The organism is Gimesia benthica (assembly GCF_009720525.1).
Lineage (GTDB): Bacteria > Planctomycetota > Planctomycetia > Planctomycetales > Planctomycetaceae > Gimesia > Gimesia benthica.
Map to the genome: position 1 here is coordinate 1,211,100 of NZ_CP043930.1, position 115,343 is coordinate 1,326,442.

69 protein-coding genes and 1 pseudogene (2 of these 70 cut by a window edge) are annotated in these 115,343 nt (G+C 50.4%); 32 read left to right on the forward strand and 38 right to left on the reverse strand.

Going from position 1 to position 115,343, the window contains the following annotated elements; all coding sequences use genetic code 11:
• Positions 1-5,439 carry the start of an Ig-like domain-containing protein gene (locus tag F1728_RS04785; RefSeq protein WP_155363135.1) on the reverse strand. It extends 16,410 nt beyond the left edge of the window, so 5,439 of the gene's 21,849 nt are visible here — the first part of the coding sequence; the start codon lies at positions 5,437-5,439; the stop codon falls past the left edge of the window.
• Positions 5,440-6,110: 671 nt separating this feature from the next.
• Between F1728_RS04785 and F1728_RS04790 the strand changes: the two genes are divergently transcribed.
• Positions 6,111-7,040 (forward strand): reverse transcriptase domain-containing protein, encoded by a 930-nt coding sequence (locus F1728_RS04790; protein ID WP_155363136.1) that lies wholly within the window; start codon positions 6,111-6,113, stop codon positions 7,038-7,040.
• A 949-nt stretch (positions 7,041-7,989) separates the two neighbouring features.
• A complete protein-coding gene (locus F1728_RS04795) occupies positions 7,990-9,375 on the forward strand; it encodes a hypothetical protein (RefSeq protein ID WP_155363137.1) in 1,386 nt (461 codons plus the stop codon).
• Positions 9,376-9,518: 143 nt separating this feature from the next.
• Here the strand turns inward: F1728_RS04795 and F1728_RS32405 are convergent.
• The 4 genes and pseudogenes from F1728_RS32405 to F1728_RS04810 form a co-directional block, all read right to left on the reverse strand.
• Positions 9,519-9,740 (reverse strand): annotated as a pseudogene (locus F1728_RS32405) (DUF1501 domain-containing protein); the annotation flags it as partial.
• A 51-nt stretch (positions 9,741-9,791) separates the two neighbouring features.
• Positions 9,792-9,983 (reverse strand): hypothetical protein, encoded by a 192-nt coding sequence (locus F1728_RS32410; RefSeq protein ID WP_315853514.1) that lies wholly within the window; start codon positions 9,981-9,983, stop codon positions 9,792-9,794.
• 428 nt (positions 9,984-10,411) lie between these two features.
• On the reverse strand, positions 10,412-10,801 hold the full coding sequence (locus F1728_RS04805; protein ID WP_155363138.1) for a hypothetical protein: 390 nt from the start codon (positions 10,799-10,801) through the stop codon (positions 10,412-10,414).
• Positions 10,802-11,119: 318 nt separating this feature from the next.
• A complete protein-coding gene (locus F1728_RS04810) occupies positions 11,120-16,252 on the reverse strand; it encodes a protein kinase domain-containing protein (RefSeq protein ID WP_194242686.1) in 5,133 nt (1,710 codons plus the stop codon).
• Positions 16,253-16,668: 416 nt separating this feature from the next.
• Here F1728_RS04810 and F1728_RS04815 point away from each other — a divergent pair, with 416 nt between their 5' ends.
• The gene (locus F1728_RS04815; protein ID WP_194242687.1) at positions 16,669-17,232 is read left to right on the forward strand and encodes a CIA30 family protein; all 564 of its coding nucleotides are present in this window, start codon (positions 16,669-16,671) and stop codon (positions 17,230-17,232) included.
• 140 nt (positions 17,233-17,372) lie between these two features.
• On the opposite strand, the gene F1728_RS04820 is transcribed toward F1728_RS04815, so the two are convergent.
• The gene (locus tag F1728_RS04820; protein ID WP_155363141.1) at positions 17,373-18,128 is read right to left on the reverse strand and encodes a hypothetical protein; all 756 of its coding nucleotides are present in this window, start codon (positions 18,126-18,128) and stop codon (positions 17,373-17,375) included.
• Between the two features lie 420 nt (positions 18,129-18,548).
• Here F1728_RS04820 and F1728_RS04825 point away from each other — a divergent pair, with 420 nt between their 5' ends.
• Positions 18,549-20,180 (forward strand): sulfatase family protein, encoded by a 1,632-nt coding sequence (locus tag F1728_RS04825; RefSeq protein WP_155363142.1) that lies wholly within the window; start codon positions 18,549-18,551, stop codon positions 20,178-20,180.
• 56 nt (positions 20,181-20,236) lie between these two features.
• Here the strand turns inward: F1728_RS04825 and F1728_RS04830 are convergent, their stop codons facing one another.
• Complete coding sequence (locus F1728_RS04830; RefSeq protein ID WP_155363143.1) at positions 20,237-21,376, reverse strand: sialidase family protein; 1,140 nt, start codon at positions 21,374-21,376, stop codon at positions 20,237-20,239.
• Positions 21,377-22,388: 1,012 nt separating this feature from the next.
• Between F1728_RS04830 and F1728_RS04835 the strand changes: the two genes are divergently transcribed.
• Positions 22,389-24,437: a S9 family peptidase gene (locus F1728_RS04835; RefSeq protein WP_194242688.1), complete on the forward strand. Its 2,049-nt coding sequence runs from the start codon at positions 22,389-22,391 to the stop codon at positions 24,435-24,437.
• A gap of 465 nt (positions 24,438-24,902) precedes the next feature.
• On the opposite strand, the gene F1728_RS04840 is transcribed toward F1728_RS04835, so the two are convergent.
• The 5 genes from F1728_RS04840 to F1728_RS04855 form a co-directional block, all read right to left on the reverse strand.
• Complete coding sequence (locus F1728_RS04840) at positions 24,903-25,922, reverse strand: hypothetical protein (RefSeq protein WP_155363145.1); 1,020 nt, start codon at positions 25,920-25,922, stop codon at positions 24,903-24,905.
• 180 nt (positions 25,923-26,102) lie between these two features.
• Positions 26,103-26,297, reverse strand: a complete 195-nt coding sequence (locus F1728_RS04845) for a hypothetical protein (protein ID WP_155363146.1) — start codon at positions 26,295-26,297, stop codon at positions 26,103-26,105.
• A 16-nt stretch (positions 26,298-26,313) separates the two neighbouring features.
• Positions 26,314-26,442 (reverse strand): hypothetical protein, encoded by a 129-nt coding sequence (locus tag F1728_RS32090; protein ID WP_261344510.1) that lies wholly within the window; start codon positions 26,440-26,442, stop codon positions 26,314-26,316.
• Between the two features lie 176 nt (positions 26,443-26,618).
• Complete coding sequence (locus tag F1728_RS04850; RefSeq protein ID WP_155363147.1) at positions 26,619-27,677, reverse strand: serine hydrolase domain-containing protein; 1,059 nt, start codon at positions 27,675-27,677, stop codon at positions 26,619-26,621.
• 1,021 nt (positions 27,678-28,698) lie between these two features.
• The gene (locus F1728_RS04855) at positions 28,699-29,187 is read right to left on the reverse strand and encodes a thioredoxin family protein (RefSeq protein WP_155363148.1); all 489 of its coding nucleotides are present in this window, start codon (positions 29,185-29,187) and stop codon (positions 28,699-28,701) included.
• Between the two features lie 608 nt (positions 29,188-29,795).
• On the opposite strand from F1728_RS04855, the gene F1728_RS04860 reads away from it, so the two are divergent.
• The 3 genes from F1728_RS04860 (at position 29,796) to F1728_RS04870 (ending at position 32,004) form a co-directional block, all read left to right on the forward strand.
• Complete coding sequence (locus F1728_RS04860) at positions 29,796-30,776, forward strand: DUF1559 domain-containing protein (RefSeq protein WP_155363149.1); 981 nt, start codon at positions 29,796-29,798, stop codon at positions 30,774-30,776.
• Positions 30,777-31,096: 320 nt separating this feature from the next.
• The gene (locus F1728_RS04865) at positions 31,097-31,417 is read left to right on the forward strand and encodes a LysR family transcriptional regulator (RefSeq protein ID WP_155363150.1); all 321 of its coding nucleotides are present in this window, start codon (positions 31,097-31,099) and stop codon (positions 31,415-31,417) included.
• Positions 31,414-32,004: a LysR substrate-binding domain-containing protein gene (locus F1728_RS04870; protein ID WP_155363151.1), complete on the forward strand. Its 591-nt coding sequence runs from the start codon at positions 31,414-31,416 to the stop codon at positions 32,002-32,004. The genes F1728_RS04865 and F1728_RS04870 overlap by 4 nt, the downstream gene beginning before the upstream one ends.
• Positions 32,005-32,092: 88 nt before the next feature.
• Here the strand turns inward: F1728_RS04870 and F1728_RS04875 are convergent, their stop codons facing one another.
• The gene (locus tag F1728_RS04875; protein WP_155363152.1) at positions 32,093-32,773 is read right to left on the reverse strand and encodes a hypothetical protein; all 681 of its coding nucleotides are present in this window, start codon (positions 32,771-32,773) and stop codon (positions 32,093-32,095) included.
• Between the two features lie 457 nt (positions 32,774-33,230).
• Here F1728_RS04875 and F1728_RS04880 point away from each other — a divergent pair, with 457 nt between their 5' ends.
• Both F1728_RS04880 and F1728_RS04885 read left to right on the forward strand, forming a co-directional pair.
• Positions 33,231-34,784: a hypothetical protein gene (locus F1728_RS04880; RefSeq protein WP_155363153.1), complete on the forward strand. Its 1,554-nt coding sequence runs from the start codon at positions 33,231-33,233 to the stop codon at positions 34,782-34,784.
• 213 nt (positions 34,785-34,997) lie between these two features.
• Positions 34,998-36,389: a neutral/alkaline non-lysosomal ceramidase N-terminal domain-containing protein gene (locus tag F1728_RS04885; protein ID WP_228030508.1), complete on the forward strand. Its 1,392-nt coding sequence runs from the start codon at positions 34,998-35,000 to the stop codon at positions 36,387-36,389.
• A gap of 71 nt (positions 36,390-36,460) precedes the next feature.
• On the opposite strand, the gene F1728_RS04890 is transcribed toward F1728_RS04885, so the two are convergent.
• Complete coding sequence (locus F1728_RS04890) at positions 36,461-37,816, reverse strand: DUF1501 domain-containing protein (protein WP_155363155.1); 1,356 nt, start codon at positions 37,814-37,816, stop codon at positions 36,461-36,463.
• Positions 37,817-38,121: 305 nt separating this feature from the next.
• Between F1728_RS04890 and F1728_RS04895 the strand changes: the two genes are divergently transcribed.
• A complete protein-coding gene (locus tag F1728_RS04895) occupies positions 38,122-41,031 on the forward strand; it encodes a PSD1 and planctomycete cytochrome C domain-containing protein (protein WP_155363156.1) in 2,910 nt (969 codons plus the stop codon).
• A 156-nt stretch (positions 41,032-41,187) separates the two neighbouring features.
• The gene (locus F1728_RS04900) at positions 41,188-42,648 is read left to right on the forward strand and encodes a DUF1501 domain-containing protein (protein WP_155363157.1); all 1,461 of its coding nucleotides are present in this window, start codon (positions 41,188-41,190) and stop codon (positions 42,646-42,648) included.
• A gap of 60 nt (positions 42,649-42,708) precedes the next feature.
• Here the strand turns inward: F1728_RS04900 and F1728_RS04905 are convergent, their stop codons facing one another.
• From F1728_RS04905 to F1728_RS04915, 3 genes are all read right to left on the reverse strand, one after another.
• Positions 42,709-44,520, reverse strand: coding sequence for a sialidase family protein (locus tag F1728_RS04905; RefSeq protein WP_155363158.1), 1,812 nt, complete (start codon positions 44,518-44,520; stop codon positions 42,709-42,711).
• A gap of 205 nt (positions 44,521-44,725) precedes the next feature.
• Complete coding sequence (locus F1728_RS04910) at positions 44,726-48,826, reverse strand: PVC-type heme-binding CxxCH protein (RefSeq protein WP_155363159.1); 4,101 nt, start codon at positions 48,824-48,826, stop codon at positions 44,726-44,728.
• Positions 48,826-49,923 carry a LacI family DNA-binding transcriptional regulator gene (locus F1728_RS04915; protein WP_228030793.1) on the reverse strand — a complete coding sequence of 366 codons (1,098 nt, stop codon included), beginning with the start codon at positions 49,921-49,923 and terminating at the stop codon, positions 48,826-48,828. Before F1728_RS04915 ends, F1728_RS04910 begins: the two co-directional genes overlap by 1 nt.
• Positions 49,924-50,431: 508 nt before the next feature.
• On the opposite strand from F1728_RS04915, the gene F1728_RS04920 reads away from it, so the two are divergent.
• The 6 genes from F1728_RS04920 to F1728_RS04945 all read left to right on the forward strand — a co-directional run bounded on the left by F1728_RS04920 (position 50,432) and on the right by F1728_RS04945 (position 62,707).
• A complete protein-coding gene (locus F1728_RS04920; RefSeq protein WP_155363161.1) occupies positions 50,432-51,103 on the forward strand; it encodes a biliverdin-producing heme oxygenase in 672 nt (223 codons plus the stop codon).
• A 168-nt stretch (positions 51,104-51,271) separates the two neighbouring features.
• Positions 51,272-51,670, forward strand: coding sequence for a response regulator transcription factor (locus F1728_RS32485; protein ID WP_390643480.1), 399 nt, complete (start codon positions 51,272-51,274; stop codon positions 51,668-51,670).
• A 322-nt stretch (positions 51,671-51,992) separates the two neighbouring features.
• A complete protein-coding gene (locus F1728_RS04930; RefSeq protein WP_155363162.1) occupies positions 51,993-52,487 on the forward strand; it encodes an anthrone oxygenase family protein in 495 nt (164 codons plus the stop codon).
• 1,721 nt (positions 52,488-54,208) lie between these two features.
• Positions 54,209-56,938 carry an ATP-binding protein gene (locus F1728_RS04935; RefSeq protein ID WP_155363163.1) on the forward strand — a complete coding sequence of 910 codons (2,730 nt, stop codon included), beginning with the start codon at positions 54,209-54,211 and terminating at the stop codon, positions 56,936-56,938.
• Positions 56,939-57,085: 147 nt separating this feature from the next.
• Entirely contained in the window at positions 57,086-57,694 is a 609-nt protein-coding gene (locus F1728_RS04940) for a biliverdin-producing heme oxygenase (RefSeq protein WP_194242689.1), read from the forward strand.
• Positions 57,695-58,405: 711 nt separating this feature from the next.
• Positions 58,406-62,707: a PAS domain S-box protein gene (locus F1728_RS04945; protein ID WP_155363165.1), complete on the forward strand. Its 4,302-nt coding sequence runs from the start codon at positions 58,406-58,408 to the stop codon at positions 62,705-62,707.
• A 435-nt stretch (positions 62,708-63,142) separates the two neighbouring features.
• Here F1728_RS04945 and F1728_RS04950 read toward each other — a convergent pair whose 3' ends face one another.
• The 3 genes from F1728_RS04950 to F1728_RS04960 form a co-directional block, all read right to left on the reverse strand.
• On the reverse strand, positions 63,143-64,147 hold the full coding sequence (locus tag F1728_RS04950) for an NAD(P)/FAD-dependent oxidoreductase (protein ID WP_194242690.1): 1,005 nt from the start codon (positions 64,145-64,147) through the stop codon (positions 63,143-63,145).
• A gap of 179 nt (positions 64,148-64,326) precedes the next feature.
• Complete coding sequence (locus tag F1728_RS04955; protein ID WP_155363167.1) at positions 64,327-65,403, reverse strand: NAD(P)-binding domain-containing protein; 1,077 nt, start codon at positions 65,401-65,403, stop codon at positions 64,327-64,329.
• 92 nt (positions 65,404-65,495) lie between these two features.
• Complete coding sequence (locus F1728_RS04960; protein ID WP_155363168.1) at positions 65,496-66,659, reverse strand: alpha-hydroxy acid oxidase; 1,164 nt, start codon at positions 66,657-66,659, stop codon at positions 65,496-65,498.
• A 956-nt stretch (positions 66,660-67,615) separates the two neighbouring features.
• Between F1728_RS04960 and F1728_RS04965 the strand changes: the two genes are divergently transcribed.
• The 4 genes from F1728_RS04965 to F1728_RS04980 all read left to right on the forward strand — a co-directional run bounded on the left by F1728_RS04965 (position 67,616) and on the right by F1728_RS04980 (position 73,912).
• Complete coding sequence (locus tag F1728_RS04965; RefSeq protein WP_155363169.1) at positions 67,616-67,837, forward strand: hypothetical protein; 222 nt, start codon at positions 67,616-67,618, stop codon at positions 67,835-67,837.
• Positions 67,838-67,884: 47 nt separating this feature from the next.
• Entirely contained in the window at positions 67,885-68,124 is a 240-nt protein-coding gene (locus F1728_RS32490; RefSeq protein ID WP_228030795.1) for a CehA/McbA family metallohydrolase domain-containing protein, read from the forward strand.
• A gap of 2,020 nt (positions 68,125-70,144) precedes the next feature.
• A complete protein-coding gene (locus F1728_RS04975) occupies positions 70,145-71,866 on the forward strand; it encodes a putative inorganic carbon transporter subunit DabA (protein WP_155363170.1) in 1,722 nt (573 codons plus the stop codon).
• A 726-nt stretch (positions 71,867-72,592) separates the two neighbouring features.
• Positions 72,593-73,912 carry a hypothetical protein gene (locus F1728_RS04980; protein ID WP_155363171.1) on the forward strand — a complete coding sequence of 440 codons (1,320 nt, stop codon included), beginning with the start codon at positions 72,593-72,595 and terminating at the stop codon, positions 73,910-73,912.
• 228 nt (positions 73,913-74,140) lie between these two features.
• Here F1728_RS04980 and F1728_RS04985 read toward each other — a convergent pair whose 3' ends face one another.
• On the reverse strand, positions 74,141-75,412 hold the full coding sequence (locus F1728_RS04985) for a sialidase family protein (protein ID WP_194242691.1): 1,272 nt from the start codon (positions 75,410-75,412) through the stop codon (positions 74,141-74,143).
• A gap of 180 nt (positions 75,413-75,592) precedes the next feature.
• A complete protein-coding gene (locus tag F1728_RS04990) occupies positions 75,593-75,901 on the reverse strand; it encodes a winged helix-turn-helix transcriptional regulator (protein ID WP_155363173.1) in 309 nt (102 codons plus the stop codon).
• 135 nt (positions 75,902-76,036) lie between these two features.
• On the opposite strand from F1728_RS04990, the gene F1728_RS04995 reads away from it, so the two are divergent.
• A complete protein-coding gene (locus F1728_RS04995) occupies positions 76,037-76,717 on the forward strand; it encodes an FMN-dependent NADH-azoreductase (protein WP_155363174.1) in 681 nt (226 codons plus the stop codon).
• 179 nt (positions 76,718-76,896) lie between these two features.
• Here F1728_RS04995 and ppc read toward each other — a convergent pair whose 3' ends face one another.
• The 7 genes from ppc to F1728_RS05025 all read right to left on the reverse strand — a co-directional run bounded on the left by ppc (position 76,897) and on the right by F1728_RS05025 (position 83,601).
• Positions 76,897-79,602 carry a phosphoenolpyruvate carboxylase gene (gene ppc, locus F1728_RS05000; RefSeq protein WP_155363175.1) on the reverse strand — a complete coding sequence of 902 codons (2,706 nt, stop codon included), beginning with the start codon at positions 79,600-79,602 and terminating at the stop codon, positions 76,897-76,899.
• A gap of 219 nt (positions 79,603-79,821) precedes the next feature.
• Positions 79,822-79,974, reverse strand: coding sequence for a hypothetical protein (locus F1728_RS05005; RefSeq protein ID WP_155363176.1), 153 nt, complete (start codon positions 79,972-79,974; stop codon positions 79,822-79,824).
• Between the two features lie 302 nt (positions 79,975-80,276).
• Complete coding sequence (locus tag F1728_RS05010) at positions 80,277-80,453, reverse strand: hypothetical protein (protein ID WP_155363177.1); 177 nt, start codon at positions 80,451-80,453, stop codon at positions 80,277-80,279.
• A gap of 83 nt (positions 80,454-80,536) precedes the next feature.
• Positions 80,537-81,259: a cytochrome P450 gene (locus F1728_RS05015; RefSeq protein WP_155363178.1), complete on the reverse strand. Its 723-nt coding sequence runs from the start codon at positions 81,257-81,259 to the stop codon at positions 80,537-80,539.
• A gap of 26 nt (positions 81,260-81,285) precedes the next feature.
• Positions 81,286-81,645: a cytochrome P450 gene (locus F1728_RS32495; protein ID WP_390643488.1), complete on the reverse strand. Its 360-nt coding sequence runs from the start codon at positions 81,643-81,645 to the stop codon at positions 81,286-81,288.
• A complete protein-coding gene (locus F1728_RS05020) occupies positions 81,627-81,779 on the reverse strand; it encodes a hypothetical protein (protein ID WP_155363179.1) in 153 nt (50 codons plus the stop codon). Before F1728_RS05020 ends, F1728_RS32495 begins: the two co-directional genes overlap by 19 nt.
• 382 nt (positions 81,780-82,161) lie before the next feature.
• Complete coding sequence (locus F1728_RS05025; RefSeq protein ID WP_155363180.1) at positions 82,162-83,601, reverse strand: sulfatase family protein; 1,440 nt, start codon at positions 83,599-83,601, stop codon at positions 82,162-82,164.
• A 334-nt stretch (positions 83,602-83,935) separates the two neighbouring features.
• Between F1728_RS05025 and F1728_RS05030 the strand changes: the two genes are divergently transcribed.
• The 3 genes from F1728_RS05030 to F1728_RS05040 all read left to right on the forward strand — a co-directional run bounded on the left by F1728_RS05030 (position 83,936) and on the right by F1728_RS05040 (position 89,543).
• Positions 83,936-86,056, forward strand: coding sequence for a DUF1592 domain-containing protein (locus F1728_RS05030; protein ID WP_228030509.1), 2,121 nt, complete (start codon positions 83,936-83,938; stop codon positions 86,054-86,056).
• A gap of 22 nt (positions 86,057-86,078) precedes the next feature.
• Complete coding sequence (locus tag F1728_RS05035) at positions 86,079-87,428, forward strand: DUF1552 domain-containing protein (RefSeq protein ID WP_228030510.1); 1,350 nt, start codon at positions 86,079-86,081, stop codon at positions 87,426-87,428.
• A gap of 708 nt (positions 87,429-88,136) precedes the next feature.
• Positions 88,137-89,543, forward strand: a complete 1,407-nt coding sequence (locus tag F1728_RS05040) for a cation:proton antiporter (protein WP_155363181.1) — start codon at positions 88,137-88,139, stop codon at positions 89,541-89,543.
• Positions 89,544-90,282: 739 nt separating this feature from the next.
• Here F1728_RS05040 and F1728_RS05045 read toward each other — a convergent pair.
• The 4 genes from F1728_RS05045 to F1728_RS05060 all read right to left on the reverse strand — a co-directional run bounded on the left by F1728_RS05045 (position 90,283) and on the right by F1728_RS05060 (position 95,031).
• Positions 90,283-90,879 (reverse strand): leucine-rich repeat domain-containing protein, encoded by a 597-nt coding sequence (locus F1728_RS05045; protein ID WP_155363182.1) that lies wholly within the window; start codon positions 90,877-90,879, stop codon positions 90,283-90,285.
• A 166-nt stretch (positions 90,880-91,045) separates the two neighbouring features.
• The gene (locus tag F1728_RS05050) at positions 91,046-94,471 is read right to left on the reverse strand and encodes a serine/threonine-protein kinase (RefSeq protein WP_155363183.1); all 3,426 of its coding nucleotides are present in this window, start codon (positions 94,469-94,471) and stop codon (positions 91,046-91,048) included.
• Positions 94,464-94,706 carry an RNA polymerase sigma factor gene (locus F1728_RS32500; RefSeq protein ID WP_155367313.1) on the reverse strand — a complete coding sequence of 81 codons (243 nt, stop codon included), beginning with the start codon at positions 94,704-94,706 and terminating at the stop codon, positions 94,464-94,466. The genes F1728_RS05050 and F1728_RS32500 overlap by 8 nt, the downstream gene beginning before the upstream one ends.
• Entirely contained in the window at positions 94,609-95,031 is a 423-nt protein-coding gene (locus tag F1728_RS05060) for a hypothetical protein (RefSeq protein ID WP_155363184.1), read from the reverse strand. Before F1728_RS05060 ends, F1728_RS32500 begins: the two co-directional genes overlap by 98 nt.
• Positions 95,032-95,477: 446 nt before the next feature.
• Here F1728_RS05060 and F1728_RS05065 point away from each other — a divergent pair, with 446 nt between their 5' ends.
• Positions 95,478-96,914: a neutral/alkaline non-lysosomal ceramidase N-terminal domain-containing protein gene (locus F1728_RS05065; protein ID WP_194242692.1), complete on the forward strand. Its 1,437-nt coding sequence runs from the start codon at positions 95,478-95,480 to the stop codon at positions 96,912-96,914.
• Positions 96,915-97,059: 145 nt separating this feature from the next.
• On the opposite strand, the gene F1728_RS05070 is transcribed toward F1728_RS05065, so the two are convergent.
• The 5 genes from F1728_RS05070 to F1728_RS05090 form a co-directional block, all read right to left on the reverse strand.
• A complete protein-coding gene (locus F1728_RS05070) occupies positions 97,060-99,699 on the reverse strand; it encodes a hypothetical protein (RefSeq protein ID WP_228030511.1) in 2,640 nt (879 codons plus the stop codon).
• A gap of 71 nt (positions 99,700-99,770) precedes the next feature.
• A complete protein-coding gene (locus tag F1728_RS05075; protein WP_155363185.1) occupies positions 99,771-100,649 on the reverse strand; it encodes a hypothetical protein in 879 nt (292 codons plus the stop codon).
• Complete coding sequence (locus tag F1728_RS05080; protein ID WP_155363186.1) at positions 100,649-101,236, reverse strand: RNA polymerase sigma factor; 588 nt, start codon at positions 101,234-101,236, stop codon at positions 100,649-100,651. The genes F1728_RS05075 and F1728_RS05080 overlap by 1 nt, the downstream gene beginning before the upstream one ends.
• A 110-nt stretch (positions 101,237-101,346) precedes the next feature.
• Entirely contained in the window at positions 101,347-101,616 is a 270-nt protein-coding gene (locus F1728_RS05085; protein ID WP_155363187.1) for a hypothetical protein, read from the reverse strand.
• Between the two features lie 62 nt (positions 101,617-101,678).
• Positions 101,679-101,891 carry a hypothetical protein gene (locus tag F1728_RS05090; RefSeq protein ID WP_155363188.1) on the reverse strand — a complete coding sequence of 71 codons (213 nt, stop codon included), beginning with the start codon at positions 101,889-101,891 and terminating at the stop codon, positions 101,679-101,681.
• A 393-nt stretch (positions 101,892-102,284) separates the two neighbouring features.
• On the opposite strand from F1728_RS05090, the gene F1728_RS05095 reads away from it, so the two are divergent.
• The 5 genes from F1728_RS05095 to F1728_RS05115 form a co-directional block, all read left to right on the forward strand.
• The gene (locus F1728_RS05095; protein WP_155363189.1) at positions 102,285-104,483 is read left to right on the forward strand and encodes a c-type cytochrome domain-containing protein; all 2,199 of its coding nucleotides are present in this window, start codon (positions 102,285-102,287) and stop codon (positions 104,481-104,483) included.
• 93 nt (positions 104,484-104,576) lie between these two features.
• Positions 104,577-108,659, forward strand: a complete 4,083-nt coding sequence (locus F1728_RS05100) for a CHAT domain-containing protein (RefSeq protein WP_155363190.1) — start codon at positions 104,577-104,579, stop codon at positions 108,657-108,659.
• A gap of 293 nt (positions 108,660-108,952) precedes the next feature.
• Positions 108,953-110,332 carry a hypothetical protein gene (locus F1728_RS05105; RefSeq protein ID WP_155363191.1) on the forward strand — a complete coding sequence of 460 codons (1,380 nt, stop codon included), beginning with the start codon at positions 108,953-108,955 and terminating at the stop codon, positions 110,330-110,332.
• A 78-nt stretch (positions 110,333-110,410) separates the two neighbouring features.
• A complete protein-coding gene (locus F1728_RS05110; RefSeq protein ID WP_194242693.1) occupies positions 110,411-111,922 on the forward strand; it encodes a tetratricopeptide repeat protein in 1,512 nt (503 codons plus the stop codon).
• A gap of 100 nt (positions 111,923-112,022) precedes the next feature.
• A protein-coding gene (locus F1728_RS05115; RefSeq protein ID WP_194242694.1) for a CHAT domain-containing protein crosses the window boundary here: on the forward strand, positions 112,023-115,343 show its 5' portion. 234 nt of this gene lie beyond the right edge of the window; 3,321 of the gene's 3,555 nt are visible here — the first part of the coding sequence; its start codon is at positions 112,023-112,025; its stop codon lies off the right edge, out of view.

Genomic DNA, 115,343 nt, shown 5'->3' on the forward strand with positions numbered 1-115,343 from the left:
ACTGTCATAATTAACATAAAAATAGATATTATGCGCGGTGGTTTGAAGCAGGGCCTGTTCCTGGACTGTCACATCATCGTCGGAATAGAGGCCAACATAGCCTGTCTCCGATTGCAGCGTCACCCCTGAGTGAACCAGAATATCTTCATCGAGACTGGCAATTTCCGAGTCCAGCGTCCGTAGCCCCAAATTTGCATAAGAGGACACATCCTCCTGTACCTCGATGCTTCCTAAAGACAGGACGATGACCCGGCCAGAAGTCGATTCAATCCCCTCCAGTTCACTGACTCCACCGATGATCAGGTCGCCGGTATTGGTGATGTCGATATCTCCAACTGCCACCGCTTCCAGATTTCCAACAGCCGTTTCCAGGGTATAACCGATGCGACCATTGACTGCAGACAGAATTGCCCGCGAAGCCGCAATGTTGTTCGCGCTGTCATTGTTGTCAGTGATGTCACCTGTTAACGAAGTAATCTCGACGGTCCCCGTAGTGCTCACTTCCCTGAGCTCAATCGTATTCTCTGCCAGCAGTCTGAGATCGCCATCACCGGTATTGAGGGAGCTGTTCGTATTAGCAAATTCAATGGTAGTCGCAACGATCTCCAGATCACCGGCACCCGTTACAGCGCCTGCAATCTGGACCGTTTCCCCATAAATGGTAAAAGCACCACTGCCCAGATTCAGGGTATCCCCCAGAACCACGGTCTCAGTCCCCGCGCTGTCGAGGATCTCAAAATCTGCAGTGAGACTGGCTCCCAGATCATTCAGGTTCAGCGTATTGATTCCGGCCCCTGCATCCAGCGTCAGTTTGCCGGTGAAGTCCTGGAAGGTAATGATTTCACCAGCCGTCGAATCTACACTGAGCTGGCCACTCGCGGGACTACTGACAGTGATCGTTTCGTCCGCATCACTGTAAACCAGCGTAACCTGCGGCGCATCGATGGAGGAAGTGATTGTTTCCAGCCCGGTATAGCTGATCAAATCGAGTCCGGAATCATTTATTTGGACTTTGCCATCGTGTTCATTTTCAAAAAGATATTCAGCAGAACCCGCTATCCCGGTCACATCCAGACTGTCAAAACCGCCCCCCTCTCCGCCGTTGAAAATCACCTTCAATCCCACAGCCGCCAGGGAAGCATCCACACTCACTCGATCATCACCAGTACCGCCATTGATATAGATCTCCCGGGTGATCAGTGCGGACAGCGGAATTGTGAATTGATTCAGATTGACCTGATTTCCCTCGACAGGCGGAACCAGGCGATTGTTCGGATGAGTTACGACCAGCGCACCATCACTCACGGAGAGACTGACCGCTGCATTTTGATTAGTCAGGCTATTGAAGACCAGACTACCGTCTATGAGATCCGCCTTGAGATCGATGATCGGCTGATATTCATAGGCGTAGGCAACCCCTGTCTGAACTCCGTCGTGAGCATGATTTCGCCAGCCAGCGATAATTGTTCTGCCACTGATGGCAATGCTTTCGGTGAAAGAGGTTTCATTCAGATTCGGATCCAAGGCATAGAGTTGCGCAACATCAGGAGATTCCCAACCATTCCAGCCATCGTATAGATAGACAGATCCCGGATCAGCAGGATCACCAGAGTCTGGTCCACCGACGAGAATCACATCCCCACTGATCGCAACTCCCAGACCAAATCGATCCGGCTTTGTCTCACCAATGACTGCCAGGGATTTAAGTACATCCCAGTTATCTGATTCCTGAATCAGATAAGCATCACCGATAGCGCCAATCACAGCGATCCCGTTCTCGATGCCCACAGAAGTACCAAAATGGGAGCCTGTTTCGAAAGCGGTCAACATTTTGATCTCAGACCAGCTGTCATCTCCCGGACTCGCTGTTCCGCTGGTATCTCTGCTGAACAGGTAAACGGCACCATCCGAGTTATGATAGGGATCCCCCGCGATGATTGTGTTTTCATCTTCACTGATCGCAACGGATTCTCCAAGGAATGCAAAGTCGGTTGCATCAGAAGCCGTAAGTTTTCTGGTAGAGTAAGTGTTCCAGCCATCATCCGACATAAAGACATAAACGGCCCCTGCTCTTTTCGTTGTTTCATCCACATCGGCATTCGGGGCCCCCACCACAATTGTCTGTCCTTGCATCGCCAGACTGTGACCAAAGTTTGAAACAGACGGGCCGAAGCCCCTGGGAAAGGGATCCCCGAAGAGCCCGTCGGCAGGTTGCGTGAATGTCTGCTGATGCACCCAGGCATCATCCTCATGCCCTGGGTTGGCCCCCTCATTCAGCTGGTACAGATAAACAGAGCCGGCAAGGTCTCCATCGTCTGCATAAGGAGCAGCAATAATCAGCGTATCTCCGTCAATGGCAACAGATCTGCCAAAATCATAATAACCTAGTTCAACTCCATCTGTCGGGGCATAGATTGTCGAATGAAAATCCCAGGTGTCATCCGTCAGATTATCGGGGGTTTGATTTACATCATTCCGAACATACAGATAAACAACACCGTCGCGATTGTTATAAGACGCAGCTGCCACGACCATCCAGTCACCATCAACGGCAACCGCACTCCCCGTTTCATCACCTTCTGCCGGATTCGCTGCCGGATCAGGCAGGAGTTCTCCCTGGCTGATGATGGACGGAATGTCCACCTCAAATGTGGCCAGACTTGAATTCTCTGCGACAAATAGTTGAATGCTGCCATCATCGCCCACTTCGGAACCATTTAATTGAATCGAGTAGGTTCCGTTATCGGTAAGATCCCAGAAACCGCCGGGAGGCGTGACGGTATAGGTTACTGAAACCGGACTCCCATCCACTCCCGAGTGTACGACGGCACTGGTCACTACCAGTGTGTCGTGGGGGCCGGTGACTGTGACATCATTAACGTCGATCGTGGAGATATCAATGGCAGAGTCATCGCTAAATTCCACTGTAAAGGAGTATGAATCCAAACCATTTTCTGCCGTCTCGACCTGGGAAACGGAAGCACTGACAAACGGAGGTTGATCGAACTGAAAATTTTGCAGCGAAGCGAGTTCTGCTTCCGTCAGGAACATAGCAGCCTCACCAGAGAATCCGGCACTGGTGACCAGCGCATTGGCAGCGGCCTCTGCATCAGCACGGTTCTCATCCAGAATGGTAAAATGGGCCAGCCTGACAGTCTCACCCGCGTTAACGGTCAGGTTGTAAGCCCAGACGATATTGTCCCCCACGACTTCGACTGTAGCAGGCACCAGCCCCCGCACGCTGTGAATGTAATGAATCAGAGCCGGAGTTCCGCTTCCGTCAGCATCATCGGTCCCGATCCATAAATCAGTCGGTTCGACAATCGTGTCGCCGTCAGAAGTATTGAAGACGATGGTCTCACGGTCACTGCCTAAATTACCGACGATTCGCACGGTTTCCGTGATTGCTGAAGCTGTGGGATTGTGGAACACATCAATGGTACGCGCGAAATCCTGATAACCGGTGTTGGGAACAGTTATTTCCCGATGGACGTCGAGACCGGAAAGTGATTGCACATTGGACACCACCGTGCGTCCCTCGCCCTCCCAATGCATCGCCATGGGAACATCACCCAGGCGGGTGAGACTGAGCTTATGCTGAGGAGTATAGTCGGAGGTACTCAACGTGGCAGATCCAGAAATTTTCCGTACCTGTAACTGCACCGTATCCCCGGCACTCAACTCTATAGCCTGTTCTAAATTTAATTCGAAGGCTTGACTTCCGAAAACTTGCGGAATTGTAGTAATACGATTTTCACTGACTGCCCCATTGATGAGAAACCGATATTCGACCTGAGAATCATAGTAGCTAAAAGAATAATAATACTGACCAGTTCTAGGATTGTAGCCAGTCACTTCCCACACCAATAAATTTTCAACACCAATTTCTCCGGTCAATCGATACGCTCCTGACTGAGCGGCCGAAAGCGTGCCCACAGTTTGAAAACTTGTAGTCAATATACTGGAGTCTGATGATCCGCTCTCCTGCGTGGTGATCCCCGATACACCTTCATACCGGATCAAACGGAGACGATGCCGAGGGATGAAGGACGAATTAGATAAGTAAACATTCCCGGAGATTTCCCTCACCTCTAAGTGCACTCTATCCCCTGCACTCAATTCCACGGTATCAGCCAGATTCAACTCGAAATATTTGGATGATAGATTATCTGAAATATTGAAAATGCGAGATTCTCTCTGACTCCCGTTAACCAGGATACGATATTCCAGTTGGGAAGTAGAAGTTGTATAATTTCGAACTCCTATTTCACCGGTCACACGGTACACACCCGATTCTGCAGCTGTCAGTGTCTCCACGGTGACAAAACTGGAACTCAGACTTTGAAAAGAGGTTGTTGTCGACTCAGCCACAGAGATTCCCGAAATCCCTTCCAGCCGGGTCAAACCGAGACGATGTAGGGGAGTAGAAGCAGACGTACTTAACCTGACAGATCCCGCATTTTCACGAACCCATAACTGCACAGAATCCCCGGCACTCAGTTCCAAGGTCTCTTCCAGGTTCAATTCGAAAGATTTGTCGTAAAGGCCATTCGGTATCGTCGAAACCCGGGATTCACCAAATTCATCATTGATCACCAGGCCATATTGAACCTGCGAAGCTGACGATGATAGACTACGAATTCCGATTTCGCCGGATATCTCATAAACCCCTGATTCATCGACTGTCAGAGTTCCTATAACCAGATAACGGTAATCCAGACTCTGGCTGGCCGTTGATGTTGACTCCTGGAGAGTCGCACTCACTTGATAGTCTGCCATCGAAGGAGCATAATCGATCCCCCCCACCTGCAAACGGTTCAGACCATCAAACGCTCCATTCGATCCCTGGACCAGCTGCCCGGCACCAAATCCCAAAGACTCAGGATCAAGAGTGTACCCTTCCGGAGAATTCAGTCCCGTTGATGTCGCCCCCACCACAAAATCAGTCAGATATTCACCACCAAAAGAACCATCGCCGTCTCCATCCAGGGCATTACCGGCAACGTCGGTAATCGTATCCAGAACCGTCAAACGGTATATATCTTCAGACAAGGCAGCAAAATATAGCTTGGCTGTGTTGGTGTCGTTATTGTAGCTGGTAGAATCAACCGTAATGACAACATCATCTGCTGATCCCAGTAGACCGTCTACTCCTGCACGGACTAGAACGTAGTTGGCAGCGACGTCGGCCCCTTCGACTGTTTCACTGAAAGTCACTTTCAGTGAAGTCGCATCGAGATTTAAGGTCCCCGTATTGTCTGGTGATGCTCCTGTGATCGTCGTCAGCATGGTCCGATCTTCCAGAACTTCGACCGTGGAGATCTGATTGCTTAAGACCGTCTGCCAGTAACGCCGCAGAGCTCTGCGATCACGGGATCGAAAAACGGGGCGCTTACGCAGACGGGAGGTGAGTGTTTTGAGCCAGTTAGTAAGCAGCATCCTGCTAACTCCTCAGAGATAAATTGATTCAGCTTATTGTGTTGCAGAGGGAAAACATCCCGCTAGCGTGAGCCGCAATACGGGATACAGGGACTCAGAGAGGACTAAGTTTTCCGGTAATAAGGAGTGAGCGAGCGTGTTAGAAAACGTTGAGTCAAAAACGAAGAGCGGTTGTGCAGCAAAGTAGGCAACGGCATTCAAATTTATCCTCTTATAATTCACAACTTCATTCTGATTTTGAAACTGTGGGCGGGTTTAATTCTTAAGGGATAGCAGCAGAAGTTAATTCATCTTTTGAAATGCGATAACATCCAATAATTATCATACGGATTGATCACCAGTTGATAGGCCGGCCCGCTGGCACATAAGCATATATTTATACCTGAATATCATGCCTATTTTCCAGTTTTAATAGGTATTTCAACCGATTTTACGTAAACTGAAATCTGCATTATTATGGAGGGATTTCACTGTAGTGGCCTTTCTTAGGTACATTACCTTTGGCTCAAGAATGAAACCACTACCCTATTCACCAGAGAATTAGTAAAGGTTGCTCTCTCTAATCCAGAATCAACAAAAATTGCTCTCAAAGGAGCACTCAAATCAATCATACTCTCTGATGCATGATCCCCCCTGCTGCCTAAGCTAAATCCAGCCCCAAAACGCGGCATATACCCAAACCTGACGGCGGTCTGCGGGAACTCGAACTGCAGTGCATCCCCGACCGGCTCATTGCTTTCCGACTACACAGGGTACTCATGCCATTCTTCAATCAGTCACTGCCAGGGCCCACTCGCAGCAACTGGGCTCTTTATGCTGAGCTGGAACAGCAGATTGAAACCAGGAATCAATATTGCATTGTCACAGATGATATCGCAAACTGTTTTCCTTGGGCACCAATCGAACCCACTCTCGAGTGCCACCGACAAATCATCAACAATCCCGATTTACTCTGGCTGATTGAAACCGTGATCCGGGGACATAAAGGTCAGAACCGAACAACCGGGCTGTGCCAGGGATCACGCTACAGCCCGGCCGCATTGGAGTTCTTGCTCCACAACCACCTCGACACTCTGCTTTCAGCCGAATACCGAGGATCTCGAACGTTATATCGATATGTAGACAACCTGCTTATCGTATGTAACAACGAGCACGACTGCCGCCAGGCCATCCAGTCTGCGGAAGAGCACCTTTCTGAACGGGGTTTCCAGCTCAAGCACAACGAAGGACCACCTGAGGACATCCGGGACAACACCCGAAGGAAGATCCTCGGAGTGATCCCGCGCTGGCAGAATGGGAAACTCCACTTCACCATACCAGAGGACGCCTTCCAGAAACTGGAAACCAGCCTCAATGCGGCAACACTCAGCAGCCACCCACTATCACGCGTCCAAAACGTGACAAAAGACTGGCTGTCAGCTTATGGCCCTGCGTTAGTCGCCCAGACGGTACGAGATGTAGTCAACAAGGTAATCAACCTCTGCAGGAATTCGGGTTTTGTGGAAATCACTCACAGAAACCTGTCCCAGACCGCAGCGGAAGCCTACCAGAGATGGCAGGAACTCCGTAGTACGGTCAGAACTTCTCCAGATAGAAACTGATTGAAAGAGAGCTTTCTCTGATGTCGTATGCTTTCCCTTATCCTGTTACTTGTCTTGTACACTACCGTGTAGGTTTCGCAGCCTACTCCCCTGTAGGCGCAGAGGGTACCACCCTCACTGTAAAATCAACTGAATTCTGGACTTAACCCTGAAAGGAACAGCAACGAATCATCGAAGTTTTTAAAGATAACAGCAACACATTTATCTGTGATTTACATCCCTAGTGAATTCTCTGGAAACAGAAAAGAAGAACCGAGGATGACGTCTCCTGTTTGAGATTGGATTACGCTCCGCTGCCGCACGATCGACGCCGAGGGTAAAGCCCAGCCGTTACCACGTCCTTTCAGAAAATCGGGAAATGTTGGCATTGAAAAGAAGGATCTCGTGGTGAAAGCATAGCTCGCCTTACAGTAATTTCAGCCCGGTTTTCAGGGAATCGGGGTCCCGAAATCTCTCTCTTCACTGCACATGCGGAGCAGATAAACTCACATCATCCCCTTAAATCCACCGTCGACTCACGAGGCTGTATCGGGGCCAGCATTCATTCACATGGATTTCACTCTGTCGTGCTCAGGGTTCCGATCGTGACATCACAGGTGCGGCTTCATGAGACGGACTGAATCTCACCATTTGATGAAAAATGAATTGCTCCGGCCTGCCCCATCAATATTGAAGTTTTTTTCTTCCCGAACTCCGGGCAGAAAAGTATCTTGTAATGAGACACTTTCCGATTGGAACTACTTCATAAAACGGATCAGCCATGAATGTGTTGCCGACCATTCCGGACCACTCTCATCCAGCCAACGTCCTCAGGACCTGGACCTCGAATGACTTGTCACTCAGTTTGAAAGAGGCAGCCACAGCCCTAATCAGTCCATTGATCTTTAATACTAGGTAATCAAGATTGCACCCCTTTAGTCTAATTCTACTCTTAGCAACTCAACTGATTATGCTGTATGCCATCGTGGTTCTGGCGAAACGCCTGGGGGCGGATTTTTTCCATCATTTTGTGGGGGATGCCAAACCTGAGGACCTCGGTGCGATCCGATTTTGGGTTTTCATGATCCTGGCCATGAACGTAGCCTGGGAAGACTTGCCCAGCGTGTCTCTTCTTCCCGCTCAACTCAGAACTGACATGGGTGTCATGTCCTGGCTGCACTTGCTCCCGGGGTGGGATACTATCTACGCCAGCTACACTAAACTCGTCATTCTGAAAACAGTGACACTCAGCTTACTTGTTCTGGCAATGCTTGGATTTAAAACGCGGTTCTGCGTTCCCTGCGCGACGATCCTGGCCTTAATCCATGCTGGGATGCTTCGCGAATATTTCAATTTCTATCATACCGGCCTGGTACCGATTCTGGTTGGTATCGCGTTATCATTCATGCGTTGTGGAGAGGGACTGGCGTTAGATCAATACCTCTCCAGAAACAAAACGACGTCCACGAGTTTGCCTTTCGCCAGCTATGGCTGGTGCCGGTACCTCTGCTGGTCGATCATCGCCTCTGCATACGTAATGGCGGGTATCAGTAAACTTCGTAACGGCGGACCGGGCTGGTGGGATGGAGTCAACCTGAAACGCATCGTCATGACGGATACGCTCAACCCCATGCACTTCGAGTGGGGACTCGAGCACGAAATCACCCGTTTACCCCTCTTTGTTTTCTCAGTTCTGGGTATTTCAGCCGTTCTGGCCGAGTCACTTTATGGTCTGGTTCTGTTTTCTAAACGTGCGCGATTCGTTATCCCCCTGCTGACCGCCGCTATGCATCTGGGAATATTATTTTTCCAAGGGATTCTGTTCTTCGATCTCATTCTGATTCAAGCCGTCTTTTTCAATCTCAGTCAGTGGGTCCCTCAAGAATGGCTTGAGAAAACAACAGTAAAGCAGGATCTGCGGAATGACGTCCAACAAGGCCGACTACACCAGAAATACTTCAGCGTTTTTCTGTTCCTGATGCTGGGGCTCAGTATCTGCTGGCTGGCACGAATCGAGTTCTACCCCGCAACGGCAATGCAAATGTATAGCAACACGCAGGCTGATGGTGAAGTTACTTATAAAAAAGTCTGGGCCGTTTATGAAGACGGACACAGAGAAGAAGCACGACTCGAAAAATGGATTGGCGCTGTTGCTGATTCGCGCTACCGATTCGTATTCGACAGAACCCCAGAGGCCCAGCGGGCATTTTTCGATCAGATGTTAACCATAGCAAACCGGGCCCCTCATAAGGGAAAGATCATTCGCTTCGATGTCGAGACCCATCAATGGAACTTCCTCACTGATCCAGACGACTCCAATTTCGGCAGGGTTATCCACACCGCGAAATATCCCTGAGGATTCACCAGGTAAAAGCCCCTGCAAACTATGGGAGCATCGAAGTCCGCCTCGCAGGGTCGGAGTCTGTTCTCCACACCGCCACAAAACAGAAACTGAACCCGGTCTCATCGCTGATCAGCCCCTGGAGGAAAACTGATAACTCAAATCAGCTCTGGAATCGGCTGAGCGTGGTCGACCAGATACGTCGGACGTCCTGATAGATCAGTAACGGTAGCGGTATTCACGTCAATTCCCAGATTATCATACAACGTGGCAAATATCTCGTTAAAACCAACCGGGCGATCTTCGACATATTCTGCGAAACGATTAGTGGAAGCAATCACCTTGCCGGTTTTTATCCCTCCTCCTGCCAGCATGGCACACGAAACTTTCGGCTAATGGTCTCGCCCTACTTTAGGACTGATTCGAGGAATTCAGCCCAATTCCCCCCAGACGACTACAGATACATCTTTCTCCATCCGCCGGTTGCATAGATCCTCCATCAGCGCAGTCAATCCCTGATCCAGCATCGGAAAATGTTCTTCTTCATGTTCGAAAATGGTTCCATGAGGTTTACCGTTCTGTTTATCACAACGTCCCAGACATTTTCGCGCGAGTTCTTGCACTTGGGAAAACCCCAGTCCATTCGGCAATGAAACGCAGGGACCATTACCGCACGAAATGACTTTTCATGCTGCCTCGGCCATAGGAGAATGAAATCACCGGTTGAAATCATGAACGGTGAATTACTAACCTGCTAAATCCGTCCTGCCACTCTCACTCAATTACTGAACGCGAGTATTTCCTCACACATCCGAAAGCTCTAAGATCGATTTGACACCATCCGTAATTTTCTCGCTGCGATACGCGATTCCTGCAGTTGCACCCGTATCGCACGGCCCCAACTTTCGGCTTTGCTGGATAAACGCGTGACCGTCGTCTCCGCCATTTGTGGATTCGGACCAGACGGTACCACGTCGACCGAGAAGCGAAGACCTTACCTATCCGTTCCGCCAGGCGTGCCAGTGTCCCGGTTGCCATATGACCGTATTCTTCAGATGTGACCATTTCCTAAATCGTTCTCATTTATGCGACAGTGAGTATGCGACAGTGAGCTGATGCGGAGACGATCGAGGGCACGATGACAGGTCATCCAGACCAATTTCCACTCACGATAGCGACCGTGCGACAGGCCGATCACACGCAGGACTGTTTTCAATGGAAAATACTTTCGCGAATATTCTATGGCCTGCAGTACTCGGAGCTTTTGGGCTGCTTGTGGATGCCGAATTTGTGACAGCGTGAAGTGAATCACTTTCATGACGGTGATGATCAGACGCAGCAAAGCGATCAATCGAACGTTGCGACTATGCAGCGAGATCACTTCACACTGCAGTTCAGCCAGACTCATATCTAAAACGTCAATGGTGAATACGTCGGACATGGTTTTCGTCAGCCAGCCTCGGGCCGTATATGTCGAGAGGCCACGTTGAATCGCGACTTCGATATTGCGGTGGATCGAACGAACTTTTTCAGACGATGGTCATAGATGCGTTGCTTGCGCGTGCTTTTCTACTAGTCTGATTCTTGTAAATCAGGGCAGCTTTGGGAAAGGGGCATCGATATTTTACGAAATGAGAGTCAGAACTCGCGCCTAAATGTCGGTAATGTCATGATAAACAGCAGGCCATGTCCTACAAGGGCGAGAGGTTTGTTTTACTCCAGTCATGACGCAGCTGGCAACGCGAACTCTCGCCAATCTCTATTGGCCGTCAGCTGCTTCCGAACCGGAATTGATCGACGGCTCCCCCCTGGCCCAGCTCCCTTCCTGCAGAAACCCCCAATTCGACACCCGGTCAGTTTCAGCAGAGATTGCCCCCCAGAAAGCCTTGTCCGGCCACAAACGGACCCGGATACTGGTACCTTCTTTATTCAACTCAAGGTAGAGAGGGGTTGTTTCATGCAGCGTAAATTGTGATGTGAACTTGTTGCCATTGAAGTCGATCCCCGTTTCCTGCCAGGTACCATCGGGTTGTTTCTCGAAGTTGGAATGATTTACATAGTCTGGATTATCGATCCAGGCCTGTGACGTCTTCCATACGGTTCTATCTGCAACCGTATCCACCGACGTTTGCAGTCCGATCAGTTTTTGAAACTCATCCCGTCGATGGAGTACCTGAAGGTCTGGATCATTGCGCAGTTCAATCTTTTGCGCAAACCTGGAATTCTGTAAGCATTCAATGGCTAACTGGATACACTGCTCAGCTTTTACAGAAACTGTCGACTTCCCCTTTTCTCCTGTTGAAGACTGGAGCAGCTCTGCACAGCGGGCATAGGCACAGGCGGCGTTGAAACTGTTCGAAGTACTTTGGGGATTGAGGGTGCTTAGTTTTTCAGCTGCTTGCATCGCGTCATCATAATTCCCTCTTAGAGCAAGGTTGACTGCGCGATAATACAAAAGCAGCGGAGTTTTCTCTGCCTTCAGCAAAACATCTTTCCAATCACCAATCGCCAGCCTGTTCTGCTCAGCTTTCGTTTTCAATCGAATGAGAATCTCTCGACTCGCTCGGGCATAATCCTGTTGCATTTCCCGCTCAAGCATCTGATCGCAAGCTTGGATTGCCTCAGCAAAAGCCCGGACGGCCTCGTCAGGCAGTCCTGCTTCGAGGTATGACTGCCCCAGACGATCTGAGCTGACCTTCACTCCATCATAAGATGAAAATTCCTGAGATGCGACTGCGACACACTGTCGGTGGAGTTTTTGGGCTTCGAGGAAGTTTTCAATTGCTTTTTCGATTTTTCCCTGTCGAAGAAACAATATCCCTGAATCGAAATGACAGAGTGCCAAATTCCTGATCCTCTTGAGATCATTCGGGTTCTCATTCCACAAACGTAGCATCGCCAACTGTCTGGCATGGAGCACTGCCCGCTCATATCTCAAGGGACTATATCCGGAATTACTCAACACCTGTTGGATTTCCTCGAAACTGGCCCGGTCGCATCCGGCAACAAAACATTCTATCGCTTTCCTGCGAACTACATCCCTGCGATCAGCGGGGCAAGGAGTCAGGCAGGCAGAGTAGAGCAAAGCAAGATCGAAAAACTCCTGCGCTGTCTGTGAACCTGACTTGCGGGATAGATCTGCCAGCTGCAACATTTTTTCAAAATTACCGGATGCGATGATCACTTCAGGGTTCAGGACCAGATCGTACAGGTGTCCCTGCCAGAACAGTTTGGCCCATTGCTGAGCCTGTTGTCGTGCCTGATTTGAGACAGTCTTATCTGCCGCGATGGCAGATTGCAGATCTTCGAGCGAGAGACACTCTTTCCTCAAAGCATTCAGCAGGTACCGCGCCTGTAACTCGTTTCGTAATGATTCCGTCCAGAGTCTGGCATCCCAGATAAGCAATTCACCTCCTTCTCCGCTGGCATAAATTCGTTGACCATCAGGATGGAAATCGATGCCGGCGTAGCTCGTGGGGAATGGAAATGCTAACGTTTCCTGTCCGGTTTTCAGATTCCAGATCTTAATAGTCCCGTCCAAACTTGAGGAAGCGAGTCGGCTCGCATCCGAATTAAACGTGAGGGAATAGATAAACAAATTGTGTCCTTCCAGTGAATGGAGTCGCTCTCCGTTTTCCAGATTCCAGACTTTCACAGTGGATCCCATTCCAGCTGCAAGTAGGGTTCCATCTTCACTGATGCTCAGCGATTTAGGATCGGCGCGGTTCTTTCCATCCAGTTCCCGGATCAACTCGCCAGTCTGTAAATCCCGGAGACGGAGTATCGCTTTTTTGTGGCAGGTGATGAACTGGTTTCTTTCTGGCACAACCACGAGCTGAGAGCCATATTCTGGATCTATATCATAGGAGCGTAGTTGCGTTCCGGATTCTAGATCCCATAATCTGACATCACCGCCCATATCTGTAGACAGCACATGTTTCCCATCTGCTGTCAGGCTGACACCAGTGACTGATTCCTGATGGCCTGTCAACGTATGAATCAGTTTACCGCTCTGGCTATTCCAGATTCGGACCGTCTTATCATAGCCTCCTGAAACAAGGTACCCCCCATTCTGAATATCCAGAGAGAGCACGGCATGCTCATGTGCCTTCAGAATCTCCAGGATCTGTCCCGAATCGGCATCACGAATGAGAATTACACCATCATTACCACCGGTAGCCACCCGGGACCCATCAGGACTCACTTTCAATGAACGAATCATTCCCTTATGTCCCGCCAGGGAAAGACGCTCGGGAGAAGCCTGTAGATCCCAGATCTTAAGTAGTCGATCCGGGCTGGCAGAAGCGAGTCGTCGGCCATCTGGGCTGAAGCTCAGTCTCAGAATCCCATAAACATGTCCCCGCAAGTCATTCTGAATTTCTCCCGTCTCAAAATCAGCCACGTAGACGCGATCATCTATACCCGAGTAAGCAATGAACTTCCCATCCGGACTGAATTCAACACAATACACCTCTGTGACAGTCTGAAATGAAGGAGAACGTTTTTTTCCGGAGATCGGATCCCAGACGAGAACACGATTATCACGTCCCCCTGCCGCGACATATTTTCCCTGCGGATGAAAAGCCACTGCATTAACGGGCCCGAGGAAACCATTCAACGAGCGCACCTGTTTTCCGCCTTCCAGATCCCAGAGTCGAACGGCACTCTCATACCCGCCTGAAATCAGCTGTGTACCGTCAGGGCTGAAATCCACATCAGCCACTTCCGCAGTATGCCCCTTCAGGACTTTAATTTCGCTCCCTTGGGTTACATCCCAAAGTTTGATGAGCTTATCTTCTCCCGCTGATGCAAGTTGTGTTGAATCGGGACTGAACCTGATTCGCAGAACAGATCCCTGATGCGCCTGCAGTTCATGTAGCACTGCCTTTGAAGGCCAGGCGTGAATCACAGCTCGTCCGTCTTCACCACTGGAGGCATAATATTTCCCATCTGAGCTGAAGCAGACTGAAGTGACATCACCTGTATGAGACTTGAGTTCACTCACAACTTTGGTGGTCGCTGGATCATAAAATACGGCCCGTCCGTCACCATAGCCTACCGCGATGAGTCGCCCATCGGGACTGAAAGAGACTGCTTGCGAAATCATCCGTGGAATTTTGATCGTTTCCAGAGAGGCCTCTGTCAAGCGTTTGAAATAGTTCCATTCAAACCCTTTCAGGTCATCCCGGCTTTGATATCGCTCCAGAAGCTCATTTACTCGAGGCAGATTCGCCTGCTCCCAGGCTGCCTGGATCTGCAGCATATCTGCACCATATGCATTGCGTTCAGCTACCAACTGATTCTGTCGCGCTTCCCGGGCACTCTGTTTCGCCGCTTTAGCTTCCTGATCGGCACGGAGGGCTTCCTGTTTTGCCAGTTGAGCCGCCTTGTCGGCGCGTAACCGCTCCTGAGTCTCCATTTTTTCTGCCGCCACTGCCTTATCGCGTTCCGATTTGATCCAGATCGCTGCCCCCGAAGCAAGAACAGCGACAATCAGACTGGCTGCCAGGCTGAGGACCTTGAAACGCTGTAAACGAGCCTGGCGGGACTCGCGTTCCACCTTCGCCTTGAGCACCTGATCCTTGAACTCTCTCTGATTGGACTCGCCTTCATCCAGCAAAGACAGACACAGATCATAATCCCCCTGTGACTCAGCGCAGTGAGCCCATTCAATCCGGGCCTGCTCGATCCTGTTCTGGCTCTCCAGATTCTCATCCCAAAGCTTAACAGCTTCCTCATATCCAAAAAGGGCCCGCGAGAACTGGGAATAATCTCCCGTCTCATGGGCTGCCTTGAGGGCTAAATCAGCTCGCGACATCAGCTCGAGACTATCGCGGTGTTGCAGGAATTGACGCAGCGACTCTTGAAAGTCTTTCACAGACTGGAATCTCTCGTCGGGACGTGCTTTCATGGCCCGCAACGCGATCTCCAGCAGTTCGCCAGAAGTATCCAGTTGAGCAAGACGTTCGCGTGAACAGGGTAGGATTTCATTTCTGGAAGCTGCCAGCAGACACTTCTGAGCCGATGCTCCTCCATGCGGGGGATGTCCGGCCAGAATGCGATACAGGATCGCCCCCAGCAGATAGACATCACTCATTCGGCTCACCTGCTCGGGCGTATTGACCATTTCGGGAGGCATGTAAGCAGGCGTTCCAGAAACGGAAGTCGAGACAGAGGTGGACTGATCCAGAATAACAGCTAACCCCCAGTCAAGGACGAGCACCTCACCGAAGCCCCCGATCATGATGTTGTCCGGCTTGAGGTCGCGATGGATGACGCCCTGAGAATGTGCGAATGCTACGGCATCACTGACGTTTAGCAGAATCTCCAGATTCTCGAGCAGGCTACATTCATCAATGACTGTTGACCAGGAGCTCCCCTGAATATTTTTCATCGAGTAGAACAGGTTTCCCTGATGAGTCTGCCCTACCTCGTAGATTGGTACAATATTGGGATGCTCCAGCTTACCCGTGACGCTGGCCTCTTTCAAAAACTCCCGCTGTACCAAGTCGCTAGACTGGCTGGAGCGAATTTGTTTGACTGCAACATTCCGCCCGAGTGCAACCTGCTCAGCCAGATGAACCTGGCCCATCCCCCCTTCTCCTAACAGTTCCAGCACTCTGTAATCTATCTGCTGATTCCGTTCAGGAACGGGATGGTCTGGATCTTTAGACTGGATCTGGCGCTGGCCGATCGAAGAAGCATCGACACTGCTCTCTTGCGGTTTTTCATTCGAAGGTCGCAGACTGACCTCCGGTCCCTCCAGTTGCTCCGGATTTAAAAAATCGATCCTCGTGTTTAGCTCTGCTTCATTAATTCCCTGAATGGTTTCTTCCAGGAACGAACGCAAATTAGACTGGTTCTCATCTTCCTCTGGTTCAGAATTCTGCATCTGATCAACCGGTGAAAATAAAGGTGACAGAGAGGTTACAATAACATGAGGCAAAAACACCATAGGGCTGCATTGCGCGGGCCTTCAAAAAATCACATTATCAACAAATGATACTGCATTTTCTTCTCATGTCGAGTAAGCCCATTACCAGCCGACAGCGTATAGCCACATTCCAAAATGAACATTAGACCAGACGCCTTATTTCCCTTGCAGCTGTGGGTAAAACTCCAATAATTAATATAGCTGATGGCAAGCTTTCGATTTTGGGATGGCAATCTACAAAATATGCTTAACTGCATTACCTGTAATCACATTGTGAATATGATCTGATCGTGTCATTGACATCTGGCGGAATTTCGTTGACAAGTTAGTGTCAGGCAGCTGGTATTGATACGATGCATTGCAAAGGGATACTCATGAAACAAACGGTGATTTTCGCAGCGATGTTATTCTCGATCGCATCGCTATCCGTTGCCGATGAACGTAATCTTTTCACCTTCGATAAGCCTGGGTCTGCCAAACAGTGGCAAACCATCAATGATGGCGTGATGGGCGGGCGTTCTGATGGTCGCTTCAAAATCAACGACGACAGAAACCTGGAGTTCTATGGTACATTGTCGCTGGAGAACAATGGTGGCTTTGCTTCAGTAAGAGCCAGGAACAGCAACCTCCTGCTGAAAGATGACGACGTCATCGTGGTTAGAATCAAAGGCGATGGTCGGGAGTATAAATTTAATGTTTATGACCAACCGAACCTTGGTGGCTTCTCCTTTCGTCAGTCTTTCAAGACTAAGAAGAATGAGTGGATCGAGGTCGAGTTACCGGTCAGCAACTTCGTAGCGACCTGGAGAGGCCGAGTATATCCCGATCAGAAACTGGACCCCGCTAATGCCAGTGGTCTTGGTTTCCTATTGGGAGACAAGAAGGCTGGTGATTTCAAGCTGGAAGTCAAGTGGATCAAGGTGAAGAAATCTGAATGACGTACCAGTTACAATTGGATGGCAATTACAGTATACGCCACATCCAGCCGATGTTGCTTTTCGTACCAGCAACGAGACAACCCGACTAACGCAGATCCCCCCAACCCTTCAAAACCCACGACGAATTAATATTCACAGATCTATCTCCGCCTGAAGATCGTAGATAAGAGCATTCCGGCGATCCAAATCGCTTTCCGTTTGGATATCGAACATAAAAACATAACGATGATCCAAATCGCCAAGACAGGGACCGCCAACCAGTAACTGCAAAAGCCCCATTGAATGCCATAGTAGAACTGTAATCCGATCGCGTACCAGTTCAAAGCAACGAGTCCTAAATACGTTAGACGCGTTCCCCGCAAGGGCCCCAGTAACTCACTCATTTTTTTATCGGCTGCAGACGCTGTCACGGAGTAGGCATCATATTCTGGATCCCCAGGCTCCCAGTTAGAAACCCGTTCGCCAAGTTTGCTGCGTTTCTGGACCAGGGCAATAGTCTCGGTCAGCAAGTTTGCGATCTCTTGGTTTCCCGTACGCGCATTGACAGCCCGCAGCCGCATGATTCTCTCGAACACCTTAACGAACTGATAAACTGCGATTGAGATTAACCCAGTCATCGGGCCGATCAGATAGACCAGCCTGACGAGTACTGGAACTCCACTCACTTGAGTGGCTTGCTGGATTGGGACTGGAAAACACTCGCCTTTCAACGCACCAATTGCAGCGAGACCGTACAGCGGGGTGACTGCGACAAACGTCCAAGCAGCCCCGGAGTAGATCGCGGAAATGAACAGCGTGCTTATTGAAAGCGGCGTATTATACAACCATTGCAGTTGCTGCTCAGGCGTCACTTCTTCGAGGAGATCGTCATTCGATGATTCAGAATTATTGTTCATCTTTCAAACTCGCTGAGTGACTGGACGCGTAACGGCTTGGCACGTCAAGAAATATTTTTAGGCCCGAAACGAAATTGAATCTCTATAATCACTAATATATAGTGATTGAGTTGTGACACTATAAGCTACATCAAAGGACGCAGATTATTGAAGAAGTATATCCCGATACTGTTATTAATGCCCTTTGTTTTTGGTCTTAAATTCGCTCTGGAGAGCGTCTTTCCGAGACTGCAGACAAAGTTCGGTGACAACAATACAGAGGCGGGAGTAATCTCTCTGTTTTCCTTCGTGATTCTGACAATGATCTACTCTCGCTGGATGAGACGAAAAAGCGGAGATGACCTGCCCCCTTAACCGGTACCAGAACTTGATATACTAATCAGGATTCTGAACTTCCCCCCAAATCTTGATACATGCGAAATGCGAGAATTATTGTTATCTTGTATTTTCGTATCCGTGACGCTGACCAAACGTATTGGACATGCTTGGAACCGAACGACTGTTGCAGAATCGCAGAAAAAGCCAAAGGCTGGCTCAGCTCTCTATAGCAATTCAAGTCCACAGCAGATGTTTTTTGAGAAGGATTTAGAGACTATGTTCAGGCTCTGCTTTCAGGTTGTCATGATTGTTGTTACCAGCCTCCTAACGGCAGGCGACGTTATCGGACAGATCAGACGCCCGAATATCCTCCTGGCAATCTCTGATGATCAGTCTTGGATCCATGCCGGGGCTTACGGCAACAAAAATGTTAAGACTCCAGCCTTTGATCGGGTGGCGCGTGAAGGCGTGCTGTTTACTCACGCTTTCTGTTCGGCTCCGTCATGTACTCCATCGCGTGCAGCGCTGCTGACCGGTCAGGATTTCTGGCGACTGGAACAAGGTGCCAATCTGATGGGAACTTTGCCGAAAAAGTTCCCAGTCTATCCGGACTTGCTGGAAACGGCTGGCTACCAGATTGGCTATACGGGAAAAGGCTGGGCGCCGGGTGACGTTCGTGCCGGTGGCCGTACTCGGAATCCGGCCGGCCCATTATTTAACCACAGACAAGTCGGGTATGTCACGGCTTTTGGCGAATTTCTGAAATCTAAACCAAAGGACAAACCATTCTGTTTCTGGTTTGGCAGCAGCGATCCGCATCGGCCATATGTGAAGGGATCAGGGAAACAGTCTGGTAAGAACCTCGCCGACATTTCGGTGCCCGATTTTTTACCAGACACACCAGAAGTCCGTAGTGACATTGCAGATTACCTGTTTGAAATCGAGCGGTTCGATCGTGACCTGGGCTTGATGCTGGAGATGCTGAAAAAAGAAGGTCAGCTTGAAAACACGTTGGTTGTTGTGACCAGCGACAACGGCATGCCTTTCCCGCGCGCGAAGACCTCACTTTACGATCATGGCACACGAATGCCGTTGGCTGTCCGCTGGCCGTCGAAAATTCCCGCCGGTCGTATCGTTGTTGATTTCGTCAACCTCACCGACCTGGCACCCACATTTCTGGAAGCAGCCGGGGTGGACATTCCGTCGGAGATGACCGGGCACAGTTTGCTGAGCATGCTTACGTCAAAAAAATCGGGAGATGTCGAGTTGCTGCGTGATAAGGTTGTGTTCGGACGAGAACGACACGGCTGGAACCGCGACCCAAACATCGGCTATCCCTGCCGGGCCATCCGGACGCGCGAATACCTTTATATTCGCAATTTTAAACCAGATCGCTTTCCGGGTTACGACATCGATGGTGGACCGACATTAGACTACCTCATGCAACATGCCAGCGAGAATTCTGTGAAGCCTTTGCATCGACTCTGGTTTCAACTGCGACCGGGTGAAGAACTGTATGACCTTCGTCAGGATCCATATCAAATGCAGAACCTTTACAGCAATCCCGAATACACAAAGACCAGGGAGGAGCTGCGCACCGGACTGGAGACGATCCTGCGCCAGGGGGGAGACCCGCGCATCGTTGGAAATGGTGACGTTTTCGACACATACCGCTACTTCTCTCGGCCGACTGGTAATTGGGGAAAATTGAGAACGCTGGAAGCTGTTAAGTAATTTCCATTTATTCAGATATGCGTTCGTTTTCTTTCTTATCACGTCACTTCTGATGATCAAGGGCGAATACATTGCCAGTGAATGCTGGTGTCATTTTTCGACGGACCGGCATAAAAGACAACCAGAAGTTCATCTTCAGGCAACAACGCTGTCGCAGGCAAACCAACAGCGAAATTGGACATTTCCTCCCAGGCACCAAGCATGTCGCCCGGCCACATCATATTTTGGGATGCTCCCTGCGAATGGAGTATTAATTCACTCTCAACTGGCCAATGATGTCCGTTATCTTTACTGGTACGAAGTTTGATCGCAGGGTTTTCTGTGCGATCTACATAAACCATAACTAGCCGACCATCTGATAAACGCACAGGAGCCGCCGGTTGACCAGGCACGTCAGTATCCCACAGTGTTGACCAATCGGCATAACTGGTTTCAGTCTTTCGCGCGTGTATATTGAGATACTCACCAGTCTCCCGGTCAAAAGTCCAGAATAAATCTAACAGTTCATTTTCACCGACCAGTGCTGGACGTTGATCCCAGTAAAACATCCTTAATGCCGGGTCATCACTTGTCACAATGTGATTTGACCAGGTGTGACCATCATCATCAGAAAGCAGCAAGATTGAACGATGATGCCAGGGCGTCTTATCGAAATAGGGCTTATTGAGTTCCAGTTGGATTGCCAGCAGGTTGCGGTCCTCTGTATCGCTGAATTCAAGAATCGGCCCTGTCAGCGGTGTAGGAACATGATCGAACTCACTGCTGACAAAAACCGGAGACGACCAGGTCAGGCCATCGTCTTCTGATCGACTCAGACAGATTCGAGTATCCAGTAAACCCTCAGTCTCTTCATTGAAAAATGGCCGCGAGGGATCACGAGCATCCACCCAGCAGAGTGCAGATATGAGCGTGCCATCATTCAAGGCAGTGAGATATGCTGCGCGAAAACTGCCTGGAGTCAGATTGTCAAACTGAGGTGGCTCAAAAGGACTCATCGGCTCTGACCAGCTGGCCCCTCTATCATCAGACCAGCAAATCAGCGGGTGTTGGCCCAGCAGTCCACTTTTTTCAGGGGCTGCCCGAAAACTCACCAACCAGCGTCCTGTCGCGGAGACGCACACGCCCGGAAATGCGCAACTCTGGCGATCTGTCCCGAGATGAGACGGATAAACAATTCCCCGGTCGATAATCTGCATGGTAGAGTTCTTCTTTTTGCACGTTACTCACGATTGTCTGAGGCAGCACTCATCTAAGATCGAGCGATCATGTCAGAGTGTTGTGCTTTCAGCCTAATTAAAAGTGGAATCGCCAGTATACATAAAAAACCTGCACAACCCCATGCGGCATGACGATTCTTTGCAACCGCATAAGCGCACAGCCCCAGAGACAGGTCACTGTACCGAGCAGGTAAGGCCCGAGAAAGACCAGTATTTGAGTTGGTTCTACCATTCTCTGCCAGGGTCACATCCGCCCCTGCCTTCTACAGAACAAATCTGATCAGCCGTTGATTGTTGGGGCCATCTTCAACCAGGAGAACTCTACCGTTAATACCGTTCTGATCCTGAGTAGAAGTTTGTTGAGTCTTACCAAGACCTGAGAGACGACCATTCTTAGTCTGACATTGGTCTGAGATGCAGTCCAAAAGAGGCCACCACTACTCCGAAAACCGAAGTCCATCTCGCCCAAGGGGTAACAATTCCCTGATGTGTAAAAAATCAGGGAATTCACCTAAGAAAATGCACAGATGGAATCCCGATCACCGCGAATTGCCAATGAACCAGGCTGTATTCAGGAGAAAGGCTAAATCGAATCCTTCACCAGAATGCTGAGAGATGAATTGCCCAAGGGGTAAATCTTCGATACGTTATGGAAAGGCCAAGCAGCAGATCGAACGCTGAGGAAAAGATTACATCTCCATCAGGCCGGATAGTTCACTGGCTACAAAGCTCCGGTACCGGAAACGAAACTACTCTGCCAGCAAAACAACAAAACACTCAGTCTTGTGACTGGTGAGCAGATCAGAAGTGTTAATCTTTAATAATTCCTGAGACTCATGAGCCCGTTTACAGCAAGTTTCCAAAGTGTACTCACCTAACCGTTACGGAACAGCCACTTGAAGAATTATTGACCTAAGACTGACAAGCAAGCGTCCTGAAACCACAGTACAGAAAACCGCATTCACTGCTACAGCAATCAATGAAAATCACCATGAGAAAATTCTTTACTTTGATTATTCTGTCTTTTTCTGTTGTAGTCCAGGCTGTCGCTGGAATCGCGAAAGGTCAATCTCAAACTTCAAGGTGGCAGGAAAAAGCAAGTGAGCGACTCCGCGCAATTTATGAGCGCAACGAATTTCACGTTCCAGAAGTCAAGGCTGAGTGGCTGCCCGACAGCTCGGGATACAGGCTTCGGGAAACAGATCCAGAAACGAAAAAGCGAGTTGTGGCTCTATACGATATTCGCTCCGGGAAACGCACCATAGTCGACGATGCGAAGCCGGAAAAGTTTTTATCACCGGATGGCCAACGCGCCCTGGAGATACACAAACGAAAAATCTTCGTGACTGATCGTGAAAGCAATAAACAAACACCGTTGACAGAGGACGGCGGCGATCGGGACATTTCTTTTCGCGACCTTCGCTGGAGTCCGAGTGGTAATTATGTTTCGTTTGTTGAGGTTGACAGGACTGAAGTCAGACAGCGGTCTATCCTGGTACCGGATGATCCGTCCTATCCCGGTGTTGCTCGACATCGATTTGCAAGAGTAGGCGGCAAACTGGAATCGCTTCGCGTTGGAATCGCTGACTCAACTGGCGAAAAAGTCCACTGGCTGCCAGTCGAAGTTCCGGATGAGGGCTTCTATCTAGGCCAGGTCGATTGGATTGGTAATTCCGACAAATTACTGATCGAAAAACTCAGTCGTTTCCGTGACAAACGTGAATTCTGGATCGCTGCAGTCAATGGAGAACTCACTCGCATCTACAGCGAAGTCAATGATGCCTGGGCCATTGGTAGCCATAGAATCAATTCCGGGGCGAGATGGATTGATGATGGGAAAGCGTTTATTTTCATCAGCGAAAAAGATGGCTGGCGACACGCATGGCTGTGTTCGCGTGATCGAAAGAAGGAAACTAAACTCACACATGGTGAGTTCGATCTGATCGATCGTGCTCATGTCGATGAGGCTGGCGGTTGGTATTACTTCTATGCTTCCCCCGACAATGCAACTCAAAAGTATCTGTATCGAGTCCCGCTGGACGGTACTGGAACTTTGGAACGAATTTCGCCGAAGGATCAGCCGGGCACCCACGACTATCAAATTTCGCCTGATGCGCACTGGGCCATTCATACCTACTCGCGACTGGATCTGCCCCCCATTGTCGAGGTCGTCCAATTGCCCGAACATAAGGTTATTCGCGTCATCAATGATAACAGCGAACTGCGGGCAAAGATAAAACAAATGGTGCCCCGACCTTCCGAATTTGTTCAGATCGACATCGGAGACAGTGTGGTCATGGACGCCGTGATTACGAAGCCAGGTAATTTTAACGCATCAAAAAAGTACCCCGTGTTGGTCTACGTATATGGCGAACCTTATTTGCAAACAGTTCTCGATAAGTGGGGCGCCGCACAGATTGATTTTCACCGCGTTGTTGCAGACACAGGATACGTTGTGGTCTCGATCGACAATCGCGGCACAGCAGCACCCAAAGGTGCCGCTTGGCGACGTTCCGTATTTGGCTCGTTGGGTCCGCTGTCTACCGAAGATCAGGCGGCCGCTCTGAAGAAGCTTGCGGAAATGGAACCGTACATCGATCTGGAGCGAGTTGGTATTTGGGGGTGGAGTGGTGGTGGTTCCAACACGTTAAATGCCATGTTTCGCAAGCCGGATGTCTACCAAGTGGGTATCGCGGTCGTGCCCAAGCCACAACCATGGCTTTACAACGCCTGGTTTCAGGAAATCTACATGCGAACCCGCGAAGTCAACCCGGAAGGATACAGGCAATCCGCCCCCATCAACTTCGCTGAAGGCCTGAAAGGCAAACTGTTGATCGTCACTGGATCGGGTGAAACGAACACTCACATTCAAATCATTGAAGGTCTCGTTGATCGGCTGATCGAACTTGGAAAGCCATTTGACTATATGGTGTATCCCAACCGCGATCACGGCCTTCGTGAAGGCCCAGGGACTGTCGTACATGTGCGCATGCTTATTCTCCGATATCTGGTTGAAAATTTACCGCGGGGCCCACGATAAAGCTGTTTTGACCTGCGCCCTTAACCCCGAGAATCTTAACCGTCTAAAGCTTCAGTTTCCGGCGTGACTACAGTTCGAATAGCCATTGAGCATACAGATCAATGACTGGTCAATCTTACAAAGCTGCCTGGCCCCATCGAATCGATTCATCCACTTTTCCAGATAAGCATAGCCGTAATCTGCGTCTCATAAGAATTCGGAAGAGCCAATCCTGACATAGCGGAGAAGCACGCACCTTTCCCAACAATAAAACCAAGTACACCAATGTCCCGTTTGGCACGCGGCAGCAATAGCTGGATCTGTATCAGCATGTACCGATTCACCTTGGTAACGATGTATTGATGTGGACAGCGGGTCCATCAATCTTGCAGCATGTTACATCTTATTCAAGAGACAGCACTCTGAATTGCGACATCTACATTACCGTTGGACTTATCATCACACTCACAATTCATTTTCTGTTTTCTACTGCTGCTTCATAGTCCGGAGTAATCTTAACCATCCCCAAAACAAGACGGTCAGTGACAGAACGCCCAGATAGTCGATGACGGGAATTCGCAATACTTCATTTACCTTTGAAAAGCCTCGTTCACGATAAACCAGAAGTAAAGCCGTCAGGTAAAAAACGAGAATGACACCCCGTTTCATTCGACTCCAACCCAGACCGTGCATTTGCGTAATTACAAAAATAGAGCCAAATCCAAACGCGAACATCGGCCATATACCACTGCCTTGCAGTCGGGCAACAACCACAGCGTGGATCAACACAAGAACTTCCAGTATCAAAGTCCAATAGCGATTCGTATGAATCCGAGTGAAGAACAAGCATCCCTGTAATATGATCAGCAGCAGATAGAAAAATCCCCACAAATGCCCCGGAGTCGCTTCGGTCGGATGGAACCAGAAAGTATAGATTATGGCCCAGGAAAAATAATAACCGTGATATTTCTTCGCGAAAGACAAGACCTCAGTTTGAATGGGGACTTTTACTCCAAAGAACAATCCCCGTCGGGGAGTTTCCATGAGTAGAACCCAGATCAATAAAACGGCAACTGAAACCAGCGATGAAAAAACATGAGTATCCTGGGCCAGACCGTCATACCATAAATGCGTTTGAATAAGATGGAGTATGACAAAGACCGCATTGACGACTAACGCGATCAGATTCAGCAGATGCGGCTGGTTCGAATAACGAATCCCACCAGATTCAACTGGTCGAACAGAAAGTTGTTGTGCTCTGTAAATAATCAAAAAATTTGCAAGCTGATGTAGTAGATAGCCGCCCCAGGCTGTGATTCGCCCCCACATTGTTGGTTCTGACAGCTTCCAGAAATACCAGCCGGCCCCCTGGTCAGGTAGATGTGGAACCTCACTTAGCCGGGGGCCCAGCAACCAGATCAAACAGACATAGGCAAGTATGAAGACAATACTTGCCGACATGATCAGATTGTGTGTTTGAGAAGAATCAGGGTTATTGTCAGACATATTTTTAATCGATTTTGAGGCAGGGTGGTAAGCGATGTATCATCAGAGAATTATTTTTATGCCGCCAGTTTGAGTTGATCGCCCCGCTCATGCATCATTAAATGCCAAAGAATCTCATTGGATGTGTCCCCATAATTTGGCCAGTCATAGGAGTTAAACTTTAGTAACACCACCCTCAGTTTAGCGTCCCCTTCCCTGCAACTCTCGCTCTGCTTCATCTTTCATTTCACTGAATTCTTCATCATCTGGTCTTAAGGCGATTGCCTTTTCTAAAATATTCATTGCCCTTGCAGCATATCCATTTTCCAGGCAGGCTTTGGATGCCTTTCTGAGTAACCAGACTTTACCGGGGGTCGCTTCTATGTCAAATTCCATGAGTCTCAGCCCATCCTCAACCCGTCCCTCTTTTATGAGCTGATTCGCCAATAGAAAATTTGCCCCCCCAAGCTGATTTTTTCCCTTTCAATTTAAACCACTCGAGTGCCTCTTCGATAGCATTAGCATTGATCATCTCATACATACGTTGATCTTGTGACTTTCGCACCTTTGCCGGCATTCTGTAAGGTTGCCCTGTCACGATATGGTTTAGCTCAGTGCTTAATCTGACAACAGCATTCCATACATCAGAAGCTCCAAAGTGGTCCCCCTGGTTACAAAGCACGATCACAAAGGCATCATCATCGATCAGTCGATTTTCTATAGATCGGAATCCGTTAATAGCTCCCCATGATTGATCACCTTAGTCCGCTTCCCGGTAACAGGATGAGTTCGCGTATAGATTTGCCATCCATAACCATACACACTATGAGGTCGTCCACCTGCGGCTTTGACCTCTGGCACTTTACTGTTGGGTGTGAACATGAGATCTCGATACTTTTTGTTGAGAAGCACGTCGGTATATAAAGCCCGGTCCCAGAGGAACATGTCCTCAACGGTCGAATACAAGGCACCGGCAGCACCGGGAGTAGAATCCATTTCAATATAATCAGCATTCTCAAAACCAAAAGGACCATTGATATAACCACAAGCCCGTTTTTTGATGATATCTCGATTCCGGTCATAACCACTGTCGTGCATGTTTAATGGTTTAAAAATACGCTCGTGCAAATTTTTTTCATAAGATTTGTGTGTCACCTTTTCAATTATTCTGCCAAGGATACAGTATCCTGCGTTGCAATAGCTGTAGATCGTTCCGGGTTCATGGATAAAATTGCCACTGCAATGTTGCTTGATAAATTCATCTTTTTCATATGACAGTCGCGAGATTTTGCTGCGATAATCAAAGTCAGCTGTGAAATCTTTGATTCCGGATTGATGAGCCATCAAGTGGTGAATGGTGATTCTGTCACCGGTATCATTGCGGTAGTAATGCAGGTGATCTGTAATTTTATCTTCCAGCTTGATTTTGTTTTCCTGAACCAGTTGCAGTACGAGCATTGAACAAAACTGCTTACTCACTGAAGCCAGTCTGTACCTGGTATCAATAGTATTGGGCACTAACCATTCACGGTTGGCCATATCGAAGGCCCCCTTGTAGATCACCTGCCCCTTTTCAGCGACCAGAACGGCACCAGAAAACAGACCAGTGTCTGCGGTCGCCTGGCAGAGTTTTTGTATGTCAGCTTTTTTATCAGTACTGACTCGATGATAACCTTTTGGCAGCGAGGATGACTCTGGCTCAGCATGGACCAGATGAAATTGTCCCAACAGCATAAATACCGATATCAGCCCTGATCGTACAGTTCTTATTTTCACAACGAATCCTTAATGAAAGGATATGAAGTCCGAAACAAATAAATTCTTGACTTTCAATTAGCTTATGTCACCAAGAATTCAATTTGATTTTTAGAAGTCTCGTTTGAATACAAATACACTGGATCAGTAGTGGTCTACTAGTAGTCGTTCGTCTTTTCATGACCTTTTCGTAAAGCCAGTCGATCGATTAAGCACTAACTTTTCTGTGAATAGGGAGACCCAAATAAACTTCTCAGAGTTGTGTTGTCTAGGACTTCTGAAAACGAGGTTTGATTTTTAGCGTTTCACAGTGACATGCAAGAGAGAACATCTAGAGAATAATGATCACCATCATGTCAACCATGCTACTCAGTAGAATGTTTGTCCTTGATGTCTCGTAGACAGTCTTTTTTCAGTAAAGCCACAACAGGAAGTATGGTGAATAAAGTTAAAATTGGAACGGAGACAAAACAAAGGAATGGTATACCCAGGATAAGATTACCCTTCATGATCAAAACTAAACTGAGACAAGCAAAAAGCAGTGTTGGAACAAATATCCAAAACACCACCATACCAACCCTTAGGTAAGTCTTATTTCGGTCATACTTGAATCGCATAAGCTTCCAAGATACGAACGGGTAACGTTTGAAATCAAAGTCACATTTCGGGCATTCCATAGCCCTAGCCCCTTTGTATTCTATTGTAGATTGGCAATTGGGGCAGATGGGCATGAGCAGTCCAATTTGAATATTGATGACATCGCAGCGACAGAGTTTGACAAATTAAATGTCACTTACTACGAAATTAGAGTCTATCCAGAGCGTGTTTGACGATCTATCTTGAGTATGAAATGGGACAACACCGAAGCTGCCGCAATTTTTCAGCTACTATTACGAGTCCTATGGTGGCGATGATATCCCTTTACTCTAATGTGGTTGCGGGACTTAAGATCACGAATTTCATGAGACTTAAACGCCGGTTACTGGCTGTCGATACGTTCTACTGATTTCGAAGGGAATGTATCATCATCTTTCGATATAGATTAGAACGAATTACCTGTACTTCCAGATGAAGTGCCAGTCGGTTCCTCCCGGGAATGGGATGTCATATTCTGTAGAATTCGACTCGCTATTACCCCTCCAGAAACGGGGTAATTCTCCGTCCAAAGCGGTTGACCGTTGGAAAACAAAACATAAGAGGGACAAACATTAGCGCCGAGTGAACGAGCCAAAGCCTGGTTCGCATTGAAATCCATGCGAGCTAATTCCACCCGGTCGTCAAGCAATTCCCGCAGTTGCTTCACCTCTGGTCGCATCTCATCACAGCGAAAACATCCGGTCATCACGCTGAACTCGATCAACACAGGCCTGTCAGCGTTTTGCAGTAAATCTGTCAACTCACTTTCGCTGACCACTGGTAGAGAAATCAAATCAACGCCCCTAGATTGAGAGGGAGTCGCGTTGCCACTACAGCCTGTTAAAAAAATCAAACCGCTGGTGATCAAAGACATTAAATGCACGTAATAGCTCATAGGAGAAGATCTCGCCTTAACAACCAGTTCTGAATCAGCAGGATTCAGTTGTTTCTAAAAACCATTTTGGTCAGGTAAATAGATAGCAAACAGCCTGTAGGAATCGGGTACCTGATATCAGGATCCCCCTACCCTTGCGGCGATGTGATTATAGTGATAGCAGCCTCGGAAACAATTCCCGCAATTTCTGGCAATTAGATATGCAGTTCCATGTGAATCAGTATCTGCCCCAGAACAACCAGGCAACAGAAGACTCAGCATACGAACACCTGGTCAACCGCATGCCGATGAGAAATACCCAGAAAAATCCTTTTAGCGATAGTCTACTTTCCTCGTCTGTAAAAAACTCAAGACGTGGAAATTTATCAGCCTGATTCAACAGCCCTTTTAAATTAATGTTTCTTATAAATTTTCTGAAAAACTCTTTGTCAGCCCTCTTGTGAGAGCCTGGGACAGGCCTAAAACAAAAATAAACCTGAGACCGAGTCTCAGTCCCATGTTCTTCTATAGGATTATTTGTTCATAACCTCTTTCCATGACTCATATTCAGCATCATGAGTCAGATGGAATGAAAATCCAGCAATTACAGTTTGACGTAGAGGCTCCCCATGCTCCCCCAGTCTTCAGTTTCTCACCAGCGACGTGGCTTCACATTGATTGAACTCCTGGTTGTGATCGCAATCATTGCGATCCTGATCGCGCTACTTTTGCCTGCAGTCCAGCAGGCCCGCGAGGCGGCCCGACGGACACAATGTAAAAATAATCTAAAGCAAATCGGGTTGGCACTCCACAATTACGAGGAATCTCACAGTGTATTTCCACCCGGCTTCGTGAGTATCCCGACAGGCCCCTGGCCAGGGGGAGGTAATGATCCTGTACCCGAAATCGGGCCCGGCTGGAGTTTTTTTACCATGCTCCTGCCGTTTATGGATCAGGCAAATCTCTCGGAACAGATCGATTTCAATCTTCCAATTACCGACAGCATTAACGCTCCAGCACGGAGTTCGACGGTAACGGCTTATCTCTGCCCGAGTGACACCACCCCTCAACAAATCAGCGTTTATCCAGCATCATTGAACATCAATGATCTGGCAGCCTGCAGTTACATTGGCTCACTTGGGGGTGCCGATCCCACTAATACTTCAGGTTACACTGCCATGTATGAGCAACAACCCTTCAATGGCATGTTCCATCGTAATTCCGCAGTTCGAATGCGAGACATTACTGATGGAAGCTCAAACACATTCGGAATTGGTGAAAGGCAAAGTGCATTCGTCCCTAACGGCTGGGCTGGGGTAATTCCCACAGCGCAGACCGTATTTTCTCAACAAGTCGCCACACAGCGTGGGCAGGCGGTGGGTGACACGGCACGGCCCGCGATAACGATGGCACTCGTTCATGTTCGATCTGGCGGCCCCAATTCTCCCACCGGTAGTCCAGGCGGTTACAACAGTCCTCACACAGGCGGAGCACATTTTCTGCTAATGGATGGTAGCGTGAGAATGATTGGTGAAAACGTCGATATCAATGTCTTCCGCTGGCTGGCAGCCCGGAATGACGGCCAGGTGATCGGCGGCGATTCTTTCTAAAAATTCCGAATCTGGAGCTGCTTCCAACAATATCTAGTGAGACGCAGGCGATGGGCAATAGCTTTTTATGAGGAAGAGATACTGGCAAGATCAGCCAGTGTTCCTCTCCATTGATAGAAGCCAGCTTTTATTCATCTGTTAAAAATAGCATTTGTCTTGGCAGTTTTGTTAGAAACAGATCCCAGCCACCAGCGCACCTGTCATTTTAATTGTTGAAATCAGAGCGTCAGCCAATACAAAGTTATTTGACGACTTAACGATTGAAAATCGATCTTAATTGCGTGTCGATAGCGTCATTGTATTCGCTTAGGAAAGAGAGCATGGACTGGCTGAATTACCATCACTTACAAAGCTTCTGGGTTGTGGCACGAGAGGGTAGCGTACGTGGTGCCAGTGAAATCCTGCATGTTTCTCCGTCCAGCGTCAGCACTCAGATCAGACAACTGGAGCAGGCCTTTGGAGTTTCTCTGGTCAAAAAGCAGGGCCGTGGGCTGGTGCTCACTGAAACGGGTGCTCAGGTAGCTGAGTATGCCGCAGAAATTTTCTCAACAGGTCGAGAGCTGATGGAGCTCGTCAAAGGGAAACCCATCGGAAACCCATCGGAAACCCCTTGGAACTCCGGGTGGGAATTCGCGACATGATGCCGAAACTAGTGGCATTCCAGCTTCTGCAGCCTGCCCTCATGCTTGATGAACCAATCCGTCTCGTTTGCACAGAAGCCGAAATGCCGCGTCTGGTTGCAGATCTGGCCATTCACAAACTCGATGTCATCCTGACCGACACCGCACTCGATCCTGTTTACAAGGTAAAAGCGTTCTCTCACCGTTTGGGGGAGTCAGACGTTGTGATCATGGGTACGAAGGCACTTGCCCAGAAATATTCCCGGAATTTCCCTGCCTCGCTTGATGGTGCCCCTTTCCTGCTGCCCACAGACGAGAGTGTCCTACGCCACGCAATGGACCAGTGGTTTCGTGACCTGCACCTGACCCCGGTTATCAAAGGCGAATTTGCAGACAGTGCAATGTTGAAGATTGCAGGCCGAAATGGATTGGGGCTGTTCGCGATCCCCGTCCAGATCCAGGAAGATGTTTCTGATATTTATGGCCTACACACAGTTGGATTGGCAAACGGTGTCAAAGAACAATTTTACGCAGTCTCTGTAGAAAGAAAACTCAAGCATCCAGCCGTGATCGCGATCTGTGATAATCCCCTGCAAAACTGCCTGTGACTGGAAGCTTCATTGTCCCTTGATTCTTCCAGTCACAGAGCAGCCTGATTTCATGCTGTGCTTAAAGAAAGATCAGCCAGACAATATCTCATGTCTGATCCAGTTGGAATGTTTGCTTGATTCGTTCCAACAACTCCTGCTCTTCGCGGCACACCGAACCCAATCCCCAAAAACCTCCTGAGGCCAGTGACACACGTTCTGCCATCTTGTAGATGGTACGTCCAATTTTCTGTGTATGTCGTAAGTCTATTTGCTGCATCCTTGCGCTGACAAAATCCTCCCATATCTGCCACAGATCGGCGTCTGGTTTCTCCTCCAACCAGGAACGGAACAGGTTCACTGAAGCTGTATGACCAGAGAGCTCAAAGGGAAATACTGACTGCAGAGCCGCCTGAGCTTCCTGTGAACTGACCGAACCACTTGACCAGGCCGCCATGGCGATCGGAAACATCTGCAACGCAGGCACGTTTTCAGCTCGAATTCCCCGCTTCAACATGCGTTCAATCAAATCATCATCCTCAATTGAACAGGCGCGGGAAAGTCGCGTTTTCTCCTGCTTCCAGAATATATCTTTTTTAAAACGATCACGAATATACTGTTCGGTGGGACAACATCTTAAATCAATTAATTTCTGCAAATTACGACCGGTAGTTTTCGTTGCAACCATTCTCCACCTCACTTTTTTTATTGTTAAAAGATGGTAGTAAGAAGCCCTTTCCAAAAACGGCTCGGTCATCATACGGCAGAAATGGTTGACTGTTTGTTTCATAATCCCATATGAATTGTTCTGTTTTATTTAACAATCGATGACAAGCTGGATGAGCGCAGAAAACTCACAGCATTCGTAATTTTCAGAAAAGGTATATCTCTCTGGTTTGCTGGGGGTACGCCTCAAACAAACAGAAACATTTGGGAAGTCTTTGAAACTTTTGCGTAATTGCGTATCGGATTCTGGAAGCGCGCTGACTCCTGGAAACTTTGATTTTATGGTATTTGAGTCAAAGCAGGAGATGCCCCTGTTTAAGGACAAGAAACTTCGCAGGCTAAAACCTGTGGAATGGAGCAATTAGCAGATGTGGATAGTCTGAAAATCATGAGAGGAGGATTTGCCTGCCTGCCCTTCTTCAAGTAACATCAATAATGACTTATTTGACTGTTGATTCATTCTTTAACAGGCTTTGATCAGTTTCCTTTAATGTCGGCTTCGTCGTAGAAAGCAAGCAGAAATGTCTAAATTCGTTTCTCTGATGAGTCTGGTCCTGACTGCAGGACTTGTTTGTGGAACCGGACAGGTAATCGCGGAATCTAAGACATCGGTCGACCGCATGGCGGGCCCGGTTAACGGCCCCTGGCGGCGTCTGTTCCTGGATGCGATGGTCGTCGAAGAATCGCAGGGACTGGAGCGGGTTTTCCACGCTGCCAAAAAACATGAACAGAACCCGGTCCTCATCGCTGATCAGCCCTGGGAAAAAACGGGACGCTACCCGGGCCCCTACCTCTATGGATCGGTGATGTCGGATCAGGGCAAACTCCGGATGTGGTACCGTTGTTATACTCCCCAGGAAATTTTCTGCTATGCAGAATCGGAGGATGGATTTCATTGGACCAAACCGGAACTGGGACTTTACGAACACAATGGTTCCACCTCAAACAACATTTTCCTGGGGCCAAAATCTGACCTGAGTGTTCCCGCAGACCTCAAAGATCCGCTGTCTCGCTTCCATACAGCCATGGTCTTTAAACAACCGGGAGACGTTCCCGCCGATCAGCGTTACCTGTTATTCGGGTATATGTTGCGGCCCTCCCGGCACAGGGTTGCATTTTCTGCCGATGGACTGCGCTGGAACTTTGCTACTGAGACGGCCCGCAAAGGCCTGATTCCAGGAGGTGATGCGACCACTTACGGTTACGATCCCTATTCGCAGCGTTACATCGCCATGCGTAAGACAGGCAGTTCCGGACTGGCCGGTCACCGTGGAGGCCGCGGGCGGGCTGTGGGTATCTCCTGGTCGAAACCAGGTAATGTACTGGACTGGACAACCCCGGTCTCAGGTCCGGTGCTGGTCCCGGATGACCTGGATCCGGATGCAACCCAGTTCTATAACGGCCCTGTGTTTGCTTACCAGGGAATGTATATCAGTCAGCTCTGGGTTTTTCACGCGCGGTGGTTCAAAGAGGGTCCCTACACGGACCAGAAGATGGCGGAAGCCGAAAAAGGCAGCCCCGTGACGACAGATGTGCAGCTGGCCTGGAGCTGGGATCTCATCAACTGGACACGCACCCCGGAGCGAAAACCATTCATCGCGCTGGGAGATCGTGAACAGAATGAATTTGATTGTGGCTCGATTCACACAGCCGTCGCTCCCGTTGTGGTGGGGGATGAACTGTTTTTTTACTACGGTGCTGCACGCGGCCGATACTTAAATCCCCGCCATCATTCCATTGGTCTCGCGAAACTGCGGCTGGATGGCTTCTGCTCTCTGCAGGCAGATAACGAAGAAGGCTGGTTCATATCACGTCGGGAATCGCTGAAACAACCGGTCGTGACAATCAACGCCAGAACTGGCCACCGGGGTTCAGTCGTCGCGGAGATCCTGGACCGGCACAACGAGGTACTTCCCGGTTTTTCACGAGAGGAATGCATTCCCTTCTCGGGAGACGCCGTAGCACATGAATTGAAGTGGCAGACCAAATCCCTGCCCCCCGACCTGATGGAGGGGGACAAGAAAATTCGATTCTTTCTCAAAGATGCTGATCTCTATTCCTACTTACCCCATTAATCCTGAAAAACGCAATGCACGCTTTAGAGAAACCCGATAAATGATGATTCATGGGACTCGCTGTTATCGATGGCGAACTTGAATAATCGATTGGTTCCCCTCCGGCATAAAGGCCTTCAAATGATTTTCCGAGCCCTGCTCCTGTCACTGTTAATTCCTGTTATCGCTCATGCCGAAGCAGACCCGCAGAGAGTATTTCGTGCGGGCGCAGCTGTGAGTAATATCACTCCGTTTCTGGGGACAGATCTGATTGGAGGCTTTAGTCCCCGAGGTTCGATCCATATCCACGACGACCTCTTTGCACGCTGTCTCGTTCTGGACGACGGTTCGACTCGACTGGCAATCGTCATCATCGACAATGTCAAATTCCCTACGGAAATTCACTTACCAACCAAACAACGGATCCAGCAGACTTCCGGCCTGCCTCCGGAGAACATCCTGATTGCCGCAACGCACACCCACTCGGCCCCCAGTCTACGCGGGACCAGTTACCTTAAGCTCAATGAACCACTGGATGAATACCAGCAGTTTGTGATCCACCGGATTGCCGATGGTGTGCAACGCGCCATCAATAACCTGGAACCTGCACGCATCGGCTGGGGAACCGGCGCGTTGCCGCAACACGTTTTCAACCGTCGCTGGCTGTTGAAACAGGGGCAGAGTGTGACCAGTCCATTTGGTGAGGAAGAACGCGTTGCCACAAATCCGGGAGGACTGCTCTCCCAAATTGACAAACCCGCGGGACCGGTCAATCCAGGGGTATATGTATTATCTGTGCGTTCCCAGGCCGGTCATCCTATTGCATTATTAGCAAACTATTGGCTGCACTATGTGGGCGGTGTAGGGACAGGACATATTTCCGCGGATTATTTCGGGGTATTTGCCAGGGAACTGAACCGGTTACATGCCGTACCCGGGCAGGATCCGCCCTTCGTGGGAATTCTGAGTAATGGCGCCAGTGGCGATGTGAATAATAATGATTATGCGCATTACAATCAGCCGGGACGGAAACGATATGCACGCTATGAAAAAATGCAGGAAGTCGCCTCGGACCTGACGCGTGAGGTGATGCGCGTCGAAAAAAACATTTCGTATCGCGACTGGGTACCACTGGGTGCTGCAGCACAGACGATGACACTCAAGCGCCGCCGTCCGTCAATGGCCCAGGTCTGGCGCGCCAGAGACTTGATCCAAAACGCACCGCCGATCGCAGAACAGGATCGAGATCTGTCCCGTCGCATGGTGTTTGCACGCCGTGCACTCGAAGCAGAGCTCTGGCCCGAAACTGCGGAGGCTTACGTCCAGGCACTGCGAATTGGTGATCTGGGACTGGCAGCTTTGCCATTTGAAACTTTTGTTGAAATCGGTTTCGAGATTCAGGAACAGAGCCCTTTCAAGCAGACTTTCGTTTTCGGTCTGGCGAATGGTGATCTCGGCTATCTGCCGACTCCACGTCAACATGAACTGGGAGGTTACGAGACCTGGCTGACAGTCTCTCATGCCGAAGTCGGCGCCTCTCCCAAACTGGTCAAGAAGCTGACAGCACTGCTGGGCCGACTGCATAAGGAAACTCACATTCCCAACCCCACAGCGAATGGCCAATGATCCCATTCCCCGGTACAGGCCCCCTCACTGAATTCAGACCAGGCTGTTGACGATACGCAGTCAAAGGCAACTTAAACCAACTCTTGAATCGGCTGAGCGGGATCGACCAGATAGGTTGGACGTCCTGATAGATCCGTGACGGTAGCGGTATTCACGTCAATCCCCAGATTATGATACAACGTGGCAAATACTTCGTTAAAACCAACGGGACGATCTTCGACATGTTCTGCGAAACGATTCGTCGAACCGATTACCTGGCCGGTTTTCATCCCTCCGCCTGCCAGCATGGCACATGAAACTTTCGGCCAATGGTCACGTCCGACCTTGGGACTGATTCGGGGGGTACGGCCAAATTCTCCCCAGACGACCACAGATACATCTTTATCCATCCCCCGGTTGCGGAGATCCTCCAGTAACGCGGTCAATCCCTGGTCGAGCATCGGAAAATGTTCTTCCTCATGCTCGAAAATGGTTCCATGAGGTTTACCGTGCCAGTCCCAGCGTCCATAAGCCAGAGTGACGCAACGCACTCCTACTTCGACCAGACGTCGCGCCATGAGAAAATAATCATTTAATAAGGGCCCGGCATCCCCATAGCCGGCAGGTTTGGTAGAACCTCTCCCATAACGATCGCGTAACCTGGGATCTTCTTGAGAAAGGTCCAGTGCCTGCGCCAGTTTGCTGGATGTGAGAATTCCAAATGCCTGTTTAGTATAGGCATCAATCCCCTGCATCTCTTCGATCACTTCCGCCTGGCGACGCATGCGATCGAGTGAAGCTAACAATGATTTTCGGTCATCCAGACGTTCCGCATTCACACCATTGAGCACCATGTCAGCCTTTCCCTCCGCGGTTGGCTTGAATGGGGCATGCGCAACTCCCAGAAAACCGGGCTGCCCTGCATCCGACCAGGGTGAATGACGCATTTTCGGTGAGAGACCGATAAAGGCCGGCACGGCGGGATCAGCCGGTCCCTGCAATTTAGAAATCGTCGATCCCAGAGAGGGCCAGCCTCCCTGTGGCTGGCGATTCGACTTTCTGCCAGTCATACACTGGAATGCAGCATGTCGCCCTTCGGCACCTACAATTGATCTTATGAATGCAAACTGATCAGCCATGCGTGACAAACGAGGCATTAATTCACAAACCTCGATGCCGGGCACGTTGGTCGCAATGGGCTCCCGAGGCCCCCGGATTTCTGCCGGGGCTTCCGGTTTTAGATCAAACCAATCCTGATGGGGTGGGCCTCCTGACAGGAAAACCATGATAACTGATTTGTGAGAATCCTGTTTTCCGGAAAGGTCCTGTGCCCTCAAGATTTGTGGCAGAGACAGGCCCCCCATTCCCAGAGCACCAATCTGCAGAAAATTCCGCCGCGAAACGCCATCACAAAAACGATGCTGATTACCACTGGCAATAGTTAACATAGAGTCTTCTCGCAGTAAGTAAAGAAAGCCGGGGCGATACTTTAACGAAATAATCTCAGCTGGTTTGGGTTGATGTTAATCGAGACCTGCGAACATTTCAACATATTTTGATATATCGAACAGGCAGGCGTCATGTGTGGCTTATGTTCTGAAGTGATCAGAGTGTTTGAAATCCAGACGCTTAAGAGAAGCAATTAACTTTCTCTACCATCTGCAGCATACCCCTGATATATTGCATAAAGGAAATTTTATTTCTCTATATATCGCCAGCTGTGTTTTTGAGTATCGCTCAAAGGATCTTTCTCGTGAACGCAATCAAGATGGTTCTGATCTTCTTTTCGGCATCCTTATTGACTTGCGTTGCCCAGGCGGAAGAATCTGTCAAGTTTAACCGTGACGTCCTCCCGATTCTCTCGAACCATTGCTTCACCTGCCATGGCCCTGATTCGGCAACACGGGCAGCAGGTCTGCGTCTGGATCGGCGAGAGTCAGCCATCGGCAGCGCAGACTCCGGCCGCAACGCGATCATCCCCGGCAAAGCGGATGCCAGCGAACTCATTCAGCGGATCACTGCAGAGAACGAAAGTGACCGCATGCCACCAGTGGATGGTCCGAAACCGCTGAGTACAAAACAGATCGCAATCCTCAAAACCTGGATTGACCAGGGAGCTCAATACGAAGCTCACTGGACCTTCAAAGCACCATTACAACCAAAGATTCCCCAGACCCGTAATACCGCCTGGCCGAAAAACAAGATCGATTCTTTTGTACTGGCCCGCCTGGAACGGGAAGGATTACAACCGGCCCGGACGGCCAGTCGCGAAACATTAATTCGACGCGTGGCCTTTGATCTGACCGGCCTGCCACCCACGCTGCAGGAAATCGACGCGTTCCTTGCCGATCGTTCTCCTGACGCCTATGCGAAAATGGTAGATCGCTATCTCGCCTCCCCTGCCTACGGCGAACACATGGCAAGGCACTGGCTCGATCTGGCCCGTTATGCCGACAGCAACGGCTACCAGTATGATACGGAACGCGAACAATGGGTCTGGCGCGACTGGGTCATCAATGCCTATAACGAAAATAAACCGTTTGATGAATTTACGATTGAACAACTCGCGGGTGACTTATTGCCCGACGCTACGGATCAGCAACGCCTGGCAACCGGTTTTAATCGAAACCATTCAATTACCATCGAAGGTGGCATCATTGATGAAGAATATCGCACCGAATACGTGATGGACCGGCTGGTGACCACCGGTGAAGTCTGGCTGGCACTGACCATTGGCTGCGCCCGGTGTCATGACCATAAATTTGACCCCATCTCACAGAAAGAGTTCTATCAGCTATACGCTTTCTTTAATCAGGTCCCTGAACGCGGCATGCGTGGCTTCGAACCCAAACAACGCATCCCTTCTCCACTGGCGAGAGAGGAACAGCAGAAGTTCGCAACTCAGCTGGCACACCTGCAGGCAGAGTTGGAGAAACCACTCGACATCGATCAGCACCTCAAACGATGGACGCAACAGATCTCAGCGCAGCCTGAACATGGCTGGACCGTGCTGGAGCCTCTGACTATGGAATCGTCCGGTGGTACCACACTCACTCGTCTTCCCGATAAATCGATTCTGGCCAGTGGCGCGAATCCCCGACACGATGTCTATGAAATCACTGCTCAAACCAACTCAACCAATCTCACTGCAGTTCGGCTGCAAGCACTCACGCATGAGTCACTGCCCGGCGGAGGACCGGGACGACACAGCAATTCCAACTTTGTCCTGAGCGAACTGGAACTGACAGCGGTTTCCATCAAGGATCCCTCACAACAACGAGTCGTTAAATTCAGCCAGGCCATTGCCGACTATTCGCAGAATCAATACGAAATTGCACATGTCATTGACGGCAGTGTCTCCGGCAACAACGGCTGGGCTGTAGACGGGCCGTCCCGCAAACTACCAGCAACGGCCATGCTGATCGCGGAGTCACCATTCGGATTTGCAGGAGGAACCAAGTTACAGTTCCGTCTGCGGCACGAAGCTAACTTTGCCACACATGGAGTAGGACGCCCCCGCTTATCCATCACTAGTGATGTCCCCGGGAACCTGCAGTTACACGGGATTCCCGCTGACGTTCGTCAGATCGCAGCCAAACCACAACAGAACCGTACAGACAGCGAGTATAAAAAACTGCGGGAGTATTTCCTGTCCCATCACAATCCCAGACAGAAATGGGAACAACGAATCGCCGATCTGAAAAAACAACAGCAGGCAGCGATCCCGGAAACAATGATCATGCAGGACCTGGCTCAGCCGCGGGCAACTTACCTGCTCAATCGGGGACAGTATAATGAGCCCCGCGAGCAGGTCAGCCCTGATGTTCCCGCAATCTTCCCCTCCCTGCCCGCAACTGCCCCCCGCAATCGCCTGGGTTTCGCCAGGTGGCTTGTAAACCCGGACCATCCCCTGACCGCGCGTGTTGCCGTGAATCGTTACTGGCAGCGAGTCTTTGGACTGGGCCTGGTCAAAACGGCGGAAGATTTTGGCGTGCAGGGGGAATTTCCCAGTCACCCCGCGTTGCTGGACTGGCTGGCCCTGGAGTTCATTCGCAGCGGCTGGGATATCAAACAGATGCAGCGGTTGATTTTGAATTCAGCGACCTATCAGCAAACGTCACACGTCGGCCCCGATTTGTATATCCAGGATCCAGAAAATCGACTGCTGGCCCGCGGCCCACGCATGCGGCTTGCTGCCGAGGAGATTCGAGATGCCACGTTACAGGCCAGCGGCTTACTCGTTGAACAGGTGGGTGGAAAAAGCGTCTATCCCTATCAACCCGCGGGGCTCTGGCTGGAATTAAATAACCGCCCGAATTATTCCAAAGAATATCCACAGGGAACAGGCGAAGACCTTTACCGACGCAGCCTTTATACGTTCTGGAAACGCACCGTCCCGTCTCCCATGCTCAAAACACTCGATGCCCCGGGACGGGAATTCTGCACCATTCGCCGCTCTCGAACCAATACGCCACTACAGGCATTACTCCTGTTAAACGGTCCCCAGTTCGTCGAAGCGGCCCGAAAACTGGCTGAGCGGATGTTGTCTGAGGGGGACAGACCGTTGACAAGCAGATTCAATATGGTTTCCGCCTTGTCACTTCGCGCCCCCCCACTGCTGCTGAACTGGCCGTCTTCCGCTCAGCATATGAAGCCGACCTGAAGTTCTACGCCAGCAATCAGCCAGCGAGACAACGTTTACTAAAGGTTGGTGATTCCCCCTCGAACTCCAATTTACCACAGACTGAACTGGCAGCCTGCACCAATCTGGCCCGCTTGCTCCTGAATCTGGATGAAACGATTACGAAAGAATAACACGATGCGCTCACCCTTGACTGAGTTCCAACTGCAGGAGAACCGGCGGCAGTTTTTCGGACGCGCCAGTACCGGCATCGGCGTGGCTGCCCTTTCGTCATTACTCAATCGGGACCTGCATTCCAGCGAGGCAACCAGCGGTTCTGCACGGGTTGGCGGCCTCCCGGGGATCCCTCACTTCGCTCCTAAAGCCAAGCGAGTGATCTATCTGCTCCAGTCAGGAGCACCTTCGCAAGTCGACTTGCTCGATCATAAACCGTCCCTCGATAAACTGCATATGACCGAACTACCTGACAGTGTTCGCAAAGGACAGCGACTGACAGGCATGACAGCCGGCCAGAAAAAGTTCCCTGTCGTCAAATCGCCCTGGAAATTCCAGCAGCACGGTGAGTCCGGTACATGGATCAGTGAGCTGTTACCGCATATGGGAAAAGTCGCCGATGATATCTGCGTGATTAACTCCATGCACACAGAGGCAATCAACCATGATCCTGCCATCACGTTCTTTCAGTCAGGACATCAGCAACCGGGACGACCGAGTATCGGCGCCTGGCTCAGTTATGGACTGGGAAGCGAAACAGAAAACCTGCCCTCATTTGTCGTGCTGCTCAGCAAAAACTCGTTTCACCAGGCCCAACCGCTTTATGACCGCCTGTGGGGCAGCGGCTTTTTATCCTCGAAATACCAGGGAGTCAAATTTCGTAGCCAGGGTGACCCGGTACTTTACCTGAATGACCCGGCCGGCAGCAGTGACTCACAAAGACGCGTGTTACTGGATCGACTGGCAAAACTCAATCAGTTCCGCGCTGAGGAAATTGGTGACCCGGAGATTAATACACGCATTGCACAATATGAAATGGCTTATCGCATGCAGACCTCGGTTCCTGAACTGGCCGATATCTCGGATGAGTCCTCCAGTACCCTCGAACTCTATGGTGACGATGTCAAGGAACCGGGAACGCATGCGGCTAACTGTCTTCTCGCACGGAGACTGGCTGAACGCGGCGTTCGCTTCATTCAGGTGTTTCACCGTGGCTGGGACCACCATAGTAATGTCCAGAAGCACTTACCGACCCTGACCAGGCAGACCGACCAGGGGTCAGCAGCGTTGATTGCGGATTTAAAACAGCGCGGGATGCTGGACGAAACACTGGTAATCTGGGGTGGCGAATTTGGTCGGACAGTCTATTCGCAAGGGAATCCCCAATCGTTTGGCCGGGATCATCACCCGCGCTGCTTTTCGATCTGGATGGCCGGCGGAGGGATTAAACCTGGAATCACTTACGGGCAAACCGACGATTACGGCTATAACATCACCGAAAACCCGGTGCATGTACATGACTTCCACGCCACAATCCTGCATTGCCTGGGCATCCACCACGAACAGCTGACCTATCGCTTCCAGGGACGAGATTATCGTCTGACGGACGTGCACGGAAATGTCATCCATGACATCCTTACATGACAACCAGAGTCCCCCCCAGCTCACTTCTATCCGACAGATTCTCCACGCGCACACCAGACTCTACTGTTGATCCCAACCAGGAACCACCTGTTTCACATATCGCTGCTCGTGTGCCATTTGTTCGTGCACACTGCAGGCAGGTGCAAATGGATCTGTGACAGTTACTTCGACTTGTTCCACCAGTAAACCCTCTAAGTCGGTTTGCTCCGCGGTCGACCTGAAGCGAACATATGACAAACCGTTCAATGTAGGATGACGCAGCGGCAGTTCGATGGGCTTTCTGTCATCAACTTTCAAGGAGCAGGTCCGGGCGGAAAGATCCCACTCAAAACTTAGAGTAATCCACTCATCTGCCGTCAAATCCAGGTCACTCAGCTCGACTCGAAACACGGCCAGTTCTTCACCGAGGTCATTTGACGGATCAAACATACGATCATTCAAAGTAATCATTGATCCCTGGGAACCGGAGCGTAGTTTGATACGTGTCTGCAATGTGCCTTTCCAGCCGTTTGGAAAGTTCCAGGTCGCACCATCCGCAGGGAGATCAGGCTGTTTACGAACATGCAGGCAGTTTCTGGTTTTACTATCCGGGTGCTCAATCAGTACTGCCCCGGGGTCGCGTGCCCGCCACCAGCGTTTAGCAGGACCATGCTGAGTATAGGCCGACCACTGTTTTAAGCCTTCTGAAAAATCGGTACGCGCCCGGGTATCTACGATCCAGGCGGGGTCGATCAGAATGGGATTGCGTCCCCCTTTTCCCTGACCTGCTAAAACCACGAGCCGACCATCATTCGTATAGGCGGCAAGTGGATAAGCCGTACCACGATCCCCATTTTTTGCAGGATTATCATTCCGCCGATGATCCAGATAAATCTCCCGAAATCCGCGCCAGGTCTTGCCTTCATCCTCGGACACCGCGATGTGCAGCGCATCACGACCTCCATACACGCCTGCTCCATCAGCCCGCGGTGGCATCTCGCAGTTATTCCAGCAGACCACCAGCCATCCGTTCCGATGACGCATGATATTTGGTGGTCCTGTGGAGGTATTGAATCGGCTTGCCCGGGCTGGTCTCCAGGTGGTGCCGCTGTCGGAAGAAAACGATTCGTAAAGAAAGCCCGCCGTCGTGCGCATCAGCATCCAGATTCTTCCGTCAGAGAGTTCTTCCAAAGCCGGTTCGCAAGCCCCTTCGTTCGATCCGTTAAACCCCGCATAACAGGGCGAAGTCAGCTTACTCTTGCTCAACTTCCAGCTGTCACCCCCATCATCAGAATACTGAATCACCGTCTCGTGCCGTCCTGTTGGAGGCACTGCCTTTGCATGAGGAATCAGACTCCCATGTGGAACAACCAATCGGCCATTCCCGAGTTCCTGATACTCCATCAGAGACCCGTTGTAACCTCGCCAGGTCAAAAGTGGTTGCTTTACATATACAGGCCCGGCGCGATGGATCCAGGTATTCAGGTAACGCGGGAGTCCCACTTTTTTCGCGGTTTCCCTGTCCAGTCCCTCTTGCTGGACGCGAATACTTTTCACCTGACCATCCTGCGACAGAACGACCTGCGTGTTATCGAGCACACCGCTGTTGATGATTGTCTCACTCGACAGGACTTCCTGGGGCAAGTGAGGTAAAAGTATGTGCTGTTTTCCCTCGGTATCAGGTAGTGAAAGCGGTCCTTCTTCCGGAGAGTAACGATCATAAAATGCGAAACTACCGTCTGGCAGACGCATGATGGCAAATGCCGTTCTCGCTCCTCCGGCCGCTCCGGAATCGTGTACACTTTCTTCCTGGAGGAGCATGACCGGCGGTTCTGCAGCTGGAGTCTGATCAACCAGAGCAAGCAGCAGCAGTAAACAAACACGGAAAGTCATCTGGAATTCTCCTTCAGTAAAGAGGATCAGTTCGATGAATCAGCTCTCGTCTACATCAATCTGTCTCAGAGTCCTGGTCAAAGAGTCATAACGACTGTTCAGGAATTTGACCAGCATCTAAAAGATAAGATTAAGTGTGCTGATTTGACATCCCACGGTTTTAATTTCTGAAGTCCGGTATGTGCCTTAATGTTGTATTTCTGTTTTACTTGAAGGATTGCAGTAGCAGTTTTGCTGCCTGACCATGGTCAAGAGGCTGCCCCGCAGGTCGATCGTGAATCAGGATCGCGTAGGACAGATGAAATGTTTCTCCTCGTTTAATCGGGGTCTTCACATAAGGTTCGCGGCGTTCCCGGGGCTGCTTCGGAAAGGGATTGAAGACAACCACACCGTAGTCGCGGGCGTGCAGCCACGATGGCCGGGGGTTACCAGGGTCGGGTAGTACCATCACTCCGACCTCGCGTCCCTGCACCGTCCCCATATAATCAAACCACCGAGCCTCCTTTCCCCAGACCTGTGCCCCATTCCTTTCACCCCGATCATTAAGAATTGTGCCACTCCCGCCCTGCACCCGTAAGGGAGAGGCGATGCGAACAGCCAGCCCTGATTCTTCCTGGTCACCAAAATAGAAATCATGCTTATCAGATTGATACTCGGCATCAATCCTCAGGATCAATCCGTCAGGAGTTCGTTCAAAACGGTAACGTGTGATCTCGTTACATACGACATCCAGTTTGTCCTCGCTCAGAAACAGATTACTCACTGCAAAGCTGCCGGTGCCCCGGCTTCCAGCGGGAGGTTCGACATACCCATTAAATTGAACCTGAGCCTGCAGGCGCCAGTAATCATTGCCATTCACATCACCGAAACCAATCCACAGTCCCGGGTGCATGACCGGATGAATGATTCCATCTTCCGCCTGGTAACCGGGGTCGATGTCTTCAGGCCTGCGCGGTGGAAAATTGCGCGTAACCTGAATTCCCCCAGGCGTCCTAAGGTTTACAAGTGCCCGACGCGTCAACCGCGGATGCTGCTTGAGGTAGGTCGCGATCTGCTGTGATTTGAAAAATATTTCAAGCCGGTCGTTGTGCTCTCGAAATGAAAATCCCTCACGATCGCCAACCTTTCTCTGCGTCAACAGCCAGGCCACAATGTCAGCGATCTGCTGAGCATTCAACATCTTACCGAACCCATTCGGCATCGGTGAAACCCTGGTTCCGATCCGTTCTTCAATTTCAGCAACAGCAATCGTTTGAATGACACCATCCGTGCCAACCAGTTTCAGAGACTGTTGGGTTTCCTCCAGGACGGCCCCCGAAATCACCCTGCCCTCTACGGTCACAATCTGTTGCAGGGCGAATCCTTCAGTAATGACCTTGCTCGGTTCGAGGATGGATTCAATCAGCACGCCTGGTTCCCGGGCGCGGCTACCGATGTCGGACAGATCGGGGGCGAGCACACCGCCGACCCCCTCCATCCGGTGACATTTGAAACATCCGGCCCCCTGGGGATGCAGGAACAGCTCCCGTCCCCGTTCTGGATCTGCGGTTTGCATCTGGGAGAGCACCTGGTCGCTCGTTGCTGTCTGCGAGTTATCCGCTGGCGATAAAATCTGACGCTGAAAAATGACGAGATAGTTCCCGCGACCAGAATCGGTCTTCGGTTGATTCGTATTTCCGCCGAGCACAACCCGACCTGCCGGAAAATGTTTGCGATACAATCGAAAAACAGGATCCGTCGTTGTCAGTTTCAGGCCCGTATCTTCAAATCCTCCCGGCTGTCCGACCTTCATCCATTCCAGCTCATCGGGGTTTCGCAGATCGGTTCCCACGATGAGATCGCAGTCTTCGGTTGTGACCAGCGACAGCCATTCTGCTCCCGTTGAGCGATCGTCTCCATTGGCAGTTCTCAGAAACGGTAATCCGTCCAGTTCATCGGGGACCTGAGTGATATAGTAATTCCGATCCGTATAATGCCGCTTACCGACATCGAGTCCAGTCCAGTCCAGTTCATAATAACGACCGCTGGGAGTCTGAACCTCAGAGACGAATTCACGGTGCCGATAGGCGGGTACGTGTCGAATCTCATATTCAGCAGTCACAATCTGACTGCTGCCATTATTTCCCCGATTGACGGCCACGCGCAGCCGGCTCGTGTGGTCAATTGGTATCGGCCCCTCAACGCGTCGCGATGTGTGAGTTGGCAGAGATCCATCGAGGGTGTAGGTAAGGAATGCCCCTGCAATCGTGGATTGGACTTTCACGTTGACGGTTCGGGAATACTCTCCGGGAGGTGGATCGAATTGCACCAGCGGAGTCGCCTGCCCCGTCTTTTCCAGCCAGTCGTTAACCAGTTTGACAATACGAGAATCCTCATCATTTCGGAACGCGAGTGCTGCAGCGCCGTTGATGGAGCCGTCATGAAACAATCCCAACAATGTTGCGAGTCGAACCCCCGCGCGAGGATCCTCCAGCCACTTTGTTCGCTCCTGCAGGGACGCCAGCCCGCGGAGTGTATTCCAGGTTGAGAAAAAGACGACCCGATCTGTTTCATCAGCAGCCACCTGCAGTAAATCATGGATCCACTCTTTTTGTTCGGCCTGCCAGATCGCCTGTACTGCTGCATGTCGCAGCCCTGCATCTTCGCTGGTCAAGAAGGGAAGTACCGCATCAGGCAGAGTCCTACATTGTTCAAACTGTCGAATGCGATGGGCCAGGATACGCAAGGCCTGAATTCGGGCATTGCGGGTCGCTTCCGAATCAGCAAGAATTCCTGACAGATATTGATCGATACTGACTTCAGGTGTACTTGCTCCGAGAGTCCACAGTGCCCAGGTCTCACTGGCAGTGCTCAGCTCTCCCTGGTTCAACCTGGAGAATAAATATTTCTGAGCAGGCTCACCTCGTCTGAGCAGTTCACTTTGTGCATTCACGCGCCAGGCGGGAACGTCACTGGCCAGGTCCTGAAACAATTGATCGAGCGTCCATTGTCCCTGTGGTTTACGGCGCAGGTCGTGTTGCCAGTCTTTGAGAGGATTATCGGCATAGCGGATGCGATAGACACGCCCTGCATCCACCTGTTTACCATCTTTAATCGTAGCTCCGTAAGCATGTCCCCAGCTCAGAATGTATATCGTTCCACCAGGGCCGACTTCTATATCAGTCGGCTCAAATATCCGACCGGAACTCGCTGGTAAAGACCGGCCTCCCTCTGCATGCGCAAATACCGGCGGAAAGTCTCCCTCGCACTTCATCAGTGCTCCATCCCACCGCGGGCGGAACGTATACACTTCCCGACGCATCCAGTCATTGATGAAGAAGACCCCCTGATACTCTTCGGGAAACTGGTCCGCATGATAATGAATCACACCGGCCCCTGATCCTTCAAACAGCGGAGCACTGGCAGGGACCGTAGGTAGATGCCCTGCTCCCGTCCAGTGGAAACTCCAGGGGTGCCCCCACCCCAGGTGCGCTCCATAGAACGGCGCAAAGATCTTATCTCCCTGCGTCTGATCATTGTCGGTTCCCAGCCAGTGAAAACCATCATCAAAGGTAATATCCCAGGGGTTGCGGAATCCCCGGGAAACGATTTCCAGGCCTTTGCCGGACGGTTTCCCATCCTGGTAGGGATCACAACGCAGAATTCCCCCCTGCTGCCCCCAGTCATCCTGAGGTGTGTGATATTGGCGTCGATAGGTCTGTTTTGTGAAATATTCGACTGGTGTGTAGTCTGGAGCCCCCTCTGGAGAAGGTAGTCCCCAGAGTTCCCGAAACACTTTAGGAGCGAGCTGATCCAACCGGTTATAACCTTTCGAATTCCCCTTCGACATATACAATTTACGATCAGGACCGAAGTTCAATCCATGCAGTGAGTGTTCCAGATTTCCCAGACCTGTATAGACGCGAATATATAAGTCAGCTTCATCGTCGTTATCAGTATCACGAACAACAGTCAGGTCAGGCGCATTGGCCACCCAGAGATCATCACCGTGCCAGGCCAGCCCCTGGATGGAATTAAACCCTTCAGCAAACGTCTTGCGCTGGTCACTGATCCCATCGCCGTTAGTATCAGTGAGAATATCGACGCGATCACCGGGAGTGTCAGGTGTGGGACCGCGCCACTGAGGTCCCTGGGCGACACAGATTCTCCCCCAGCGGTCAAATGCCAGCACACACGGATTACTGACCAGCGGCTCTCGGGCTACAACATCGACCACGAAGCCTTCAGGAACAATCGGTAAATCATCGCCGGCCAGCAACTCGATTCTTATGGATAACAGCAATAACAGAATCAGGCGAAAGTTCATTATTTTTTCCTCATCAAGTCAGCAACTGACATCCCCTCCACCAAGCGTGGTTGTACAGACACCGTGATGCAGGGAGAGCTGGGATGTTGAAGTCTCCAGATCAATTGCTCAACTGCCTGTTGGCCGATTTGCTCGGCACAAATATCAACAGTGGTGACTTCCGGATATAGTCCCTGCAGCAAAGGCAATTCGTTATTACAAGAAATCAAGCTGAGATCTTTACCGATCTGAAGACCGCGCCGGCTACAGCAACGGTATACCAGTGCCGCAATACTGTCTGCCGGGCAGAAGAGAGCCGTCGGTTTACTCCTTAGTTTCAATACTTTATCTAACAGGTGTTCGACCTGATTGGTGTCATTAACAGTCTGCAGTGGCAGTGACCAATGCGATTTCTTCCCTGCGACTCTCTCGACTTTGCCACCGTGTTGAGCGATATGCCATGTGAAACTGGCGCTGCGTTGACCCAGTGTGACGTGATCCGGTTTGGGGTCTAAAAGAGCAACACGTCTATGGCCCCTGGAAATGAGATACTCGGCAGCCAGACGGCCTACTTCGACATCGTTCGATTCCACAACATCCCCCCAGTCAATGCCACGGGGACGACCAAGAAACCAGACCGTAGGAAGCTGTCTTAAGCGATCGATGAGAGTTTCATCCGCCTTTTCAAGTATATTTCCCTGCAGCGCAGCTTTGACCAGCAGGCCATGCAGTTTTTGTGAGGCGAGGGTATCAGGCAACTTGTCCAGATAAGGCAAGTCCCATAAAAGCACATTAGCGCCAGCCCGGGAAAGCGACGACTCAACACCATGTATGCCACTGGCCACCGAAGGGAGATTTGCCAGCGACCGATCCATTCCCAGCAGAAGAACAGCGATTTGCTGTCGCAATAACTCCCGTCCTTCCGCCACCGATTTTCGCTTGCGTAAAGGTGAGTACCCCAGTTCTTCTACAGCGTCTCTAACTCGTTGTGCTGTCTCGGCAGATACATTGGGCACACCGCTGAGCACTCGACTGACCGTGCCCACGGAAACAGCTGCTAACCTCGCGACATCCTTGACTGTTGCTGACATCGATAAATCCAGATTCAAAAAAATCATTTCAAACAAATTTATTTCATTGAAATAAGACTATATTCATATGAAACATATTGCAAGCGAAGCAGTGAGCCGGGGGGTTATTTCAAGACCTGAAGCACTTGAATGTTATTCAGCCCTGATGATAGTTCCAGGAGACCCCCAAAGAATTAGACGAATCAGATGGATAAAGCAGGCGGTGATCTCTGATTCATTTTACGATGATTTCTTCATGCATCAGCCTCCATGCGCGGTACCTCTCGATCAATCGATGCCATCCCATCGCGTAAAATCCGTATCAGCGAGAGAAAATTCTCTTGGAGAAATCGGACAGTACAATCCTCCTGACAACGCACACAGTTTCAGATGGTCCACAAACATATCCATCTATACTGATGAGAAATCTGTAAAATAAATTGACTTCCATTAGTAAATAATATTGGGCTGCCTACAACTATTATTGAGTGTGGTTTTATAGAAATGGAATCACCCGAGAGGGTTCAAATGCAAATCACCTACAGTATCCCAGTTGGTGATTGAAAAAGTTTTTGCGTTTCATTTATCCAAATTGACTGAACTCATTTTGAAACTCTTAGTCATGCAAGATTTCGCAACGGAGATCCGGGAAGCGGTTCATGAATTGCACCAGCAGATCGAATCTACTTATCTCGCATTTCGAATGATGCATGGAATCATTTCGAAGCCAGAATATTCCTGGATTCTAGCACAGCTATACTACTTGCATCGTTTCCTGGAGCCGACCTGGCAAGCAGACAGTACCCTGGCTGGACTCTTCGACTTAAATAAATATTCTCGACTGCAAACCATTCAGGCTGATTTGAACCTGCTTGTGAATGGCGACATGCCTGCCATTGATCCCACAACCCAAAAGCTACTCCAGCAAACCTCAGCCATGTATCAGGAAAATAAATACTCGCTGATTGGTGTATTGTATGTCCTGGAAGGATCGAGGCTGGGCTCAGTGTATTTAACCGAGCCTCTGATGAATGCTTTATCGCTTCAGGACACAACAGGGGCCGGTTTTTTTCTCTGTACCCCAGAGCCATGGTACAAAGACTGGTACCGCTTCAAAGAGAGCATCAATCAGATTGATGATCTGCCCCAGCAGTTTGAAGGCATTAAGTATGCCGCAGTCAAAACATTTGAAGGAATGATTGAGCTGTACCAGACAAAACCAGCTTGAAACGATCTATATCATCCTACTCTGCTGTTAAAAAAATGATTCTATCTCGAGATTCACCCAGTCAGTTCATGCCACCCAGCGTTCCGCGGTATGACATGTTTTGTGCACCACTTTCAGCCTGTGAAAAGAAAGTCTCGCCAGCTGGAATTTATTGCTGATCGCTGACCTATGAATTTTTCAAGAAAAAACAAAGTTTACATCATCGATGACGACAAAGATGTAGCTCAGTCTACTGTCATTCTGCTTCAGGCTCATGGCCTGCAAACCGAGTTATTTCACTCAGTGGAGGACTTTCTCACAGAAACTGATCCCACGATATCAGGCTGTGTGGTCTCTGATTATGCGCTGGAAGGGAACTGGAATGGCATTGACCTGCTGCGGAAGATACAGGATCTGGGATACAGGATCCCATTCATTCTCGCATCTGGCTCTTTGAACCACAGTTCCCGGTTAACTGCGGAAAAGTCCGGTGCCTTTGCGATTCTTGAAAAACCTTACCCTTCAGATATTTTATGTGAAACGATCTATGCCGCACTGAAACATAATGATGGCCGATTCCCGAATTGATTATCGCTTGCGGGTTTTATGCATTCACAATTTGTGAATCAGACTTAACCTGAATCGAATATTTAGAGGCTGTCTTCTTAAGCTGCGATCAGATTATCAGCTTACGATTCGCCTTTAAAAACACTCGCAGATGCAGTTCATTTTCACATATGCAGACTTGCATGTCATGTTGCCGCGACTTGCACTTTGAGAGAATGAAACCAAGCCACTCCCGGAGTCCACAGAGACCGATACCCAAACACTGGCAAATCTCTACATGGATAAAGCCTACATGAGTCGGTAACATTTTTTGTCACAAAATCAATTACCCGAAGGGCAATCTATGGATTTCTTAGAAATGGCTTTGGTCGCAGCGACTTTGCTGTGCTCTTTAGTCGCTGGTTTTCTCTTCGCATTTGCCGTAGTCGTTATGCCGGGCATCAGCAGTCTGAGCGACCAGCATTTCATATCTACCTTTAGAGTCATGGATCGTGTGATTCAGAACAACCAACCACTTTTTATGCTGGTCTGGATAGGTTCGATAATCACGCTGATTACGTTTACGGTTTTAGGCATTTCAGAATTACCCCGGGTTGAGCAGGCAATCCTGGCAATTGCCACGTCACTGTATCTTCTGGCTGTGCAATTACCAACTCTGACAATGAATATTCCACTGAACAATAAACTGCAATCACTCAGTGTAGAGAAGATGGGAGTAGATGAATTCCGCGCTGCTCGCGATGAATTTGAAACGCGATGGAAGTATTGGAATGCGATCCGGACAGTTTCCGCTATCGTGACATCGTTGATGCTTATAATCCTGTTATTTCTGCAGTGATTACAAATCCGTATGTCTTAACTGATCCAGCCACATTTCTCTGAATTTTAGTGACCACTTATAGTGAGTTCAGGCTGATTTTCTCAGTCCACACCCGGCATGACTGCCTAAAGTGAATTAGATGCCCTGGTGAAAAGCCCGATAGACTCCTCTCAAATATGGTTAAGAGCCTCATTAAACTATCCATATGGTGTTAGAGTACCGCTATCCGAGTGGGCCGTAGAAAGTCCCGCCTAAAATAACGCGTAATCACACATACCCCTGATCCATGGATTCTCAGCATTTATTTCTGTATAGCAGGTGGAAGCAACCTGTTTGACCGTAAGCGAAGTCATTCTGCTGAGAAGGTACAGAATCTGTGTTTCAGAGTTACAGAATTTCTATCATTATCGTCGCCAGTTCTCTTAACCAGAGTTCCCAGTTGACTCCAGAAAATCAGATGCCATTGCCATTCTTGATAAACGTTATAATTCATAAATTTTGTGTCAAAAGATCTGCGTTCAACCTGAACAATCGTCGGTTCCCAGAAGTGATTCTCGCACGTGTAGAAAGTGTATTCACATTTTTGAATCAGACTCATCCAGCCTCAAAGCGGAATTACTAAATTCACACAGTGTGAGACCAGTTGATCAACTCATAAATCGCTTGGAAAAAAATTCAGACGCTGCTGAATTTCACCGCTGCAGAGCACACCGGCCACCTGTTCAACATCCGCACAAACCAGCTCTCACCATACGAACTAAACGAGGCACCGGATAAACCGGCCATACTCAAATGCCAACCGCCGTGATTCAGAACCGGAGATCTCTTGAAACCAAGGGTACGGGAGTACCGTAAACCAAACAGAGAAGCAGACAACTTAATCTGAAGTGGTGCTTGCTAAGTTGAATGACTTGCCCTAGTATCTCTGCAGCGCTTCCTATGCTAGACTCAGGAAATAATCATGAATTTATAATCATAATTTCTCCGCCAGCGATTGATCGTCGTTCAAGCTGAATACGAACAAGCACTGCGTTCATGAATTATCCTACCCCAGTTTACCGCCAAACTATTAATCGGGGTTTAAAGATGCGCTCTTGCTACATTCATTCTGCCACCTGGCACCGACTAAAGAAACAGGGAACGATTTCCTATGATGGAAATTGCATCATGGGCACCGCAGTTCCTCCGGATGATTGTGTGCTTAAGGATCAACTTCAGCCCCTTTCGAATAAAAACACACTACTATATTCTTTCAAACTCACGGGTGATCTGCAGCATGCATCCTGCTCCGTGTTGCGGATAGCAAATTCTCTACAGATCAAAGGACTTAAAAAGTCTGATCCCCCTGCTCCATTGCTGAATCTCCATGTTCAATCCGGACACCTCTGTCTGGCAATTCGGGAATTCAAGTATCCAGCAAGATGGTGTCGAGAGACACAGTCCTACTCTTTAAAGCCAGCTTATCAACAGGGACATGAGCTGTTTCCTGTCAAATCTGATCACTGGGTTGACCTTGAGATCGAGATGAAGTGGAGTCACTCAAACCTCGGCTTCATCAGGTGTAATGATTTGATCTTTCCAAATCTACATACCAAATTCAATCACTACCCCTGCGAACTTAGTCTGGGAATCATGTCCGGTTCCATTCCTCTTCATAATACGATCAGAGAATATGATATCTGCCACGAATTAGTTTCATAAAATCATCCAGGCATTAAACCTAACCGGGAGATTGAGACATGGACGAATCGATCAATATGATTCCTGCTGCAGACCTCCCCAGTGAAGCCAGCGAAAACTGTGACCATATTGCATATCAATATTCTGGAGTCATCCAACCTCACGGGGTGTTGGTCATCGTCAATCCAGATGACTTTCGGATCTTACAAATCAGTGAGAATGCATCACTGTTTTTCGGCATGCAAACTGAGGGACTCCTGGGGCAACGCTTGTTTAATGGGCGGATTTTGAGTTCTACGCCCGAGGTCATCAATGAGTTTAATCAATGCATCTCTAATTCTCCTCGACTGATCAGCGGCCTGACAACTCCCGGAGGTCTGGCGTTATTGGGTAGATTGACCCGCACTGATGGCCGTTTTCATCTCGAACTTGAGTTTGCCAGCAGCCCGTATGACGTCGAGCGCTGTTCTCCAATCGAAATGATTTCGGAGATCACCGAGGTCCTGTCTCGAACCGAATCTATAAAAGATATCGCGGAATCATTTCCCCAGGTGTTTCGAAAATTCATTGGCTATGATCGCTGCATGATTTACCGTTTCGATCCCGAGTTTAATGGAGAAGTCATTGGAGAATCTCGTTCAGAAAATGCACAGGATACATTTCTGGGGTTGCGTTTTCCGATGTCCGATATTCCGAAAAGTGCCCGCAAGATGTTCGCGGACTCCCCTGTCAGGGTTACTGTTGACCAGACCGTAGAATGTGTGCCGATCACACCACGGCGCGACCCGGAAACGCAACAGGATGTCGATCTAACAGCGGTTAGAATTCGTGGAGCTGCCGGATCCTGTCAGACATATTACAACAACATGGGGGTCCGCTCGACTCTTGTGATGCCAATCTTTTATGAGCATGAACTCTGGGGCCTTGTATCCTGTCACCATGGTCAGCCAAGAAGGCCCTCTCCCGAGCTGGATTCTGCCCTGAAAGTGGTAGTCAAACTGATTTCGAATGCTCTGGAACACGCAGCAGCGGCCGAACACAGGTTGGCAGAAAGGAAAGCACGGTCGATCAATGAATTACTGGCGAAGATAGACCCTTTCGACTCTAATTGTCTGGTCCAGATTCAACAGCAGGTCGAAAACCTGAAGGAAATGATTGACTGCACTGGTTTTTTACTGCGAATTGACGAACAGGATTACGCACACGGTGAAATCCCGGATGATGAAGAACTGCAGACATTTATTGAGTCTCTGTTGCCAATGGCAGGCGATGAAGCCTTTGCCATCAATAACATTCCGGAACACTTTCCTGCTTTGGCGGAATTAAGAGATGTCGCCGCCGGAGGGTTACTGGTTCCCCTCAGAAGTAATCCGGATGAATTTGCAGTCTGGTTCCGGGCTGAGCAACCTCTTACCGTCAACTGGGCAGGAGATCCCCAATCAGGTCTTAAATGGAATCAGCAGGGACGCCCCGAGCTAACTCCTCGCAACAGCTTTGAACTCTGGAAATCCAAAACCGCAAACACCTGTTATCCCTGGAGCACCGCGGAAATTGCTTTTGCCAACAGTGTTTCCACCCAGATTGGTCTGATTTCTTTGAGTTGGCATGCCTTGAGAGCAGATCGTGCCAAGAGCGAATTCCTGACGAATATGAGTCATGAAATCCGGACCCCGATGACCTCGATCCTGGGCTATCTGGATATTCTGGAGTCAGAGGATTTTGAGCCCGAGGATCCCATGCGGCTGGAAGCGTTTTCTGTAATCAAGCGCAGCGGAAATCATCTGATGCAGCTTATCAATGATATTCTCGACCTTTCAAGCATCGAGTCCGGGCGAATCAGTATAAATAAAACAGACGTTGAACTGGGATCCCTGGTTGAAGAGGCATTGACCATGGTCCGGGAACAGGCTGAACACAAACAACTGGAATTGTCACTTAAGTATGAATCAATGCCTCCTCATAAAGTTCTGACAGATCCAACGAGGGTCAAACAGATTCTTTTGAATCTGTTGGAAAATGCAATCAAATTCACGGAACGAGGTTGCGTTTCCCTCAAACTCTTTCATACGAGTGATGACCAAAATACAAAACAGGTTTATCTGCAAATCATCGATTCAGGCATTGGAATGGATCAGGATCAACTGGAAATTGTCAGAACATTCAAGACGTTTAATCAGCTGGATAACTCTCTGACACGAAAGTATGGAGGAACCGGCCTGGGCTTGCGAATCTGTCATGGCCTGGCTCAAAAACTGGGAGGTAAAATTGAAGTTGAATCTCAAAAAGAAATGGGAAGCATCTTCACCCTCTCCCTCCCTGCTGAAGACTCAGAAAAAACGATTTTAAAAAAGTCTCGCTTTAATGAAAGTGCAAACCAGGCAGATACAGGGGACGTGGCTTCTACCAGAGAAGCATTAATCGGAACACGTATTCTTCTCGCTGAGGATGACCCGATCAATCAAAAAGTCATTGACAACTTTCTGACAACCTCTGGAGCAGAGGTCACCCTGGTCGGTAACGGAAAACTGGCAGTGGAAGCTGCTCTTAAGGCTGCACCAGACTTTTTTGACCTGATTCTAATGGACATGCAGATGCCGGTACTTGATGGATATTCGGCGACCAGTCAACTCAGAAACCAGGGATATGAACATCCAGTGATTGCCTTGACGGCACATGCCATGGAGGGTAGTCGGGAGAAATGTATCGCCTCTGGTTGTGATGATTTCATTACAAAGCCGATTAACAGAAAATCGCTCATTAGCATTTGCATAAAATGGATCGAGGACTAGAAAGAATGTAGCCAGCTACGAATTTGTCTGGTGAGAAGATTCAATATGCTTGCCGCTATTGTAGATGTGTTGGTCTTCTATCAAGATTTGTGTTTGCTTTTTAAGTAAACTGTCTCATCTTCATAGCGATCAGCCAGGAATATATCGGTGAGAGATTTTTCTTCAGAGCTCCGAGTGTCGATCCAGAAATATCACGACGAAATCGAGTCAAGCTATCTAGCTAAACGAATCATCAGGACGAAAATTACCCGTAGTGAATACTGCTGGCTGCTTTCACAACTCTACTACCTGCACTGTGCTCTCGAAAGCAGTTGGCAGAACAATCTGGGCTTTTCATCCCTCTACGACACATCGATTCACTCCCGTATACCGGCGCTCAAAGCAGATTTAGAATTACTGAATGAGGGCAACTATTATGCGTTGCATGATTCCACTGTCAGATTGCTTGCAAAATTTGAAGAATGGAATGTCACCAACCATTACTCTCTGATCGGTGCTCTCTATGTGATTGAAGGATCAAGGCTGGGAGGTGTTTTGTTAAAAGATCTGCTTTACGATGCCTTGAAACTCACAAATAAGGAAGGAGCAGCTTATTTCCTGGGTACTTCTGAGTTCTGGCACAAGTCATGGCGCGAGTTCAAACGGCGTATCAGTGAATCTCCTGAAATGGAATCGCATCAAGAATTGATTTCGAATGCCTCGATCGAAACCTTTCAGGGCCTGACCGACCTCTATAATACAAGACCATTTATTTAGGCTCCCCACCAACCTGATCGCATAAACGATGCTACCTCATTTTTCTTTGCAGGTTTCATGTTGATTGTATGAGTTGTTATCTGCTGCAGATCATTGATCCTTACCAGATCTTCTTCGAGCTTTCCGAAACGCAATCCCTGCTGTGGGGTAACTCCGGTTCCCCCAAAATTCGATACTGCAAACAAAACAGTGAAAACTACATACCATGCTCACAGGAATTAGTGCTACGCGTGACTAAGACCAGCAGGGCATGTTCTAGCCTGAGTTTCAGCAATCATAAAAACCGTCAGACTCAATAGAGCTTTTGGGGATACCATCAAGCATTAGAACTAATCTCCATACTTAGAAACTGAGCCACTGATAGCCAGTTTTCCTCCCACACAATCTATCATTCAGTCCACTTACCTGATCATAAAACCTAATCAACAAACATCGCCTCACTTTGACTTTGATAAAGTCATTTTTAGTTCGAATCCCTGAAACACAGTTTATTAAAAAAATATGATGAATGCATAAAGCAGGTCTTTCCCTCACCGCTCAATTCATGGCTTCCAATCTTTATTTAAGAAGTTTCTTAACAGATAATTTTATCTTGATTGAATCGTGGCAGACGCGCCGAATTAGAGAAGACACATGAATGACCTTTGATTGATGAGGAGCTGCGCTCACACTCCTTAGCAATCTGCGCTCAAGGGAATCAAATCCAGCATTATGCCCGATAATGAATTCACTGCAAAATTAATAGGAACGGTACGCACAGCGGCAACCCCCTTAAAGTCATCCTATGTCCAGTCGTTCGTCATCAGCATTTTTCTCTTCGGAACACTGTTTTACTTCAACTGGAGTGTCCACTCCAAAGACATGCAACGGACTACCTTTCTGGGTCGGCAGATCAATATTGCCGGTCGGCAGAGGATGCTCAGTCAACGTTTACCCAAAAATCTTCTGTTACTGACTCAGGGCCAAAACGAAACAGAAATCTATCCCGCACTGGACGCGGACCAGCGGCTCCTGGCACGCATGCACCAGGAACTTTTAGCAGCCACAAAAGAGTTCGAAAAGACTGCAAGCGAGCAGCAACTCAGCCAGCTTTTGGACAAAATCACTCCTCTGGTTACGGGAATTTCGCATGATGTCCTGCTGGTACTTTCCGGGGAGCGAACGGCATCCGAAGTATTGCCTGCAGTCTTAGCGAATGAAAATCAACTTATCCCCCTCATCGACCAGTACAATCAGCAGTTGGCAAACCAGAAATCCATTCTGCAGAGTGAACAGTATCGTAACCAGTTTCTGCTGGAATCCATCATTACGGGTATCATCAGTCTCGCGATTTTTGCCGGCCTGTCGTATACCCTCTCTCGGTTTTCCCGCCAAAAATCAATTTTCCAGGCTGAAAAACAGAGCCTGACTGATCAGGCTGATCAAATATCCAAACAGAAAAAGATGCTGGCAACAGCAATCTCAGCTTCCCGAAATGAAACCTGGTACTGGCACGAGACGTCGGGGGATTTCTGGTGCTCTGACGCCTTCTGGAAGATTTTTGGGTATCAGCAGGAGACTGATTATCCAGAATCAGATTTGGCATCCTTCTTATCCCACATCGATCCGCAGGCGTCTGGTTTCCTGGAGCCCTTGATCTATCAGACAGATGATGCTGACAGCAGCTTTGACTTTGAAATCGAGGCCAGCAATCGACGGGGAGAACAGCGCTGGGTACGGATTCGTGGGGAACGCAACTGCAATATTAATGAATCCGGCTTCACGCTTATTGGAACGGTTGAGGATATCCATGAATATATGCTGGCCAAGCTGGAACTGGTTCGAAATGAGAACCTGCTGACAAGTGTGGGGACTATGGCCAAGGTCGGAGGCTGGTCGTATGAATTGGCGAGCAAGTACCTGTACTGGTCTGAGCAGACATTTCTGATCCATGAAGTCGAAGCAGATTATAAACCGACCCTTGAGCGTGCCTTCACCTTTTATGCTCCCGAAGCTCAGCCTGTAATCCAGACCGCCTTTGAAAATGCCATCGAAACCGGAGAAGGCTGGGATCTGGAATTGCCCCTGATCACCGCCCGTGGTCGAAAAATCTGGGTCCGCGCGCGAGGAGAAATACAATACGAAAACAACAAACCGGTTCGTATGATGGGAGCTTTACAGGATATCACTGAAGAAAAAACTTACCAGGATGAGAACTTAAGACTGCAGCATCGCGAACATGAATCTCGTGCCCGATTCGAGGGAGTCATCAATGCTGCAACGGAATTCTCAATTATCGCTGCAGACCCAAATGGAATTATCACGCTGTTCAGTCCTGGAGCGGAACGGATTTTAGGCTACTCAGCAGAAGAGATGGTCGGGCTACGGACTCCGGAATGTTTTCATCTGAAAGAGGAAGTCGAAAAAAGAGGACAGGAGTTAACCGCAGCCCTCGGAAGTCCCGTCGAAAACTTTGATGTCTTTATTACACCCGCAAAACTTGGCACATACGATAAACGTGAATGGACCTATGTCTGTAAAGATGGATCGCACCGAATCGTTGACCTGACAGTTACTGCAATTCGCGACCAACAGGATCATATTCTGGGTTACCTTGGAATCGCTTTTGATGTAACTGAAAGAAAAAACATTGAATCCCAGCTCGAACGCCTGGCGACTGCTGTCAGCAAATCAACAAACGGTATGGTGATTACTGATGCAGAGGGGAAAACCGAATGGGTCAATGATGGTTTCAGTAGAATCAGTGGTTATCAGATTGAAGATCTGAGAGGCAAAAAACCTGGTTCCGTTTTGCAGGGCGAGAAAAGCGATCCTGCCACGATCGACTATATGCGGAACAAAATTCAAGCTGGTGAAAGTTTTGAAGCAGAACTGATTAATTACCACAAATCGGGGACTGAGTACTGGATCAGCATCAAAGCGGACCCCATCTTTGACCAGGAAGGTGAATTCACAGGATTCATTGCGATAGAAAATGATATCACCAATCAGAAACATGCTGAACTGGAACTTATTGAAAGTCGTGAAAGGGTCCACCAGTTACTGAATGCACTTCCCACAGCCGCTTACACCTGTGATCAGGAGGGCCTGATCACCTATTATAATCAGGCAGCCATCGATCTCTGGGGACAGGAACCAGAGTTGCTCAGCCCAGTCAATAAATTTTGTGGCTCCTTCCGGTTGTTTGATAAAGAAGGTAACCAGGTAGATCATGCAGAGTGCTGGGTGGCCATTGCAATTCAAGAGTCAAAAGTGATCTACGGTGAGGAAGTTGTGATCGAGTGTCCTGATGGGACCCGTAAAAGTGTCCTGGCACACGTCAACCCTATCCTGGATAGCTCTTCGAAAATTACCGGAGCCATCAATGTTCTGGTCGATATTTCAGACCGGATTCTACTGGAAAGGTCACTGCGTGAAACAACAGCGCGTCTGGAAATCTGCCAGCGGGTACTGGATCAGCATGCGATTGTTGCAGAAACCGATCTGAATGGTACGATTCGTGATGTCAATGATATGTTTTGTAAAGTCAGTGGATTTGATCGTGAGGAGACAATTGGTCAAACCCATAAGATAGTGAATTCTGGTTATCATTCAAAAGAATTCTGGAAGAATGTCTTCAAAATAATCGCAGAGTCAGGACTCTGGAAGGGAACGATCTGTAACAAAAATAAAAATGGTGATTATTACTGGGTAGACACTACAATCGCAGCCATGCTCGACGGTGAGGGTAATAATACTGGATACCTGGCAATACGAAATGACATTACCGAATTGATTGAGGCGCAGGAGGCCGCTCTGGATGCCTCACGCAGTAAAAGTGAATTTCTGGCGAACATGAGCCATGAGATCCGTACGCCTTTGACCGCCATCCTTGGTTATGCTGATCTGCTCCATGATGATCCCGAAATAGCCGAAGTTCCCGAGAAGCGGTCTGAGGCAATTTCTACGATCCAGGATGCAGGCAAACACCTGCTGACGATCATCAATGACATCCTGGACCTCTCCAAGATTGAAGCAGGAAAACTGGAGCTGGAAGAAACGGTAACACAGGTTTTCCAGATACTTGATCATATTGAAAGTCTTCTGAGGCCCCCTGCCAGTGAAAAAGGAGTAAAACTGCTCACGCAGATTGAAACGCCGATTCCAGACCTCATTTTGAGCGATCCGACCAGGTTAAGACAAATTCTGATGAATCTTGTCGGAAATGCGGTCAAGTTTACAGAAAAGGGGCGGATTCGAATTCTGGTTCGAAAATCAGATCTGGGTGGAAAAGAGTTTCTTCAGTTTGAAATAGAAGATTCCGGCCCGGGCATGTCCCAGCAGCAGGCCGAGAAAATGTTTAAGGCTTTTTCCCAGGCAGATACCTCTGTCACAAGGCAGCATGGTGGCACCGGTTTAGGGTTGGTGATCTCGCGTAAACTCGCTCGTATGATGGACGGAGAGGTTTCACTGGCATGGACCCAGAAAGGAAAAGGAACCTGCTTTCAATTCGTTCTACCCATTAAAACCCTCTCGCAAACCAGGTATCGTGTCAGTCGACTGGAAAAAGATGCAGATCATATAAAAAAGGTCGGGAAATCCAACACCTCAGAGGATCAATTGTTAGCTGGTACCCGAATTCTCCTGGCGGAGGATGGTCCTGACAATCAGAAATTGATTTCATATATTTTGATCAAGGCCGGTGCACTTGTCGAAATCGCGGAGAACGGTGCCATAGCGTATCAAAAATATCAGGAAGCCGAAGCGAAAAGTGAGCCTTTCGACATCCTGCTGACCGATATGCAGATGCCGGAAATGGATGGTTATTCCCTGACGCGAAAGCTGAGAGGTGAGAACGCAATACTTCCGATCATCGCCTTGACGGCACATGCCATGGCAGAAGATCGCCAGAAATGCCTGGATGTGGGTTGTGATGACTACCTGAGTAAGCCAGTGAATCGAAAAATCCTGATTCAGACAGTCGTGCAATGGAAAACGAACTCGTCTGAAAAGTCCAAAGATCCAGTCAGATAGTATGAGCTGACTCACGGGATGAAGCCATTCTCCCCTGAAGCTACCTCGAAAAAACTGCTGAGCATGTCGCACCAGGATAAGTCCGTGTATTATGTTAGAAATTCCCCTGAACATGATCAGGTTGGGGAACGCCGGGACTGTCGCTTCTTGAAAAATACCATTCCCTACAACGGAGGCTGCCTGATGTCCCCTCAACTGAACCCTGGCTGGTTACCTAAATAAAATCGTCCTGATTTCCACCGGGGTTAGTGGTAAGCTGTTATAAGATAAATGTCGAAAACTCACATGGATTAAGCAGTATCAACATTAACGCTCTCACAATCAGCCCGCTTTCGAATCATAATCTGGGAGCCTTATACGGAAAGAGTGTTGTCACGTTGAAATAAAGAAAAGTCACCCAACCATAAGATTTTCTGGACAATGAATTGCTTTTAGTCAATAGCGTTTTCTGACTTCTTCGGCCAGCGCAAGCCCACTAAGATATGCACTCTCAATGCGTGGTCCGACACACCAGTCTCCGCAAGCTCCCACTCCTAAATCTTCATTAAACAGGTACTGTTGTTCCAGCAGTTCGCTGGGCAACGCAAATCGCCAACGATGGACATCAGCGAGTCTATGGGGCCGTGGCACTAAGCCGATGGCTTCCCAAAAGCAGGAAATCAGTTGGGCCATCACAATTTCTTTTACGTCTTCCAAGTGTGTGTTAGACCAGTCAGGATTTCCTTGCAGCAACCAGCAATCCGGCCTCGTCGGGCGTCCCGGCTTACTGCTGTTGCGAGCGATCCAGGAAAGTGGCGAATCATGAACAGTCGCAGCATCCCAGGGGACATCCAACGGCTGATCGAAAGCTAACATGACCGACCAGCAGGGCGCGAACTTAGCGGCGTCAATCTGCTGTGCGAATTCCGGAAAATTCTTCAGCAGGCTGGCTGACTGGGGAGCCGGGGCGTTGAGAATCAAAACATCATAAATGCCGAGATCCCATTCTTCATCACCGAGTAATTGCCAGCCATGTTCGTGTCGGGCGACTGACGTCACTCGAGTCTGCAAAATCAGCTCCAGGTCACGAGCCAGATGCTTCGCAATCGCCGTCATATCTGGTACACCGACAAAGTGCCTCGTCTCTGAATTCGTTGGCTTCCAGACTCCCGTATCGAGCGACCCCATGCGACACTGCCAGGGAGCGACAACTCCGGCCGCAAGCCAGCTTTCGACTTGCTGAGCCATTTCCGTATCCTCGACAGTGAAGTATTGGGCCCCATGATCGAACGCGATATCCGTCTGGTGACGTCGCACGGAAACCCGTCCACCAACTCCACGACTTTTATCAAAGATTCGGACGCTGAATCCGGCAGCACTAAGCTGGCGAGCGCAGCACAGTCCACCAATCCCGGCACCAATTACAGCAACATTTTGTTTGCGAGTTGCCACTTTCATCATTAAGCTTCCTGGATATTGCGAAAGGTAGCGATTGTGCTTTTCCCGGTCATACCATGCATTGAGGATTCGACTGCTGAGTCGATTGATCATTGATGGCCCGGAGGCAAGTAAAGGACGCTACATACTTCCTTTTGGTAAAAGCCGTCCAGATCGTGGTTGATGAGCGATTGATCTGGGGTTCAACTCTCCGGTGCATCCCTAATCATCCTCTGCCATTCACCATCTTCTGATTCCACGGACTTTCCCGTCAGCCGGGTCATAATACGATCCACATGCTGATGACAGTTTTCGAGAAACAGTCTGTATTGACTGGACTGGGTACCTGCCAGAGCCGTTCCCGCTATGTAAATCCCCGGGATGTTGGTTTCCATCGACTCTTCATTTACCTGTGGCTGCTGATTATCACCCACCAGTTCGATGCCTGCCCGGTGAAACAATGATTTCTCCTGTTCATAACCGATCAGTGTCAGTACATCGTCAGCATAATGCCGCTGTGGTTCCCCCTGCTTCTGCACGTCCTCAAGTTCAACATACGTTGAAGTAATCCGAACTGGCTGGGTCTTAAAGTATGCCTGAATCTTCCCTGAACGAATGAGTCCTGAGATTTCCGGATAGAGCCAGTATTTGATGTTTTCCTCGGGCAAATTTCTCCCTCGATAGCTGAGACTTACATGGGCACCGACGTGGTATAATCGTAAAGCCGCCTCGACAGCGCTGTTCCGTCCTCCGACAATCAGCACCCGGCGACCATAATAGCGGTGTGGCTCACGCAGGTAACCGTCGACATGGGGTAAGTCCTCGCCTTCGATACCAAGTCGGCGTGCATGGTCCAGCCCTCCCACCGCCAAAACTACAGTCTCACAATCGATCCCGGTTTGTCCCTGTGTGGACTCGGATATGACGGTAAAACCTGAGTCCCGCTGCTGTATATCAACGACACATTGATAGCATTGCACGTGAATCTGGTACTGTTCTGCAACACTACGAAGATAAGTGAGATACTGTTCCCGGTTGGCTTTGTTCTGATCATTGGTCTGCAAGGGAACACCCGCTATGGAAATACGATCGTTGCTGCTGAACCATCGCGTCTGAGGCGCCCACCAGGAAATCGTCTGACCAATCGCACCGGCATCGAGAATCTGGAATGGAATCTGATTTCGGGTCAACGCGACTGCCAGCTCCAGCCCGATTGGACCAGCTCCCACGATCACCACGCGCGTCTCATTAAGCCCACCTGTTTTTGAATTGGATTGCATATAGATATTTTACCGGCTGGAAATTCAATGAGATAAGGTGTACTAAATTACGCATCGTTAATACACAATGTTAGCAGTTGCCGAATGTGTCTTCAGACGGGGACGCTTTCTCGAATCAGATGATCTCGCATTCTTTCAACTCTCGCACAACCGACCTGCTCCATCACCTGTTTCAGTTGCTTTTTGAGCATTTCAAACGTGTGGTGACCACCGTACTTGCCGAGAGCACACACGCCAAACATGGGAGTGCGGCCCATGAAGGCAAAGTCCGCCCCACAGGCCAGAGACGCTGCGATATCAGCTCCGGAGTACATTCCACCATCAATCATCATTTTCAGCTTGCTGCCAAACTCCGGTATGAGTTTATATAAAGGAACGATGGTAGACTCTCCTCGGTCAAGCTGTCGACCACCGTGATTGGAAACGATCAATCCATCCAAACCATGCTTGACTGCTATTTCTGCGTCTTCTGGATTGACGATTCCTTTAACAACCAGGTTGCCCTGCCACTTCTCTCGGATTGCTGCGATCTTATCTTCTGTCAGACGTCCTGAAAAAGTCTTATTCATGAAGAGGCCTAGGTGTTTCATGTTGAGTCCTTTCGGAATATATGGTTTCATCGTCTGAAACTCAGGTTTGCCAGCCAGAAGTTGTCCCATTGCCCAGTATGGGCTCAAAAACATCTGGACGATGTTCCGCGGAGTCATTCTCGGAGGAATTGACAGGCCATTCCGGATCTCTTTTGGGCGATAAGCGAATGTTGGTGTGTCTGCCAGAATTACCAGTGTACGGCAACCCGCATCCCACGCTCTTTCCAGCAGCTTATCACGCAGATCATCCTCTGCCGGATGGTAAAGCTGAAACCAGAACTTGCCACTCGTGATCTTTCCGATTTCTTCAATGCTGGCGGTACTGACGGTGGATAATGTAAATGGGATATTGTGATCGACAGCAGCCTGTGCCAGATACTCGCACGCCTTGGGCCACATCAAACCCTGTAAACCTACGGGCGCAACCCCAAATGGTGCTGCATAAGTTTCACCGAACAGTTTAGTGCTTTGATCGGCACCATCGAATTCGCGGAGATACCAGGGTCTGAGCTGTACTTTGCGTATGTCGTCATTGTTCCTCGCCAGGTTGATTTCCGTAAAACACCCGGCCGTAAGATAATCATAGGCGAAACCCGGCATCCGCGATTTGGCTTTAGCTCTCAGATGGTCAACTGACGGATATTCGGAATTGAAGTGAGTCTGCATATAGTTGTTGCCACTTAATTAAATCTACCAGGAAAGTAAAATCCACAGTATATAGAAAAGATCCAAGAAGCTAACGAGGGATGAGTTGTCCCCAGAGAGGACAACTCTCAGGTTGAGTTTACCGGAAAATTGAAATCATCGCTCCTGCTCTCGATTGCTTTCCGGCATTCAGGACAAGTGTGGAATCGCGTTCCTGTGCAACACACCAGATGCTCATAACATAGTCTTTTCTCACCACACTCCCAGCACCTGGCCATAACCATTTCCGGTTGTTCCTCAGCCAACGTGCCATTTTCAAACGTATCCATAATCTGTCCTAAGATATCTTAATTGGTTCAATTTGCAGTCTTCAATCCCGGGCGTCTGACGACCAGCCATCACCCCACAACAGGCACATCTGCTGGCAATATCGTAGTGCTGACTTGAAGATCAATTCACCAGAAACTGACTCAAGACGAGCGTGATCCACAATGTTCCCAAAAGGCGATAAAGACAGAGTGGCTCCATCATCCGGGTAGGTGTAATCTGATCCAGCCTGTGCCGGCACAAACTGGTAAATTTTTTCTGTATTCGGTTTTTGCAGGAACATGGTTCGCATCAGGATTCAGTTTACCAGCGGGTATGTCTTTGGGTGAAACAGACAACTATCCGCTTGTTACTATAGTCTGGGTCGCACAACGTACTACTGTCCAGATGGGAGTTAAACCTGAAATCTTGCCAGCTACGGAGGCTTGACAACTCCGAAGTCAATATTTCACAAAGGACTCTGCTTACAGGACCAGGTGGTCGTTTTCTGCTTTCATCTGATAGCGATCTCAAGATGAGCCATTTAAAATTACAAGAGTCCCATAGAAAATGATGCCCTGTGATTTTTCTGATGCCCTCTTGAGTCCAATGGAAAGGTTACCGTCGTTCTGATACAGAAACGTATTCGTATCTCTGTTGTCATTTTTTCAGTGATATTTCTGTGCTTTGCTCACAACCTGCAAAGTGCAGAACGGGCTTCGGATGATCGCTCACGCACACCTGCGGATGTAATTATCAATGAGGACAGTAAAACATACGACTCGCATCCGTCCGCTGTGACCATGCAGAATGGTTCAACGTGGGTTGCCTGGATTGCATTCAAGGACAGCCGTGATCAAATCCTGTTGCGCATCGTCGCGCACCAGGACTGAGTGGTGCCTTAACGGGCATCTGTGCGGAAGAACTCACAGCGGATGCGATTTTTGATGCGCTGAAAAAACGGCGTTGCTTTGCCACCAACGGCTCCCGGTTCTTCGTCGATGCCCGCGCCAATGGTCTTTTGATGGGCGAGGTCTTCACATCGCAGGATGGTAACGTTGAATTATCATGGCAGGCAGTTGGTACGCGCCCAGTTGTTTCCGCCACGCTAGTTCTTAATGGTAAAGAGATCACACAAATCAAAGGCAGCGGTACTAAAGGGTTCCATACCACGTATTGAATGAAACAATTACCCCCCGGCAGACACTGGTTTTACTGGCGAATTGAGCAATCAAAGGATGCCCCATCCTGCCTGGAAACCTGATGGTAGCCCACGGTCACCTGGCATGGTCTACCCCGCATTACGTTAATGTCTCGGGAAAGTAGAACTGATTTTTGTAAGAATGACTTTATTATTCCTCATTCGGCAAGTCACCTCTAACATCGGAAGACTTGATATCACCTTGCAGTCTGTCTCAATATTCCAGACGTTTTTATGTGCGTTGGCGCATCTCGGTCAATCAACGCGTTCCGGCAATGGTTGAACGATGACACCACATTCTATCGACATATTCTTCCCTTGTTATTTGGTTTTTGTCAGATGCAAGACCGCTCTCATTTCCAGTCCGACAAGCTGTCCGATTGAGACCGTTTCAGCAGATGAGAACAATTGGCATCACAGCAACCGACTTAACCCAAGTGTCTAACTCAACGAGACTTACCGAAATCATTTTCTGAGTAAAAATCCGCCTCAGGAGCGACACCCGCCTCCTCCACTCCAACGGCTGCTCACCAAAGTGGGCAGCCGTTTTTTTCCCCTTCACAACCCCCGCACTCCTCTCACAACAACCTTCCCGCTTTTTACTCTCTTTGATCAGCGTTTGCATGCAACCCCTTTCCGATTTCCAGTGCAGTTCTGTCTCTGGAACGGAACAAATTGCACTTGATCGTCACTTTCCGAATCGTATTCTTTTGTAATTCTGCTTCGCGCGCGAGGCGGATGATGCGTCCACTGGAACCTGGTCCACTTGTGACTCAGAAGCACCTGAATCGCCATCGATTTTTCCCGCTTTTCACCGGAACAAAATGAACCGGCTCTCAATATCTCGTACATTTTCAAATCATTTCGGAGCAAACTCAGAGCAATTCACAGCAGACTCCCCCCACTTCACTGCACATTCGGAGCAGGTCAACACACATCATCCACTTGACTCCCCCACGCCGATTCACAAAATACAAAACCAACGTGACAAACCTTCGAATACCCAACCAGAAAACGGTTCGCCTGCATGCAATTCGGGGCAAGCGCAGCAAGCCGGAAACTGACATAGAAACAGACCAGGCCCAATGCAGAAACCGTCCCCGGCGAAACTCAGGACGCCCCGCCTGGCAAAGTTGCCTGCGATTCAGACTCCCGCAGGAACCATTTTCATCCAATACGATCATCCATTTAGCAGCAGCAACCAGACGCGCCATTTTATAAATAAGCAACGCAATGCCGTAGGTAAAAATCGTTAACCTGAACAGGAAGCAGTTCCAGGGCAGAAGACAAGATACACACCTGGTAACCTGGAGATGAGCAATAATAAGCCGGCGTCGTCACTACTGACAGCGGTATGACGGAGGGGAGGCCAACTTCGCAATCTCAGACTCTAATCATCTGATCCACTCCTGCTTCCTGGGAGCAAAAACGATTGAAGAGGAAGCAGTGGAATCTTGCTTAATTTCAAGTGACGTCAGACATCCAGACGATTCATCAGCCGCCTCCCCCAACCCCATACTGATCAAAAACATGAACGATTTACGTCAAAAACGTCCGGGCCCAGACCAGTTCTTTCGATACATTTCCCTCAACGCTCTGTTACCGCCTGACAGTCAGGAACTTCATTTTCTAAGTTCTTGATGAACAGAAGTTTTCTCAGTTCATCTCGGAAAAATCTCTCAAGATCATCCAAACATATGACGAACTATTATTGACGAATATATTTTCGTGCTTTATAATACGTGTATTCTAATTCGATTTTTGCTTCAGAAGAAACCACAATGTCTGCTGTAATTGATTTGATCCTGCTCTCCCCCTGACCCACAGACCGGTTTCCAGAAAAAATGTGAACTCAACCACTTGGATTAAACAGTCTTCAAGTCCATTTTTTGATGAGGTGATGCTCGGACAACGTTTAGAAAATCTTGCCTGCCAATAATCCTGCCAGATCATTTTTTGCAGTCGGATATCAATCAAAGCTACTAGAAAGCGTGCCACAATGTCACAAAAGAAATCTGAATCAACATATTTTCCTTTGCCCACATTGCTGAATAGATACTCTCCTGCACAGGTACACCTGATAGAGCACGTTACCGAAGCACTTCATGTTGTTTCTCGAGTGATTTCATCTGTCACGTCTATCAAAGACCAGGTAGCTGTAAATCCATATCATGGAATCTGTGAGCGATCATTCTTGAATGCTCGAAAGTATTTACGAATTTTTTCAGACTATGACACCCTGATGCCTCTGGAATTCTATGCCGAAGAGTTTCATTCCGGACGATTCGGAATTGAACAGATCCAGTCTGCAATCGAGGAACTCGAGAATACTCCAGTCGGTGCGCATCAAATTCCCACCGCGAAGAAAATAGCCGAACGATTACAAAGCCTGGCTGACAACGTGGACCACCTGAACCGTGCTCCTGACCAATTGAGACAGCAACACAACAGACCGGTTCGCACACTGTCTGAGCTGCTGGATCAAAACAAGAATTCCAACTGGTCAGAATTGATCTATGACGAAATCTCAAAGTATTGTGCAATGCATTATGATCAGGGAAATGCAATCTGGCCGAGCCCCTGGCAGGAGCTGACTTTATATCAATCCTGGCGATCGGCAGCGGTCTATGATCGAAACCTCGAATTCCGTGGGCTGTCCGGTTTGCGTAGATACATTTCCCAGCTTCCACATACGCCTGAGATCTCGATCATCTCTTCATTGAAAAGCCTGAATGTTCCACCAGTTCTCTGGGAAACGTACTTACTGTGTCAGGCATTTTCGATTCACAGCTGGTCTGCCTGGATAAAATACCAGGCAAGTGAATCAGAGATTGACGATCTCACAGGGTTACTGGCGATAAGACTCGCGTACGATGCAGCACTTTCAAGAGCTCAGAAATTCGAGATTGACTGGAGTGAATATCCCAGCAAACACCCGATTTCATTTAAGTCATCAACCTCTGCGCAAGATGATGAGATTCTGCGATATACGCTGTTACGCGCTTCAGAAATTGCTTTTCGCGATCAGCTGCTGCGTGGACTCACAGCTCAGACAGACAATACGAAAGTCGTATCAGAGTCGACAGGTAAGTCATCAGCGATAGAATCAGATCGCACCGAGCAAATGCCTGTGTCGAATTCTCCCACAACGATTGATTTATCGCCAGCAGCTGGTGCATGGTCAAAAGCAGGTCCGGAGTGGGAACTGGCAGGGAAACCGGCCTTCGTCATTGCCTCACAAAAATACATCCGGGAAAACGATCTCGAAGCCCATAGCGTTCTGTGCAGTTATGACCACAGTCACGATCCAGAAGGGATCGTGCTTGAGAATATCATGACAGCTCCGATGATTTTCGCCCACTGCAAGAACATGCAATCTTACGCTTCAGCAGTCGATAATCATCAGTCTGGGAGCAGCTTGAATAGCTTACAGAACGTTCTGGTTGACATAGGAATTCTATCTGGTAAGAACGGCGCGATAACGACAGACTCGCCTTGGCAATCGTTGCAGACAGGATCAAGATTCGACCACAAACCAATACGGTTACATGTAGTAATTGCAGCTCCCAGATGCCTGATCGAAAAAATTATTTCCAAACATCAAAATATTATGAATCTACTAAGCGGCAACTGGATGCAACTCGTCTCACTGGATGAGGAACAGGCGTTTGAGTACTCCACTGATGGGATATGGAAAAAGATCGTGCTGCCAGAGAACTGAGCTTCTCCAGGCCCGGTGCGGACTTTCACTCTTCAGTTTCTTTCGAAAGTCATCCTGTTTACGAGCCGGTCCTCTCTCCTGCGAATAGACTGATGTTTCTTAAACGAAAAGCAGGCCATCGCCTGCCGCGTATCTCCTTTCTACGGAGGATCTGGCTTTATATTGACTACGGAAGCACAGACAATAATACTGCCTCCGGGACTAGTCTGATTCTTTTAGCAGGAAAATGCTGAGAATCATCAATCGTCCGATATCATGTCCTATTCATCGTCCGACGATGCCCGATTCATCAAGTCTCCAAAGCATCCAGCCCGCCACCTTGATCAAACCAAATGACGCATTTAAGGGGACTTACTAAGATCATTTTCAACTTAAAAGTCCAGCTCAGGAGAAACACCGCCCCCAACTTTGCCAACTTGCGATCTCCTTGATTTTTGAGGCTCTTAAGCGTTAAATAGGTCCAATTCGAGAACTAGAGCTTTCGTAAATGACTAGTTTCCAGGTGTTTACCACTCCCATTCTGGAAACGCTTCGCCTCCAGTTTTCATATTGTAACCATTTGTTATAAAAGAGTTTGCTGGTTTTATGGACGCGGGATTAGATCCCCCGTCTCATACTTATTATGATAAGCAGCATTGCGACGGAAACTCTTTTTCGCATTATTATCACTCCAGAACTTTCTTTGGGACCAGCCCGCTTCTCAAGACTTAACAAGGTGTATTACCCATGACTGCCTCGACGTCAATTCTCGCGGATAAACTGCACGAGTACCCCCAACAAGATGTCATCGACGGAACCAGCTCAGGATCGGATGCGATTCTCGATGATTGCATTAACAGTTCCGACGGGGTATTGCAATTACTGCATCGTTACGCTGGCCGGACATTTTGTACGCCAGGGAAACGCCTGCGCCTGGATGCGGAGTCGTACTACCCGGACTACATGAACGGGACGGGCCTCGATGAAATCTGGATGTGCTGTACCGTTCCCATCGTGACGGGGGTCATCGATACACGCACGAATAAGGCCCCTTTTCGCGAAGGAGAATCGCACGTCCTCACTCCGAACGGACAAGTCATCTCGCTGCAGGATTTGATCCTCGCCAATCCAGAAACGGTCATGGGTGAGAAGATCACAGCCTTCTCGAAATCGCTGTATGGCGACCCGACCTGGCCGATTGTGTCCAAGAAGTTTGATAATCTGAATCCGATTCCGCACCATCTGCATTGGGCCAAGTGGGAAGTCTATGACATCAACTCTTACGACAACCCGGGAGTCTGTCCGTCCCATTACCACACCACAGCAATGGGACTCTACCCGTTCATCACGAAAGATCAGTTTCTGGCCTGCATGAAGAGTTTCGGCAAAGGCGATTATAACGGGGTTCGTCATCTGTCCCCGCACACGATGATGCATATTGATAACGGCTTCGTGATGCCCAACGGCGTGCTGCACTCGCCGACGGATCTCTGCACACACGAGCTGCACGTCACAATGGACGAGCACTTCCTGGCTGAGGACCTGACGCTTGACGGACGCATTGGAGCAGCCGACGCGTTTTATGCCTGCCGGGAAGAAGACTATCCCAAGGATCGGCACGAAGACTGGGAATACCTGGTTGAAAAGTTCGACTTCGCAGCGAATCAGGATCCGGAATTCGTGCTGAAGAATTCACGACCGGCAATCACCGCCGAAGAATTCGCAGGCGACGGAGTCGACGCCAAGTGGATTGTATATGGCGATTTCCTCGGCGATCAGAAGTGCTCCATCCTCCGCCTCATTCTTGAGCCTGGTGCCAAGACAAATTTCAACCCGGAGAGCCCCGCCCTGTTCCACACGAATGGCGGAAGCGGCCGTGTTGGAAAGCTCAAAGTGCGATATCACCAGGATATGAAGCTGGGCGAACTCTATCCCGAGATTGGGTTCATCACTCAGGCCGCCCTGAATAACGGCGGTGTGGAAATCGAAAACACAGGCAACGAACCGCTGGTGTTGACCTTCGACTTCCCGCAGAATGCACACTCCAAAACGCCCGGTGCTAAGTAACAGCACTCGATGAGAGAATTCGCGATCGAGGCTGCCTCATGGTCATATTGACCGAGGCAGCCCGATCTCTCGCTCACACGTCGCGTCACCAGTCTGCTCTGACTCATGGACTCATCAAGAACATCAACACACCTTCGTCTCACTACTGACTGCGTTGCGCTTTACTGTGCTGGAGCAGTCGTGATGACCATATAAGCAACAGGACTCTAAATTGTGTGATCGGCTTCATTACTGCGAACGGGCCCCTTCCACACCGATTGTATAAATGACCGGAGTGCGGCTTTTGTAACCCTTACTCGCCCGGGACGTCGTGATGACGATGTTGCCCGTCTGGCGGTCTTCAATAGAGTGCCAGTGCGACAGGTTCACGTCCTCTTCGTCAGGTTGTTTCGTGTCAATCACAACCAGATTATCGCGAATAATTCCATAGGTTTTCGGATCGACCTCACCAATGACCAGGGGCCAGCGGGGATGATTGGCCTGGCAGTTTTTCTCACTGATGTTGCCAATCCAGTAAGTACGACCGTTGGAGTGTTTGATCAGTTCTGACATCGAAGAGGGAGAAAAGAAAGGTTCTCCATCAGAGTAGGTCCAGGGCTCTGGCTTGCTCCACTTGTGGCCGCCGTCTTGAGAGATACTGATCCATTTGCGACTGGGCAGCTTATTCGAGGGGTCACTCTTGCCTCCATTACTGCCGCGCATAATGCAGATGAGATTCCCATCCGGCATTTGAGCCAGGGTCGGTTCATACAACCCGCGGACGGTGCGTTTCCCATCGCCTTCGATCGGTTCTGACGACTCCCATTCAAGATCGTTGTTTTCCGTCCAGCGTCCGATGAGGATTCTGGTTTGCAGCCAGTACCAGCCACCGCCGGGATTGTGAAGACTTTTTCCGTCATCTGCCAGCGGGGGCATTTGCATGGGAACCAGGATCGTGCCCTCGCGGGTGCGAATCGGATCACAGCCAAGATCACCGAGGAAGAAGCAGTTCTGACTGATGTGCACACCGTCGACCGGGTACTCGGGGGAATACTCTTTTCCTTTTTGGACGATGGGTTTGTCGTACAGGTAGCTGCGTCCTCCATCAGTCGAGACCCGGTAGCGAAGGTAGTACCAGTGCCATTGCCAGCGCGGCTCATGTGCTTTGGGATCTTTATCAGGTGTGTCCATACAATTGAAAAGCGACAGAATGTTGCCATTGACCGGATCTCGCCAGAGGCCGTAATGGCTGCGTCGGTAGCCGTAGGGAAGGTCTTTGTCAAAATCGGGAGTGGGTTTCACAGGCTCCCATGTGAGACCGTTATCAGTTGAAACGCCATTCAGTTTAATCATTGCCTGACCAGAATGATTCTGATAGATGGCTTTAAACAATGGTGACGTCGCTTTAAGCATTTGCTTCTGCTTTAGCGAAAGCGTTCCCGGATCTGCTGCGCTGGCGGTTTGCATCAGCAGAAACATTATGATGATGGATGATAAGCTCAGATTCTGGAACAGTTTCATGCGTGTCTCTCTGCTTCGAGATTCCATTGACTTTTGGAATTGAGTCTGAAATTACTTCTTGACGATTGATTTCACCACGCTAACTTTCCCGCGCTCTCCACTTCAAGCTGGTATTGTCTTTTTCTTTTTATACGACCATCTGATGCTGGAGTCGTAAGGCGGGAACCCACGGGCGGTTTGTCATTTCTTCAACCGAGCCTCCTGATGCAGAATATCAACTTCGTCGATGATTTCCAGCAAACGTTGACCAAATGTAGACAAAGTGTATTCGACTCGTGGAGGAATTTCGGGGTAACTCGTCTTTTCAACGACGCCATATTCGACGAGTCGCTTGAGTCGCTCCGAAAGGACTTTCGCAGTCATCCCATCGACTGACTTCTCCAATTGCCCCGGTCGTTGAATTCCCTGCTCAATGCGTCGGAGCAGTGTCACCATGTAGCGACAACCCAGACATTTTTCGAAGACTTCGGTTACATCAATCTCACTCATTTTTCCCGCACCCTACTTAAAAGAAAGTACCCCACAAATTTGTGCCCGGTTGAACCTGCCTCGTGAATGGCAATTATACCAGCATAGTTGCTGTAATTCAGATGCCAATACTTTTTGTTGAAAAGGAAAATCGAAATGCCTCACCTGCTCCACATTGATTCAAGCCCCCGCAGCGACCGTTCTCACACACGTGGTCTCACAGCCGACTTTGTGCAAAGATGGCAGGTCAACCACCCCAACAGCACCGTGACGTATCGTGACATTGGACAAAGCCCATTGCCACACGTGACGGAAGAGTGGATCGCAGCGGCATTCACGCCACCGAATGAACGCAGTCAAGCAATGCAGGATGCTCTGCGATTGAGCAACGAACTGATAGACGAGCTATTGCAGGCTGATGTGATTGTTGCCGGGATTCCATTTTACAATTTCGGAATGCCAAGCGGCTTCAAAGCTTACATAGATCAGATTGTGCGTATAGGTCGTACGTTCTTATTTAATCCCGATAACGACGAATCACCGTATACATCGCTCGTTCACGGTAAACGGATGATTGCGGTGATCTCCCGTGGTGATGGTGGGTATGGTCCCGGCGGTCGAAACGAGAAAAACAACCATCTTGATCCACATTTACGGACTGTGTTTCGCTTCATCGGCGTGAACGATTTAGAGATTGTCGCCGCCGAAAATGACGAACATGGTGGTGCGGCTTTGGTCGACTCCTTAGAGACTGCTCGCAGGGAACTTCTGAGGCTTGCGACCGAAGATCAACCGCCAAGGGGTGAACTCGCGCCCTTAACCGCAACCAGAACTTGATGATATACCAATCATGATTCTGGACCGATTGATGAGGAGGCGATCATACCCACCAAGCGTTATACATCCGAATAAATAATTTCAAAACTCCACGAAACCGACACACAAAAGAGTGATTTCAATAGGCACAATAGAAGCGATAATCGACCCGGAATTAAGAACTGAATAATTGGATCGACTTAACCCGTTGTTCTCAAACCCGCAGCAATGCCCTGAATCGACATTCGAATCAGGTGAACCAGATCGTCATCATCTGCTACTTCAGTTTCTGCAGAGCGTTTCCGTTCCAGCAGAATGACCTGCGCGAGGTTGAGTGGGTCAACATAAGGGTTACGGCTTCGTACCGACTTCTTCAACCAGTCAACATCGGCCAGCAATTCAGAATTATCCTTGATCATCAGAATCGAACCGCGACTCAATTCAAACTCCGTAGAGATCATTTCCCAGAGCTCGGATGCATTCTCATCGTGGGCCAGGACAGCATACTCTTGCGCGATCTCCATGTCAGCCTTCGCCAGGGCGAGTTCCGCATTGTCGATCAATGCTCGGAACATGGGCCATTGGCGGTACATCGTGCGAAGCGTCGCCCAGGTCGAGCCATCCTGATCGACAAACTTTCGAATCGAGGTTCCCATTCCATACCAGGCCGGTAAGAGATGACGGGATTGCGTCCAGGCGAACGTCCAGGGAATGGCACGAAGATCATCCAGGGTTCGACGTTCCGCTTTTCTGCGGGAGGGTCGGGAACCGATCGGCAAGGTTTCAATTTCGCTGATGGGTGTCGCTCGATCAAAATAATGCAGGAAACCGGGATGCTCAATCAACTCCCGATACTTCTGCAGAGAAGCCGTGGAGAGTTTCTCCATCGTACCTGCCCACGCAGGATCCAGATCTTGCCGCGGGCCCGCACTCACCATCAGTGTGGCATTGAAGACCTGTTCGAGATGGCGATGCGCGATCACGGGATCATCATATCGTTCCGAAAGAACTTCCCCCTGTTCCGTTACCCGCAATCGCCCCGCCACGGATTTGTGGGGCAGGGATTGAATTGCTCGTGCGGCAGGCCCGCCACCTCGGCCCAGCGCTCCGCCGCGTCCGTGAAAAACCGTCAGTCCGATATGATACTTCTCCGCAGTCTCCGCGAGTTGCTTCTGGGCCTGATGCAATTCCCAGCAAGCCGTCAAATACCCGCCATCCTTGGTACTGTCGGAGTATCCGACCATTACAATTTGAACCCGCTGGTCCGTCTCTGTGAGGTACTGCTGGTAAATGTCATCTGTGAGAAGTTCCTCGAGAATTGACGCAGCATTCCGCAGATCGTCAATCGTTTCAAACAGAGGAATGATCGGCAAAGCCGGAACATCGCGACCCTCGCCTTGTTGCTGGAGCCAGGCGGTTCGCCACAGCCAGAGGACTGTCATCACGTCCTGAGCGGAATGCGTCATGCTGATGATGTAACCGCCAATCGATTCCGGGCCCCACTGATCGTAGGCTTCCGCCAATAAAGTAAACGTCTCAAAAACTTCACGGGACTCGTCGCTCAGTTGAGAGACATCGATGCTGCATGGTGTGCCTGTTGAAATAAAATCCAGGGCATCGACCTGGTTGCCCGGTTTCTGCAAAGAGACGACCTCATCCAGGCAGCGGCGATGAACAACCGAATTTTGTCGCACGTCGAGGCAAGCAAAGTGAAGTCCGAAGGTACGCGCCAGGTCGATCCAGGGCTGCAAATACTGCTCGGCAATTCTTCTTCCCCGATTTTTCTGAACGCTCTCATGTAACTTATCCAGATCATCGCGGAATTCTTCAACAGATTGATAGCTACCGGCCGCAGGCTGATCCTGGGAAAGCGAATCGAGAGTTCGTTCCAATCTAAACTCCAGCATCTTCATAAACTGCCGGGGCGTTTCCAATTCTGAGATAGAGGCCAGTTTATCCTTGAGTTCGGGTGCGTTCTCACAACAACGTGTAATCCGCTCGCGCAGGATTGGTTCGGAAGAGATCTGTTGATCGGACATCACGATCTGCTTCCGCAGTTTTCGACACATCCGCAAGTGGCCTTCAATAGCGGCCCGTCGTAGCTTTGCAAATGTTTCGCGTGTCACTTCTGCGGTCACAAAGGGATGACCATCTCGGTCACCACCAATCCAGGTTCCAAATGACAACACTCGCGGAATTTCGAAATGGTGGTTTGGATAAGTCTGGCCTAGTGCCTGCTTCAGTTCGCTGTAAATACGGGGAACAACGTCCCAGAGGGTCGAGGCAAAGTACAACCCCCGACTGACCTCACTCATCACCGGAGGACGTTCTGGACGGATGAAGTCTGTTTGCCACAGAACTGTCAAATCTGCCACGAGCTCCTGTTCTAGATCCGTCTTGCCGCTGGCCTCGATATCGGGGAGCACTTGCCGAATTCCCCGCAGTAACTGGCGCGTCGTTCGTCGTTTTGCCTCGGAAGGATGAGCGGTGAACACGGGCTCAATCTTCAACTGATCGAGCCAGCGTTGCATTTCGGCAGCCGGAAGTCCCTGTTGGTGCAATTCGGAGATGGCAGCAGCGATCGATTCGCTCCGTGGGTCTCCATGGTTTCTGGATTTCCGATCGCGTTCATTGAGAATTTCAATACGAACGCGTTCCTCTGCGGCGTTTGCCAGATCAAAGAAGAGACTGAGCCAGCGGATCACATCACGCAATTCAGACGGTTCGAGATCTTGCAGGGTGGCAACGAGGCGTTTCTCAGCATCGGGAAGCCCGGATCGACGTTCAATCGCCAATCGACGGATCTTCTGCATCACGTTAGCAAGGGATTCTCCAACCTGTTCCCGAACAACAAGATCGAGCAGGTCAACAAGATAATTGAGTCTTTGATCACTTCGGTTTAACATTATTCTCTTGAACTATTTATTGCGGTTCTAATATGAGCGTTTCATTATGAGCACATATGTTATCAACTTTGACGTGGAAAGGAAAAGCAAGAAAGCAAGCGGATTTATCGTGAGCATGAACGACTAACGCAACAGCACAGTGGATGCCTGTCTCGACCGATCAAAATCTAACAGTGTCTGCCGTTCCTATTCCGCTATCCCAGCATCGTCATCGTTTTGCTAACGCACCAACCCGGTCAAAGTGACGTAGTGCTCGATAAAGACTCGCATCTGACTGGCTGTCCAGCCCTGCTGCTGCTGAATCAGGGTCAGGAATTCAATGAATTGCTCCGCTTCACGACAGGCTTTTAGACGAGCCGAGTGGCAGATCACCGTTTTCTCCTCCGGTGTTTAATCGAAGATGAACAGCCCCTGTTGGTCGGCCTGTTGCAACGCCTTCCCCGATTTATCGACCATCTGCCAGGGAACCAGACCGGTCACACCATATCGTCAGGCATCCACTGCCCGGGCCTGCAGTTGACGATTACTCTCGTGAACCGGGTTCGAAATACCAGAAACCCAACCCAGACCCGCAAGCCATCCCGCTGCATGCGGTCGGTGACAAGCCTGCGATCGTTCTGAAACGCCGAGGCCGAAACAACCTACAGGTCTCCCCGCCCGGCGAGTTCTCCCCGTCAATTCTCCGGACGAAAGATATTAATCCGATAGTCAATCGGAATTTCGTCGGCGCGTCTCCGCCCTTGGGTCAGGACGTATTTTGCCTGGAACAGGTCCACGCGCCAATTCTGCAAATCGAGCTGACATTGGACGGAAACCGCTTCGTCACCACGCAGGTGTATCGAGAAGTCCATCACTTCACCCGGAGAGAATAGAAATTTGTCAGGAAACGTAGCGCCTGGACGAGTGCCAGCCGGGTTTATTATAACGCACGCCTTCACTCGCTTCCCTCAGGTAATAAACCTTCTGAATCGAATCGAACGGGGAGTTGATCTAAACCGCGCATCGTCAATCCGGGAAGCCACCGAGGTTCTGGTTGCTCCGGATTCAAACGCATCTCGGGAAATGTTCTGAGGAGTGATGAGATAGCAACTTCACTTTCGAGTCGCGCTAAACCTGCCCCCAGACAGTAATGCATGCCGAAGCCAAACGACATGTGAGCCGTTGCATGCCTGCATTGAAATTGAAGCTGTTCTCCTGCCATAAAATATTGAGGGTCGCGGTTTGCCGCATAGAAACAGAAAAGCACTTTTTCACCCGGCTCAATACTGACACCTTGAAGTTCGATCTTCCTGATCGCCACGCGTAGAGTACTGAACTCCAACGGGCACTCCCAACGGAACAGTTCCTCCACTACAGTTGCCAGCTCATGTTGACCACTTTGAATCTCATTCCAGAGCCCACGATTCGTTAACAGTGTCAAGGCACTGTTTCCAATCAGATTCATAGCCGTCTCGTATCCTGCAGATAAAAGCAGAAAACTGCTGGAAATCAAATCTTTCTCCGAGAGATCACCATCAGCATGACGCGTTACCAGACGCCTGAATAAGGTGTCAGAATTTGAATCACACTCCCTGACAGCAAGATCCAACAGGTAATTCTGAAAATTCGCAGCGATCTCACGTGCAACTGCGGTCCCCTCCAGATCAGCCTGATTCAACCTCTGTAACCATAGTCCAATCAGCTCTATGTCGCGTTCCGGCACCCCCGGGAACTGGCAGATGACATGCAATGAAAAAGGTGAGCAAACACCTGTAGCAGGTTTGCCTCCCTCATTGCAGTCATATCAGCAATCAGTCGATCTGCGATTTCCTGAATTTGAGGGCGCATTTGTAAGACTCGACTGCGAGTGAATTCCGTAGCAAGCAGCGAGCGTAGGGAAGTGTGTTCGGGGGGATCGGTGGTATGCAGATGTTGATAAACAGGATGCAAATCTGAAGCTGATGCTTCCGAACTATCATTGGATGCTCCCACTACACACTTTTTGAAATCCTTCGACAGATCCGGAGAATTGATCAGGCGCCGCGTCAGGTCGTAGTCCAGCACCAGCCAGGGCTCCTGACCACCGGGTAAGCTGACTCCGCGTATTCAAGTCCAGACCGGTCCAGCAGGCCGCGACAGCACACCACACCGTCTGCAGCAAAGCGAGTGGCATAGCTCAACTCCTCGGTTCGCGTCATGCGGTTGATTCCTCACACGATCCCAATCAATCGGGTGGGTGTTATCACACCTGATGTAGAACTTCTTATGAGAGTAATGGGATTCAGATGTGTATACTCAGTCCGAAAATAGTCCGACTGTGTCCGATTCAGGGAATTTCCAATGCGAAAGTCTCTCGGACCGGCTCTTCCCAAATATCGTATTCAATGGGACTTATCGAAATCATTTTCAACTTGATATCCAGCTCAAAAGTGACACCCGCCACTATAAAAAGAGCCACTTGCGATTCGCCGCAAGTGGCTCTTTTTTTACGTGACATACGGTATATAGCTTTGCCAGCGATCAGCCTGACTGAAATCAGATAATTAGTCACAGATCAAGCTTCATAGCTGATAATCAGTGTTACCGATACTCTTCCCAGAGGTCAGAGTTTTCATAACTGTCGCGAATACGCCACTCGCGGAGGATGGCGAGCAGCTCTTTCTTCTTTTCGGCATGTTCCGGCGCATCCCAGAGGTTGTCTACCTCCAGGGGATCGGGTGTGAGATCAAACAACTGTCCCCACGGTTCGTCCAGAAAGTGAACCAGTTTCCAATCCTGCGTCCGCACCATGGTCATAAACTTGCTGGTTGTCAGAATACCGTCTTTGGCCTGTTCAGCGAAAACGACGTCACGTAAACATGACGCCGCTTCAGGACCTGATTCCAGCAACGGCAACAGGCTGCGTGCTGCCATTGGTTCCGGGATGGGGATATCAGCAAGCTCCATCAATGTGGGACCCAGATCCATCTGCTGAACCAGACCATCAATCGCCCGCGGTTCGCCAAAGCGACCCGGCGCCCAGATAATCATCGGCACACGTGTAATAACGTCATACATGGTCCATTTCTGACTGTGTCCATGGTCTGTCAGGCAATCGCCATGATCGGAACTGAAGATCACAATTGAGTTGTCGAGCAGTCCCTTCTCTTCCAGAGCAGTCATAATCTCCCCCACCTTTTCGTCAATCATCGTGACGTTCGCCAGATAATAGGCGCGCTGTCGGTGCCGCTGTTCTTCCGTGGGTTCGAGGAGATGCACGACTGAGTCATGATCAACCTCGTTGTTATGAATTCGCATCGCCTTCAACGGGTCCGGCTGGTGTGTCAGATCACTTTCCAGAACAGGTGCGATGTTGAGATCTTTCTTCAGATAAGACTCGGTGTACCGCGGAATCGGATCATAGGGAGGATGCGGGCCGGGAAACCCAATTTCCAGAAACAGCGGTTCACTCACGGGGTAATTGCGGATCCAGTCGACCGCCATGTTCCCCACGAACATGTCAGGGTGCATATCCTCATCCAGCAGCCAGTCAAAGGCGCCCAGGCTTTCTCTGTAATCAGGTAACTGGCGGTAGAGTTCCCGTTGCTGTTTCACCAGACCGCGGGCTCGTAAGGCTTTGTCCCACTCATCGTAGAAGTAACGACCTTCCAGGTAGCGATCTTTGTTCTCCACAACATACCGTTGATCGAATCCCAGAGGAGTCGTGTAGGGCCAGCTGTGCATCTTGCCGATATTGACCGTCTGATAACCACCCTCTTGCAGGTTTTCGATCCAGCCATGCTTCCAGGTATCTGCATTTTTCAGAATCCCCGTCGTGTGTGGATAATGACCTGTAAAGAGCGATGCTCTCGCAGGAGCACAGGAAGCAGCGGTGATAAAACAGTTGTTAAATACAATTCCCTCGCGATGCAGACGATCCAGGTGGGGCGTTTCCATAAAATCATAGCCGGCAGCATGAATCGTATCGAAGCGCTGCTGATCGGTAATGATGAATATGATGTTTGGTCGTTGATCTGTCATTGGAATGCCCTGCGCCTCGGCTCTGGTATGATAACTTTAAGCAGTTGAGATCTTTGATTGTATCAGAACGGTTTGGTTTATCTACCAGACACGAACAGACAGGCACAAGTACCGCAGCGGGATATGGCTAAGCTGAAACAGAAAATCAAGAGCAGTTTGTTGCCTGCACTCTGCCTTCAACCCAAGGCTGTATATTGAGCACTCCCACAAAATCAGGAGATATCCACTCCGTAATAGACATCGTGGGGGAGCTGAGCTAATATATAAACGGCAAGTTATACATAGAACGAGCTTAGTCATATCCTCATTGGTGAATCCCGGATCAGAGGCGACCTTGATATCACGATTTTCGTTTAACAGTGTTTTTGTGGCGATCTGGCTTTCGCCCCTGTTTAGCCAGGGAGCTGAGCCTGCGTCTGATCCACAGACTGACACTTTCTCTACCATCATACAGCCGGCCTTTCAGCAGTTCTGTGTTAAATGTCACGGCAAGAATGGAAAAGTTGAAGGCGAAGTCAATCTGCTCAGACTGGAAAATTCCGATCAGCTGATAAGCACTCCGGAAACGTTGCAGGATTTAATTGACGCGATCGACTCCGGATACATGCCACCTGAAAGTGAACAGCCTCTTTCTGAAATGACGCGTACGCAACTGGTAGCCAGTCTGAAAACATACCTGAAGCAATCGATTGAATCAGCGGAGAACGTGCCGGGCACACCGATTCGGCGAATGAACCGGTTTCAGTACAACAATGCCGTTCAGGATCTGTTCCAGCTGAAAGTGGAAGTCTTCTCACTCCCAGAACGGATGATGCGGGAGTACGACAATTACTTTCAGCCACAAACCGGAAAAATGCCTCAGCAGGTGCGAGTCGGCAGTCGTCCGCTGGGCAAGTCGCAGTTGATCGAAAAACGCCTGGGCGGAGTAGCTGCATTTCCACAGGACCTGCGGGCCGAAAACGGGTTTGATAATCGAGCCGATCACCTTTCGCTTTCCCCACTACTGCTGGAATCATTTCTGAGACTGAGCCGTTCCATTGTCTTCAGTACCGACTTCAACTCCAAAACCTGTGGTATCTGGAAGGAGTTCTTTGCACCTCCGGCAGAAGGGACAGCGGAAGAAACACAGGCGATCGTGGAAGCACGCTTGAGGAAATTTCTGACACGCGCTTTTCGACGTCCTGCCAGCGACAAACTTGTGGAGCGTTATACCTCGTATGTTATAAGTCAGATACAACAACAAAAGTCTTTTACGGAAAGTATGCAGGAAGCGGCAGCAGCGGTACTGGCTTCGCCCCAGTTTTTCTATCTGTATGATCAGCCAGCCGAGGGAGCCACTCCGAATCAGACAGACATTGATGATTTCAGTCTGGCTTCGCGTCTCTCGTTTTTCCTCTGGGGAAGTATTCCTGACCAGCCCCTGCTCGACCTGGCTGCGGCTGGAAAACTTCATGAGCCTGATGTGCTAACCGAGCAGGTTGACCGCATGCTGCATGACGAACGCCTGAAGCGATTCTGCGACAGCTTTCCCACCCAATGGCTGCAACTGGAACGCATTATCTCTTCCACTCCTGATCGTCAGCGGTACCCGCAGTTCTACTTTTCCAAGTACCGCGCCAGTATGCATATGATGCTGGAGCCATTACTCTTGTTTGAAACCTTACTGATTGAAGATCAGTCCGTCCTCAAGTTAATCGATTCCGACTTCAGTTATCGTAGTGATTTGCTGGATGCCTGGTACCGCAATGGGACGCGCGGAAATCCAGGCTCACCGGTGACAGTGCAATTTCGACGTGTGCCTGTCAAAAACCGGCGGCAGGGCGGAGTCATCACCAACGCAGCCGTCATGACGATGACATCGAATGCCACGCGAACTCAGCCGATTACCCGCGGTGCCTGGATTGCGGGCGTCATTCTGAACGATCCCCCCAAACCTCCGCCCGCTGATGTCCCCTTACTGGAAGACAAGCCGAAGTCTGGCGAAGAAAACCTCACATTGCGTGAGCGATTCGCTGCCCATAGAGAACATGCCAGTTGTGCTGGCTGTCACCAGCGGATCGATCCACTAGGTTTTGCGTTAGAAAATTATGATGCAGCCGGCCTCTGGCGTAAAACATACCCCAACGGGCGAATGGTCGACGCCAGTGGCAAGTTGCTCAGCAAACATGAATTCGCAAATATCATCGAGTTCAAAGATGCTTTGCTGACCGAAAAGGATCGCTTTACCCGCGCGTTTGCAGCACATCTGCTTGCATTTGCCCTGGGACGCGAAATGGGAACTGCTGATTCATTCGCTCTGGAAAAGATTGTGACGGAAACAGCAGCCGCAGATTACCGCTTCCAGTCTCTCATCAAACAAATCGTATTAAGTCGCCCTTTCTCACAGGGTACAGTCAGGCAGGGAAACCAGGCTGTGTCATTAAATCAGCAAACTCATCCTGAAAATATTCCGTAACATGTTAGCGTAGAATGGCAGAATGATGATGAAAACCAGTCGGCGATCATTTCTCCGCGGAGCAGCAGGTGCGACACTGGCATTGCCCTGGCTGGAAAGTCTCGCACACTCTGAAGATCCTCCGAAACCGGCTCAACGCCTGGCGGTCTTCTATGTGCCCATTGGTGTGGTGCGTCGCGGTTTCTTTCCGGGCGAACAGAATGCGGCGATTCCCAAATTCACAAGCAGTCAGGAAGAGATTACCCGGGAAACCGGCCTGAAAGTGGGGCTGCGTACTCTGCAAGAACTGACGCCCACTCAGCAACCACTCGAAAAAGTAAAGCAGAAAATCACGCTCATCACTGGCATGGATCGCTTCTACAAGCATGGAAGCGATGTGCACGCCCAATGCGCCTCCTGTTTTTTAAGCAGCGCCACTGCCCATGCGGTCAAGTCGTCAGTGTACCCCCTGGCGCGTACGCTCGATCATATCATTGCGGACTACGTCGGGGAGCAGACTCCCTTCCGCACCCTGGAGCTGAGTTGCAACAGCCATCGGGACAACAAAGAGTCAATCTATTTTGACAATATCTCCTGGTATGGCACGGGACATGTCGCGCCTTCGATGCGCGATCCACGGAAAGTCTACCGCCGCTTGTTCGGCACACAGGAGAATCAGGCGTTTCGCGACATCACGGGACTGGTTCTCGAAGATGCCCGTTCACTAAACAGAAGACTCGGCCGGGCAGACCGTGAGAAATTTGAGGAGTACTTCGATGGCATCAGGACGATCGAAGAGCAGATGGACAAACTCGATCAGATCAAACATGAAATAGGCAAAGCTTCTGTCAAAGAACCAGATAACTCACAACTCCCCCGTGGCCAGTATATTCGTCTGATGGGAGACCTGATGGTGTCAGCACTACAGGTTGGTTTAACCAATGTGGCCACGCTGATGATTGGCCCCGAACGCTGGGATACCCCCATGCGCTACGAATCGCTGTTCGACAAACCGATGAGCCATCATCAGATGTCGCATAATCAAAACAAGTACATGAAAGAACTGCTGCAGGTAGATCGATTCCATATGGAACAGTTTGTTTATCTCGTTGAGAAGATGGACGCCATTCGCGAGGCGAATGGAACGTCATTGCTGGATAATACCATCTTCACGTATGGCTCAGGTCTGGGAGACGGTGCGACACATCAATATACCGACCTGCCCATCGTCGTCGCCGGTTCGGGTGGAGGACAATTAAAAACCGGACAGCACCTGCACTGCTCAGATGGCACGGCCCTGGCCAACCTCTGGCTCACCCACGCACAAGTCATGGGCCTCAAGCTCGACCGCTTCGCCGACAGCACCGGCCCCGTCCAGCAATTACTGACCTGATACACTCGCGGTTCTCTGTTCAACTCTTGATATACGAGACTGCATTCTAAACACAGTCAGAACGAGAGCAGTTCGGTATCGTCTTCCAGGGACGCAAAAAAGTTATCGGTCCCTTCAGACCAGTCTGCTAACTTTCGTTCGCCAGAATCCAGCACTGCTTCCATCAATCCGTCGTCTGTTGTAATTCTGCTTCGCGCGCGAGGCGGATGATGCGTGCACCGGAACCTGTCTCACTTGTGACTCAGATCCACCTGAATCGACGTCGATTTTTCCCGCTTTTCACCGGAACAGAATGAACCGGTTCCCGCTGTCTCGTACAATCTCAAATCATTTCGCAGCACATTCAGAGCATTTCACAGCAGACTCCCCCCCACTTCACTGCACACTCGGAGCCAGTCAACACACCCGTTCCACTTGACGCCCCCACGCCGTTTCACAAAATGCCAGATCGTCAGCCCCATCGATGCAGAATCAAAAATAATTGAAGGACAGACTCTGCTTCAGAACCGGCACCGTACTCAGGAAACTAGGCACGTATTTTACCAGAGCGCAACGCAGCCCCAGAGATGAAAATTGTTAAGTAGAACCTGAACGGCTTTCCTGAGCCGGGAACAGATCAGCCTGGCCAACCGAAGCCTGTTGTTTTTTCTCTACCGCGAAACCACCAGACTCCTTTTCTTCCCGGCTCAAGTCCCTATAATATCGCTCATGAACTTTTTCGATATCGCCGGCATACTCGTAGCCCTCGCAGCGGCCTTCGCATTCATTAACCACAAACTGCTCAAGCTGCCCACAACGGTCGGCCTGATGCTGTTGGCGATGCTGCACGCAATCGCCCTGCTGCTGATCGATCGGATCGTGCCCGGGGCGACGGTGCTCACCGCGGCCGAAACGCTTATCGGCTCGATCGACTTCGACCAGACGCTGATGCAGGGCATGCTCGGCTACCTGCTCTTTGCCGGGGCACTGCACGTCAACCTTAACGACCTCAAGGAGCAAACCGCGGCCATTGCCCTGCTCGCGACCATCGGCGTCCTCGCCACGACATTCATCGTCGGCGGACTCACCTTCGTGATCACCGGCTGGCTCGGCATCGAAGTCCGCTTCATCTACTGCCTGATCTTTGGCTCCATCGTCGCCCCCACTGACCCGATCGCGGTCTTGGGAATCTTCAAGAGCCTCGGTGCCCCCAAGTCGCTGGAGACCAAGATCGCCGGCGAGTCGCTGTTCAACGACGGCGTCGGCGTGGTGGTCTTTATTGCACTTCTGGGCATCGCTGGGTTGGGCGGGCATGGCGAGTCGCACGCAGACGAAAATCAGCAGCAGGAGTCGAGCCAGGTCGTTCAGCAGAGCGAACAGGAACCTCAGCACGAGGCTCAAGCAGACACAGAGGTCGCAGAGACGAACGCCAGCGACGTCGCAAAGCTCTTCGCCCTCGAAGCCGGCGGCGGCATTGCGCTGGGCTTTGTGCTGGGGCTGCTCGCATTCCTGCTGTTGCGATCCATCGATCACTACGCGACGGAGATTTTGATCTCGCTGGCGATTGTGACGGGCGGATATGCGCTGGCGATGAAGCTGCACCTCTCCGGGCCGCTGGCGATGGTGGTCGCAGGGCTGATCCTGGGTAACCACGGCCGCACACTGGCGATGTCCGACAAAACCCGCGATCACCTGGACACCTTCTGGGAGCTGGTCGACGAACTGCTGAACGCGGTACTGTTTGTACTGATCGGCCTGGAGGTCCTGGTGCTGTCATTCCATGAGAAATATCTGCTCGCCGGTGCGCTGGCCATCCCCGCGGCACTGCTGGCGCGGTTCCTCTCAGTGGGCACGGTGATCACCACCCTGAAGAAGTTGGCCGGCCGACAGTTCACATCGCATGCGATCAAGGTCATGACCTGGGGCGGTCTCCGCGGCGGAATCAGTGTGGCCCTCGCCCTCTCGCTCAAAGAAGAGATCCACTCCCAGCAATCGCAGTACGATACCGTCGGCGAACTCATCCTGACCATGACCTACGTCGTCGTCGCCTTCTCCATCCTCGTCGGCGGCCTGACCATCGGCCCCATGCTCAACCGCCTGGGCCTCGCAGGACAAAGCAAACCAGACGCCCATTAACTATTGATAAAAACAAAGAGTCTTGACCCCTTATTCTGTCTGGAAAACACTCGCCGTTCAACGCGCTATTTGCAGCGAAACCGTACAGCGGGATGACTGCGACAAACGTCCAAGCAGCCCCGGAATAGATAGCAGAAATGAATAGCGTGCTTATCGAAAGTGGCGTATTATACAACCATTGCAGTTGCTGCTCAGGCATCACCTTTTCGAGGAGATCGTCATTCGATGATTCAGAGTTATTGTTCATCTTTCAAACTCGCTGAATGACTGGACGCGGAGCTGCCTGGCACGTCAAGAGAAATTTTTTAGGCCCGAAACGAAATTGAATCTCTATAATCACGAATATATAGTGATTGAATTGTGACACTATAAGCTACTTCAAAGGACGCAGATTCTTGAAGAAGTATATCCCGATATTGTTATTGATGCCCTTTGTTTTTGGTCTTAAATTCACTCTGGAAAGCGTCTTTCCGAGACTGCAGAAAAAGTTCGGTGACCACAATACGGAATCAGGAGTAATCTCTCTGTTTTCTTTTGTGATTCTGACAATGATCTACTCTCGCTGGATGAGACGAAAAAGCAGAGATGACGGATGAATTCCGCCTAACCGACTCAAGAACTTGATATACTGATCCGGAAAGTGGACCAATTGATGATGAATTCAAGAGAATGGATATATGATGGCGAAACGCACTCTTCATAATAATTAGTCATCTTTTCGCTTTTCAGAAAATAGTGTTCATCGTTCAATCTGGCAATCGGGCACCGCTTCCCGAAAAGCCGCGATGCCTTTGTCCGTCACACCTGTTTTGCCGAGAAACAACATCTTCAAGCTCTTCAAACTCTGAAGTTGTTTGAGACCGGCGTCTGTTATCTGAGTGTCGCCAAGTCCAAGCCTTTCAAGCTCAGACAGTGAAACAAGGTGGATTAAACCGGCGTCCGTAACCGGAGTACTACCTAAAAGAAGCACTTTCAGATTCTTCAGCTTGCCAATTCCATCCAGATCTGAGTCTTTAATCGAAACTCCACTCAGGGACAGAATTTCCAGCTCGGGAATCTGTGTAACCAGGGTGATTGCTCCTTCATTCAGGTTCGATCCTTCGAAGATAACACTTTTGATTCCACCATTGGGATTAGGTACAACCACTGCCCCCATGCCTTCCAGCGCGGACTGCGTTGTCGTATCGGGTTCGTTTTTTTGGCTGGAAAACGACAAAGAATCTTCACCAGTCTCTGCCGCAGGGTTATTATCGGAGATTGCCTCCGGGGAACCGTTTTGTTCCCCCTGACATCCGATCAACAGCATGGCCAAAAGAAAAGTAGAGATGCGTTTCATATGTTTCAACTCCCTGATATTACATTCTGAGTCCCAAAACAAATATTTTAGATCAACATCACGTTACAATCTTTTTCAAAAGTGAGTAGCCGGTTGAGCCTGTAAAAACGCCTGAGTGAGCCTCATACTTCAGTCCAGATCTTGATACCTTTAAGGGATGGGCACATCACAGTTGTGAGTTTTGGGCTGGCAATGTGACAATAGTGATATTTCCTTCTACGTCACCTACATAAAGCTTTTTTCCATCCGTAGAGAGTTCGAGACTTGAAGGAGACGCCGACGTGATCTCGGCTGTAAAGAGCTTAATCCCGGTCTCGACGTCGAAAATGCTTACCAGACCATCCCTTCCAGCAACGATGATCCTGTCGTTGTCGGTTGAAAAACATAAGTCCTTGACGACAGTAGTCATCGGGATTTTGCCACGCAGTCGACCGTTGTAGCCATCTCTGACCGAGATCAGATTATCCTCTTCGTTATCAGCATTTTGCGTCTGTTTATAATGCATTGATTTGCTGAGATCCTTTAAAAAGATGCTCATCGCTACCAGAGAACCATCTTGGCTGATGGCCACACAAGGAGTATACATGAGCACCCCCTGCTCGTTATGTGAGACAGACCAGAGAATATTCCGTGATTTGAGATCGTAGTATCGTGCCTTATACTGAAATTCTGGAAACGGGTTTTGTGTAATCTGGCTCTTCAATTGGGGCGTGAATGGTAATTCAAGTGTCGTGAGATGACCATTTCGATCCTGTTGCCAGCTATGAATGATATCCACCCCGGAAATCGTTTTCTGCTCACCAGTGCCCCAGTTGGCGACAACCAGATTTGATTCGATACCTTCTCCAGTGTATGAGAAATAGATGAAAGCAATCAGATCCGCATTTGTAAATCCCAGGCATTTGACATTTTTAAACGGACCGTACTCTTTTTGCTTCTGAGCCGTATCGCTATCGACAATCTGCAACAGTTCCCTGTCTTCAGTCTTAACAACGTACGCCAGGCTGTCACCGTCGCTGCTGATCGAACTCGATTTCCTGGAAAGCCCTTTGAATTGATTTATCAATTGTCCATTCGTGGTATTCCAGACAAAATGTGTGCCAGACACATCCGAGGAGAGCAGCCGGCGCCCATCCCGGGAAAGCTGCAGCTCTGTTATTGTCTCTCCTTTTCGAAGACCGATAGCCGCCGGATGTCTCAAAATCTGTTGTTGTTCTTCCTGCAAGGACAGTTCGAAATAACGGTCCCCCGATTGCGTGATGATCGAACTCTGATCTGGAGAAAACTGGATCGCAGAAAATCCGGAATAAAATGTTGCCGGATTCGAAGCCTTCCAATCAAAGACGCAGGCCCCCTGCTTAGATGTTGTGAAAGCCAGTTGCTCTCCATCTTGCGAGAAGAAAATAAAGTGATTCATGGTCGCGAGTTCGATTCCGTCCAACTCCCCCAATAGAATGTCGTTATCCGTACTCTTTATTTTGATGTTCTCTCTGCGCGCGGACGCAAATTTGGTTCCATCATTACTAATCGCGATTCTGCTCCCATTACCACCTGAAAGGAATACTGATTCACCAGTTTTCAGATTGACGATTTCGACATTCGATTCATCAGTTGAATGAACCAGCCCGAGATAGTCACCATTCTGGCTTAGTGCAATTCTCTGCCCCCCCGTGCCTGGTGTGTAGTCATTTCGCTCGAAGAGTATTTCTCCACTCCGCACATCCCAAACAACCAGCCCTTTGCCAGATTCTGGTATTCCACCAGCAATAGTTCCATCTGAGGTCATCAAAACATCTTTGTCGAAGCGCAGTCTCCCCAGAGTTCGATTGACCGGAGGGTTCGCACCTCTAGTCGGTGTATAAACAACAAGCCGGTTCCACGGCTTCTCATTTCTTACGATTGGAAGTGGAGGATGTTCTTTTACGCTGATCAGCAGTTCGCCAGTCGGGAGCAACCTGGCTGCACGAAAAAAGGGCGTATTCTCTTTCCTGGTATCCACATCAGAGATACTCACTTCCGTTTCGATTTTCGCGGTTTCAGTATTGGAAACACACAGGCGTCTCGGAGACTTCCAGAGGGTTCCCTTCAGTGTCACCGCTTCAATTCGTAAGTTATCAGAAAAGTCGCGTGGTTCATGAGCTGGTGCCACAAGTGGCCTGTTCTGAGTAAGCAATTGAGCGTTTAATAAATTGAACTCGATTGACCTCAGCTCAGGATCAGTCTCATCGAGAATTCGATAAGCTTGCGCAGACTTTCCAGACCGTAGTTCAGATTTGCTCCGAGACAACTGCTCCGCATAAGATATCAATTCGGTACGACTTTCCATCAGGTCGTACTGACGCTTCGCCTGGATCAGCAGAAGCCCAACAACTAAGATTATCATCAGTGAGCTGATTAATGATGCATGTATTGGCTTTCTCCTGCACCACCGATATATTCTAACAAACCTCCCGAGAGGACGGGCCATGATCGGCTTACCATCCAGAAAACGCTGAAGTTCCTCCTCCAGATCATGCGCCGTCACATATCGGTTATCCGGCGACTTCTCAAGACATTTCAGGCAAATGGTTTCCAGGTCTTGTGGGACTTTGGGATTCAACTGTCTTGGTGAGACCGGCTCCTTATGGATCACCTGCATTAACGTATCGACGGGAGATTCCGCCAAGAACGGCGCACGGCCTGTCAGACAGGCATACAATATTGCCCCCAGTGAATAGATATCCGCTGCCGGTCCGACCTGGCCCTGTTTGCCTTCGGCCTGTTCGGGTGACATGTAGCTCGGCGTGCCGAGAATCTGTCCCGATGCGGTCAGTTCCGCTAGCGATTTCTCATCAACCGATTCGATTATCTTCGCCAGCCCGAAGTCGGTCACGTGTGGCTGGTTCGCCTGGTCGAGCAGCACGTTCGCGGGTTTAAGATCTCGATGAACGGTCCCCTGTTCGTGTGCAAACTGCACTGCTTCCGCGATATCCTGTACGAGCTTCGCTGCCGCGCGCGGCGCCAGCGTTTCTTCGCGAATCATTTCGGCCAGGCTGCGGCCCTCAACATAGTCCATCGTAAAGTAGTGGCGTCCATCGTGCTCACCAATCTCGTGCACGGGAACGATAGCGGGATGCATCAACTTCCCTGCCGCCCGCGCCTCTCGATAGAAACGTTGAACATCGGACGCATCCGCAAGCCGACCTGCAAGAATCATTTTCAGCGCAACCACTCGTTCCAGGTTCCGCTGGCGAGCCTTGAACACAACCCCCATTCCACCACGGGCAATCTCTTCGAGAATCTCATACTCACCAATATAGCGAATGCTTTCTCCAGTGGTGAAATCGCAGGGCTCCGTCTTCATGGCGGCCGTTTGCTCGTACACTGGAATGGCGACATGTGATGGCCCGACACCACCTAATCCGGAAGCCACCTGTTCCAGTAGTTGCAGATTATTAACGAACTGACCAAGCTCCTCAGCATACAGGGGGAAGTCTCTTTTCAGCGCCTCGAGATCAATGGTCTCGCCACGCTGCAGGGATTCCAGACAGCCAACCAGCAACGATTGGAATTCAGGATCATCCAGGAACTTTGAATTGTACGAATCAGCCATGATCGCCTCTCGACTCGTTTACCAGAAGTTCACGTAATTTAGAGGTTCCTCTATAGATTAATGACGCAACAGCGCCCTTGGTCTTATTCATTCGCTGTCCGATTCGCTCAAGTGACCAATCCTGCAAATAATGCAGTTCAATCGCTTGTCGTTGAGCAGCTGAGAGATATGCCAGCGCCGTTGCCAGTCTCAGTTGCTCTTCCGCACGGGCCGCTTGTCTGACTTGGCGTGGAATATCCGCTGGCCAGCCAACAGTTCAGTCTGTCAGCAGATTTTTCGAGCGTCTGCTCAATCGACCGTTCCCGTTCCACGTCTCGCGCTTGCGTGCGGAACCTGCGAATCTCATCAAGCAGATTATTCGCAAACACACGTCGCAGCCAGGAGAGTCGTTTGTCTTCCGCCTGCTCCTTCCAGCCATTTTTGCCGGCCTCAAACAGAGTCAGCTGAACTACTCCGGACACGTCCACCTTTCCTGCCAGTTGATCGTCCAGTTGCATGCGCCCCAGTAAACCGAGATACTCGCGATACTTCTCCAGTTCTAATGCTGTCTCTCGGGGCATCGGCGTCCTCTACAACATAAAGCGGCATAAACCGTCAAAGTTCACGGTCTAATTTGAAATTTTATAGAATTACCAGGGCGGAAACCATTTAATTATCGTACTGCCCAGAATACTGAGTCTATTGTCAGAGAATCATTTCGCAGTACTTTTAGAGCAATTCGCAGCAGCCCCACCCTCACTTCACTGCACATGCGAACCAGGTCGACGCGCATCGTCACCTTAACTCCCCCACGCCTATGGCACATCAGACAGGTGACTCTGGAGACGAGGCTTCCTGATCAACATTGATCGTTCTTTCAAATCAGGTTCGTGCTTTTCCTGTAAACGTTTGCTAATATATTAGCCAGCAGATGAGCCGGATTGATCAAACCGGTTTGTTTCTTGAAGCAGCCATTTGTTTATAACAGTTGGTAATCAGCATCACCCTTTGACGGAAAGCGCATACCATGTATTGGCGAATCCTATTCTTCACGCTGCTCGTCTGTTGTATCACAGGGCCTGTCCCTGAGACGCAAGCCGAGCCGGCGCAATTCCGGGCGGGCGCCTCTGCCGTTGATGTTTCACCACGCTTATTCCCTTTCAGCCTGCGTAGTGGCAAAGCCATGGATCAAAGTGCCATCCATGACCCGCTGCATGCCCGGGCGATCGTCCTGAATGATGGCAAGACCATTGTCGCGATTGTTGTACTCGATGCGCTCGGCGCCCCCCCCGAGATGCTGAATGAAGCGAAACAGATCGCTTCAAATAAGACCGGAATTCCCGTCGAACGCATTCTGATTTCCTCGACGCATACGCACTCGGCTCCCCCGTCCAACCGCACGGAAGGTTCCCCCGGGGATGTCGCTTACCGCGAAGTCCTGATCAACGGACTCGCCCAGTCAATCATTCAGGCGTACGAGAAACAGCAGGTCGCTGCGCTGGGCATGGCGTCGCATGATCTTCCTGAAGAAGTCTTCAATCGCCGCTGGTTCCTGAAGCCCGGCAAGATGCCCGCCAATCCCTTTGGGAAAATGGACATCGTGAAAATGAATCCGGGAACCAGCGCAGCCGTACTGGATCGGCCGGCGGGCCCCGTCGATCCGGAACTGATGGTCCTGTCCATTCAGAATCAGAAGCGAAAACCACTGGCCCTGTTAGCCAACTATGCTCTGCATTATGTGGGAGGCATTCCCAAGAAGCATGCTTCAGCAGACTACTTCGGCGAGTTCGCCCGGCTGATGCCAGCGCGTCTGCGGGCGGATCAGAACTTCGTCGCCATGATGTCCAATGGCGCCTCGGGCGATATCAACAACATCCCCTTTCTCGTGAACCGCCCCCCGCGCGAGCCGTTCGAACAGGTCCGGATTGTCGCGAGCAAAGCCGCCGACACCGCGTATTTTGCTTACAGGAAAATTGAGAACCACGAACGAGACATCACCATCGACATGCTTGAGAGAAAGGTTGACCTCAAATACCGTCGCCCCACTGCAGAAGATGTGGCCGCTGCACGAAAAGTGCTCGCCTTGAAAGACAAGAACGACATCGCCAGGCTGCCTAACAAAGCCCAAAGCTACGCACGCAAAGTGGTCCAGGCGCACGAACGGGAAGAAGACACCCTCACCGTCACGCTCCAGGCCATTCGCATTGGTGAGTACGCCATCGTGGGCATTCCGTTCGAGACACTGGTCGAGATCGGTCTGGAAATCAAGGATCGCAGCCCGTTCGCACGCACCATGGTCATCGGCTTAGCCAACGGTCGACACGGCTACCTGCCCTCTCCCGAACAGCATCGACTGGGCGGCTATGAAACATGGCTCGGCACGAATGTCGTCCAGAAAGATGCCTCAGTGATCCTGACCGACAATCTGCTGGAGATGCTGAACGAACTCAATCAGCGTAAATGAAAATCGGTAATACTGCAAACTTGTTCTCAGGCAACTTCCAGGTTGAAAACTGGCTAAGCCCCTGCGCGGATTTCGCTCGAGGTATTACGGACTGTCTTACTTTGTGCCGACCCCAGTAGTTTGCATGGACTGCTGTTGTGACCGGCTACCGTAACAATTCTATAGCCGCCTGTCTCAGCCGATCATAATTCAACAGTGCACGCCGGTCGTATTCCGCTGTCCCCGCGTCATCATCGTTTTGTTTCCGGACCGATCCGGTCAAAGTGACATAGTGCTCAATAAATGCCCGCATCTGGCTGGCTGTCCAACCCTGCCGCTGCTGAACCATGGTCAGATACTCGATGAGTTGCTCCGCTTCACGATAGGCTTTCAGGCGTGCCGAGTGGCGGATCACCGTATTTCCCTCCGGGGTTTGATCAAAGATGAACAGCCCTAACTGGTCGGCCTTTCGCAACGCCTGCCCCGATTTATCGACCGTCTGCCAGGGAACCAGACCGGTCGCCCCATATCGCCAGGCATCCACAGCCCAGGCCTGCAGCTGACGATTACTCTCATGCACCGGATTGGAAGTACCATACACCCAGACCTGTAATCCATCCCGCTGCATGCGGTCGGTGACCAACCTGCGATAGTTCTGAAATGCTGATGCTGAAACTACCCACAGGTCACCCCGCCCGGCGAGTTCTCCCCGGGTATATTCCGGTCGGGAAATATCGATCCGATAGTCAATCTGAATTTCGTCGGCGCGTCTCCGCCCGCGGTCCGTCAACTCTCCATAATACTGCAATGCACGATAGTCCCAGTAAGCTGATGGCTCATCCAGAATCCACGGCGCTTTGGTCTTTTCGTTCAACGAACCTTTGTTGTTGAAATACACCTGAAAACCGGCCTCGGTCCAGCCCCGGGATTTCGCCAGTCGCGCAAAATCTTCCAGCACATTCACATACGTCTCCGCGTAGACCGGAGTGTCTTTGAAGGCACGATATGCATCAGGATCCCCGTTGAAATAAGCCCGGCAGTTCAGCGGCCAGCTTTCATGAAACGTCAGGTAGAACCCCGGAGCCGGAATCCGACCGCGGTGACCATCCTCAAAACAGGAACCATCGAGATACGGGCCAAACGCTTCGGCAAAATCGTCCCAGTAAGCCTGCTTCGCCCCCGGTTCAATGGCGTCGTACCGTTTATTGTTCATTCGGCGACCGGAGCGGAGACGCATATCGAGGTTGCTCTTCCGGGCACCGGGGGCGGCGGTATGATGCGAATAATGCAGAATATTCGCATGCACCCGATGATCGTAGGCCACCTGCTGCAGCGCGTAATAATCGTCAACATGGTCCGGGAGACCATAGCCGTTCATTTCACACAGGAACGACGCCTTCCGCGGAAGCCGGACAGGCAGCACGGTCAGCTTGAGCGGAACGACACGACTATCGGAAACCGCGAATTTCCCGGTATATTCCCCTGCTGTTGCCTCGAACGGAACATAGCAGTCCACGAAGACTGCCTGGTCCTGCTCTCGATCTAAAGGGATCGTTTTCGGCAGAGGCACCAGTGGATCAGGAATTTGACGCCCCTGGGTCGGAACGTATTTTGCCTGAAACAGATCGACGCGCCATTCTGGTGGATCGAGCTGGCACTGGACGGAAACTTCTTTTTCACCACGCAGGAGTAGCTGAAAGCCGACCACTTCACCGGCTGCGGCCGTCAGGTGGATTCGCTGGCCATCGAACAGGGAATTATGTGTCCGATAATCCGGGGGCAAGTCCCCCACGGCGCGACCATTCCGGTCATACTTGTCAGTCACTGGTATCACTGAGAGACCTGGCACGGGAGGCCTGGCAGCAGGCAGCGGACGCACCTGGGGCAAACGGACTGGTGCAGCGCTGAAAAGTTTCCCTGTTACCTGAACCGGTTGCGACTGCTGTCCCGTGCGGTTGACAGTGATTACTTCTACTGAATGCAGTCCCGGCTTTGTCACATTATCAGGGAGATCGCGCAACAGAATTGTCTGCCTGTCGCCTGGATTCACCAGAGGGATATTATGCCGCCCCATTGGGTGTCCATCCACGAGAACGTGGTAGGCAAAGCCGCGTTGCGGTGCCTTCAGTGTCAGTTGTGCAGACGCTCCATCAACGGGAACCAGCTGCAATTCTGTGGCAGGCAATGGTAAGTCGTCAGCACGGTCTTCGGTCTCAACCAGCAGGTACGGCTGTTTGCTGGACTGTTCACGCGAGAAGATCGTGGGGTTCCGTCCGTAATCCGTTTCGTGTTCATGCAGTGCCAGCCCGAAGGCTACGCCCGCGGTCATGGCATGAATCAGATCGACCGGCACTTCGCAGTGGTACTGACCGTCACGCAGCTCGAACTCTGACTGGTGAACCAGGGTAAATGCATTTCCCCCGGAAACAGCGGGAAATCGCGCACCGGGATAACCCCACCCGCTGACGCCCTCGATGCCCGCAGTCAAACCCGTTGACGTCATCTCCCGCCAGGGGGTCGCGATTGTGGAGAGCGTGACTGCAGAAATCGTTTCTGCGGCAGGATGACAAACCAGTTCGGCCCGCGTGATTATCTTCCCCTGTACATCCGCCAGATCGAAGCTCAGTGCCACGATGTGCTGGTTTCCCTTAATTCGTATCCGGCTACTCGCACCGGCATTGACCGACCACTCTCTGTCAACCATGACAATCGAGTTATCCTGAATCACAGGCAGACGGACCGAATCAGCCCAGACACGCTCACTCCCTGTAAAGCACAGAATCACGACACAAGCAAATCGAAGCATAAGCTGTCTCACTTCAGGGGACCTTTCTCGTATGCCTGGGAACCAAGGCAATCATTGAAGACGATGTGACATCAGCCGACGGTGTTCGCACGTGTACGCAGGGCCTTGACCAGTTTTCGGATCAGGGAATCAGCCGCCTCATCGGCCGATTGCAGATCGGCCCCCTCGTTCAAAGCGGCGATCTGTTCATCGAGTTTCCCGGCCCATGCCTGGCAGCGTTCGACCAGCCAGGTTCGATCGTCCTGGGATAATTGCGGATGCGGTGCCTTGATCAGTGTTTCACAACCTGCACGGAACTGTTTCAAGCGTGTTTCCAGAGCCGCTTTGGTCTCCGTCGGCTTGTTAAACCACTCTTCCGCGGAATCGGCCAGTTGATTGAGATATTCAGCCGCAGGCACATCAGCCGTCAATGCGCCTGGTCGATTCCAGCCCCAGCCCTGGGGAGCAGCCGGCTGCTGATTCAAAAACACCGCCACCAGAACCAAAGCCGCTGAGACGAAACCAATGATTCCAATTTTTCGATAGGAGACGGTCTGGAACGCAGGCGCGGTTGTTACATTTTGCGTTTCGGTCGCAGGCGGTTCTGCGATCTGCTGCTTCAGCCAGTCCTGCCCGCGAGAGACTTCCGTCTCATCTGTCAGCGCTGCTATCCGCTCCTGCCAGAAAGCCCCTCCTTCGAGAAAGAGATGCTCCTGCAGTTCGAGCAGCAGTTCGGGGTGAGTTAACAACTGCTGAATCTGAAGTGGCGACAGCACCTGACAACCCTGCGCTAACACAGTCTCCCGTTGATCCTGTAAGACGTCATCCAGGGTCGGCTGCGCGCCATTCTCTTCTGCATGCACGGCCGCTAATTGCGAAACAATCGACATCAGTTCCGGCTGAAGCAGTATGTCATCGAGCCAGGCTCGCAGTTCATCCGTTTCCTCAGGTAAATTGAAAGCGGTCAGCATCAGGCAGTCTCCTTCCGTGTCGACTGGACGCACTCTTCCAGGAACTGTTTGGCTCGATGGAAACGGGTTTGAACCGTTGTGTAGTCGATCTGCAACTGATCGCTGATTTCGCGATGACTCTGCCCTGACAGCCGCAATTTAACGATCTGCTGCCGGGAGTCATCCAGTTGACTCAGACAATCCTGTAACTGCTGTTTCTCTTCCTGATTGATGAAGGCCTGAGCGGCATCCTGCATATCAGGCGCGTCCATTCCCTCAGAAAGTGAGGTCATCTTCTTTTTTCGAAATTCGTCCAGCAACAGATTCTTCGCAATCTGAAATAACCAGCCACGGAAATGGGAGCCGTCAAAGTATTCCGGTATTTTCTGCCAGGCCCGTAACCAGGTCTCCTGGGCAATGTCCCCGGCGACGACATGCGAACTGCAGCGTACCTTCAGTAATCCGAGCAGCACAGCAGCATGTCGCTCATACAACAGATTAAACGCAGCCTCTGCTTCCTGTTTCTGCGCAAACGTCTCTCCCTGACCTTTGATCAGGTCCGCCAGTTTTTCATCTGATCGGGATTCGAGGTTTTCGCATGTGGACATTCCCCTACGATAGCCGGGAACGTTCTGGATCTCAAGCAGATTCCGCCCGCTTCCCTGGTAAAGGGATGTCTCTGGCAATGGGTACAGACATCCCCGGGACAGATGACAATCTAGTAACACACGCGAACCCAGGTCGTCACGGGAACGCGGACGGTTTTGTAACAGACCTGCCTGACCCGATACGGTCTGCCAAAGTGGTCGTACCGTGTGACAAAATGCGTAAAACGTCGCTTCTGGAACTGGTAAGTCACTACCGGCTTCATCACGCACCGCACCGGTGGTTGTGCGTAGGAACGGGCTTGGGCAACCTGCCCGGCTGAAAGCGGTACCAGGCAAGCAGTACAGAGTAAAGCGTTTTTGAGAAGTTTCATATTAAACATGACAATGGCTCCTGTTTACGTTGGTGGTTTTAAGATCGTGAGCTGAATGGTCTTTGCGGGACTCAAACGAGGTTGCTGTACTTTTCCAGCAGTCTTTCGTCGACATCGACTCCCTGATGGATGATGTTGTCGTCCCAGTTCACGGTGTTTTCCAGCATCTGAATTTCGGATGGGTTGCAGTCTGCATCCAGATGCAGATCACAAAGATCTTCCTGTGTTCCTGCTCCACTGACGACCATGGATACGTTCAATAAAAATGTGATGAGATTGGACATGGTTTTCCCCTTTTAAAAATAAGATTGTTTCAGTTGGCTGCCAGACTCAGCATTGTTCCGGCTTTCAACAGGAGAACGGGCACGCGTCGATTTTCTTCCGCGTTTTTCCTCAAAAAAACAAAATGTTTCCCCAGCCCCTGAAAACAGGGGTTATTTCGATGCATCACAGGCAACAGGCGGATGAAATAAAGCCCCGCACTATAATCGTGCAGGCCCCCTGCCCTCAGTTCTCGATCCAGGTGGAGAATGAATGGAGGCAGAGCCCTCTGGCCGGCACTGGATGAATTCTTCAAAAAATGGAAAGACCCGGGAAGATTTTGAACGGAGAGTCGTTTACATTGATAAATACCCGTTTTGAACTGTCACAACCTGAGAATTCAAGAGAGGTGAGGCATGAGCCGCAGCCGGTCAAACCCGTGGAAATTACTGTCTCTATTTGCCATGTCTTTGTCCTGTTTAACGACAACGGTCAGGGCGCAGGAAGAAAACCTGTCAGCGGAAGTCAAACAGATTTTCCGCACACGCTGCCTGGAATGTCACGGTGACACACGTCGGGAAGCAGATATCAATATTCTCGACCTGAGCACGTTTGTCGGCGCAGCAGGCTCCGTAGTACCGGGCAATGTCGATGAATCCGTGCTCTACGATTACATCGCTTCCGATGATGAAGACTTCCGCATGCCGGAAGCACCGCGGCCTCCGCTCAGTGCGAGAGAAATTGAAATCGTCCGCAAATGGATCGAAGCCAAAGCCCCTGCTTTTCCTGAAGATGTTGCCGTCCCTGCTCAAGCGAGTCAGGATCCCGCGTTTGCCAATACCATCGGCACCGAATTTGTCTTAACGCAGATCCTGAAATTCGTGGAGGCCACACCCCGTGCTGACCGTCCGTTTTTACGTTTCTTCAGCAGTAACCACCTGTTGACCGCAGGTGCGACCGCAGATGAACTGCGCGAACAGCAATTTGCATTGACCAAAGCGCTAAACCACTTGTCCTGGCAGCCCGATATCGTCAAACCGTTTGTCGTCGATCCCGAAACAAACACCATCTTCGCCGTAGATATTCGCAAACTGGGCTGGCATGAATCGGTCGTGACGCCCGTTTCACCTCACAAGCTGCCCGGCAACGCCAACGTCGACAAGTTCGACATGATCCTGCTCGAATACCCGTATGGCATCGCCTATGAAAACGCGGAAACATTCGAACAACTTCGGGAGGTCTACCTCAAGCCGGCCGGCCTGATCAGACCGGTACCCTATGTCCGCATTGACTGGTTGATCAGCGTCGCCACCCAATCGCCACTCTATGAAGATCTTCTCGAACTGCCGCATGAATTGAATCAGCTCGAACAGATGATCGGCGTCGACAGTGAAGCAAACCTGCAGAACTTTATTGCCAGCCGGGCGGGCATGACGCTCTCCGGTGTTTCACGCAACAATCGCATTGTCGAACGGCACCCATCCCGAGACGGTGCTTACTGGAAAAGCTTTGATTTCGAGACCAGCAAAGGTCTGCAGAACATGTTCGCCGACCCGCTCGATTTCCATTATGCCGGCGGCGAGATGATCTGGAACCTGCCCAACGGCCTGCAGGCCTATCTGGTCACCGACAACGCAGGCAACCGCATCCTGGAAGCCCCCACTACAATCGTGACCGACAAATTTTCGGAAGACAAAGTCGTCCGCAACGGACTGGCTTGCATGCGTTGTCATGACCGGGGAATGAAACGTTTCTCCGATAACATCCGCCCCGCTTTCCAGGCACTCCCTGGTAACTCAGGTCTGAATACACGAGACATTCTACGCCTCTACATCCCCAAGCAGGAAATGGACCAGTTGCTCGACAAGGATGAAGCACGCTTCCAGTCCGCCATGCAGGAAGCGTTGGGAGGTAACGTGAAAAATGAGCCCCTAACCGCCACCACCCGTAAATTCATCGACGCCCCACTGACGCTTACCCAGGCCGCTGGCGAACTGGGCCTCAAGGAACCGGGGCAGCTGAATGCGGTATTCAAGCTTCCCCAGTTCACACAACTGGGACTGGCAGGATTATCCACCGGCGGTGTGATCCGCCGCGATACCTGGGAGGACTATTATGACCGTGTCGTCCGCCAGCTGGGTATCGGCACTCCCATTGCCGCCATCGATGGCTTGACCCGACCGGATCATTTAGCAGAAGGACTGGCCCGAAACCTGAAAGTGAGCACCAATCGGAAAAGCAATCTATTTTCGCCCGGCGATGAGATGGTGATCAGCATCAAAAATGAAACCGGCGTCGATCTGTTTATCGAACTGGTAGGCACCAGTGCCCGTGGTCGCAAAGTCGCTTTGACCAAACAGGTACTGCCCTTGAAAAATGGCAGCGTGTATCGTTTCCCGGAAACCGGTTCGATTAAGATTCAACCGCAACTGGGCACCGAATTCATTACCGTCTTTGCCAGCCCCCAACAATTCAGTCCCGGGGTTCTGCTGCGGGGGAAGAATGTTAACGATCGCTTCGTTCACGATTTCTACAATTTCGCAGAAGACCAGCATCGGCTCAAAAATAACCCCAGCCAGCTGATTAAGAAAACTATCAGTATCGAAACCAGGTAACAACTAAGCTTGAGGGTCCGTTGTTTTACATTGATCGCTCTCACAGTTTTCCCAGACATTTCGGTTTACACCAGAATAAAGTCAGGTGATCGAATGAAATTGCTCTCGAGACTTATCTTCGGGCTTTTGATTGGAAAGCTGCTGCTCCAGTCTGCCTCAGCCGAACAGCTGGTGGTGATTACTAAACCCACCAGCCTCCGGGTGGAAAACCGAAACATCGCTGCCCTGCAACCGGGACAGACAGTCTGGGCCTTCAAAACCGAGGGCAAATGGACCTGGGTCAAACATCCCGAGTTCAACGAAAAAGGCTGGATTCCCCTGGCCGATCATCAAACCCCGAAACAAACCGATCAGCAGAAACAACTCCTGAAAGAAGTAATTCAACAACTCAAGCAGATCGAGAACATCAAATCGACGACCTACTCCACTGAAAGACATCAGGCCCAGCAGAAAGTCTGGCAGAACCTGCAGCAGGTCTACGGTTCGAATCACCCCGACACCGCAGCAGCTTTGGCGAACTACGGGATTGAACTGGATAAAAAAGGCGAGTACCTCAAAAGCATCCGCATTCTGAAAGAGACATTACCCGTATTGGAACGCTGGAAAGGGGAAGACCATCTCGATACGGTGCGCGCCCTGGAAATGCTCTCCGCGATTCAGTTCCGAGCTGCACAATACCGGGACGCGCGAACGACTCTGGAACGGGTCAGTAAACTTCGCGAACGCCACTTCCCCGAAGATATCAAAGGCAAGGCCACGGTTCTGGCCAACCTGGGAGTCATGTATGAACGCCAGGGGGATATCACCCAGGCACGCATTCTGATCGAACGATCGGTTGAGCTGCGTACGAAAGCATTTGGTCCCTCACATAAAGACACGCTCTCAGGCAAACGACAACTGGCGGGGGTGTTGTATGTACTGGAAGATGTTTCCAGAGCCCGGAAACTGTATGAAGAAATCATCCTCACGAATCGCAAAGCGGGCCGAGGAGAAAGTGCCGACAACATCGAAGTCCAATACGAGTTGATGTTGCTGTTACAACAGAGCGGGGAATGGGAACAGGCCCTCAAACTGAGTAAAGAACTCATGCCGCTGGTGCAGCGCAAGTTCAGCAAAGATCACCCACTGTATATCAAAACCTCTTCCACCATCGCCCTCCTGACCGGCGATGACCAGACCTCGATTCAACTCACCCGGGAAGCATTAGCCGCATCCCAACGCACCCAGGGATTACATCACCCCCAGACGTTAATGCTTCAGTATCAGCTGGCCTCTCAGGAATACAGGAATGGCAATCGGGAAGTCGCGGCGCGCAGCTTGCGGGAACTTCTTAAGATTTACAAGCAGCTGGGCCAGACTGCAGACAGAAAGAATTCGGATGACCGCGAGCTGGCCCAGGTCCTGGGCATGCTGGCGGTGGTGGAAGCGCATTCCGGAAACTGGAATGAGGCTGCAGACGCGTTCGATCGTCAACGCCGCATTTCAAAACGCTTCACCGACAAAGTGCTGCCCGGCTTGAGCCAGAAGGAGCAGCTCCGTTTTCTCACCGGCTATGATGCCTGGCAGTACCAACAGGCACTGGGCATCATGTGGGCGCAGCGTGATAACGAGTACCTGATGGAAAAAAGCCTGGAAGCGATCCTCAACCGCAAAGCCCTGGTTCAGGAAACCCTCTCCAGTCATGAGCGTCTATTACGACAATTCAAAGGAGCCGCCCGCTCGGTTGCGGAAAACCTGTTTGCCATCCGACGCGAACTGGCGTCGCTGGCATTAAAATCTGATCTGAACGAACAGCAGAAACAGGCTCGGCTGGATGCGCTGAATCGCCAGGAACAGACACTGATCCAGCAACTGGGCCTGGCTGATGCGGAACTCAATCGAAGTGAGTGGGTCACCCTGGAACAGATTCGGGCGCAACTGCCAACAGACTCCGTGCTGGTGGAATTTGTGCGCATCACTCCCTATACGATCAACGAAGATGGTGCTCATGCAGAGAAGCACCGCTACGCCGCCTGGATCATTCCCCCCACTGGAAAGGGCCGCATCCAAACCATTGACCTGGGCTCTGCCTCAGAGATCGAAGCCACTTTACGGACGGGTCTGCAATCCATTCAGAAAGGGGCCGCTCAATCCCTGCAGACCGGCGAATCACAGGCGACCGCGGCGACACAAAAACTGCTGCAGGCCCTGTTCCAGCAGACACTGAAACCTCTGCTCCCGCATTTAACCAATGTGCAGCAGGTCATTCTGTCTCCGGACGCCTCGCTCTGGCTGGTTCCCTGGGCGGCCCTCCCCCTGGAGAAAGACCGTTTCGCCGTTGAACAGTTCGAATTTCGCTTTGTTGTCTCCGGACGGGAACTGCTGGCAGATCGTCAGGGCCCCGGTTCAGGCGTGACGGCCCCGGTCATCTTTGCCAATCCGGATTACAATCTGTTCGGACTCAGTCAGACCGAGCAGCCAGAGTCCGGCTTACAGCTGGGACCGGTCAGTTTACTGCCCGGCACGGCCCAGGAAGCCTTGAGAATTGCGCCCCCCATCAGCAAATACACCCGTCCCCCGCGTCTGTTGACCGAAGCCCAGGCTACGGAGGCCGCTTTCAAATCGATCCGCAGCCCCGAAGTACTCGTCTTGAGCACGCATGGATTCTTCCTGCCCGATGAAGCCGCCGTCAGCCTGGAACAGAGAAAAGCACTCTACCACGCAGCCAGAATTTATAATGCTGCTAACAAATCTTATAAGGCCAAGGAGTATCAGAAAGCCCTGGTCCCCGCCCAGTGGGCCTTTGAGATCTGTAACGAAATTCAGGGTCTCAATGGCATTGCCACCTTCAACTCAGCCCGACTTTCAGGCCGGATTCTGAGGGCCCTGAAACGTTATGAAGAAGCGCGCCCCTACTATGAATTTCAGCTGGATTACAGATTGTTGAATGACGGCTCAAGCACCAAAACCATGTACGCTTTCAAGAACCTGGCCAGCCTCTGCGGTTCCCTGAAAGATTACCAGGCGCAAACGAACGCTTATGAGCAGGCCTGGCGCATGGGAGCCCGGGTCCGGGGACCCAATGAGAAAGCCGTGCATACCATCCGCTCCCTGTTAATCAGCGCCGCCGAAAAATCAGCAGACTACGCCCTCGCCTGTGAAGCCCGAGAAGATCAGATCAAATACTACAAAGAGAAATACGGGGCCGAGCATGCCAACACCATCGTGGCGGAATTAAAGCTGGCCCAGTTACTGGAATCGAATCAACAGTTTAACGAAGCAGAAAAACGTTTTCGGGACAATCTGGCCCTGCGAATAAAAGTCTATGGGGCAGAATCCGAACGGACCGCCCTGGCCCATAGCCTGCTCGGTCAGTTTCTGGAACGCCGCGAACGCTATCAGGACGCGGCCACTGAGCTGAAACGTGCTGTTGAAATCCGGGAAAAAATCTCGCCGGAAAACAAAAAGCTGATGTTCGGTTCCTATTACCGCCTGTATCAGGTGTTCGATAAATTGAACGATCCCGAGCAGCGGGACCATTATCAGAAGCAGATGGACGCCACCGGGCTCAAGCTCAAGAAGCCAAGTGGCAGCAAAAAAGAATCTGCTTCAGCAAAGCCATCCACACCGGAGAAAAAAGACACAACCGAACAGACAGAGCCCATCGATCCCGACCTGGCAGCCCTGCGGACAGCCGCCCTCAATCAGATGTCGCGCATGGTGCAGACCTATCCGACCAATCAAGAGGGAGCTGTCAACCCCCTGCTCCGTTGCGGCCTGATGCTCGCCGGGTGCAACAACCGGCTGGAAGCACTCAGAAAACAGAAAGATGATGGCGTATTGACCGGCCTGGAAATCATCAGCACCGACCTGCGTGGAACGCGTCTGGTCGTACTCAGTGCCTGCGAAACCGGCGTTGGTGAAATCCGTTCGGGGGAAGGTGTTGCAGGACTCCGACAGGCCTTCCAACTCGCGGGGGCAGAATCCGTCGTCGCATCACTCTGGAGCATCCCCGATCAGGAAACAGCCCTGTTGATGGAAGAATACTTTTCCAATCTCGCCCAGGGAATGAAAAAATCGACCGCACTCCGGCAGGCGCAACTCAAACGCATCCAGGCCCGCCGCGATCGGAATGGAGCCGCTCATCCATTCTTCTGGGCCGCGTTTACACATACAGGTAAAAACGAAAGTCGTTGAACGTGAATCAGTCAGTCTGAACCACAACGAAAGTCCATCGAGGTCACAATTTCGATTGTGATCCACTCTAATTGTAATATTAAACAACAGACTTAACCTCTGTCTCATAAAGTACTTTCTGGCACCGACTCAATTCAGGGCCGGCTGCCTGAAACAACAGACTACAGACAGTGGACGCTGATTCCAAAAAATTCAGAAATGACGGGAAGATTTACGATTCTGAGTCGTTTACAGTGTAGAAAGTGAACGACTCACTCTCATTCTTCAATGAACGCATAGGGAACTAACTTAGTATGAATAACCAGGCCAGCATCATGAAAATGACATTCACACTCCTGATCGCGTTGATAACAACCACGGTCGTGCCGGGGATGAGCCAGGCCCAGACCATTCAACAGGGACTCCAGAAACAGATCCCCCAGGTCATCGACTATCTCAATCAGCGAAAACTCAAAACCATCGGAGTTCTGAAGTTCCGTGTCAAAAAACCGGGCGAGAAAATCACCGCCAGTGCGGGTGCCCTGAATTCGTTGCTGGCAGACCGCCTGGAAGTCGGATTGATCCTGGCAAATCCCTTTGATGAAGCTCGCCAGCTCAACATCATCAAAGATGCGAGCGCACAAGCCGCTGAACTCAAAGACGCTGATCATTTAACGGAAGCAGGGCGTAAAGCATTTTTTGGACCTGAATTCAAACTGGCATGGGGCAAAGAAAAAAAGGCAGCCGATGCCTTTCTGACAGGAATCGTTTTGGTGCATGATGATAATCAGCGTGCTTCGGTCGGCATTCTCTGTTTTGATAAAGCAAACGGCAAATTAGAGCGGGCCTGCGAAGTCTTTGATGTCGACCTGGATGCCGAGTCAATCGGAGGCATCGGAGAAAGCTTCTTCCTGCGAGGCGCCTTTGACGGCGGTTCGACACAGCTGTCCTTCAACGACCAGCAGAAACAGAAACAACAGCAGATCCTGAACACAGCCGCCCGCGTGAAAAAGCAGCAGGACACATTCCCGCTAATGGACGCAGCGGCCCCCGTAAAACTTGAAATCTTTTATGACGGCCGGAAGGTACCCGTCACAATGAAAGACGGTCAGGCGTTTGTTGCTGAACCGGAAGAGGGCCAGAAAGTCGAAATGGCACTGATTCGTAACAGCTCCGCCAAAGGGCGTCTGGGGATCGTGCTCAAAGTCAACGGCGAAAACACACTGTACCGTCAGGTCAAGCGGGACCTCGACTGCAACAAATGGATTCTCTCCCCCGATCACACACGAACCGTGGTCAAGGGGTATCAGATGGAAGATGACAACACCGCTGAGCAGTTTCAGGTTCTTTCGGAAGCAGAATCGGCCAGACGTGCCATGGACTACGGACGGCACACCGGCCAGATCCAGATGACCGTCTTTCAGGAACTCCAGCAAGCCAAACCCCAACCCACAATTCTGAACGAAGATGAACAGGACCTGGTTGCCATGCTGCGAGGAGTTCAGCCTAAAGAGCAACCTGCAAATCTGGGAGCCTTGAAGTCTCAGATTCGTCTGGCCGGAAAAAAACAACCGGAAACTCGCGGTGGGTTGATCGTGCAGGGCGCACAAACGGATAACAAAGTCAAAACAGTGAAGTTCCAGGCTGATCCCACGCCCATCATGTCGGTCACGATCACCTATTATCGCCCCTGAATGAGATGCTGCGGAGTCATCTCACCAAGTTCGTCTCCTGAAAACACACTCTCAGAATGCGAGGTTATCATGCTATCAATGAAATCAACCAGACTGATTCATACAGGTTATTTGATCGGACTGCTGTGTGTTGTGCTGACTCGCCCTGTCCTGTCTGCGGAAGGGCCGATGCTGATCGTTGGTACGCCCCAGGCAGACATCAAAGTCGATCGCAGTCAGGATGCAAAAGTTTTAAGAACAGTCAAACAGGGAAACCGGTTCTGGGCGTTTGCCACGACTGAAAACTGGTATGAGGTCAAGGACCCAAAATCCCAGCAGCACGGCTGGATCTCCCGCGAGCAGGCCAGCCCGATTCAGTTAACCGCAGAGCAAATGCAGAAAATCAAGTCAGCGCAAGAGACACACTCGAGAGCCATGAAGCTGTATTCCAGCGGGGATCGCAAACAGGCTGTGCAACTCGGAATACAGGCTCTGGAACAGGTAAAAGCGGTCCACGGAAAATATCATCCCGATACCGCATCCGTCATGTCCTTTCCTGCAGTCGCCTACCACGAACTGCAAGACCTGGAAAAAGCCACTTCCTACACCGAAGAATGCCTGGAGATTCGTCGACAGGTCTTCGGAAATGCTCATCCTGAAACAGCGGCTTCACTGAATAACCTGGGATCGCTATACGTAACTTTGAAACGCTATTCCAAGGCTGAGCCACTGCTCAAGGAAAGTCTCAAACTGGCCCATGCACAACTGGGGACAAAGCACCAGGGAACCGTCTCCGCGATGATCAACCTGGGGTCCCTCTACGAAGCGATGGGAAAATATAAACAGGCAGAAACTCTTTATCAGCAGATCCTGTCTGTGATGACTCAGAATTACGGGAAAGATCATTATCGAACGTCAGTTGTGCACGACAAAATGGCGAAACTCTATCTGCAGATGCAGGCTTATCCCCAGGCAGAACAACATATGCAACAGTGTCACGCGATTCGCCAAAAGTCCCTGGGAGAAACGCATCCCGAGACGGTCAACGCCTTACATGAGCGGGGACGGATTTACGTGATGCAGGAAAAGTACGCGGATGCAGAACCGATCTTCCTCAAGTGCCTGGAACTCGTTTCCAGCGAGACTGGAGAAAATCATCTGCAGACTACAATTCTGCGCGATAACCTGGTCATGATCTTCGATCATTTGGATAAGTATTCTGAAGCTGAGCAACTCATGCTGAAAAACCTGAAGATCCGTCGGGACTCTCTGGATCAAAAGCACCCTGACCTGCTCTATTCGCTCAACAGCCTGGGAAACTATTATTTTGCCAGGCAAGAGTATTCCCAGGCACTGCCTTACTTCAAGGAAGCCCTGGAAATCACTCAGAAAACCAGGGGCGCAGAACATCCTGCTACCGCAGTCGCACTCGGAAGGCTGGGAAACCTGTATCGGATGCAGGGAAAGAAATTAGAGGCAGAACCACTGCTCTCTCAATCGCTGAAAATTAACCAGAAAGCACTGGGGGCCGATCATCGAGCAACCATTCAGGCGCAACAGAATCTCGCCGCGTTAAACGAAACGCCCGAGGACGACCCACCAGCAGAATAAGAGATAAAAATCAGCCGCTCGCTCAAACAGGACTCACAAACATTGGTTGCCAATGGAACTCATCAGCCCGATATCTCTCCTTAAAGAAAAGATCGATGCGATGACACTTCTCTCCCCAAACTCAGTTCTACTGCGAATTCTCTGCCAGGCACTCCTGCTGGCATTGCCCGTTTCGCTGCTGGCCCAGGAGAACAAGCCGACCATTCAGCAATATGTAGTGATTGATAATACCGCGGACGTCTACGAGGGGAAGCAGGTCGTCACCCGCCTGAAGCAGGGTAGCACCGTCTGGGGCTTCCAGGAGAATCAGGGCTGGCTGCTGATCAAAATCCCTGGTTCCTCGAAGCGGGGCTGGACTCAGGGAACTCATTTGCAGGTGCGTCAACTGGATCCGCAACAGGCGCAACAGTGGAAACGACAGGCCGACGCTGCAGCCACCCGGGTGAGAAAGCTGGCGAGCAAGAAACAGTATCAGCCAGCCCTCAAAGCCGCCCGCGAGTCCGTTGAAGAGCATCGCCGACTCTACGGCGACGAACATCCGCAGACGCTCAATGAACTCATCGCGGTCGGCTGGCTGACGGCCATGACGGGACAGACAGCCGAAGGACGTAAGCAGATTGATGCTGCAGTCGCCACCCAGGAAGCCCTCTTCGCTCCCAACAGCCCTGCCCTGGCGGGTGCCTATCATCTGGCAGCCCGCTTTGCCCTCGATATTGATCAAGACTACGCCACTAACAACTATCAGCGACTGTTCGATCTTTACGACAAGATCTACCAGGCTGCCCCGGCCGAAAATATCAGGAAACATCGTGAAATCGTGACCTCCCTGATCCGGGCCGGCAAGTATCCCCTGGCACAAAAGTATGCAGAGAAAACCTGGAAGCTGGTTGAAGCGAATCAACTGACGCTGACCGAAACCGCCTTTCTGGTCATGTCAGATCAGGCGGCAATCGCACAACGTCTCAATCGCTCCGCTGAAGCGGCGCGTCTCTACCGAACGATCCTGGAATTACCAGCAGATCAGATCAGTGGCCAGGCCCGGGGCTTGACGCATAATCTACTGGGACAGGTCCTGATCTCGCAGGACAAGAGACGCGAAGCTGCTAAAGAATGGGAGCAGGCCCTGCCTCTGTATGAACAGCATTATGGAAACGATCATCTCAGCACAGCCAGCCTATTGCATGACGCCGGCTGGAATCAATTTCTGCTGGGAGAACCAACCCGGGGCAGAACATTGCTGGAACGGGCACTGGCAATTCGTGCCGCACAACTCCCTGCAGACAATCTGCAAACCGCTCTCACGCATTCCCAGCTCGGTTACCTCTGTTCTCAAGCGGGAGATCACGCCAGTGCGCTGGCTCACTTTCGCAAAGGCGTCGAGATCGCCGAAGCAGCGGGTGGAACTGACTCCCTTACGGTCGCGTCCTATTACAGTGCACTCGGATTTGGACTGGGCGCGATTGGCGATCCCAGCGCCTCCGATTATCTCGAACGAAGCGTGAAGCTCTATCAGAACAGTCCCCAGAAGTTTTCCTCGGGAGCGGCCGATGCCTACCGCCGCTTGGGTGAAGACCTGCTTTATCGAGGCCAGCTGACACAGGCGCTGCCTCACCTGCAACGCGCATTGAAGAGTTTTGAGCAGCAGAACCGTCCACTGTATGCCGCGATCACCCTCTCCACCATTGCCCGCGTTTACCTGAAACAGGGGCAACTTGATGCTGCCCTCGAAAACTGCGAACAGGCATTGAAGAAACGGGTGCCCATTCAGGGACTCAGACACCAGCAGGTCTCACAATTACGCTTACTGATGGCTCGGATCCACCAGCAACGAAACGAACTGGCACAAGCATTGTCCCTGGCGCAGGAAGTCAGTGAAATCGCCAGTCAGGACCTGGGCGCACATCCCCTGACCGTCCAGGCATTTTCCGACTTGGCGCAATATCAATATGCGTCCGGTCAGATTGATGCTGCTTTTGAATCCAGTGACCAGGCACGCCGGTTTTCACGCCGCCATATCAGGGAGCAGCTGCCATTCCTGAGTGATACGCATCAGTTAAGTTACCTGAACCGGAAGGACCGCCCGTCTCTGCACCAGTCCCTGGCCATGGCGTGGCAGCAACAGACAGGGGCTCCATCCATAAAACAATCTGCAGAGTGGTTGATCAATGGAAAAGCAACCTCGCATGAAGCGCTGGCGTTACAACATCGCCTGCACCGAACCGCAGCCCAGACAGGACGCCTGGAGAAGCTCGATGCAGCGATTACAGGAATTCAGGCCGCATCTGCTGCCGGCAGCCAGGTTCCCCGGAATTCAGAAATCAATGATCGTATTACACGCCTCAAATCCGAATTGAATTTGAAAGAGGACCAGGCATTGTCTGGGCAGGCCTGGGTAACACATCAGTCCGTGCAAGAGACCTTAAAACCGGAGACGGTCTTGATTGACTTCATCCGACTGCAGATCCCCGCAGAGCTCAGCATTGATCAGCGAAAAGAATCCCGCTATGTGGCCTGGATCACCTCGGCCGGGGAGGAACCAGTACAAATCATCGACATCGGCCCAGCCGGCCCCATTGACGCCCAAATCAACGCCGCTTCACAAGAACTGCAAAGCAGCGTTACTATAATCGTATCGCAGGGGGAAGCAAAAGCGACAGAAGCCTGCAACGCCGCGCTCCAGCAGCTCAGCCAGAAGCTCTGGTCCCCTCTGCCGGACAGTGTAAAACAGGCCCGAAATATCATCATCAGCCCCGATGCCTCACTCTGGCTCGTCCCTTGGGCAGCACTTCCCATAAAAGGAGAACCGTTAATCAAAGCACATCAGTTCCGCCTGGTTGTCAGTGGACGCGATCTGATTCCATCAGACGAAAGTGCCTCCGCAAATCCACCGCTGATTGTTGCAGATCCGGATTTTGAAACGAAAGTTTCAGCCCCGGATCAGTCCCCTGCTCCCCCCGCGATTCAAACGCGAGGGTCCGCAAATTTCAAGAACTTCAGTCCCGTGCCGCGTCTGAAGTTCGCTGCTGCAGAAGCCGCCAGTATCACACCTGCCATCAATCAACTTTGTGGACGCCCGCCTGTCGTCCTGACTGGAAAGCAGGCAACCGAACAGGCCGTCAAATCGGCAACTTCACCCGAAATCATGGTGCTGACCACGCATGGCATCTTCCTGCCCAGCGACAATGATACCACAACAAGTGAGTTCACATTCGACTCCGAGCCTCACACTGAATTGAATAACCCGCTGCTCAGGTCAGGCCTGTTGTTCGCAGGCTTTAATGAATCCACTTCAGGTTCAGACGGTGTGTTGACCGGAGCGGAAATCCTGGAAACGGATCTGGAACACACCGACCTGGTGGTAATGAGCGCCTGCGATACGGCTCTGGGCGAGATCAACAACGGAGAAGGTGTTGCAGGACTC

Coding starts and splice junctions, on each gene's coding strand:
- F1728_RS04875 (WP_155363152.1), bottom strand. CDS start 32,773: ATGAAACAAACAGTCAACCATTTCTGCCGTATGATGACCGAGCCGTTT.
- F1728_RS04975 (WP_155363170.1), top strand. CDS start 70,145: ATGTCACAAAAGAAATCTGAATCAACATATTTTCCTTTGCCCACATTG.
- F1728_RS04915 (WP_228030793.1), bottom strand. CDS start 49,923: ATGATTTTTTTGAATCTGGATTTATCGATGTCAGCAACAGTCAAGGAT.
- F1728_RS04905 (WP_155363158.1), bottom strand. CDS start 44,520: ATGACTTTCCGTGTTTGTTTACTGCTGCTGCTTGCTCTGGTTGATCAG.
- F1728_RS04805 (WP_155363138.1), bottom strand. CDS start 10,801: ATGTCCGACGTATTCACCATTGACGTTTTAGATATGAGTCTGGCTGAA.
- F1728_RS04980 (WP_155363171.1), top strand. CDS start 72,593: ATGACTGCCTCGACGTCAATTCTCGCGGATAAACTGCACGAGTACCCC.
- F1728_RS04935 (WP_155363163.1), top strand. CDS start 54,209: ATGGACGAATCGATCAATATGATTCCTGCTGCAGACCTCCCCAGTGAA.
- F1728_RS04845 (WP_155363146.1), bottom strand. CDS start 26,297: ATGGAATTTGACATAGAAGCGACCCCCGGTAAAGTCTGGTTACTCAGA.
- F1728_RS04830 (WP_155363143.1), bottom strand. CDS start 21,376: ATGCAGATTATCGACCGGGGAATTGTTTATCCGTCTCATCTCGGGACA.
- F1728_RS05105 (WP_155363191.1), top strand. CDS start 108,953: ATGAATAACCAGGCCAGCATCATGAAAATGACATTCACACTCCTGATC.
- F1728_RS04945 (WP_155363165.1), top strand. CDS start 58,406: ATGCCCGATAATGAATTCACTGCAAAATTAATAGGAACGGTACGCACA.
- F1728_RS04795 (WP_155363137.1), top strand. CDS start 7,990: ATGCTGTATGCCATCGTGGTTCTGGCGAAACGCCTGGGGGCGGATTTT.
- F1728_RS04900 (WP_155363157.1), top strand. CDS start 41,188: ATGCGCTCACCCTTGACTGAGTTCCAACTGCAGGAGAACCGGCGGCAG.
- F1728_RS05025 (WP_155363180.1), bottom strand. CDS start 83,601: ATGACAGATCAACGACCAAACATCATATTCATCATTACCGATCAGCAG.
- F1728_RS05085 (WP_155363187.1), bottom strand. CDS start 101,616: ATGTTTAATATGAAACTTCTCAAAAACGCTTTACTCTGTACTGCTTGC.
- F1728_RS05035 (WP_228030510.1), top strand. CDS start 86,079: ATGATGATGAAAACCAGTCGGCGATCATTTCTCCGCGGAGCAGCAGGT.
- F1728_RS04950 (WP_194242690.1), bottom strand. CDS start 64,147: ATGATGAAAGTGGCAACTCGCAAACAAAATGTTGCTGTAATTGGTGCC.
- F1728_RS04985 (WP_194242691.1), bottom strand. CDS start 75,412: ATGAAACTGTTCCAGAATCTGAGCTTATCATCCATCATCATAATGTTT.
- F1728_RS32090 (WP_261344510.1), bottom strand. CDS start 26,442: ATGTATGAGATGATCAATGCTAATGCTATCGAAGAGGCACTCGAGTGG.
- F1728_RS04995 (WP_155363174.1), top strand. CDS start 76,037: ATGCCTCACCTGCTCCACATTGATTCAAGCCCCCGCAGCGACCGTTCT.
- F1728_RS04835 (WP_194242688.1), top strand. CDS start 22,389: ATGAGAAAATTCTTTACTTTGATTATTCTGTCTTTTTCTGTTGTAGTC.
- F1728_RS05020 (WP_155363179.1), bottom strand. CDS start 81,779: ATGACGCGAACCGAGGAGTTGAGCTATGCCACTCGCTTTGCTGCAGAC.
- F1728_RS04825 (WP_155363142.1), top strand. CDS start 18,549: ATGCGAGAATTATTGTTATCTTGTATTTTCGTATCCGTGACGCTGACC.
- F1728_RS04955 (WP_155363167.1), bottom strand. CDS start 65,403: ATGCAATCCAATTCAAAAACAGGTGGGCTTAATGAGACGCGCGTGGTG.
- F1728_RS05100 (WP_155363190.1), top strand. CDS start 104,577: ATGAAATTGCTCTCGAGACTTATCTTCGGGCTTTTGATTGGAAAGCTG.
- F1728_RS04930 (WP_155363162.1), top strand. CDS start 51,993: ATGGATTTCTTAGAAATGGCTTTGGTCGCAGCGACTTTGCTGTGCTCT.
- F1728_RS05110 (WP_194242693.1), top strand. CDS start 110,411: ATGAAATCAACCAGACTGATTCATACAGGTTATTTGATCGGACTGCTG.
- F1728_RS05045 (WP_155363182.1), bottom strand. CDS start 90,879: ATGAAACGCATCTCTACTTTTCTTTTGGCCATGCTGTTGATCGGATGT.
- F1728_RS04820 (WP_155363141.1), bottom strand. CDS start 18,128: ATGAACAATAATTCTGAATCATCGAATGACGATCTCCTCGAAGAAGTG.
- F1728_RS05050 (WP_155363183.1), bottom strand. CDS start 94,471: ATGGCTGATTCGTACAATTCAAAGTTCCTGGATGATCCTGAATTCCAA.
- F1728_RS04865 (WP_155363150.1), top strand. CDS start 31,097: ATGGACTGGCTGAATTACCATCACTTACAAAGCTTCTGGGTTGTGGCA.
- F1728_RS04890 (WP_155363155.1), bottom strand. CDS start 37,816: ATGTTAACTATTGCCAGTGGTAATCAGCATCGTTTTTGTGATGGCGTT.
- F1728_RS05040 (WP_155363181.1), top strand. CDS start 88,137: ATGAACTTTTTCGATATCGCCGGCATACTCGTAGCCCTCGCAGCGGCC.
- F1728_RS05065 (WP_194242692.1), top strand. CDS start 95,478: ATGTATTGGCGAATCCTATTCTTCACGCTGCTCGTCTGTTGTATCACA.
- F1728_RS05090 (WP_155363188.1), bottom strand. CDS start 101,891: ATGTCCAATCTCATCACATTTTTATTGAACGTATCCATGGTCGTCAGT.
- F1728_RS32485 (WP_390643480.1), top strand. CDS start 51,272: ATGAATTTTTCAAGAAAAAACAAAGTTTACATCATCGATGACGACAAA.
- F1728_RS04815 (WP_194242687.1), top strand. CDS start 16,669: ATGAAACAAACGGTGATTTTCGCAGCGATGTTATTCTCGATCGCATCG.
- F1728_RS05095 (WP_155363189.1), top strand. CDS start 102,285: ATGAGCCGCAGCCGGTCAAACCCGTGGAAATTACTGTCTCTATTTGCC.
- F1728_RS05080 (WP_155363186.1), bottom strand. CDS start 101,236: ATGTCCACATGCGAAAACCTCGAATCCCGATCAGATGAAAAACTGGCG.
- F1728_RS04990 (WP_155363173.1), bottom strand. CDS start 75,901: ATGAGTGAGATTGATGTAACCGAAGTCTTCGAAAAATGTCTGGGTTGT.
- F1728_RS04960 (WP_155363168.1), bottom strand. CDS start 66,659: ATGCAGACTCACTTCAATTCCGAATATCCGTCAGTTGACCATCTGAGA.
- F1728_RS05010 (WP_155363177.1), bottom strand. CDS start 80,453: ATGGACTTCTCGATACACCTGCGTGGTGACGAAGCGGTTTCCGTCCAA.
- F1728_RS05075 (WP_155363185.1), bottom strand. CDS start 100,649: ATGCTGACCGCTTTCAATTTACCTGAGGAAACGGATGAACTGCGAGCC.
- F1728_RS04840 (WP_155363145.1), bottom strand. CDS start 25,922: ATGTCTGACAATAACCCTGATTCTTCTCAAACACACAATCTGATCATG.
- F1728_RS05070 (WP_228030511.1), bottom strand. CDS start 99,699: ATGCTTCGATTTGCTTGTGTCGTGATTCTGTGCTTTACAGGGAGTGAG.
- F1728_RS04910 (WP_155363159.1), bottom strand. CDS start 48,826: ATGAACTTTCGCCTGATTCTGTTATTGCTGTTATCCATAAGAATCGAG.
- F1728_RS04870 (WP_155363151.1), top strand. CDS start 31,414: ATGATGCCGAAACTAGTGGCATTCCAGCTTCTGCAGCCTGCCCTCATG.
- ppc (WP_155363175.1), bottom strand. CDS start 79,602: ATGTTAAACCGAAGTGATCAAAGACTCAATTATCTTGTTGACCTGCTC.
- F1728_RS04855 (WP_155363148.1), bottom strand. CDS start 29,187: ATGAGCTATTACGTGCATTTAATGTCTTTGATCACCAGCGGTTTGATT.
- F1728_RS04810 (WP_194242686.1), bottom strand. CDS start 16,252: ATGCAGAATTCTGAACCAGAGGAAGATGAGAACCAGTCTAATTTGCGT.
- F1728_RS04880 (WP_155363153.1), top strand. CDS start 33,231: ATGTCTAAATTCGTTTCTCTGATGAGTCTGGTCCTGACTGCAGGACTT.
- F1728_RS05060 (WP_155363184.1), bottom strand. CDS start 95,031: ATGCCCCGAGAGACAGCATTAGAACTGGAGAAGTATCGCGAGTATCTC.
- F1728_RS04860 (WP_155363149.1), top strand. CDS start 29,796: ATGCTCCCCCAGTCTTCAGTTTCTCACCAGCGACGTGGCTTCACATTG.